This window comes from Acinetobacter boissieri, assembly GCF_900096955.1.
GTDB classification, from domain to species: domain Bacteria; phylum Pseudomonadota; class Gammaproteobacteria; order Pseudomonadales; family Moraxellaceae; genus Acinetobacter; species Acinetobacter boissieri.
In genome coordinates this window covers 1-115,343 of sequence record NZ_FMYL01000004.1, presented here as the reverse complement: position 1 = coordinate 115,343, position 115,343 = coordinate 1, and the positions used below count along the sequence as shown (strand labels likewise).

107 protein-coding genes, 5 tRNA genes, 1 other RNA gene and 1 pseudogene (1 of these 114 running past the window's edge) are annotated in these 115,343 nt (G+C 38.2%); 62 read left to right on the top strand and 52 right to left on the bottom strand.

Annotated features, from left to right (window positions below; translation table 11 throughout):
* Positions 1–469: the start of a WS/DGAT/MGAT family O-acyltransferase gene (locus BLS38_RS05455; protein WP_092747466.1), read on the bottom strand. It extends 878 nt beyond the left edge of the window; 469 of the gene's 1,347 nt are visible here — the first part of the coding sequence; it begins with the start codon at positions 467–469; the stop codon falls past the left edge of the window.
* 100 nt (positions 470–569) lie between these two features.
* The gene (locus BLS38_RS05450; protein WP_092747464.1) at positions 570–1,307 is read right to left on the bottom strand and encodes a phosphoadenylyl-sulfate reductase; all 738 of its coding nucleotides are present in this window, start codon (positions 1,305–1,307) and stop codon (positions 570–572) included.
* A gap of 383 nt (positions 1,308–1,690) precedes the next feature.
* Here BLS38_RS05450 and BLS38_RS05445 point away from each other — a divergent pair, with 383 nt between their 5' ends.
* Positions 1,691–2,893, top strand: a complete 1,203-nt coding sequence (locus BLS38_RS05445; protein ID WP_092747462.1) for a sugar transporter — start codon at positions 1,691–1,693, stop codon at positions 2,891–2,893.
* A 43-nt stretch (positions 2,894–2,936) separates the two neighbouring features.
* Here BLS38_RS05445 and BLS38_RS05440 read toward each other — a convergent pair whose 3' ends face one another.
* Positions 2,937–4,292: an amino acid permease gene (locus tag BLS38_RS05440; RefSeq protein WP_244518197.1), complete on the bottom strand. Its 1,356-nt coding sequence runs from the start codon at positions 4,290–4,292 to the stop codon at positions 2,937–2,939.
* 220 nt (positions 4,293–4,512) lie between these two features.
* Here BLS38_RS05440 and BLS38_RS05435 point away from each other — a divergent pair, with 220 nt between their 5' ends.
* Both BLS38_RS05435 and BLS38_RS05430 read left to right on the top strand, forming a co-directional pair.
* A complete protein-coding gene (locus BLS38_RS05435; protein WP_092747460.1) occupies positions 4,513–4,860 on the top strand; it encodes a zinc ribbon domain-containing protein YjdM in 348 nt (115 codons plus the stop codon).
* Positions 4,861–4,880: 20 nt separating this feature from the next.
* Positions 4,881–5,798 (top strand): polyprenyl synthetase family protein, encoded by a 918-nt coding sequence (locus tag BLS38_RS05430; RefSeq protein WP_171258544.1) that lies wholly within the window; start codon positions 4,881–4,883, stop codon positions 5,796–5,798.
* 7 nt (positions 5,799–5,805) lie between these two features.
* On the opposite strand, the gene BLS38_RS05425 is transcribed toward BLS38_RS05430, so the two are convergent.
* The 3 genes from BLS38_RS05425 to BLS38_RS05415 form a co-directional block, all read right to left on the bottom strand.
* Positions 5,806–6,660: an SPFH domain-containing protein gene (locus BLS38_RS05425; protein ID WP_092747456.1), complete on the bottom strand. Its 855-nt coding sequence runs from the start codon at positions 6,658–6,660 to the stop codon at positions 5,806–5,808.
* Positions 6,661–6,677: 17 nt separating this feature from the next.
* Entirely contained in the window at positions 6,678–7,142 is a 465-nt protein-coding gene (locus tag BLS38_RS05420; RefSeq protein WP_092747454.1) for an NfeD family protein, read from the bottom strand.
* Between the two features lie 82 nt (positions 7,143–7,224).
* A complete protein-coding gene (locus BLS38_RS05415) occupies positions 7,225–8,154 on the bottom strand; it encodes a patatin-like phospholipase family protein (protein ID WP_092747452.1) in 930 nt (309 codons plus the stop codon).
* Positions 8,155–8,983: 829 nt separating this feature from the next.
* On the opposite strand from BLS38_RS05415, the gene BLS38_RS05410 reads away from it, so the two are divergent.
* The 3 genes from BLS38_RS05410 to BLS38_RS05400 all read left to right on the top strand — a co-directional run bounded on the left by BLS38_RS05410 (position 8,984) and on the right by BLS38_RS05400 (position 12,835).
* Positions 8,984–10,390, top strand: a complete 1,407-nt coding sequence (locus BLS38_RS05410) for a DcaP family trimeric outer membrane transporter (protein WP_425283466.1) — start codon at positions 8,984–8,986, stop codon at positions 10,388–10,390.
* 403 nt (positions 10,391–10,793) lie between these two features.
* Positions 10,794–11,477: a response regulator transcription factor gene (locus BLS38_RS05405; protein WP_092747450.1), complete on the top strand. Its 684-nt coding sequence runs from the start codon at positions 10,794–10,796 to the stop codon at positions 11,475–11,477.
* 14 nt (positions 11,478–11,491) lie between these two features.
* A complete protein-coding gene (locus tag BLS38_RS05400) occupies positions 11,492–12,835 on the top strand; it encodes an ATP-binding protein (protein ID WP_213030500.1) in 1,344 nt (447 codons plus the stop codon).
* 57 nt (positions 12,836–12,892) lie between these two features.
* Here BLS38_RS05400 and BLS38_RS05395 read toward each other — a convergent pair whose 3' ends face one another.
* The gene (locus tag BLS38_RS05395) at positions 12,893–15,796 is read right to left on the bottom strand and encodes a valine--tRNA ligase (RefSeq protein WP_092747448.1); all 2,904 of its coding nucleotides are present in this window, start codon (positions 15,794–15,796) and stop codon (positions 12,893–12,895) included.
* Between the two features lie 141 nt (positions 15,797–15,937).
* Between BLS38_RS05395 and BLS38_RS05390 the strand changes: the two genes are divergently transcribed.
* Complete coding sequence (locus BLS38_RS05390) at positions 15,938–16,618, top strand: hypothetical protein (RefSeq protein WP_092747446.1); 681 nt, start codon at positions 15,938–15,940, stop codon at positions 16,616–16,618.
* 37 nt (positions 16,619–16,655) lie between these two features.
* Positions 16,656–17,201, top strand: a complete 546-nt coding sequence (locus tag BLS38_RS05385; protein WP_092747444.1) for a hypothetical protein — start codon at positions 16,656–16,658, stop codon at positions 17,199–17,201.
* 122 nt (positions 17,202–17,323) lie between these two features.
* On the opposite strand, the gene adeC is transcribed toward BLS38_RS05385, so the two are convergent.
* The 6 genes from adeC to sdsA form a co-directional block, all read right to left on the bottom strand.
* Positions 17,324–18,781 (bottom strand): AdeC/AdeK/OprM family multidrug efflux complex outer membrane factor, encoded by a 1,458-nt coding sequence (adeC, locus tag BLS38_RS05380; RefSeq protein ID WP_092747442.1) that lies wholly within the window; start codon positions 18,779–18,781, stop codon positions 17,324–17,326.
* Positions 18,781–21,960 (bottom strand): efflux RND transporter permease subunit, encoded by a 3,180-nt coding sequence (locus BLS38_RS05375; RefSeq protein WP_092747440.1) that lies wholly within the window; start codon positions 21,958–21,960, stop codon positions 18,781–18,783. The genes adeC and BLS38_RS05375 overlap by 1 nt, the downstream gene beginning before the upstream one ends.
* Positions 21,961–21,974: 14 nt before the next feature.
* Entirely contained in the window at positions 21,975–23,228 is a 1,254-nt protein-coding gene (locus tag BLS38_RS05370) for an efflux RND transporter periplasmic adaptor subunit (protein WP_092747438.1), read from the bottom strand.
* Positions 23,225–23,818, bottom strand: a complete 594-nt coding sequence (locus BLS38_RS05365) for a phosphatase PAP2 family protein (protein WP_244518195.1) — start codon at positions 23,816–23,818, stop codon at positions 23,225–23,227. The genes BLS38_RS05370 and BLS38_RS05365 overlap by 4 nt, the downstream gene beginning before the upstream one ends.
* A gap of 189 nt (positions 23,819–24,007) precedes the next feature.
* Entirely contained in the window at positions 24,008–26,071 is a 2,064-nt protein-coding gene (locus tag BLS38_RS05360) for a site-specific recombinase (RefSeq protein ID WP_425283462.1), read from the bottom strand.
* Between the two features lie 10 nt (positions 26,072–26,081).
* Complete coding sequence (gene sdsA / locus BLS38_RS05355; RefSeq protein ID WP_092747434.1) at positions 26,082–27,059, bottom strand: All-trans-nonaprenyl-diphosphate synthase; 978 nt, start codon at positions 27,057–27,059, stop codon at positions 26,082–26,084.
* 468 nt (positions 27,060–27,527) lie between these two features.
* Between sdsA and rplU the strand changes: the two genes are divergently transcribed.
* The 7 genes from rplU to BLS38_RS05320 all read left to right on the top strand — a co-directional run bounded on the left by rplU (position 27,528) and on the right by BLS38_RS05320 (position 33,179).
* Complete coding sequence (rplU, locus tag BLS38_RS05350) at positions 27,528–27,839, top strand: 50S ribosomal protein L21 (protein WP_092747432.1); 312 nt, start codon at positions 27,528–27,530, stop codon at positions 27,837–27,839.
* Between the two features lie 18 nt (positions 27,840–27,857).
* Positions 27,858–28,115 carry a 50S ribosomal protein L27 gene (rpmA, locus tag BLS38_RS05345; protein ID WP_092747430.1) on the top strand — a complete coding sequence of 86 codons (258 nt, stop codon included), beginning with the start codon at positions 27,858–27,860 and terminating at the stop codon, positions 28,113–28,115.
* A gap of 224 nt (positions 28,116–28,339) precedes the next feature.
* On the top strand, positions 28,340–29,002 hold the full coding sequence (gene lolA / locus BLS38_RS05340) for an outer membrane lipoprotein periplasmic chaperone LolA (protein ID WP_425283465.1): 663 nt from the start codon (positions 28,340–28,342) through the stop codon (positions 29,000–29,002).
* 95 nt (positions 29,003–29,097) lie between these two features.
* Positions 29,098–29,853 (top strand): RsiV family protein, encoded by a 756-nt coding sequence (locus BLS38_RS05335; protein ID WP_092747426.1) that lies wholly within the window; start codon positions 29,098–29,100, stop codon positions 29,851–29,853.
* A 130-nt stretch (positions 29,854–29,983) separates the two neighbouring features.
* Positions 29,984–31,255 carry a serine--tRNA ligase gene (gene serS, locus BLS38_RS05330; protein ID WP_092747424.1) on the top strand — a complete coding sequence of 424 codons (1,272 nt, stop codon included), beginning with the start codon at positions 29,984–29,986 and terminating at the stop codon, positions 31,253–31,255.
* A gap of 48 nt (positions 31,256–31,303) precedes the next feature.
* The gene (gene cysG / locus BLS38_RS05325; protein WP_092747422.1) at positions 31,304–32,677 is read left to right on the top strand and encodes a siroheme synthase CysG; all 1,374 of its coding nucleotides are present in this window, start codon (positions 31,304–31,306) and stop codon (positions 32,675–32,677) included.
* A 28-nt stretch (positions 32,678–32,705) separates the two neighbouring features.
* Complete coding sequence (locus tag BLS38_RS05320) at positions 32,706–33,179, top strand: tRNA (cytidine(34)-2'-O)-methyltransferase (RefSeq protein WP_092747420.1); 474 nt, start codon at positions 32,706–32,708, stop codon at positions 33,177–33,179.
* Here BLS38_RS05320 and BLS38_RS05315 read toward each other — a convergent pair.
* A complete protein-coding gene (locus tag BLS38_RS05315) occupies positions 33,163–33,546 on the bottom strand; it encodes a winged helix-turn-helix transcriptional regulator (protein WP_092747418.1) in 384 nt (127 codons plus the stop codon). The genes BLS38_RS05320 and BLS38_RS05315 overlap by 17 nt on opposite strands.
* Positions 33,547–33,635: 89 nt before the next feature.
* Between BLS38_RS05315 and BLS38_RS05310 the strand changes: the two genes are divergently transcribed.
* Positions 33,636–34,190 (top strand): flavodoxin family protein, encoded by a 555-nt coding sequence (locus tag BLS38_RS05310; protein ID WP_092747416.1) that lies wholly within the window; start codon positions 33,636–33,638, stop codon positions 34,188–34,190.
* 49 nt (positions 34,191–34,239) lie between these two features.
* Here BLS38_RS05310 and BLS38_RS05305 read toward each other — a convergent pair whose 3' ends face one another.
* The 6 genes from BLS38_RS05305 to rpoD all read right to left on the bottom strand — a co-directional run bounded on the left by BLS38_RS05305 (position 34,240) and on the right by rpoD (position 40,560).
* Positions 34,240–35,631, bottom strand: coding sequence for an APC family permease (locus BLS38_RS05305; RefSeq protein ID WP_244518193.1), 1,392 nt, complete (start codon positions 35,629–35,631; stop codon positions 34,240–34,242).
* 229 nt (positions 35,632–35,860) lie between these two features.
* A complete protein-coding gene (locus BLS38_RS05300) occupies positions 35,861–37,042 on the bottom strand; it encodes an iron-containing alcohol dehydrogenase (protein ID WP_092747412.1) in 1,182 nt (393 codons plus the stop codon).
* 4 nt (positions 37,043–37,046) lie between these two features.
* Positions 37,047–37,574 carry a hypothetical protein gene (locus BLS38_RS05295; protein WP_092747410.1) on the bottom strand — a complete coding sequence of 176 codons (528 nt, stop codon included), beginning with the start codon at positions 37,572–37,574 and terminating at the stop codon, positions 37,047–37,049.
* A 16-nt stretch (positions 37,575–37,590) separates the two neighbouring features.
* The gene (gene lipB / locus BLS38_RS05290; RefSeq protein ID WP_092747408.1) at positions 37,591–38,250 is read right to left on the bottom strand and encodes a lipoyl(octanoyl) transferase LipB; all 660 of its coding nucleotides are present in this window, start codon (positions 38,248–38,250) and stop codon (positions 37,591–37,593) included.
* Positions 38,251–38,294: 44 nt separating this feature from the next.
* The gene (locus tag BLS38_RS05285; protein ID WP_092747406.1) at positions 38,295–38,582 is read right to left on the bottom strand and encodes a YbeD family protein; all 288 of its coding nucleotides are present in this window, start codon (positions 38,580–38,582) and stop codon (positions 38,295–38,297) included.
* A 76-nt stretch (positions 38,583–38,658) separates the two neighbouring features.
* Complete coding sequence (gene rpoD, locus BLS38_RS05280) at positions 38,659–40,560, bottom strand: RNA polymerase sigma factor RpoD (RefSeq protein ID WP_092747404.1); 1,902 nt, start codon at positions 40,558–40,560, stop codon at positions 38,659–38,661.
* Between the two features lie 375 nt (positions 40,561–40,935).
* Here rpoD and BLS38_RS05275 point away from each other — a divergent pair, with 375 nt between their 5' ends.
* Both BLS38_RS05275 and BLS38_RS05270 read left to right on the top strand, forming a co-directional pair.
* A complete protein-coding gene (locus BLS38_RS05275) occupies positions 40,936–41,136 on the top strand; it encodes a PA3496 family putative envelope integrity protein (protein WP_092747402.1) in 201 nt (66 codons plus the stop codon).
* Between the two features lie 59 nt (positions 41,137–41,195).
* On the top strand, positions 41,196–41,714 hold the full coding sequence (locus BLS38_RS05270; RefSeq protein ID WP_092747400.1) for a YecA/YgfB family protein: 519 nt from the start codon (positions 41,196–41,198) through the stop codon (positions 41,712–41,714).
* Between the two features lie 586 nt (positions 41,715–42,300).
* On the opposite strand, the gene trhO is transcribed toward BLS38_RS05270, so the two are convergent.
* Entirely contained in the window at positions 42,301–43,233 is a 933-nt protein-coding gene (gene trhO / locus BLS38_RS05265) for an oxygen-dependent tRNA uridine(34) hydroxylase TrhO (RefSeq protein WP_092747398.1), read from the bottom strand.
* A gap of 119 nt (positions 43,234–43,352) precedes the next feature.
* On the opposite strand from trhO, the gene BLS38_RS05260 reads away from it, so the two are divergent.
* A complete protein-coding gene (locus BLS38_RS05260) occupies positions 43,353–43,835 on the top strand; it encodes a DUF1289 domain-containing protein (protein WP_092747396.1) in 483 nt (160 codons plus the stop codon).
* A gap of 1 nt (position 43,836) precedes the next feature.
* Here the strand turns inward: BLS38_RS05260 and pth are convergent, their stop codons facing one another.
* From pth to BLS38_RS05210, 10 genes and pseudogenes are all read right to left on the bottom strand, one after another.
* Positions 43,837–44,415, bottom strand: a complete 579-nt coding sequence (gene pth, locus BLS38_RS05255; RefSeq protein WP_092747394.1) for an aminoacyl-tRNA hydrolase — start codon at positions 44,413–44,415, stop codon at positions 43,837–43,839.
* A 20-nt stretch (positions 44,416–44,435) separates the two neighbouring features.
* Positions 44,436–44,732 carry a 50S ribosomal protein L25 gene (rplY, locus tag BLS38_RS05250; RefSeq protein WP_092747392.1) on the bottom strand — a complete coding sequence of 99 codons (297 nt, stop codon included), beginning with the start codon at positions 44,730–44,732 and terminating at the stop codon, positions 44,436–44,438.
* A gap of 99 nt (positions 44,733–44,831) precedes the next feature.
* Positions 44,832–45,785: a ribose-phosphate pyrophosphokinase gene (locus BLS38_RS05245; RefSeq protein ID WP_092747390.1), complete on the bottom strand. Its 954-nt coding sequence runs from the start codon at positions 45,783–45,785 to the stop codon at positions 44,832–44,834.
* Between the two features lie 36 nt (positions 45,786–45,821).
* A tRNA-Gln gene (locus tag BLS38_RS05240) sits at positions 45,822–45,896 on the bottom strand.
* An 89-nt stretch (positions 45,897–45,985) separates the two neighbouring features.
* Positions 45,986–46,060: transfer RNA gene (locus BLS38_RS05235), tRNA-Gln, on the bottom strand.
* Between the two features lie 22 nt (positions 46,061–46,082).
* Positions 46,083–46,157, bottom strand: a tRNA-Gln gene (locus tag BLS38_RS05230).
* Positions 46,158–46,182: 25 nt separating this feature from the next.
* Positions 46,183–46,257 (bottom strand) — tRNA-Gln (locus tag BLS38_RS05225).
* Entirely contained in the window at positions 46,256–47,092 is an 837-nt protein-coding gene (gene ispE / locus BLS38_RS05220) for a 4-(cytidine 5'-diphospho)-2-C-methyl-D-erythritol kinase (RefSeq protein WP_092747388.1), read from the bottom strand. Before ispE ends, BLS38_RS05225 begins: the two co-directional genes overlap by 2 nt.
* Before the next feature lie 3 nt (positions 47,093–47,095).
* Positions 47,096–47,698, bottom strand: a complete 603-nt coding sequence (gene lolB, locus BLS38_RS05215) for a lipoprotein insertase outer membrane protein LolB (RefSeq protein WP_092747386.1) — start codon at positions 47,696–47,698, stop codon at positions 47,096–47,098.
* A gap of 11 nt (positions 47,699–47,709) precedes the next feature.
* Positions 47,710–49,419: pseudogene (locus BLS38_RS05210) on the bottom strand (tetratricopeptide repeat protein).
* An 83-nt stretch (positions 49,420–49,502) separates the two neighbouring features.
* Between BLS38_RS05210 and hemA the strand changes: the two are divergent.
* Both hemA and BLS38_RS05200 read left to right on the top strand, forming a co-directional pair.
* Positions 49,503–50,792 (top strand): glutamyl-tRNA reductase, encoded by a 1,290-nt coding sequence (gene hemA / locus BLS38_RS05205; RefSeq protein ID WP_092747384.1) that lies wholly within the window; start codon positions 49,503–49,505, stop codon positions 50,790–50,792.
* 264 nt (positions 50,793–51,056) lie between these two features.
* On the top strand, positions 51,057–51,338 hold the full coding sequence (locus BLS38_RS05200) for a hypothetical protein (RefSeq protein ID WP_143230112.1): 282 nt from the start codon (positions 51,057–51,059) through the stop codon (positions 51,336–51,338).
* Between the two features lie 52 nt (positions 51,339–51,390).
* Here the strand turns inward: BLS38_RS05200 and BLS38_RS05195 are convergent, their stop codons facing one another.
* Together BLS38_RS05195 and BLS38_RS05190 are read right to left on the bottom strand one after the other, a co-directional pair.
* Positions 51,391–53,253: a DNA primase gene (locus tag BLS38_RS05195; protein WP_092747380.1), complete on the bottom strand. Its 1,863-nt coding sequence runs from the start codon at positions 53,251–53,253 to the stop codon at positions 51,391–51,393.
* 98 nt (positions 53,254–53,351) lie between these two features.
* Positions 53,352–54,404, bottom strand: a complete 1,053-nt coding sequence (locus BLS38_RS05190; RefSeq protein ID WP_092747378.1) for an outer membrane protein assembly factor BamD — start codon at positions 54,402–54,404, stop codon at positions 53,352–53,354.
* 73 nt (positions 54,405–54,477) lie between these two features.
* Between BLS38_RS05190 and rluD the strand changes: the two genes are divergently transcribed.
* Complete coding sequence (rluD, locus tag BLS38_RS05185; protein ID WP_092747675.1) at positions 54,478–55,530, top strand: 23S rRNA pseudouridine(1911/1915/1917) synthase RluD; 1,053 nt, start codon at positions 54,478–54,480, stop codon at positions 55,528–55,530.
* A gap of 31 nt (positions 55,531–55,561) precedes the next feature.
* Complete coding sequence (gene pgeF / locus BLS38_RS05180) at positions 55,562–56,299, top strand: peptidoglycan editing factor PgeF (protein ID WP_092747376.1); 738 nt, start codon at positions 55,562–55,564, stop codon at positions 56,297–56,299.
* Positions 56,300–56,381: 82 nt separating this feature from the next.
* Here pgeF and BLS38_RS05175 read toward each other — a convergent pair whose 3' ends face one another.
* The 3 genes from BLS38_RS05175 to BLS38_RS05165 are packed head-to-tail and all read right to left on the bottom strand — an operon-like array spanning position 56,382 to position 58,391.
* A complete protein-coding gene (locus BLS38_RS05175) occupies positions 56,382–57,323 on the bottom strand; it encodes a phosphatidate cytidylyltransferase (protein ID WP_092747374.1) in 942 nt (313 codons plus the stop codon).
* Complete coding sequence (locus tag BLS38_RS05170) at positions 57,320–57,955, bottom strand: lysophospholipid acyltransferase family protein (RefSeq protein ID WP_092747372.1); 636 nt, start codon at positions 57,953–57,955, stop codon at positions 57,320–57,322. The genes BLS38_RS05175 and BLS38_RS05170 overlap by 4 nt, the downstream gene beginning before the upstream one ends.
* A gap of 7 nt (positions 57,956–57,962) precedes the next feature.
* A complete protein-coding gene (locus BLS38_RS05165) occupies positions 57,963–58,391 on the bottom strand; it encodes a hypothetical protein (RefSeq protein ID WP_092747370.1) in 429 nt (142 codons plus the stop codon).
* Between the two features lie 130 nt (positions 58,392–58,521).
* Here BLS38_RS05165 and BLS38_RS05160 point away from each other — a divergent pair, with 130 nt between their 5' ends.
* From BLS38_RS05160 to BLS38_RS05135, 6 genes are all read left to right on the top strand, one after another.
* A complete protein-coding gene (locus BLS38_RS05160; RefSeq protein WP_092747368.1) occupies positions 58,522–59,187 on the top strand; it encodes a CDP-alcohol phosphatidyltransferase family protein in 666 nt (221 codons plus the stop codon).
* 11 nt (positions 59,188–59,198) lie between these two features.
* Entirely contained in the window at positions 59,199–60,962 is a 1,764-nt protein-coding gene (locus BLS38_RS05155) for a bifunctional alpha/beta hydrolase/class I SAM-dependent methyltransferase (protein WP_092747366.1), read from the top strand.
* Entirely contained in the window at positions 60,955–62,334 is a 1,380-nt protein-coding gene (locus BLS38_RS05150; protein ID WP_092747364.1) for a phosphatase PAP2/dual specificity phosphatase family protein, read from the top strand. Before BLS38_RS05155 ends, BLS38_RS05150 begins: the two co-directional genes overlap by 8 nt.
* 11 nt (positions 62,335–62,345) lie before the next feature.
* Positions 62,346–62,774 (top strand): hypothetical protein, encoded by a 429-nt coding sequence (locus BLS38_RS05145; protein ID WP_092747362.1) that lies wholly within the window; start codon positions 62,346–62,348, stop codon positions 62,772–62,774.
* Positions 62,775–62,928: 154 nt separating this feature from the next.
* Positions 62,929–63,615, top strand: a complete 687-nt coding sequence (locus BLS38_RS05140) for a GAD-like domain-containing protein (RefSeq protein ID WP_092747360.1) — start codon at positions 62,929–62,931, stop codon at positions 63,613–63,615.
* On the top strand, positions 63,608–63,820 hold the full coding sequence (locus BLS38_RS05135; protein ID WP_092747358.1) for a hypothetical protein: 213 nt from the start codon (positions 63,608–63,610) through the stop codon (positions 63,818–63,820). Before BLS38_RS05140 ends, BLS38_RS05135 begins: the two co-directional genes overlap by 8 nt.
* A gap of 100 nt (positions 63,821–63,920) precedes the next feature.
* Here BLS38_RS05135 and smpB read toward each other — a convergent pair whose 3' ends face one another.
* Complete coding sequence (gene smpB / locus BLS38_RS05130; protein WP_092747356.1) at positions 63,921–64,397, bottom strand: SsrA-binding protein SmpB; 477 nt, start codon at positions 64,395–64,397, stop codon at positions 63,921–63,923.
* 153 nt (positions 64,398–64,550) lie between these two features.
* On the opposite strand from smpB, the gene coaD reads away from it, so the two are divergent.
* The 4 genes from coaD (at position 64,551) to BLS38_RS05110 (ending at position 65,827) form a co-directional block, all read left to right on the top strand.
* On the top strand, positions 64,551–65,042 hold the full coding sequence (gene coaD / locus BLS38_RS05125) for a pantetheine-phosphate adenylyltransferase (protein WP_092747354.1): 492 nt from the start codon (positions 64,551–64,553) through the stop codon (positions 65,040–65,042).
* A gap of 1 nt (position 65,043) precedes the next feature.
* Entirely contained in the window at positions 65,044–65,313 is a 270-nt protein-coding gene (locus BLS38_RS05120) for a YfhL family 4Fe-4S dicluster ferredoxin (protein WP_092747352.1), read from the top strand.
* 20 nt (positions 65,314–65,333) lie between these two features.
* Positions 65,334–65,691: RNase P RNA component class A (gene rnpB / locus BLS38_RS05115), an RNA gene on the top strand.
* Between the two features lie 59 nt (positions 65,692–65,750).
* Positions 65,751–65,827: transfer RNA gene (locus BLS38_RS05110), tRNA-Met, on the top strand.
* A 52-nt stretch (positions 65,828–65,879) separates the two neighbouring features.
* On the opposite strand, the gene BLS38_RS05105 is transcribed toward BLS38_RS05110, so the two are convergent.
* Positions 65,880–66,641: a DeoR/GlpR family DNA-binding transcription regulator gene (locus BLS38_RS05105; RefSeq protein ID WP_092747350.1), complete on the bottom strand. Its 762-nt coding sequence runs from the start codon at positions 66,639–66,641 to the stop codon at positions 65,880–65,882.
* Positions 66,642–66,788: 147 nt separating this feature from the next.
* On the opposite strand from BLS38_RS05105, the gene BLS38_RS05100 reads away from it, so the two are divergent.
* The 3 genes from BLS38_RS05100 (at position 66,789) to BLS38_RS05090 (ending at position 69,857) form a co-directional block, all read left to right on the top strand.
* A complete protein-coding gene (locus BLS38_RS05100) occupies positions 66,789–68,138 on the top strand; it encodes an aspartate aminotransferase family protein (protein ID WP_092747348.1) in 1,350 nt (449 codons plus the stop codon).
* A gap of 279 nt (positions 68,139–68,417) precedes the next feature.
* Entirely contained in the window at positions 68,418–69,011 is a 594-nt protein-coding gene (locus tag BLS38_RS05095; protein ID WP_092747673.1) for a LysE family translocator, read from the top strand.
* A gap of 78 nt (positions 69,012–69,089) precedes the next feature.
* Complete coding sequence (locus tag BLS38_RS05090; protein WP_092747346.1) at positions 69,090–69,857, top strand: alpha/beta hydrolase; 768 nt, start codon at positions 69,090–69,092, stop codon at positions 69,855–69,857.
* 49 nt (positions 69,858–69,906) lie between these two features.
* Here the strand turns inward: BLS38_RS05090 and qhpR are convergent, their stop codons facing one another.
* Positions 69,907–70,947, bottom strand: coding sequence for an AraC-like transcriptional regulator QhpR (qhpR, locus tag BLS38_RS05085; protein ID WP_092747344.1), 1,041 nt, complete (start codon positions 70,945–70,947; stop codon positions 69,907–69,909).
* Positions 70,948–71,017: 70 nt separating this feature from the next.
* Positions 71,018–72,022 carry a phosphotransferase enzyme family protein gene (locus BLS38_RS05080; protein WP_092747342.1) on the bottom strand — a complete coding sequence of 335 codons (1,005 nt, stop codon included), beginning with the start codon at positions 72,020–72,022 and terminating at the stop codon, positions 71,018–71,020.
* 195 nt (positions 72,023–72,217) lie between these two features.
* On the opposite strand from BLS38_RS05080, the gene eat reads away from it, so the two are divergent.
* Positions 72,218–73,573, top strand: a complete 1,356-nt coding sequence (eat, locus tag BLS38_RS05075; RefSeq protein WP_092747340.1) for an ethanolamine permease — start codon at positions 72,218–72,220, stop codon at positions 73,571–73,573.
* A 56-nt stretch (positions 73,574–73,629) separates the two neighbouring features.
* On the opposite strand, the gene BLS38_RS05070 is transcribed toward eat, so the two are convergent.
* A complete protein-coding gene (locus tag BLS38_RS05070) occupies positions 73,630–74,400 on the bottom strand; it encodes a DUF481 domain-containing protein (protein ID WP_092747338.1) in 771 nt (256 codons plus the stop codon).
* A 267-nt stretch (positions 74,401–74,667) separates the two neighbouring features.
* On the opposite strand from BLS38_RS05070, the gene BLS38_RS05065 reads away from it, so the two are divergent.
* From BLS38_RS05065 to BLS38_RS05025, 9 genes are all read left to right on the top strand, one after another.
* Positions 74,668–75,690, top strand: coding sequence for a patatin-like phospholipase family protein (locus BLS38_RS05065; RefSeq protein WP_092747671.1), 1,023 nt, complete (start codon positions 74,668–74,670; stop codon positions 75,688–75,690).
* 88 nt (positions 75,691–75,778) lie between these two features.
* Positions 75,779–76,297: an acyl-CoA thioesterase gene (locus BLS38_RS05060; RefSeq protein WP_092747336.1), complete on the top strand. Its 519-nt coding sequence runs from the start codon at positions 75,779–75,781 to the stop codon at positions 76,295–76,297.
* Positions 76,298–76,707: 410 nt separating this feature from the next.
* Positions 76,708–78,708, top strand: coding sequence for a poly-beta-1,6-N-acetyl-D-glucosamine N-deacetylase PgaB (gene pgaB, locus BLS38_RS05055; protein ID WP_092747334.1), 2,001 nt, complete (start codon positions 76,708–76,710; stop codon positions 78,706–78,708).
* 14 nt (positions 78,709–78,722) lie between these two features.
* Positions 78,723–79,994, top strand: a complete 1,272-nt coding sequence (pgaC, locus tag BLS38_RS05050; RefSeq protein WP_092747332.1) for a poly-beta-1,6-N-acetyl-D-glucosamine synthase — start codon at positions 78,723–78,725, stop codon at positions 79,992–79,994.
* 12 nt (positions 79,995–80,006) lie between these two features.
* Positions 80,007–80,420: a poly-beta-1,6-N-acetyl-D-glucosamine biosynthesis protein PgaD gene (gene pgaD / locus BLS38_RS05045; RefSeq protein WP_092747330.1), complete on the top strand. Its 414-nt coding sequence runs from the start codon at positions 80,007–80,009 to the stop codon at positions 80,418–80,420.
* Between the two features lie 94 nt (positions 80,421–80,514).
* On the top strand, positions 80,515–81,657 hold the full coding sequence (locus BLS38_RS05040) for an acyltransferase family protein (protein ID WP_092747328.1): 1,143 nt from the start codon (positions 80,515–80,517) through the stop codon (positions 81,655–81,657).
* Between the two features lie 12 nt (positions 81,658–81,669).
* Positions 81,670–82,248, top strand: coding sequence for a nicotinamide riboside transporter PnuC (pnuC, locus tag BLS38_RS05035; RefSeq protein ID WP_092747326.1), 579 nt, complete (start codon positions 81,670–81,672; stop codon positions 82,246–82,248).
* A gap of 46 nt (positions 82,249–82,294) precedes the next feature.
* Positions 82,295–82,996, top strand: coding sequence for a DUF421 domain-containing protein (locus tag BLS38_RS05030; protein WP_092747323.1), 702 nt, complete (start codon positions 82,295–82,297; stop codon positions 82,994–82,996).
* Positions 82,997–83,076: 80 nt separating this feature from the next.
* Complete coding sequence (locus BLS38_RS05025; protein WP_092747669.1) at positions 83,077–83,709, top strand: hypothetical protein; 633 nt, start codon at positions 83,077–83,079, stop codon at positions 83,707–83,709.
* 42 nt (positions 83,710–83,751) lie between these two features.
* Here the strand turns inward: BLS38_RS05025 and BLS38_RS05020 are convergent, their stop codons facing one another.
* Positions 83,752–85,134: a CYTH domain-containing protein gene (locus tag BLS38_RS05020; protein ID WP_092747321.1), complete on the bottom strand. Its 1,383-nt coding sequence runs from the start codon at positions 85,132–85,134 to the stop codon at positions 83,752–83,754.
* Positions 85,135–85,427: 293 nt separating this feature from the next.
* Here BLS38_RS05020 and BLS38_RS05015 point away from each other — a divergent pair, with 293 nt between their 5' ends.
* The 5 genes from BLS38_RS05015 to rapA all read left to right on the top strand — a co-directional run bounded on the left by BLS38_RS05015 (position 85,428) and on the right by rapA (position 92,131).
* Positions 85,428–86,183, top strand: a complete 756-nt coding sequence (locus BLS38_RS05015; protein WP_092747319.1) for an OmpW/AlkL family protein — start codon at positions 85,428–85,430, stop codon at positions 86,181–86,183.
* A 169-nt stretch (positions 86,184–86,352) separates the two neighbouring features.
* Positions 86,353–86,976: a thiamine phosphate synthase gene (gene thiE / locus BLS38_RS05010; protein ID WP_092747317.1), complete on the top strand. Its 624-nt coding sequence runs from the start codon at positions 86,353–86,355 to the stop codon at positions 86,974–86,976.
* Between the two features lie 11 nt (positions 86,977–86,987).
* A complete protein-coding gene (gene hemL, locus BLS38_RS05005) occupies positions 86,988–88,292 on the top strand; it encodes a glutamate-1-semialdehyde 2,1-aminomutase (RefSeq protein ID WP_092747315.1) in 1,305 nt (434 codons plus the stop codon).
* Positions 88,293–88,421: 129 nt separating this feature from the next.
* Positions 88,422–89,066 (top strand): RluA family pseudouridine synthase, encoded by a 645-nt coding sequence (locus BLS38_RS05000; RefSeq protein ID WP_425283461.1) that lies wholly within the window; start codon positions 88,422–88,424, stop codon positions 89,064–89,066.
* Between the two features lie 227 nt (positions 89,067–89,293).
* Complete coding sequence (gene rapA / locus BLS38_RS04995) at positions 89,294–92,131, top strand: RNA polymerase-associated protein RapA (RefSeq protein ID WP_092747313.1); 2,838 nt, start codon at positions 89,294–89,296, stop codon at positions 92,129–92,131.
* A gap of 50 nt (positions 92,132–92,181) precedes the next feature.
* On the opposite strand, the gene BLS38_RS04990 is transcribed toward rapA, so the two are convergent.
* On the bottom strand, positions 92,182–93,207 hold the full coding sequence (locus BLS38_RS04990; RefSeq protein ID WP_092747311.1) for an AI-2E family transporter: 1,026 nt from the start codon (positions 93,205–93,207) through the stop codon (positions 92,182–92,184).
* 71 nt (positions 93,208–93,278) lie between these two features.
* Positions 93,279–93,962 carry an HTH-type transcriptional repressor FabR gene (gene fabR, locus BLS38_RS04985; RefSeq protein ID WP_425283464.1) on the bottom strand — a complete coding sequence of 228 codons (684 nt, stop codon included), beginning with the start codon at positions 93,960–93,962 and terminating at the stop codon, positions 93,279–93,281.
* 156 nt (positions 93,963–94,118) lie between these two features.
* On the opposite strand from fabR, the gene BLS38_RS04980 reads away from it, so the two are divergent.
* The 5 genes from BLS38_RS04980 to BLS38_RS13055 all read left to right on the top strand — a co-directional run bounded on the left by BLS38_RS04980 (position 94,119) and on the right by BLS38_RS13055 (position 99,188).
* A complete protein-coding gene (locus BLS38_RS04980; protein ID WP_092747309.1) occupies positions 94,119–95,192 on the top strand; it encodes a flavin reductase family protein in 1,074 nt (357 codons plus the stop codon).
* Positions 95,193–95,206: 14 nt separating this feature from the next.
* Positions 95,207–96,301: a fatty acid desaturase family protein gene (locus tag BLS38_RS04975; RefSeq protein ID WP_092747307.1), complete on the top strand. Its 1,095-nt coding sequence runs from the start codon at positions 95,207–95,209 to the stop codon at positions 96,299–96,301.
* Positions 96,302–96,452: 151 nt separating this feature from the next.
* The gene (pepD, locus tag BLS38_RS04970; protein WP_092747305.1) at positions 96,453–97,907 is read left to right on the top strand and encodes a beta-Ala-His dipeptidase; all 1,455 of its coding nucleotides are present in this window, start codon (positions 96,453–96,455) and stop codon (positions 97,905–97,907) included.
* A gap of 238 nt (positions 97,908–98,145) precedes the next feature.
* Entirely contained in the window at positions 98,146–98,559 is a 414-nt protein-coding gene (locus BLS38_RS13060) for an LD-carboxypeptidase (protein WP_213030499.1), read from the top strand.
* A complete protein-coding gene (locus BLS38_RS13055) occupies positions 98,559–99,188 on the top strand; it encodes a S66 peptidase family protein (protein ID WP_213030498.1) in 630 nt (209 codons plus the stop codon). The genes BLS38_RS13060 and BLS38_RS13055 overlap by 1 nt, the downstream gene beginning before the upstream one ends.
* Positions 99,189–99,346: 158 nt before the next feature.
* Here the strand turns inward: BLS38_RS13055 and BLS38_RS04960 are convergent, their stop codons facing one another.
* The 3 genes from BLS38_RS04960 to BLS38_RS04950 all read right to left on the bottom strand — a co-directional run bounded on the left by BLS38_RS04960 (position 99,347) and on the right by BLS38_RS04950 (position 102,038).
* A complete protein-coding gene (locus tag BLS38_RS04960; protein ID WP_092747303.1) occupies positions 99,347–100,579 on the bottom strand; it encodes an esterase-like activity of phytase family protein in 1,233 nt (410 codons plus the stop codon).
* 117 nt (positions 100,580–100,696) lie between these two features.
* Positions 100,697–101,335 (bottom strand): YitT family protein, encoded by a 639-nt coding sequence (locus BLS38_RS04955; protein WP_092747301.1) that lies wholly within the window; start codon positions 101,333–101,335, stop codon positions 100,697–100,699.
* Positions 101,336–101,408: 73 nt separating this feature from the next.
* Positions 101,409–102,038, bottom strand: coding sequence for an alpha/beta hydrolase (locus BLS38_RS04950; protein ID WP_092747299.1), 630 nt, complete (start codon positions 102,036–102,038; stop codon positions 101,409–101,411).
* 131 nt (positions 102,039–102,169) lie between these two features.
* On the opposite strand from BLS38_RS04950, the gene yaaA reads away from it, so the two are divergent.
* Positions 102,170–102,943 carry a peroxide stress protein YaaA gene (yaaA, locus tag BLS38_RS04945; protein ID WP_092747297.1) on the top strand — a complete coding sequence of 258 codons (774 nt, stop codon included), beginning with the start codon at positions 102,170–102,172 and terminating at the stop codon, positions 102,941–102,943.
* A gap of 60 nt (positions 102,944–103,003) precedes the next feature.
* Here yaaA and phrB read toward each other — a convergent pair whose 3' ends face one another.
* The 4 genes from phrB to BLS38_RS04925 form a co-directional block, all read right to left on the bottom strand.
* A complete protein-coding gene (gene phrB, locus BLS38_RS04940; RefSeq protein ID WP_092747295.1) occupies positions 103,004–104,428 on the bottom strand; it encodes a deoxyribodipyrimidine photo-lyase in 1,425 nt (474 codons plus the stop codon).
* 88 nt (positions 104,429–104,516) lie between these two features.
* Complete coding sequence (locus BLS38_RS04935) at positions 104,517–104,999, bottom strand: FKBP-type peptidyl-prolyl cis-trans isomerase (RefSeq protein WP_092747293.1); 483 nt, start codon at positions 104,997–104,999, stop codon at positions 104,517–104,519.
* A 186-nt stretch (positions 105,000–105,185) separates the two neighbouring features.
* Positions 105,186–106,475: an NAD(P)/FAD-dependent oxidoreductase gene (locus tag BLS38_RS04930; RefSeq protein ID WP_092747291.1), complete on the bottom strand. Its 1,290-nt coding sequence runs from the start codon at positions 106,473–106,475 to the stop codon at positions 105,186–105,188.
* Between the two features lie 105 nt (positions 106,476–106,580).
* Positions 106,581–107,870 carry a D-alanyl-D-alanine carboxypeptidase family protein gene (locus BLS38_RS04925; protein ID WP_244518199.1) on the bottom strand — a complete coding sequence of 430 codons (1,290 nt, stop codon included), beginning with the start codon at positions 107,868–107,870 and terminating at the stop codon, positions 106,581–106,583.
* 171 nt (positions 107,871–108,041) lie between these two features.
* On the opposite strand from BLS38_RS04925, the gene BLS38_RS04920 reads away from it, so the two are divergent.
* Positions 108,042–109,742: a M61 family metallopeptidase gene (locus tag BLS38_RS04920; protein WP_092747287.1), complete on the top strand. Its 1,701-nt coding sequence runs from the start codon at positions 108,042–108,044 to the stop codon at positions 109,740–109,742.
* Positions 109,743–109,802: 60 nt separating this feature from the next.
* Here BLS38_RS04920 and BLS38_RS04915 read toward each other — a convergent pair whose 3' ends face one another.
* Complete coding sequence (locus BLS38_RS04915) at positions 109,803–110,576, bottom strand: pseudouridine synthase (protein ID WP_092747285.1); 774 nt, start codon at positions 110,574–110,576, stop codon at positions 109,803–109,805.
* A 175-nt stretch (positions 110,577–110,751) separates the two neighbouring features.
* Between BLS38_RS04915 and icd the strand changes: the two genes are divergently transcribed.
* The 4 genes from icd to BLS38_RS04895 all read left to right on the top strand — a co-directional run bounded on the left by icd (position 110,752) and on the right by BLS38_RS04895 (position 115,001).
* Entirely contained in the window at positions 110,752–112,005 is a 1,254-nt protein-coding gene (gene icd, locus BLS38_RS04910) for an NADP-dependent isocitrate dehydrogenase (RefSeq protein ID WP_092747283.1), read from the top strand.
* A gap of 182 nt (positions 112,006–112,187) precedes the next feature.
* Entirely contained in the window at positions 112,188–113,588 is a 1,401-nt protein-coding gene (locus tag BLS38_RS04905) for an L-cystine transporter (protein ID WP_092747281.1), read from the top strand.
* Positions 113,589–113,596: 8 nt separating this feature from the next.
* Positions 113,597–114,421, top strand: coding sequence for a PhzF family phenazine biosynthesis protein (locus BLS38_RS04900; protein WP_092747279.1), 825 nt, complete (start codon positions 113,597–113,599; stop codon positions 114,419–114,421).
* 97 nt (positions 114,422–114,518) lie between these two features.
* On the top strand, positions 114,519–115,001 hold the full coding sequence (locus BLS38_RS04895; RefSeq protein ID WP_092747277.1) for a tetratricopeptide repeat protein: 483 nt from the start codon (positions 114,519–114,521) through the stop codon (positions 114,999–115,001).
* Positions 115,002–115,343 lie beyond the last annotated feature (342 nt).

The window sequence follows — 115,343 nt, the reverse complement described above, 5'->3', positions numbered from 1 at the left end:
TGTGTATATATTGGTCTTTAGCAAAAGCTTTTTCCATTAGACGCATACCTGCAATACCATCTGCAATTGCATGGTGCATTTTAAAGTACAGTGCAAAGCGATTGCCTTCAATGCCCTCAATGAGTGTGCAGGTCCATAAGGGTTTAGCCCGATCAAGTAAGGCACTATGTTCTTGTGAAATAAAAACCAGTAGTTCTTTAATACGTGCGGGGTGGGGTAAAGAGATATGTCTAAAATGGTGGTCTAGGTCAAAGTCTTCATCTGCTCGCCAAGACATTCCGCGGAGTACTTGATTAAATGGTGCAACAGGTTGACATTTAGATTGCTTAATATCTTCAACCAGTGATTGTACGAAATCACTGGGTGCACTGTCTGGAATTTTAAAGAGAAGTAATCCACCCACATGCATGGGTTGCTGTCTTTTTTCTAGAGATAGAAAAATGAGATCAATCGGGTGGAGTAAACGCATATGGTAAATCTCTATATCATTTCAGTGATGATATTAAAGCCAAATGGCCAATTGTCCAAGCGTTAAGGGTATATTGATGCGTAAAGTCATACTAGGTAGATTATTTTTTAACATTACCGATATGTAATCCACATTCTTTTTGTGTTGCTTCTTCCCACCACCACCGTCCTTCACGTTCATGTTGATTGGGTAATACAGCTCGGGTACATGGTTCACAGCCAATAGAAATAAAGCCTTTTTCGTGGAGTGGATTATACGGAATTTCCATCATACGGATATAACTCCATACTTCTTGGCTACTCCAGTTGGCCAAAGGGTTATATTTAATCAGTGACTTATCTATGCCTGAAAAACCAGTATCGGATTGAATCACAGGAATATCGGTGCGCGTGCCTGGACTTTGGTCTTTTCTTTGCCCTGTAATCCAACCATCTAAGGTTGCAAGTTTCTTTCGAAGAGGTGCAACTTTACGGATACCGCAACATTCTTTATGCCCATCTTCAAAAAAGCTAAAAAAGCCTTTTTTAGTGACTAATGTGTGTACGTCAGTGGCTTCTGGAAAACAGATTTCAATATCTATATTATAAAATTTACGTACAGTGTCTAAGAATTGATAGGTTTCTGGGTGTAAACGTCCTGTATCTAAGCTAAATACACGAAAAGGTTTACGTAAGCGATATGCCATATCAATCAGGACAACATCTTCAGCACCTGAAAATGAAATGGCAATTTCACCTGCTTGATTTAAAGCAAGTTCAATAATTTCACTTGGGTCTTTCTTTGCATATTCTTGTGAAAGTGCATCAATTACGTCAATTGAGGGGATTGTGGTGGTCATTTGCTGTTCCTGGCTGTCGGCTTGGAGCGAAATAAAAGACAGTAATTACAAGCATGGCTATATTAAAGTAATTTATTGTTTTAAATTAGCATTTTTAAATAGATACTTATACTTAAAGCTGATTTAGCGACTTTTATGTTGTGATTGTAACGTGATCATGTTGCAAAATGTGTAGGTAAATCTTGCCAATGTTGATGATGTCTGTAAAATTATAGCTAATGAATGAATTGAAAATAAAATAATGTGAAAAAGCTTGTTGAGCTGTCCACTACATTTGTTGTTTCATGTTGTTAGGTTGTTTCATTGCCTCAGTATAAGCCGTAGAAAAATACGCTGTTTTACATTTATCCACTCTCTATACTTTATCAATAAAAGCCAAAATTATGAATATTTCCCCGCAAACGATTGCCCCGAGAACAGACTCTGATGGAAGTTGGGTCAGTGTGATTGCTTTAGCACTTGCCGCTTTCATTTTTAATACCACTGAGTTTGTGCCAGTTGCATTACTGACTGATATTGCAAAAAGCTTTGATATGCAAGCGGCTCATGTGGGTATTATGATTACGATTTATGCTTGGGTAGTGGCTTTAGCCTCATTGCCCATGATGTTAGTCACACGTCATATGGAGCGTAAACGCCTGCTTTTGTCCTTATTTGTGCTCTTTGTATTTAGCCATTTAATTTCAAGTATTGCATCTAATTTTATTATTTTACTCATTAGTCGAGTAGGTATTGCCTTCGCACATGCAATTTTTTGGTCAATTACAGCGTCTTTGGCCATACGAGTTGCACCTGTAGGTAAAGAAATACAAGCTTTGGGTATGCTTTCTACAGGCACTGTACTGGCTTTGGTACTCGGTATTCCATTCGGTCGTATTATTGGTGAGCTTTTTGGTTGGCGTATTACTTTTGGTTTAGTGGGTGGTATTGCTGTTGCTACAGCAATTGTATTGTGGAAAACACTGCCTGAATTGCCGAGCCAAAATACAGGCTCTATAAAGAGTTTACCTGTATTATTTAAACGTCCTGCATTGGTATTGTTATTTGTTACTACGATTGTGATTGTAATTGCGCAATTCACTGCGTATAGCTATATCGAACCATTTACCACAGAAGTTGCACGCTTTACTTCAGATCAAACCACAACACTGTTATTGGTGTATGGTGGATCGGGTATTTTGGGCTCTATTTTATTTAGTCGTTTAAGCCGTAAATTACCACGCGCATTTCCAGTGATTGCAATTTTTGGTATTACTCTAAGTATGTTCTTATTATTACCACTGGCATTTAGTGTTTGGGGAATTATGGGAATGTCTGTATTTTGGGGCATTGCGATTATGATTTTTGGTTTAGTGATGCAGTCTAAAGTATTACAACTTGCTTCAGATGCAACAGATGTAGCAATGTCTGTGTACTCTGGACTTTATAATGTCGGCATTGGTGGTGGTGCTTTGCTCGGTAGTATTGTTGGTTTAAATATGGGCATACAGTACGTTGGTATTGTTGGTGGTGTACTCGGCGTATTTGGCCTTATTTTGGCGATTTTGATGGTACGCCGTAAAGATTTTATGTTGATACATCAATAAGAAATCATTAAAAAAGCGACCTTCTTGGGTCGCTTTTTTTTAATTACTTTTTGATGTTGAGTGTTTTGTACACAACAAACATGATGAATATCCAAACTGGTAAAATAATAACTGACTCTTTAAAACCTTTACACCACATAATAAATAAGATAGTGACAATAAATGCCAACACAATATAGTTGCTGATCGGGTAAAAGCAGGCGGGGTATGTAGTTTTTACGCCTTGTTTTTTCAGATGCTGTCTAAATTTTAAATGAGTTAAACTAATCATCGCCCAGTTGAGGACCAATGCGCCGACGACAATGTAAATTAAATGACTTAATGCACCTTCTGGCATCACATAGTTTAAAATAACACAGCTAAAAATCAGAGCAGCTGAAAATAAAGTGGCAGGCATTGGTACGCCTTGTTTATTAACTTTTGTAAATACCTTTGGCGCATTGCCTTGTTTGGCAAGGCTAAATAACATACGACTATTGGCATACATACCGCTGTTATAAACAGACAATGCTGCTGTTAAAATAATAAAATTTAATAAGTGTGCTGCCCAGCCAATGCCTAACTGACTAAAAATCATTACAAAAGGGCTTTGTTCTAAGCTACCAAACTTTAATTGATTCCAAGGAACTAAAGACAGTAAAACAACTAATGCACCCACATAAAAAATGAGAATTCGAAAAACAACTTGGTTAATGGCTTGAGGAATCGTTTTTTCTGGATGATCTGTTTCAGCTGCGGCCATACCCACCAGTTCTATGCCACCAAAAGCGAACATAATAATAGCGAGCATATAAAATAAGCCATCAAAACCATTTGGGAAAAATCCACCATGCACCCAAAGGTTAGAAAATTGAGATATTGAATTTGATGGAGCGGTAACGAGTAAATATATTCCGAATCCAATCATAGAAATGACAGCGACTACTTTAATTAAAGACAGCCAAAACTCAGCTTCACCATAAAACTTCACATTAAAGGTATTTATAAGCGTTACAATTATAAAGAAAAAGAGTGCAGATCCCCATGCAGGCATATGAGGCCACCAATAATTTATATATTTAGCAATGGCAGTAAGCTCACTCATAGCAACTAAAATATATAAAATCCAATAGTTCCAACCCGTAAGAAAACCTGCAAAACGTCCCCAATATTGGTCGGCAAAATGACTAAAAGAGCCAGCAACAGGCTCATGGGTAATCATTTCTCCCAAGTGACGTAAGATTAAGAAGGCAATAAATCCACCAATGGCATAGCCTAAAATAATAGATGGGCCTGCAGATTGAATCACTGAAGCGGAACCAAGAAACAGTCCTGTACCAATAGCACCGCCCATTGCAATCAGCTGAATATGCCGATTTTTTAAACCACGTTGTAGTGTGTTACTACTGTTATGACTCACGATAATACAACTTGTTGCGACAAAAAAGCTATTCTAAGCGATGCAAGATCATAGACCAAATATAACGTTATATCGTTTTAGCTATAGATAATCGCTGTAAGTGTATAAAATGTGCGCTTTATGGCAAATTAAGATAATTTTTAGACGTAATCAAGTATATTTTTTTGAAAAAAATAACAAGAAGCGTGATAATGCAGTTTTATGACTGAGCACTTACGTGATGACCTTACCTGCATGTATCCAATGTAAATCTGAATATACCTACCAAGATGGTGACTTAATTGTATGTCCTGAATGTGCTTTTGAGTGGAAAGAGGGTGAGCAAAATCAGTTAACTGATGAACATACGGAAGTAATTGTTGATAGTAATGGTCAAGTTCTTGAAGATGGTGATTTTGTGACCGTGATTAAATATCTTAAAATTAAAGGATCATCTTCTGTGGTAAAAGTAGGTACAAAAGTGAAAGTTAGATTGGTACATGGCGCATCAGATGGGCATAATATTGACTGTAAAATTCCAGCGATTGGAGCAATGAAGCTCAAATCAGAGTTTGTTAAAAAAGCTTAATCTAAATATTATTCGAGGCGATTGTGTCAATATCTATGCCAAACGTTGTAGATGTCTTAAATACTGCGCAACAACAAATTCAACGTGATTTAGAGCAGGTACTTCATTTATTTGAGCTACCTGAGCCGCTAAAAAGTGCAGTACACCATAGTGTCATGTTGGGTGGGAAACGTATTCGACCTGCTTTGTGTTATGCAGTGGCAAAAATCACTACATCAAAGAGCTCATGGCCTGCTGTGCGCCGTGCTGCTGTTGCAGTGGAGCTGATACATTGTTACTCATTGGTACATGATGACTTACCATGTATGGACGATGATGATTTAAGACGAGGGCAACCAACATGTCATGTTGCTTTTGGTGAAGACACTGCATTACTGGCAGGAGATGTTCTACAGTCCATGGCTTATGAAGTATTGAGTAGCCAAATTTTTGATGAAGAATTCAATGAGTTAAGCCCAACTGTTGCTTTAAAGCAGGTTTGTCTTTTGGCAAAAGCCAGTTCAGCCATGGTGTCTGGTCAGGTGCTTGACTTGCAGGCGGAAGGCATGCGAATAAATCAACAAATGTTGGAAAAAATACATAAAAACAAAACAGGTGCACTCATACAGGCCGCTGTAGAAATGAGTGCTGTAACTCAACTAGAATCATCTAGCCAGCAAATGTTGGCTTTAAAGACCTTTGCTCAAGCGATTGGTCTAGCATTTCAGGTGCAAGATGATATTTTAGATATTACTTCTGAAACGGCTGTGCTTGGTAAAACTGCAGGTAAAGATGTGCAAGTTGAAAAGTCAACTTATCCTGCTTTAATGGGGCTTAGTCAAGCACAAGCTTATGCAAATCAATTGCATAAGCAAGCATTGAGCGCTCTTGAAATTTTTGGGAATGGTGCACAAGATTTGCATGCCATTACACAGTTTTTATGGCAACGCCAAAACTAAAACTAAGTTAGAGTTTGCGTCCCATAATGCCACGAATGGTACTGAGTATATCTGCAGGTAATACAACTGTTTTTGCATTGTTTGATTTAGCCATATCTTGCATGGCTTTTACGTACTGCTCACCTAGTAAGTATGCGACAGGAATTTCCTTGTCGCCTACAGCGCTTGTAACGAGGCTAATGGCTTGCTGTGATGACTCAGCCAGTACAATTTGAGCTTCAGCATCTCGTCTTGATGCTTCTAAACGGCCATCTGCTTCCAAAATAGCAGCTTGTTTTTCACCATCTGCTTTAGTTACTGTCGCGCGTCGTTGACGCTCTGCAGCAGCCTGTGCTTCCATAGCCGCTTGCATGGTAGGTGAGGGTTGAATATCTTGAATTTCTACTGTTTTAAGTGTAATGCCCCAATCGGAAATGTCATCTGCAATGGCCGCTTTAAGTTTTGCTTTAATATGATCTCTTGATGAAAGTGCATCGTCTAAGTCCATTTCACCCACAATTGAACGTAGCGTTGTCTGTACAAGGTTTTGAATCGCCCAATTAAAGTTTTCAATACCATATACTGCTTTTTCTGGTACAGATAAATTAATATAAGCCACGGCATTCATCAGAAGCACAGCATTGTCTTTAGTAATAACTTCTTGTGATGGAATATCAAGCAAAATGTCTTTAGTAGTGATTTTGTATGCAACTTCATCGATGTAAGGAATAATAATACTTAAACCTGGGTTTAATGTGGTGTGGTATTTTCCAAGTCGTTGCACAATCCATTTATAGCCTTGGGGTACGATGCGTACTCCTTTTAAAATCGTCACTGCGACAAAAATTAAAAAAGCGATACTAATAATTGTTGTAATCGACATAGTACGTTCCTATAAAGTTAGATATGAGTAGATGTAATCTGTTTTTTGACCATGAGTAAATGGTCTTTAATGTCTGTGACTTGTACTTTATCGCCAATCACAACATGTTCTACACATAGCGCGGGCCATTCGTCTGAACCTAAAATAGGCATAGGAAAGCGTAAAGTGATGTGTTGATTGACTTGATTTTGAGTGACCATACCAATTTGCCCAACCATGATTTGCTGTGCGTCTGGGCGGTTGAGTTGTTGTTTTGATTTGGGTTTAATGTATTTAAACCATAAAAAAGTGCATAGGCTGGCCAAAATCCCCCACATAAAAATTTGTACGGCTGTACTGAGTTCAGGATATAGCCAGTAGAGTAGACTCACAATTAATGCAGCAATACCAAACCAAAGTAATGCAAATGTTGTGATTATGAGTTCAAGTAAAATAAGAACAATTCCAAAAACAAACCAATACCACGGTTCAAGTCCGCTCACGTTTAAATCGCCTTATTTTTAGTCATATGCCATATATCATAGCTGATGATTTGACTAGGATATATGACAAAATCACATATTATTAAAATTTGGCTTGAGGTGCTGGTGCAAATGCAGCGGGTGATTTTTTAAACTGCTGAATTGCTGCTTCTATGGCTATTATTTGTTGTTGAGTGGCTTTTTCTCCAGCACTAATGGCAGTACGTGCTGAACTTAAGTCCATGACACCTAATTGATTAACTTTAGGTGTAATAACTACATTGGCATATTTAAGTTCTTCTTGAATGCTTTGTTGTCCCATAATATTAATGGTTTGATCAAGTAAACCCCAAAGACTCGTCGTATTTTTATTACTATTGTCTGGTCGTGCAGAAATATCCACTGCAATGATTAAGTCAGCCCCCATACTCTTCGCTGTTTTTACAGGGATAGGGCTGACTAAGCCACCATCTACATATTGAATTTTATTAATTGTTGCTGGAATAAATACGTTTGGAATGCTGCATGAAGCACGAACAGCTTGCCCTGCATTACCACGAATAAATTCAGTCTTTTGTCCATTATTCAGTTGTGTTGCAACCGCTGCAAAACGTATTGGAAATTGCTCAATTGGTTTATTACCTATGTGACTATTTACATAGTCTTGTAGTTTTTGTCCAACAATAAAACCCTGTCGACTAAGCGTTAAATCTCTAATATCTGACTCTTTGAGCTGGTCTGCCAATGTTTGCATTTGTGCTGCAGTTTTCCCACTCGCATAAATACTACCAACAAAACTACCCGCACTTGTTCCTGTCACAATTTGTGGTTTAATTCCATGAGCTTCAAGTACTTTAATGACCCCAATGTGCGCAAATCCTTTAGCACCGCCACCACCGAGTGCTAATGCAATAATTGGTTCTCTTGGTTTAAGCATTGATGAGGGGGTATTTGTATTGTGTTGTGTTGTACTACAACCCAATAAAATCATGCTCAGTAAAAAAAATACAATAAGGTGACGTGGTATACGCATGGAAGATCATTGAAGAGGTATAAAAGGTGGCATATATGAGCAGATTTAGCTTCAATTTACTATATTGATTACAAAAAATTATCTACTATTGGGTATAAATTTGGCTTTTGTTACATCATGTGATTTGATCATTTAGTATAAATATTGAATAACTAATAGTTAAAAACGATAAGCGTACTTATATTTTGATCAACATATATCTCTTTTGTATATATTCGATAGATTTATACTTTTGCACAAATTTGGTGTGTTGCTCAAAATAAAAAAGAATTATTGCACCTTAAATGCGCTTCTTTGTTGATGGTTTATGTATTGTTCTGATGTGTTTTGGTGATTTTGAATTGATTTAAGTGTTTTTTTGTATATTTGGTATGGTTTTTGCTTAATCTATAAAAGAAGTGTACTATGACGAAATCATTAGGGTGAATTGTAGTATTGCTTTGATTGATAGCATGTTGTCGTACACTGGCTTTTACATTTCAAACTTTGAGTGATGACTAAAAAAATGAATAGTTTCAGGCCATTATTTTGATTTAGTTATCATTTTGAAAGAAATTTAAGTCACTTAATTATCTCTTTTTTCGACATGATTTTTGTTTTAATTGTTTTTTTAAATCATGTTAAGAGTTGATTTTAATAAATGTTTGATTTATATATTAAATGTATTATTGAGTTGGGCGTTTAATTTAATAATGCATCGAATAAATAAGCATTTATAAAAATATGCACATCTACTGTCATAATTTTGTTACTTTTCTTTGTAATAGTATAAAAAGTTAAGACGGTAACTAACTTTTTTTGTTTAAGGGTGGAAAAATCTGTGGTTAAAGTGAATAAATTAGCACTTTCAATTGGTGCGGCTTTGGTGATGGGGGCTGTGGGTTCAACTCAAGCTGCAACGACAACAACACACACACAGAAAAAAGTGGTTGAGTTAGAGTCTCAAGTTGCTCAATTACAACAGCTAGTACAACAGCTTTCTGCTCAACAGCAGCAGCAAGTGGCTCAACAGCAGCAAATTGCTCAACAACAACAAGAGCAATCTGTACAGTTACAACAAAATGCAATTTTAGCGCTTGAAAAACCGAATGTTGCGCCAAAAGAGTCAAGCAGCAAACCAGGTTGGATGACACTTGCAGATGGTCAAACACAACTTAAAATTTATGGTAACGTACGTGTAGATGCTGTTTATGACTTTGATGGTTCAACTTCAAGCACTGCGGATATTTATAATAGAACGAACCTTGCTCCACTTAATTCTACAAATGCGACTAAAGGTGCATTGAACGTGAGTGCTGCGAACTCTCGCTTAGGTATCGACTTACTTCGTCCAACAAGCTATGGCGACTTAAAAGCGAAGATCGAAGCTGATTTTATGAGCGGTACTTATACTAATGGTTCTGGTGGTTTCCGTGTACGTCATGCATTTGTTGAGTTAGGTAAATGGACCGTAGGTCAGACTTTATCTCCTTTTGCAAACAACGATACAACACCTGAAACTGTTGATGGTAATGGCCCAATTGGTCAAGGTTCTACTCGTGCAGTACAGGTACGTTACACTCAACCAATTACTAAAACACAAAAAGTGTTAGTTGCTTTAGAAGGCGGTGATGTTGACAACTTCTCTGGTGCATCACAAACAGCTGGTGGTAGTCGTTTACCACAATTGACTGCACGTTATGATATTGCGACTGCAGACAAGAAAGGTTTAGTACAAGTACATGGTTTACTTCGTGAAAACCGTGCTTCAACAAATGACAGTAATGATAAAGAAAGTCTAGGTTGGGGTGCAGGTATTGGCGCAAAGTATAATTTCACAGCAAATGACAGCATTTTTGCAAACTACTCGCACGTAAAAGGTGCTGGTAAAGCAAATATGTTATATGCAAACAACTCGTATACTACCGTTACAAGTGGTACATCATTTAATATTTTGGCATCTGAGCTAGATGCAGTAAATATTGGTTATGGCCGTAAATGGAATAACGAATGGCGTTCAAACCTTATTTTAGGTGGTATGTTGTATACTGATGACAACGCATTTGCGAAAAAAGCAATTGCTGATAAATCAACAACATTGAACAAAAGTGTTTATAACATTATTGTGAATGCAATTTATACACCTGTGAAAAATGTAGATTTAGGTGTTGAATACACTTATGGTCAACGTGAAACATTCCTTTCACAGAAAGGTGACTTTTCTCGTTTAAACTTAATGGCTAAATATAACTTCTAATCAGTTATTCGGCATTAAGTAAAAAAATACCCTGTAAATTACAGGGTATTTTTTATAACAATAAAAAAAAATTAAGCCCTTTTTAAGTTGTAAAAACTACATTGTGCAAGTAATACTAGAAGTAAATTATATTTTTATTACACTAATCATTCATATTATTTTCACCATCAGATGTACTAAGTCATTTTATGTAAAGATATTATTGAAGTGATTTTAAATGATATTTTAAGTATGCATTAATGTATAAATTCAATTGCCTTTGCAAATATAGACATTTTTGATCACAGAAACTATTGAATGCAAGACATAGCTTGTTCTATGATTGACTCATACTGTGAATTAATCTTATTTTAAATATCTCATCGTATCGTAAAATTAACATTTTCGTGAGCACAGAGACCCCATGACAAAAATATTAATCATTGAAGATGACTTCATGATTGCTGAGTCGACAATTACGTTGTTGAAATACCATGGCTTTGATGTTGATTGGTTTAATAATGGTTTAGATGGTCTAGCTTCACTAAATAAACAATCGTTTGATATTATTTTGCTTGATCTGGGCCTACCAATGATGGATGGTATGCAAGTTCTAAAGCAAATTCGTCAAAAAACACAAACGCCGATACTTATTATTTCTGCACGAGATCAATTAGAAAATCGTGTAGATGGTTTGAACCAAGGTGCAGACGACTATTTAGTAAAGCCTTATGAGTTCGAAGAATTACTCGCACGTATACATGCGCTGTTACGCAGAGTAGGGCTAGAAGCACAATCTGCAACTGAAAAGATTTTGAGTAATAATGAGTTGATTCTAGATGTAGAGCAACATATTGCAAAATATAAAGGTCAAACAATTGAGCTTTCTAATCGAGAATGGGCAATCTTAACGCCGTTGATGACTCACCCTAATAAAATATTTTCTAAATCAAACCTAGAAGATAAGCTCTATGATTTTGATAGTGAAGTATCGAGTAATACGATAGAAGTGTATATACACCATTTAAGAACAAAGCTAGGTAAAGACTTTATTCGTACGATCCGTGGTTTAGGCTATCGATTAGGCCATACTCAACAACAATCATAATTTTTGAGTATGATATGAAAAAAAGCCGTAATTCACTCAATACACGGCTCATTGTGATGACTTCGTTATTAAGCGTGGTCATGGCATGTGTATTAATGTTTTCAACGTATCAAATTGCATTAAAAGAACTCACACATATTTTAGATGCACAAATGCAGTTCTTAGCCAGTCGAGCAACTACCCTTAAATTAAAAAGTACGCATAGCCAGCTCAATTTAAACCCTAACCAAGATCAAGAAGAATTATTTATTGATATTTGGGCGTATGATGACGTAGATGCTCTGAATAAAAATCAGCTGTTAGTCCCTAAAGTGAAAACAGCAGGATTTTATCAGCACGATACGGATACAGGTACATGGTATACTTACGTTTTACCGTCACAAGATAATCAAGTACAGATTAGCCAACATCAAAGTGTACGTGAAGTATTGGCTTTAGAGCTTGCAGGTAGCATGGTGTTACCATTTTTGCTAATTATGCCATTGGTAATGTTGGTGATCGTTTATATTATTAAACGCAGTTTAAAACCCTTTGATGTGTTGAAGACTGAATTAGCACAGCGTGATTCAAATGAGTTAACCCATGTGACTGATGAGCAATATCCAATTGAATTACTTCCAGCCATTCATGAAATTAATTATTTGTTTGACCGTATTTCTAAAACGCAACAAGAGCAAAAACAGTTTGTGGCAGATGCGGCGCATGAATTGAGAACGCCGATTACAGCGCTTAACTTACAAACTAAAATTTTGTTAAGAGATTTTCCAAATAATTTAGCTTTAATTAACTTAAGTAAAGGTTTAGCACGTATTCAGCATTTGGTGAGCCAATTATTGTCTTTAGCAAAACAAGATACGTCATTACATGCTCTGGAACAGCCCAAACGCTTTATTTTAAATGATGTTGCGCTCAGTTGTGTTGAACAACTAATGAACTTGGCAATGGAAAAAGACATTGATCTGGGCTTTGTACGTAATGAAGAGATAAAAATACAAAGTTTTGAGCCTACTGTACACTCTATTATTTATAATTTAATTGATAATGCAATTAAATATACGCCAGTCTCTGGTGTGATTAATATTTCTGTATATCCTCATAATAACCGATGTACAGTATGTATTGAAGACAGTGGGCCAGGTATTCCAAAAGAACAATATGAAGAGGTTTTGAAGCGTTTTTACCGTGTACACCATCATTTAGAGGTGGGAAGTGGTTTAGGATTGTCTATTGTACAAAAAGCAATTCAGCGTGTTGGTGGTGATTTTGAGTTTACACGCAGTGAAGAATTGGGTGGGTTAAAAGTGCTTGTAACTATGCCTTTACAATTAAAGCATTCAGAAGTAAAAATATTGCAATAAGTTAGAATATTGAAATAGAACTGGGCTAAATTATTTAGCCCAGTTCTATTTGAATGCTTATAAATCAGCAATTTGTTTCATGTTGTGCTGTATTTTTTCAAGTTGCTCTACAAACTCAGCAAGTTTTGCTTTTTCACCGTCTACCACAGCAGGCGGTGCTTTTTTCACAAAGCCTTCATTACCAAGTTTGCTCGCAATTTGATCATGTTGTTTTTGAATTTTATCCAAATCTTTTTGTAGGCGAGCAAGCTCAGCCTTTGGATCAATCAAACCTTTCATTGGTACAAATACAGAAGCATGACCGACAACACTTGAAGATGACAGTGGTGGTTCTTGGTCAATAGTTAAGTATTCAATGCTTTCAACTTTGGCGAGTGCCTTAAATAGGGGTTCAATACGTTCAATACGTGTACGTTCAATATCTGAAATGTTTTTAAGTAGTACAGGCAGTAAGCGAGCATTACCTAAGCCCATTTCACCACGAATATTACGAACAGCACCAATTAAACCTTGTAACCATTGCATGTCTGTTTCTGCTTGATCATTGATTTTACTTTGATCAGGCACAGGGTAGGCCGCAGTCATAATGGTATCACCTTGTTTACCAATCATTGGCGCAAGAGTTTGCCAAATTTCTTCAGTCAGATACGGCATAAGTGGGTGAGCCAAACGTAGTGCAGCTTCCATCACGCTTAAGAGTACACGACGTACTTCTGCTTTACGTGTAGCAGACACATTTTCATCATTGAGTACAGGTTTCGTGAGTTCTACATACCAGTCGCAATATTCATTCCAAATGAAGTCATAAATGGTTTGAGCGGCAATGTCTAAACGGTACGAACTGAATGCTTGGTGAACGTTGGCTTCAGCTTTTTGTAAACGGCTAATAATCCATTGTTCTGGAAGTTCCCAAAGCTCTGGCTGTGCATGTTGAGCAATGTCTTGCCCTTCAACATTCATGAGTACAAAGCGGGTCGCATTCCAGATTTTATTACAGAAATTACGGTAGCCTTCAACACGTTTTAGATCAAATTTAATGTCACGCCCTGTATTGGCAAGTGCACAAAAAGTAAAGCGTACCGCATCTGTACCATAGGCATTAATACCGTCTGGGAACTCTTTGCGGGTGGCTTTTTCAATTTTTCCTGCCTGTTTCGGGTTCATGAGCCCAGAGGTACGTTTTTGTACTAATGTTTCTAGGTCAATACCATCAATGAGATCAAGTGGGTCGAGTACGTTTCCTTTAGACTTAGACATTTTTTGCCCTTCGCCATCACGCACAAGACCATGAACATAGACTATTTTGAATGGTATTTGTGCTGAACCATCTTCATTTTTCATGAAATGCATTGTCATCATAATCATCCGAGCAACCCAGAAGAAAATAATGTCAAAGCCTGTAACTAATACGTTGGTTGGGTGAAAGGTATTTAAAAAGTCATTTTGAGCATCTTTTTTAGCATCGCCTGTCCAACCAAGGGTAGAGAATGTCCACAATGCAGAAGAGAACCATGTGTCTAGCACATCTTCGTCTTGGTTTAAATGTATGCTGTCATCTAAATTATATTTTTCACGCACTTCTGCTTCAGTACGACCCACATAAATGCCACCATTGGCATCATACCATGCAGGAATGCGATGCCCCCACCAAAGTTGACGTGAAATACACCAGTCTTGAATGTTGTTCATCCAAGCCATATACATGTTGGTGTATTGTTCTGGTACAAACTTAATACGACCATCTTGTACTGCTTCAACCGCAGGGGCTGCAAGTGGTGCAATTTTTACATACCATTGATCTGTGAGTAGTGGTTCTACAATCACACCTGAACGGTCACCACGAGGTGCTTTGAGATCATATGGTTCGATTTTTTCAAGCCATTCTTCTGTTTCTGCTTGAGCAACTAATTTCTTACGTGCTTCAAAACGCTCTAAGCCAGCATACTCGCTTGGTGCAGGAATTGTTTTTGAAATGGCTTCGCCTGCTTTAGCAATATATTCAAACTCAGCTAAAATTTCAGCGTTTTTGTTTAAGATATTGATAATCGCAAGATCACAACGTTTACCCACGTCATAGTCATTAAAGTCATGAGCAGGGGTGATTTTTACACAGCCAGTACCAAAGTCTTTTTCAACATACTCATCTGCAACAATCGGCACTAAACGTCCTGTAATTGGTAAGACAATGTGTTGACCAACAAGGTGTTTATAGCGTTCATCTTCTGGGTGGACTGCAACGGCTGTATCACCAAACAGTGTTTCTGGGCGTGTTGTCGCAACCACAAGGTGGTCTTTACCGTCGGCCGTATTTAAGTTTTTGTCTGCAAAAAAGTATTTAAAGTGCCAAAGCGAGCCTTTTTCTTCGTGGTTTTCTACTTCAAGATCAGATAGGGCAGTTTGTAGTTTTGGATCCCAGTTGACCAAGCGTTTACCACGGTAAATGAGCCCTTGTGAGTGCAGTTGTACAAAGACTTCTTTCACTGCATTTGAAAGGCCATCATCCATAGTGAAGCGTTCACGTGACCAGTCTACAGATGAACCTAAACGGCGGATTTGGTGAGTAATATTGCCACCAGATTGTTCTTTCCACTGCCAAATTTTTTCTATAAATTTTTCACGACCAAGGTCATGACGGCTTATGTTTTGTGCTGCAAGTTGACGCTCAACCACCATTTGTGTCGCAATACCTGCATGGTCTGTACCAGGTTGCCACAGTGTATTTTTACCCATCATGCGATTATAGCGAGTGAGGGCATCCATAATGGCATTGTTAAAACCATGCCCCATGTGCAAGCTACCTGTAACATTTGGCGGCGGGATCATAATACAAAAAGAATCGCCTTGACCTGATGGTTTAAAGTAGCCTCGTTCTTCCCACGTTTGGTACCATTTTTTTTCAATTTCGGTGGGGTCGTAGGTTGTTGCAATATTTTGAGCTGAAGTAGCTTGTGTATCGGTCATAGGGGTAACAGATCAAAAGTAAATTTGCGTCTATTGTAGCAAAAAAAATAATGCTTGGCAGATCATGTGTATTGACAATATGGGTAACAAGACATGAAATAACATGCTAGTGTATATAAAAATTTGTTGGTTTTTTAATTTATGTCGTATGCGGTATATTTGAAAGTTGAAACAGAAACGTATGAACGTTTTATTGCACTACAGCAACAATTAAACGCAGGTGAAAAGAAAAAACTTGCGCATGATTTAGGAGATATATTGGCTGATGTGTCTATACAAATTGTACAACAAGTATTTATTGATTTGTTAGAGCAGCAAAAAAAGCGTTTAAGCAAACCTGAAAGTCATGCAGTGGCTCAAGACTCTGAAAAAGTGATTGAGCATGTGTTAACGGCACTACGAAAATATTTGCCGTGGTCAATCGCGCTGTTAAGTAATGAGCGGTTGTTGCCATTAGTTAATTATTTTACCCAAATGATTAAGCATGAGGGGCAACAGGTGTATGTACGCTATGAAGTAGATACAGCATTAGTTGAAAAAACATTGCAAAAAATTGCAGAGATTAAAGAAGGGCATAGGCTTGCTATTGCACAAGCATTTATTTGTTTAAATGAGATTATTGATGCAGGCGTAACGCAGTTAATTCGTGAGCCAAAGAAAATACTAGCATTTAATTTTGTCGTAGATAAAACTTTAAATGGTGTGATTCAAGTGGCAACAACAATGGCTTATAAACGCTTGGCTTCTTTGGGTCAAGAAGTTGAATTGGCATCTGCACCCTATTATATAGATCACTTTTTAAGTTTTTTACATTCAAGGTGATGTAGTTTTACTTTTAATTGGTCATGAGGGTTATCGTATGCCATTAAATATAAAGTATTTGCCTGTATATACGTATAAAGAGGAGCATCACTTAAATATAAAGGCATCGCCTGAGCAGATCATGAAAGCTGTGCTGAACTACAGTGCCAATGATGACTCTCTTTTTAGATATGCTATTGCTCTAAGAGAGTTTCCTAAAAAGTTATTTTACAAAGAAAAGAGATCTGAAATACTTTTTGGTCTTGATCATTTTACCTTATTAGAGCAACTTGATCATCAAGAGGTTATTTGGGGTTTAGTGGGGCAGTTTTGGAAAGCTGACTATGGGTTGGTGAATATTCCAGATGGTTCATCATTTTTAGAATTTCAGCACGAAAATCACGCTAAGCTTACTTTATATTTTTCTATTCAAAAAATAGATGAAGAGTATACATGTCTTACCACTGAAACTCGTGTCTTCTGTATAGATAGAAAGGCTTTGCTTAAATTTAGGCCTTATTGGTATTTAATACGCCCTGTAAGTGGTTGGATTAGACGGCGACTTTTGTTGCAAATTCAGAAAAATATTCAAAATCATATTTAAAGATATTTACTATACATTCAAAAAGTAGTCATTTGTTAGGTTATAAAAGGTCAAATAAAAGTAAAAAGTGTAAAAAAAACGCCCAAATAAATTGGGCGTTTTTTAATGCGATTTGATGAGTGTTATTGGTTTTTTTTAGCATCTGCACTTGATGGCGTATACACAACTTGGTCCGTATTATAAACCTTCACACCACCACCAAGGGTTTTATAGAGCTCAATCTGATTGTTGAGCGCAGATTGTTGTAATGCTAATAGTGCTTTTTGTGCACTGTACGCATCTTTTTGTGCGCTAAGCACAGTTAAATAGCCATCAATTCCTGCACGATAACGTGCATTTGAAAGCGCATAAGTACGATTCGTTGCATTGACTAAATTGGTCTGTGCTTGTAAGCGCTCACCAATATTTTGTTTAGTGGCCAATGCATCGCTGACTTCTTTAAAAGCTGTTTGAATGGTTTTTTCGTAACTAGCTAAAGCAATTTCTTGATTAACTTGTGCCACCTTCACATTGGCTTTACGTGTACCCCAATCAAAAATAGGAATATTTAATGATGGTGCAACTGACCAAATAAATGAACCAGATTTAAACAGGTCTGATAAGTCAGTCGAGGCAAGTCCTGCGGTACTGGTTAAGCTAATGCTTGGATAAAGCTGTGCTTTAGCAGCCCCAATATTTGCACCCATTGCACTTAAATTGTATGCTGCTTGCTGAATATCTGGACGATTAGTCAGTAAGTCGCTACTTAAACCAGTCGCAAATATACTTTCTTTCGTTACCTGCTTAATGCTCGTTTTTGGCAATAATTGCTCAGGTACAGTTTGACCAACCAATAGGTTGAGTGCATTACGTGCTTGCATTACTTGCGTTTTATAGTTACCTACATCTGCACGTGCTGTTTCCACAGAAATTTCTGCTTGACGCAAAGGTACTTCGCTGTCAATCCCGACATCAAAACGCTTCTTATTGAGTTTATAAGCATCGAGTTGGGTCGTGAGGGTGTCTTCTGCAAGTTTTAAGTTAGCACTTGCATACGCATAAGTTAACCATGCTTCAGACACGCTACTAATGAGACTAATTTGTGTCGCATCTTTCGTACTTTGTAGTGCTAGATAGTTATCTAAAGCAACATCTTTAAGGCTTTTGAGGCGACCCCAAAAATCAAGCTCGTATGATGTAACAGCTAAACCAACAGAGTAGACACTTACTGCTTTATAGCCCGTATCTGAGCTTTTTAAACGATTAAAGCTTGTACTACCATTGAGTTCAGGTAAGCGATTATTTTCACTGATTCTATACTGTGCTTGCGCTTTTTCAATATTAAGTACAGCTGTGCGTAAATCACGATTATTATTGAGCGCAAGATCGATGACTTGAGTTAGATTAGGATCTGAGAAAAAGTCTTTATAGCCCTGTTCGGCAATAGATTTACCTTGCGTTGATGGTGAAGAAGCATAGTTTGCAGGAATGTCCGCTTTAACAGCAGGCTCTGGCCCACGCATGCTTTGGCAAGCAGCCAAAGCAATTGCGAGCGTAGATACTGCAAGACTACGACCTGTAATAGACCATATATTTTGCATTACGAATTATGCTCCTGAGAAGATATTGTTGTATTTGGCTTATATTTAAAAATACTACGAATCCAGACAAAGAATACAGGAATAAAGAAAATACCGAGTAAGCATGAGCTGATCACACCACCAAGTACGCCATAACCTACAGAGTGTTGACTTCCTGCACCTGCACCACTTGAGATAGCTAAAGGTAAAATACCAAAGCCAAATGCTAAAGTGGTCATAATAATAGGACGTAAACGCATTTTAGAGGCATGTAATGTCGCATCGAAGAGTTCTTCGCCTTTTTCCTGTAACTCTTTTGCAAATTCTACAATCAAGATGGCATTTTTCGCAGATAAACCAATCACTGAGATAATGCCGACTTGGAAGTAAATATTATTAACCAAATTAGGATTTTTTAATACATAGAATCCAAAGAAGGTTAAAGATACCGCACCAATAATACCAATTGGAATAACGAGGAGCACCGAAAATGGAATAGACCAGCTTTCATACAATGCCGCAAGACATAAGAAAATGATGAGCAGTGATAAACCATATACATAGATACCTTGACCACTTGATTCTTTTTCTTCTAAAGAAAGACCTGTCCACTCATAAGAGAATCCAGTCATACCCATAGATGGAAGTTTTTGCATGATCTCTTGCATGGCTTGCATGGCTTCACCCGAGCTGATACCCGGCGCAGGTCCACCTTGAAGACCCATCGCAGATGAGCTGTTATAGCGAATTAAACTTGGTGAACCGTATGTCCAGTGGCCTGTTGTAAAGGCAGAAAATGGCACCATGTTTCCAGCACTATTACGTACATACCATTTATTTAAGTCTTCAGGTTGCATACGTGCAGAGGCTTCGCCTTGTAAATAGACTTTTTTGATACGTCCTTGGTCTAGGAAGTCATTAACATAACTACCACCCCAAGCCACGCTCATTGCGCTATTAATATCGGCAATGCTTACACCTAAGCTACCTGCTTTTGCTTGATCTATACTGACTTGATATTGTGCAGTGTCTTCCATACCATTTGGTCGAACATTACCAATACGTTTGTCCTGCGACGCAAGACCTAAGATGGTATTACGTGCTGCAAGTAGCTTGGCATGACCATTACCACCAACATCTTTAAGCATAAAGTCAAAACCAGCACTTGTACCAAGTTCAGGCATTGCTGGTAATTGTAGTGGGAAAATTAAAGACGCGTCTTTAACCATACCATTGAGGGCCATTGCACGACCTGTAATTGCACCAATTTGAGTATCTGGTGAAGTACGATCTTTCCAATCTTTAAGTTTAACAAAGGCTAAACCTTGGTTTTGGCCTTGTCCAGTGAATGAAAAGCCCGAAACTGTAAATACAGATTCAACCGCCGCTTTTTCTTGCACGGTAAAATATTTTTCGATTTGGTCTAAGGCTTTGTCGGTACGTTCTAAGCTTGCGTTTGGTGGAAGTTGCACCAACGTCATAATAACGCCTTGATCTTCGTCTGGTAAGAACGAGTTTGGCAATACCTTGATGAGTAGGCCTAAAACGACAATGATTGCAATATAGAATATACCGGAGATCACACGGTGGTGAGTCATACGGTTTACACCGTTTTGGTATCTTCCAGCAACACGTTCGAAGCTGTGATTAAACCATCTGAAAAATTTAGCGACAATAGAGTTGCTTTCAGGTTTGTCTTTTTCATGCTGTTTTAATATGGTGGCACATAAAGCAGGGGTAAATGTTAATGCTACGATCAGTGATAAGATCATTGCAGTTACAAGTGTAATTGAAAACTGGCGGTAAATAACCCCTGTTGTACCTGTGAAAAATGCCATAGGTACGAATACGGCAGTCAATACTGTTGTAATACCAACAAGCGCGCCTGAAATTTGGCTCATGGAGTGCTCAGTTGCTGTTACAGGATCTAGATGTTCTTCAACCATGATCCGTTCTACGTTTTCTACAACAACAATCGCATCATCGACCAATAGACCAATCGCTAACACCATTGCAAACATAGTAAGTGTGTTAATAGAAAAGCCTAGTGCACCAATAATTGCAAATGTGCCAAGCACAACAACAGGTACAGCCAGTGTTGGAATAATCGTTGCGCGCCAGTTTTGTAAGAACAAGAACATGACAATAAATACTAAAACAACGGCTTCAATGAGTGTATGAGCAACATTCTCAATTGAAATTTTAATAAATGGTGTGCTGTCAAAAGCAATATCATCTTTTAGACCAGCAGGGTAGTTTGGTCTTAGTTGTTCAAGTGCTTTTTCAATATTTTTTGATGTATCTAACGCATTTGCACCTGTAGATAAACGGATTGCAATACCTGCCGCAGGTTTACCATTAAATTTAGAATCGAATGCATAGTCAGATGAACCTAATTCAACTTTGGCCACATCACCTAAATAAACAATTGCACCTGCATTATTTTTTAAGATAATTTTTCTAAATTGTTCAGGTGTTTGTAATAAACTTTGAGAGTTGACTGTTGCGTTGATTACTTGACCAGGAACAGATGGTGCCCCACCGACTTGACCCACGCCAACTTGAGAATTTTGTGCTTGAATGGCCGCTGAGACATCACTTGGAGTCAGTTGATAGCTATTGAGTTTTGCAGGGTCTAGCCAAATACGCATGGCATAAGAACCACCAAATACCTGTACCTCACCCACACCACTTACACGGCTTAGGGTATCGAAAATATGGCTATTGACATAATCTTTAATGAATGGACCATCAAGAGAATTGTCTGGTGAATAAAATGACAAGACTTGTAAAAAGCTGGCACCAGACTTTTTAACTGTAATCCCTTGTCTTTGTACAATATCTGGTAAAGATGAGGTTGCAGTTTGCAATTTGTTCTGTACTTGAACTTGTGCAATATCTGGGTTTACACCTTGTTTGAAGTTAACATCAATACTCACAGCACCTGTAGCAGAGCTGGTTGAGCTAATATAACGTAAACCATCTAAGCCATTCATTTGTTGTTCAATGACCTGAGTCACTGTATTTTCAATGGTTTCTGCAGATGCACCAGGGTAAGCGGCACTAATAGAAATTTTAGGTGGTGCAATGGTTGGATATTGCGAAATAGGCATTTTGAGCAAAGAAATAATCCCTGCAAGCATAATGACTAATGCAATGACCCAAGCAAAAATGGGTCGGTGAATGAAAAATTTAGCCATCGTATCCGACCCCTTTAAACTGTTGAAGGTTTTTGTTGTGTACTTGGCTCACTCGCAGTTCCTGTTTTATCTACGTTCTCTGGTTTAGTTTGAGCAGTAGGTGTTGGAGTATTGCTTTGATACGGCTTGGTTTTTACTTGCATGCCTTCTTTGACTTTGGCAACACCATCAACAATGACACGATCACCATTATTTAGGCCTTTAGTAATAATCCAGTTTTGTCCTTGAGTACCGTTTGTTTCAACAATACGTGATTCAACCACACCTTTTTGATTGACAACCATCGCTGCTGCTTGACCTGATGGTAAGCGAGTTACAGCCAATTGAGGAATTATAAACGCATTAGGTACAACACCTTGGACAATCTCTGCTTGAGCATACATGCCTGGTAGTAAAAGGTGTTTAGGATTTGGGAAAACAGCACGTAAGGTTACAGTCCCTGTTTGCTCATTCACACTTGCATCTGAAAACGCAAGACTACCTTCAGTTTGGTAATAGGTTCCGTCTTCAAGCTTTAGGCGTACTTTAGTATTGTTACTGCGATCAATTTTGCCTTGACTTAAGCTTTGGCGTAAGCGTAATAAGTCATTACTTGATTGATTAATATCGACATAAATTGGATCAAGTTGGCGAATCGTTGTTAAAGCAGTGGTTTGACTGGCTGTAACTAAAGCACCGACAGTGACATTAGATTGGCTAGATTGACCCGAAATAGGCGCACGAATCGTTGAATAACCTAAATCAATTTCGCTATTGTTCACTTGCGCTTGAGAGGCTGCGACTTGTGCTTTTGCAACATTAACTTGACCTGTTAAATCATCAAAATCTTGTTTTGCAATCGCATTGCTTGCAAGAAGTTGTTTATAACGATTTAGTTTCGTCTCTAACGCATTTAAATTTGCTTTTTGTTGCAATACACTTGCTTTTGCATTGTCTACAGTTGCACGGTTACTGCGTGAGTCAAGTTCATAAAGTGCTTGGCCTTCACGTACATAGCTCCCTTCAGTAAATAAACGGCGTAAAATAATACCGCTTGTTTGTGGTCTAATTTCAGCGATTTGGTAGGCTGTTGTACGCCCTGATAGCTCAATAGATTGAGCAACGCCTTGAGCTTGTGCAGTGAGTACACCAACTTCAGGTGCTGGCGCTTGTTGTCCCCCTCCTGCTGCACCTTGATTAGATTCATTTTTGCTGCAACCTGCGAGTGTTAGGCTGAGTGCTAAGGCACAAATGCTTAGCGTTGGTGCTAAAAAATTAGCTGACCTCATGATTTCACCTCTATTTTTAACTTTGATTTTTCATGAAAATGGGGGGTGTACTTGTGTTGATAAAGTAAATAAAGCAATGCTACCCAAATGAAACCGACACCCCAACCAGCAAGTACATCGGATGGATAATGTACGCCTAAGTAAACCCTAGAAGTCCCCATGGCAATAGGCCAGTAGGAGATGATGTAAATGCATATATTTCGGTATTTGTGGTGCAAGTCTTGACAGACAAATAATAGAGTAAATGTCGCTAAAACAGCAGCATATAAACTGTGAGCACTTGGAAATGACGCACCATAACTTTGAACAAGATGTTCAATAAGTTGAGGCCGATCACGGTTTACTGCATATTTGAGGGACCATCCAATACCAATAGCGCCAATACTGCTTAGTAATAAAAAAGCGGTTTTGACATATTTCTTTCTTTTTACAAACACAACACCATAGATGCATAGCACAACAATAAAAGCCGGCATGCCACCAAGTTTAGACATTAAGATTGTCAGGCTATCTAAAAATGTAGTGCGATACTGTGTAACCCAAATAAGCATTTGGTCATCTAGAGCATGCAGGGCTAGATTGTGAAGCATATATATGCCACAAAATAAAGATAAGCACCCTAAAAGCAATACGTAATACACCATGTATTACACCTATTATCTGTTGTTTGTAATATGATTATTTTAAAGTGTACTCGTGAGTACACTTTTTTTCAAGTTATAAGGTGTTGCTCAATTTTTTCTTAAGTCTTACTTGTTAAAATATAACCTAAAATAAAATTAATGTTCTTTATTTTGTGTTTGATTTACGTCATTTTTAGCGATAACTTGCCCTTTTGGTGGCCAAAAAAATTCGCTTGGTCGGTTGATAAAGTGGGTAACCACCAATTTCGCCAGTGGTTTCCATTGTTCAAAGCGCACACGTCTAGATCTTAATGCAACAATAATTGTCAGTGAAAAACTCACAAACAAGTTTGTCATACCAATAAGTATTACCCCTAAAATTGAAACCAAAATTAGGCCAAGATCTGGTGTACCATTAATACTCATAAGCCCCTGAATTAAATTGGCAGAAGCAAAAGCAATATGGCGAATATCTAAGGGTAACCCTAAAATAAAACCAATGGTGCCCATGCTACCGAGCATGAAGCCAAAAATAAAGTTACCTGAAATTGCACCGAGATTACGCTCAATATAGTTTGCAAAGCGATCTTGACGTGCTTGTCCTAACAGTTTATTTAGACCTTGATGGTGTTTGAGTCGAGGTCCAATACGTCTATAAATCGCCATATTATCAAAATAACCAGCAATTAGGCCTGATAAAAACAAACATACGCCAGCAATGGCTGCATGAGGGACAGCTAAAGAGGTAAATGGGTCAAGTGCATGTAGTAAAGAGACAGCTTTTGTATTGGTGAGTAATTTTTCATCAAAAAGCATCGGCCAAAGGTAGGTGATTAATCCTGCAACAGGTATAGCAATAGAAATATTGCCTAAAATAGCAATAAATTGCGTACGAATAATATTAACAATCAAGTTTGCTAATTCAGCCAACTGGGCTGTTTTAGAACGTTTTTTATGTTGTACAGTAGAAGCCAGTGCTGCCGCAGTCATGGCAGGTTGCTTGGTTGCGACCGTAAAATGTAATACATGAATGAGCACAAAACCTAAACTATAATTTAAGCTATATGAGATCGCATGAAAAAGTGGTGCAAGGGAGAGCCTTGCAGTCAGAATTTTTATCACAGACATGAGGGCAATAATAGAACCTGCACCAGCGGCTGCACGGTACATAGAGAAAAAGCCTTTTTTATCTGTGCTTACATAGGTTTCCCCAGTTTTACTTGCATTTTCAGTGACTTGTAAAGCAAGCAACTCACTGTTTGCAGAGAGCAAAGCACCTACACGTTTTTCATTGTGGTTGGCTTTGACAAGGTCATAGAGCAAATCACGAATAGCTGTATGTCGCACAGTTGCTTTTTCATCTAAAATTCGAATCAAAGATTCAATGCGTTCTAAACTTTGCTCAAGTACGGTGAGTAAATAGGTCAGATTAAGACTTACACCTATACGTTTTGTGGCACGACGAATGTTACTGACTACACCTTGGCACTGTTCAAGCATAACAAAGACTTGTGCTGAGTCGCTAGGCGTGCAGACACCTATACGTTCTCTATGTTCAATACAGCGTCTAAATTGTTCAATGAGTTCAATAATTTCACGATTTTGTGCTAAAAAAGGAGATTCATGCTCGTTTAGTTTTGGGTCTGCGTAAATGAGTTCTGGGAAGAGGCCAATCCCACTGACACGATAACTTAAAACATTAATTGCTTTTAAAATACTTTCTTCAATATGATATGTATTCGCTTCAGAAGGCTGTTCATGTTCGTCAAGTAAATGTAAAAGTGTTTGCCAATCACTGAGTTCTATGAGTTCAAGCCACTGCGGATCTGTTTTTAAATAAAAAACTTGGCTAATTAAATATTTTAATTCACTATGGTCAGATACAGGTGGCAACACATGAGACATCATGCGTTGGCCAAGCTGATCCCAAAAACCATCTAAAGATAAAATACCGCTGTCAGCATAAAGGTTAGTCTGTTTATATTTAGAAATAAGTTTAAGTAAATAGTTACGAAATATCATTGAATATTGCGTATCTGTAGATAAAAAGTGAATTAGCCCCAAAATGTTTTTTTTCACCTCTTGGCTATTTTTAGGTGACTTGGGGCGAATAATTTCAATGAGCTGAATGAGTGCTTGCTCATTGAGTATTTTAGGTTGTTCAAGCTGTAGTTTTATACTACTAAAAACTTGGTTTAATGACTTTTTAATTTTTCTCATAGGCAGGGTCTTATTGAATACGGTTTAAAGCCAGATGGGCTAAGTTAAATAGTGCCTGGCGCGCTTGAGTGTTTGGCAATAGCTCTAAAGCATCAATGGCAGCTTGAGTTTCTTCGTGGGCTCTTTTACGGCAGTAATCTAAAGCACCGCTGTTTTGTACCACTTGAATCACTTGATCTAGATCATCTAGCCCACCGGTAGCAATACTTTTGTAAATCATTTGATGTGCTTCACCATGCGTATTTTTTAATGCTGTGATTAAAGGAAGGGTTGGTTTACCTTCCATTAGATCATCACCAATGTTTTTACCAAGCGTTTCTTTATCTGAAGTATAGTCTAAAATATCATCAATAATTTGAAATGCATTGCCAAAGTGACCTGCATATTTTTTCAGTGCAGTACGGTATTCAGGTTTACCGGCCAGCATAGCTGCACCTTCAGTCGCTAACTGAAATAGGCGAGAGGTCTTGCCATAAATAATGTCTAAGTAGATTTCTTCTGTTGTTTCAGGTTGGTGTTGTGCTTGTAGTTGTAGTACTTCACCTTCTGCAATTTCACAAGTCCCCGTTGAAAACTCTTTTAAGAGTGGCATATGATTTAAATCAACCAACAAATCAAATGAGCGAGCAATCAAAAAATCACCGACTAAAACCGCAGTTTGATTGTTCCATGTTGCATTTGCTGTGGGTCTTCCACGGCGTAAATTAGATTCGTCTACAACATCATCATGCACAAGCGTTGCTGTATGTAGCATTTCAATGACTGCTGCTAATTTCTGTGTTCGAGTTAAATCAGTTTCACCGCAGGCTTGTGCGGCAAGTAAGCACATAATTGGTCGCATACGTTTTCCGCCTGCTTCAACCACATGTTTGCTTACTGACATTACGAGGGCTACTTTTGAGCTGATTCCCTCATTAATAAATTGATCCATTGCAGCAAAATCTGTAGCAACTGGCGAGAGAATATCTTGCTGGAAGTCTATGGCCATACAATAAAAAACCCTTGTTTGTTGATGACGATAATTGATGTTTGATTGGCCAAAGTACCCGATAAAAAACCAAACATATTTGGCGATGTGTCATTTTAGGCATGTTATACCATAAAAAAGTGTCATCGATATGTGAATACTTGCATTAACATAGACACTAAAATAATTTTACTTAAATCTATCTATAAGCAAAAGCAAGATTTTGAGGTTTAATTGGCAAAATTATAAAATACTGTGTAAATGCATTAACTTAAGCTCAATCATATCGTAATTAGTAATATTAAGGCATATTTTAGTTCTATCTGCTTAGCGGTGCTGGCAAAATAGCTGAAAAAAAAGACATCTGCTCTTGTTGTTAGATCAATTTTTTCATACAATAGCCAACCTTTATGTATCCCCAGTGGCGGGCGTCTTAAGATCGGTATATTCCTTTATCGGCACGACGACACGGGCAAGTTGGAGTACACTATGTACGCAGTAATCCAAAGCGGTGGTAAGCAGCACCGTGTGATTGAAGGCGAAACACTTAAAGTTGAGCTTTTGAAAGTTGAAACTGGTTCTACAATTGCATTTGACGATGTATTAATGCTTGTAAATGGCGACAACATTCAAATTGGTGCTCCTGTTGTAGCTGGCGCTAAAGTCACTGCAGAAGTGGTTGGCCATGGTCGTCACGACAAAATCCGTATTGTAAAAATGCGTCGTCGTAAGCACTATCGTAAACAACAAGGTCACCGTCAATGGTTCACTGAGTTGAAAATTACTGCTATTTCAGGCTAATCACGAGGAGTAATAGACATGGCTCATAAAAAAGCTGGTGGTTCGACACGAAACGGTCGTGATTCAAACCCAAAAATGTTAGGTGTTAAAGCTTACGGTGGTCAAACAATCACTGCAGGTACAATTATCGTTCGTCAACGTGGTACAGAATTCCACGCTGGTACAAACGTAGGCATGGGCCGTGATCACACTTTATTTGCTACAACTGATGGTGTAGTGAAGTTTGAAGTGAAAGGTCAGTTCGGACGCCGTTATGTGAAAGTTGAAGCGGCTTAATTGCTTCTCTGACACAAAAAAGCACGCTTAAGCGTGCTTTTTTATATCTGTTACGTAGCAGTTACCCTATATTCATAAATACTTTAAAACGGCACATTTGAAATATATAACGACACAAAATATTGTATTTTCAATACATTTTTAACTACAGCATTGTAAGGATTGTCCTTACAATAGACATTATGTAAAAATGAGATGTCGTGATGAGTATCAAAACAATTGTAATGAGTGTAACGATGGCCTTGTCTTTGGGCGTTACGCCGTATGTGGTTGCAGCACCTGTGTCTGCAGCGAGTCAGCAGGCTACACAATCATTGGTACACCAATTAACAGGGCTTCGTAGTTTTAGTGCGGACTTTGAGCAAACAACAAAAGCAAATGTAAAAAATAATCTTCCTAAAAAACCTGTGGCAGCACAGCATTTAAATCAAAAATTTACTGGGGTTATGAAAGTTGAGCGTCCCGGTAAATTTTATTGGGAAACCACAGCACCTTCTAAGCAATTGATTGTGACGAGTAGTAAAACGATTTGGATTTATGACCCCGATTTACAGCAAGTAGTACGTCAGACTGTGAGCGATCAAGTTGCAAATACTCCAGCACTATTACTTTCTGGTAATACAGCACAAATTATGCAGTCATATATTGTGTCACAACCAGATTCGAGCAAAAACTATTATACGCTGACGCCTAAAAATACAGAGGGTAGTTTTCAAGACTTAAGTATTGGCTTTGCAAAAGATGGTACACCCAGTGTGATGGTGTTAAATGATGCTCTAGGGCAAACGACTACTATTAATTTTAGTCGTGTAGTAAAAAATGCAAAAATAGCAGCATCTACATTTAACTTTGTGCCACCTAAAGGGACTGACATCATTGATCAGTAAATCGTTGAATCGGCGCACCAAGATACATTTTTACTATGTGCATAGGGTCATGCTCTTTTGTATATTGGCTTTAAATGTATTGAGGTGATGTAGATATGAGATTTTCTAATGGTCAGTTTGGTCTTGTGATTGGTGTGGTTTGTAGCATTGCTCTGATCTCAGGTTGTCAAAAACAAAATACAGAACAAGACAGTGCTAAAACAGCTTCGGTGAGTACGGAAAAAGTCGTGTTGCCAGCCGTGTCTGCTAAAACAGTTGGTATGGTATTGCCACAAAAAGTATATTGTGAAGCTGATGAATGTACTGATTACACGATACAAACAGTCGAGACCAATTTGCCTTGGGTAAATGACTACTTTTCACAGCGTCTTACAAAAGATGCACCATTGGCATTTTCAAAGTCCCCTCGGGCTGTTCCTAAAGATACTAAAGAGCAAGACATTAACCAAAGTAATTACACGGTGAAATTCGTGTCACAAAATTATCATTTGGTTACTTTTGTACTTGAAAGTGATAGCTACTCTGCAGGTGCTGCTCATGGTATGTATCATAAAGAGTATGTGGTTTTTGATCTAAACACGAAGAAACGTGTAACAATGTCTGATCTGTACTCACCTGATCAGCAAGTGAAAGTGTATCAAGCCCTATATAGTGCCAATGAATCATGGTTAAAAGAGCATGGTATAGAAGCGGGCAAATTAGAGCCTACAGATAACTTCTATTATAGCCAAGACGGCATTGTTTTTGTTTATCCACTGTATGAGTTGGCTTCTTATGCTGAGGGTATGACAGAGTTGATTTTGCCATATACAGATGCTAAGGCAGTGATAAATTCTCAATATTTACCGTAAAACTTTGCTTATGTTGAGTTGACTTCGTAAAAATTATTCACGAAGTCAACTCAATTGTATAATCTGATTGTATTTTTAGCGGGGAAACGCTTACACTGTAAGGAGTTTTTTTCATGTAATCAGACTAATTATGATTGACCCAAAGCAACTTAGAAATAATATTGAAGCTGTAAATTTAGCACTTGCAAAACGTGGTATTCAACTAAACGTAGACGAATGGTCAGACTTAGAGTCTCGCCGTAAAATATTGCAATCAAAGACAGAAAGTTTGCAAGCAGAGCGTAATAGTGGTGCTAAACAAGTTGGGCAGATTAAAAAGTCAGGTGGAGATGCGTCCGAAATTATGGCGCGTATGCAAGCAATTGCAGATGAAATTAAAGCTGCTGAAGTCGATTTATCTGAGTTACAAAGTACGCTAGAAGACAAGCTATTAGCAATTCCAAACTTACCAGATGATTCTGTTCCAGAAGGTAAAGATGAAGCGGACAATCTAGAAGTCGCTCGCTGGGGTACGCCACGCACTTTTGACTTTGAAGTGAAAGATCATACCGATCTTGGTGAGATGATGGGTGGTTTAGAGTTTGAAACAGCGACTAAGCTGACAGGCTCACGCTTTAGTGTACTTAAAGGACCACTGGCAAGACTACAACGTGCGCTTACACAGTTTATGTTAGACACGCATACTCTGAAAAATGGCTATACCGAAGCATATGTACCTTATATGGTCAATGCAGACAGTTTGCGTGGCACAGGTCAATTGCCTAAGTTTGAAGAAGATTTATTTAAACTTCAAGGCGAGAAAGCGTACTATCTTATTCCGACAGCCGAAGTCCCAATCACGAACTTTGTACGTGACGAAATTATCGACGCACAGCGTTTACCGCTTAAATATACAGCACATACGCCATGTTTTCGTAGCGAAGCAGGCTCATATGGCCGTGATACACGTGGCCTTATTCGCCAGCATCAGTTTGATAAAGTTGAGATGATTCAGATTGTTAAACCTGAAGATTCTATGCAGGCATTAGAAGATTTAACCTCGCATGCTGAAGGTATTTTACAGGCTTTAGGCTTGCCGTACCGTAAAGTGTTATTGTGTGGTGGTGACATTGGTTTTAGTGCGCTTAAAACATATGACTTAGAAGTATGGGTGCCAAGTCAAAATACATACCGTGAAATTTCAAGCTGTTCAAACACAGGTGATTTCCAAGCACGCCGTATGAAAGCAAGATACCGTACCGAGCAAAAGAAAACTGAATTTGTGCATACACTCAATGGTTCAGGACTTGCAGTAGGGCGTACATTGCTTGCGATTCTAGAAAATTACCAACGTGCAGATGGTTCAATTGAAGTACCTGAAGTATTGCGTCCGTATATGGGTGGCGTGTCTTTTATTGACTAATTTGTCATGTGTTATTGTCTAGCCAGTTGCCAGATTTAAGGGGTTGATGTGGATATTTTTCCCATTTCATTAAAGTTGAAACAACAAATTTGCCTGATTGTTGGTGGGGGTGGCATTGCTTACCGTAAGGCATTTTTACTCAATAAAGCAGGTGCAATTTTACATATTGTTGCACCTGATGTTTCAGCAGACCTAGAGGCACTGGTGCTAGCAGGCAAAGGGCAAATTTTTAAGCGTTACTTTACTGAAACAGATCTAGACTTCCCTTATAAATTAGTTATTGCTGCTACAGACAATGCTAAAGTAAACCAGTCTGTATTTGAGTATTGTGAAGCCCGTAATTTATTGGTGAACAGTGTAGATGATATTCCACACTGTCGCTTTATGGTGCCTGCAATTGTAGATCGTTCGCCATTGGTGATTTCAATTGCTTCAAATGGTACATCACCGGTGCTATCACGCCAGCTCAGAACACAACTTGAAACTATGATTCCGCATGGTATGGGAAAATTGGCTGAGTTTTCAGGCGATTGGCGTGCTCGTGTGAAAGCTAAAATTCCAAGTCCTGAAGAACGCCGTATTTTTTGGGAAAATTTGTATGCAGGTTCTCTCAAAGAACATGTGTTCAATGATCAATTAGAAAAAGCCCAAGCGATTATGCATGATGCTTTAAATACTTGGCAGACACCTAAGGGTGAGGTGTATTTGGTGGGAGCAGGGCCGGGTGACCCAGAATTACTTACACTGAAAGCTCTGCGTTTAATGCAGCAATCTGATGTTGTTATCTATGATCGCTTGGTGTCTGCACCGATTTTAGAATTATGCCGCCGTGATGCTGACAAAATTTATGTGGGTAAATCACGTTCAAACCACAGTGTGCCACAAGATGGGATTAACCAGTTGTTGGTGCAATATGCAAAAGAAGGGAAACGCGTCTGTCGTTTAAAAGGCGGAGATCCATTTATTTTTGGTCGTGGTGGTGAAGAAATTCAAGAGTTATTTGCTGAAAATATTTCTTTTCAGGTTGTACCGGGTATTACAGCTGCTTCAGGTTGTGCAGCGTATGCGGGTATTCCATTAACGCATAGAGATTATGCACAAAGTGTTCGCTTTTTAACAGGTCATTTGAAGGAAGGCTCACCTGAGTTACCTTGGAAAGAGCTAGTTTATGAAAATCAGACCCTTGTTATCTATATGGGGCTTGTAGGGCTAGATACTATTTGTAAGCAATTGATTGCACATGGCCAGTGTGAAAATATGCCAGTTGCCCTTGTTTCTAAAGGAACAACAGCTGACCAAAAAGTTGTGATTGGCACGCTAAGCAATATTGTATCTAAAATACATCAACATGATATTCAAGCCCCTACATTAACAATTATTGGTGATGTTGTTCAGCTTAGAGAGCAGTTACAGTGGCAATAATGTCATTGAAAGAAATAAGGAATTTTACGTGATCCATGTTGTTTTATTTGAGCCTGAAATTCCAAGCAATACAGGAAATATTATTCGATTGTGTGCCAATACTGGCGCACAATTACATTTAGTTCGTCCTTTAGGTTTTGAGTTAGACGACAAAAAGCTCAAGCGAGCAGGTTTAGACTACCATGAATATGCACGGATGAAATTATGGGATCATATTGATGAATGTTTAGATTTTTTAAAACAGCAAGGTGTAGCGCATATTTTTCCTCTTACGACAAAAGGCAGTGCAACTCCCCATACTGTTGACTTAGACAGACCTGTTGCGTTACTCATGGGCCCGGAAACTAGAGGCTTACCAGAGCATGTCCGTTTAATGTTTCCTATTGAGCAATGGATTAAGCTACCTATGGCAGAAAATTCTCGTAGTTTAAACTTATCAAATGCGACTGCTGTGATTGTATATGAGGCATGGCGTCAACAAGGATTTAAGTCTTTAATTTAAATAGGTTTATATCATACGCTTTTTGGGCAGTGATCACTTTATGAATGTTATTTTCTGCCCAATATTTCATTTGGTAGGCTGTATGTGCAAACTCCTTCCCAAACATTGTTAATGCGTACTCCACTCGTATAGGAGAAGTATCTAACACTGTTCGTTTTATAAAACCATCTCTTTCGAGATGTTTTAGTTTTTGAGAGAGTACTTTAGGCGAGATTCCTTCGATATTTTTCTTTAATAAATTAAAATGTTGAGTATTCTTTTCAAGCGTTGCAATAATAAGCAATACCCATTTATCTGCTAGGGTTTCAAAAAATAATCGCGCAGGACACTCTAAGCTGTAAACATTATAGCGCTTTAATGAATCCATTTTCTTCCTCTAGTTACATATAGGTAACTTATTGACAGCTAGTATCTAAAGTATATTATGAATATGACATAAAATATAGAGGTTAAGTCATGACTAAAATTGCTGTTGTGTATTTTTCAGGATATGGGCATACAAAAGTTATAGCAGAGACATTTGCAAAAGCATCAGAAGCGGTATTAGTTGAAATTAATCAAGAAGGAGAAATCAGTCAAGAGAGCTGGGATATTCTAGATCAAGCCAATGCTATCGTTTTTGGTGCACCAACATATATGGGCGCAGCGCCTTGGCAATTTAAAAAATTTGCAGATGCATCGTCTAAAGTTTGGTTCGTGCGTGGGTGGCAAGATAAAGTTTTTGCTGGGTTTACCAATAGTGCAAGTTTAAATGGTGACAAACAAAATACCCTCCTTCAGTTTCAAACATTAGCATCACAGCACGGTGGAATCTGGGTAAGTTTAGGACTATTACCTGCAAATACAAAAAATTCAACACGTGATGATATTAATAACCTAGGCGGTTCAATTGGATTGCTTGTACAAACGCCATCAGATGCAAGTACGAGTGAAATTCCTCAGGGGGATTTAGACACGACTAAGGTATTTGCTAAAAGAGTAAAAGATATTGCTCAGAAGATATTTAGATAAACAGTAATTCAGTAAAAAAACCAGCGAAGATATCGCTGGTTTTTTTGTTTTAATCGTTTTTATATTGTGGCGGTGGAATTTTAAAGCCTTTGGTTTTATAACCTAAGAATAAAACCCCTGCAATTGCCCATACAATACCCCATTTTAAAGCCACGTGATCAATTTGTAACCACAATGCACCTACAGCAATAAAGCCAAGCATTGGAATAACAACAAAGTTAAACATGTCTTTTGGTGTTTTTGTACGTCCTTCACGTAATGCATATTGTGAAATCACAGATAAGTTTACGAAGCTAAATGCGGTTAATGCACCAAAGCTAATGAGTGATACAACATGATCTAAATCAGTGAAGCCAGCTGAAAGTGCAATAATACCGACCAAAATAATATTAAATTTCGGTACAGAATTCTTTTCACTGATATGGCCAAAGTATTTTTTATTAAATACACCATCACGACCCATCACATACATCAAACGTGACACGCCTGCGTGTGCAGAAATACCTGAAGCCATGACTGTAATAATTGCAAAACCTAATATGACAGACTTAAACAGCTCGCCACCCACAATTTTTAAGATATCTGGCTGTGTTGCATTGACATCAGAGAAGTATTTACTCGGATTTCCTGGGAAATATAGTTGCATAAAGTAGGTTGCAACAATAAAGATTACCCCAGAAATGAGTGCTGTTAAGAAAATTGCACGTGGTAATACTTTATCTGTATCTTTAGTTTCTTCTGCTAACGAGCTCAGTGCATCAAACCCAGTAAATGAGAAGCATAAAATAGTCGCACCAGTAATGAGTGCACCAACTTTGACTTCTTCACTGAATAAAGGCTTAGTTGACCACAGTGTAGCATCATGAGTTTGACTCATTCCTAATGCATTAAGGGCAGTATCACCAACAGATAAATGTTTGATAATTAAAATGGTAAATACAGTAATCACAATCAGTTGGAAAAATACAATTAAACCATTAAAGTTTGCAACAAATTTAATTCCCCTTAAGTTTACCCACGTCATAAATGCAGTGAGGCCAATCACCCATACCCAGTGATTTACACTTGGAAAGATATCTGTTAAGTAAATAACAGCCAATAAAATGTTGACCATAGGGCTAAGAATATAGTCAAGCAGTGAAGACCAGCCGACCATAAAGCCTGCATTAGGGTGAATTGAGCGCTGTACATATGTATAGGCTGAGCCGGATGATGGATAGCGCCTAATCATATTGCCATAACTTAAAGCTGTAAAAAGTACAGCCAAAAGTGCAAAAAAGTAAGAAGTTGGTACATGCTGAAAGCTAGCTTCGGACACCATACCAAAAGTATCAAACAACGTCATGGGTTGGATATATGCCAAACCAATAATGATGATATGCCCGAGCATAAGCGTTTTTTGCAGTGAAGCTGCCGGTTGAGTCCCAGATGTATTAGTCAACGGCGGTATCCTCATAATGTGATCAAATAATAGACCAGTTTTATATTTTAAGGATCGTTTAGGACGAACGATCCCCCCGATTTTAATTTAAGCGGGCGATTTTATAGCAACTTGTTTACTTATGTAAGGAAAAACGCAAGTTTTAACAATTTTTATGAGTTCACGTTTAACCAATGCATATAAAAAAGCCCGATCATTAATATATCAGGCTTTAGTTGATTTAAAATCTTTACCACGCTTTTTCTAAAATATTTTTTAAATCCTGTCGATTTGCTTCTTTCGGATTATAAATAATAGATCCATCATTGATTGCTGTTTCTACAATTTCATCGAATTGCGACAGTGAAACTTGACGAGTTTCTCTGAGTGTACGAGGTAAGTGGGTGAGTTCAAACAGCTGATCTCTTAAATCTAAAATAGTACGAATAGTTTTTTCTGCACGTTGCTCAGGTGGTGTGAGTGCATATATTTCAGGACCTGCAATATGTAATAATAGTTCTGCGACTTTATTACGATTAACTGACAGGTTGTATTCTAAAACATAAGGTAAAAAGAGGTTCATGCAAATACCATGCGGTAATTTTGCAATTGCGCCGAGCGCATGTCCTAGGGAATGAACGAGCCCAACCATAGAGTTAGAAAAAGCAATACCAGCCATGGTAGAGGCTTGAGCAATTTCTAGTCTTTTCTGTGCATCTAGTGGTGATTCTAAAACAGCCAGTAAATTTTGTGTAATCTTTTGCATGGCAGCAGTGGCATATGCATCGCTGATGGGATTAGCACCTAAACCAGTGTAAGCTTCAATGGCATGAGTCAGTGCATCCATTGCAGTCATTGCAGTAATGTTGGTGGGTAAAGTGAAGGTCATACGTGGATCTAAAACGGCTGCATTTGGCAATAAGTGTTGAGATGCAAATGCAACTTTAGTTTTAGACTTATGGTCAGAAATCACTGCAACCATTGTCGCTTCTGAGCCAGTGCCTGAGGTAGTTGGAATCACAAAAAGTGGCTTTAATGGACGTTTTAAATGGTGTGCGCCAGCGTATTGTAATAAATCATTACCACCTTCACTGACTAAAATATTTACGGCTTTTGCAGTATCAATGACTGAACCACCACCAACAGCTAAAATAGCATCACACTCGTTATTACGATACAGTTGCGCTGCCTGTTTTACAGTCTCTACACTAGAATCTGGCGGTACATGATCAAAAATAGCTGTAATATCTGTATTTGCCGCACTAAAAATACTTTCAATCGGTTGCAACAGTTTGTTATGGCGCACACCTTGATCTGTAATAATCATAGGTCGTTTTACACCAAGTATATTTAGCTCAAATGGAATATTTTCAAGTGCGGCATGGCCTGCAATAATTTTTACAGGACAGAAAAACTCGTAGTAGGCATTCATATTACTAACTCCGCTTTAAAAATGACTGAGCAATTTTGAGGTAAATTTTACTGGCATGACTTACTTTTTCTTTCAGTACTAAATCAGATGGGTATTCTTTGACGGCTAAACTGGCTACAGCTTTAGGTAAAATAATCGCTTCCATTTTATTTAAGCAACGAACCAAGCGCACAGCATAAGAAAGGTCACCATCTGCAATCATGCGGTCATTAGCAAATGCTTGTGCAGTACTTTCTTGAAAAGACAACACCATGTAAGCAAAGCTTAAATGTTTAAATGTAATGGTTAAGTCAGACTTTTGCTGAGGTTTAGACAGTAGTAAAAGATGATGGTTTTCTTGAATTTGAATCGTAAACGAAGGCCCTTGTGAAAATACATTCATCGTAAATGTAAAACCAACAGGTAGTGTTGCAAATTCATTTTTAATTTCTATGTCGACTTCATTGGCAGTAACCAAGCCACGGCCAACGATTTGCAACATGGTTTTAACATATGCCATTTGCATAGTGGGTTTTAGATGATGTATAGGCATAGCAACAGTTCACCTTCTATTGAAAAACAACATCAATGTTTGTGTAAAATTGAGTATTTTGCATGTACTGTACAAGGTCATGTTGTACTGTAGCAAGGTCAGTTGGGTCTTCCTTAAGTTGATTGATGCTAGTCATATGTAAATTGGCATATCCGCAAGGATTGATGGTCTCAAAACCTTCAAAACTACAATCTACATTTAATGCAAAACCATGGTAACTACGACCACGGCGAATTTTAAATCCTAAAGAACCAATTTTCTTTTGTCCAACGTATACACCAGGAGCATCTGGTTTGGCGTAAGCAGTAATTTGATGGCGCTTGAGAAGATCGATCATAAGTTGCTCTGTAAAGCTGACTAAAGTTCTGACATTCCAACCTAAGCGATTTAAGTCAAAAAGTAAATAACCGACCAGTTGGCCAGGGCCGTGCCAAGTCACTTGACCACCACGGTCGCTATGTACGACTGCTAAGCCACGATCAATTAAAATATGTTCAGGCTTCCCAGCTTGCCCTTGTGTAAGCACAGCATGATGCTCAAGTAACCAAATTTCATCGGGTAAATCAGTATCACGCTCATGGGTGAAATTTTTCATGGCTTCAAACATGACGCTATAGTCTTGTAATGTTTGAAAACAACGAATAATTAAGCTTGGCTTGTGTTCAAGTATAGGCATGATTGCAGGCCATAATGTATTAAAAATTCACTCAAAAGTGGTTTTTATAGTGCCGTTTTAATTAAAGGGCAAGCCGCTAAGTCTGCATATAATGCATGGACTTGTTCAAGTTCATCAAAGCGAAGCTGCGCAGTAATAGAATGATACTTTCCTGTGCGAGAAGGCTGAATAGATAACGTCTTTTCGTCAAACTCGGGGAAGTGTTTTACCAGTATCTCAACCACCGCTGTTTTAAGTGGATCACCAGCTTCACCAATCAGTTTAATAGGGTAGTCCATTGGGAATACCCAAAGGTCTTCACGTAATTCTCTTGATGGTGTGCGATCTAACATATTGACCTCTTTTAGTAATGAACGCCTGCAATAAGCAGGCGTTTTAAATGGAGATTATGGGCGAAATGGCATAGATTTAGTCATTTTCTAGGAATGAACGTAGATGCTCTGAGCGAGAAGGGTGGCGTAATTTACGTAGCGCTTTGGCTTCAATTTGACGAATACGCTCACGTGTTACATCAAACTGTTTACCCACTTCTTCTAGTGTATGGTCAGTTGGCATATCAATACCAAAACGCATCTTCAGTACTTTTGCTTCACGCTCTGTGAGATTCTCTAATACATCACGTGTCGCTTCCTTTAATCCTTCAGAAGTTGCAGCATCTACAGGTGAAGTAATGTTTGAGTCCTCAATGAAATCACCTAGATGTGAATCTTCATCATCACCGATTGGCGTTTCCATTGAAATTGGTTCTTTGGCAATTTTAAGCACTTTTCGAACTTTGACTTCATCCATTTCTAAGCGTTCACCAAGTTCTTCAGGTGTGGGCTCACGGCCCATTTCTTGCAGTAACTGACGTGATACACGATTAATTTTATTAATCGTTTCAATCATATGTACAGGAATACGAATAGTACGGGCTTGGTCGGCAATAGAACGAGTGATTGCTTGACGAATCCACCATGTTGCATAAGTCGAGAACTTATAACCACGGCGGTATTCAAATTTATCAACCGCTTTCATGAGGCCAATGTTACCTTCTTGAATCAAGTCAAGGAACTGTAGACCGCGGTTGGTATATTTTTTGGCGATTGAAATTACTAGACGTAAGTTTGCCTCAACCATTTCTTTTTTGGCGCGGCGGGCTTTTGCCTCACCAACAGCCATACGTTTAGAAATGTCTTTAATTTCAACAACACGTAAGCCAAGTTCAGTTTCAATATCTGCAATTTTTTGTTGAAATGCTAAAACGTCTGGACGTACTTTTTCTAAATGACCTTTAGTTTCAGCAGGTGTTTTCTCAAGTTGTTGGTCTATCCATGTTGGGTTAGACTCTTGACCTGGAAAAGTTGTTCTAAATAAGTTGCGATCCATACGGCCACGGCGTAGGGCATAGCGCATGATTTCTCGTTCAGATTGACGAATTTGTTCATGTGTACCACGAATCATATTTGAGATTAAGTCAAATAGTCTAGGGGTAAATTTAAACATCATAAAGACGGTAGCAAGGTTCTGTAAGGCAATATCTGCTTCACTAGAATTACGGCCATGCTTTTTAATGGTTGCTTTCGTTTCTTCCCAAGACTTAGACAGTTCATCAAAGCGTGCTTTTGCAATTTCAGGGTCAGGACCTGACTCGCCTTCAGAGTCATCAGAATCGCTTGACTCTTCATCTTCATCTTCGTCATCGTCAAGTTTAACATCTTTGGCTTTTGGCGGACTTGTTTTCGAGCTACTTGTATTTTCTTTATCTAGAGAGGATTCATCCTCAATGACTTCTGGAATATCTTCATCAGTTTCTGGATCAAGATAACCTGATAAAATGTCTGCTAAGCGGCGTTCGCCTAGATTATATTCTTCATATTCTTTAAGTACGACTTCAACCGCATTTGGCCAATACGCGATAGAGTGTAAAACGTCACGAATACCTTCTTCGATTCGTTTTGCAATGCTAATTTCACCTTCACGGGTCAAAAGTTCTACTGTGCCCATTTCACGCATGTACATGCGTACAGGGTCAGTGGTACGACCAGGTTCACTTTCTACAGAGGCAAGAACTGCTGCAGCTTCTTCTTCTGCAACTTCATCGCCTGAGTCATTTGACTCACCAAATACGGTATCGTCATTTTCTGGAGCACGTTCGTGCACGGGTATGCCAACATCATTCAACATTTGAATGATGTCTTCAATTTGTTCGCTTTCAGTAATTGAATCTGGTAGGTGGTCATTAACTTCAGCGTAAGTTAAATAGCCTTGTTCTTTTCCTCGGCTAATCAGAGCCGCTACTTGAGAAGTAGGAGAATTGATATTGCTCATCTTATGCTTACCCTTTAGTTAATCAGTGGCAGTAAAACCATATATAATACCATGCTTTGTCATATTGTTTTGAAGATTTTCCCATTTACTGCATCTAGGATTTTAACTCATATTACATGGTGCATTCTTGCTTATAGTGAATAGTGGGGGCAGGTATTTTATTTTCAAGTAAAAATAATGCTGTACCTTGCAATTTGTCTATGGCTTTCATGTATGCTGACATATGGCCTGACATCGCTTATTGAATGAACAACCATGTCATAAATGAGCTTTTTCCGATTGGAAAAACAAATTTTAAAATATAAATCTTGACATTTATTTTTAACAAAGATATACAGCGCCTAAAGAGATCAATTTTTATTGAGGTGTAGTTGAGTGTCTTCTACCGATTTTGAATTAGATGATAATTATGATGACGATTCAAGTTTTGATGATTCATCGAGTAAAGTGACTGCAAAAGAGTCATTGGAAAAACGTCGTTTAATTGATGAGCTACTGGCACAGCGCCGTTTAGAACGTGAGCTTAAAGAATTTGATTACGATTTTGATGATGACGATGATTTTGATGATGAATAATCATGTTATGGTAGTTCTACATCGAACACCTTGTTAAGCATCATGATAGAGGAAATACAATGAGCTTAGATTTAGATTTGCTTGCCGAATATTTAGATGGTGAGACCAATGAGCATGGTTTAGATTTTGCAGCAACACATGGTTTTTTGACTGCAATAGCCGTTGGCCCAGCTTTTGATCGTTGGTTAGCCGAATTGTTTGATGGTAAGCAAACTGCAGTACCTAAAGATATTGTTGCACAAACTAAACTGTGGTTAGATGACATTCGTCAAGATTTAGCTAATGAAGATGGAATTAGTTTTCCATTTGAAGTTGAAGAAGCTGATACTGAATCTAGCCTAGGAGATTGGGCTGTTGGCTTTGTTGATGCAATGTTTTTAAATGAAGATGCATGGTTTGCACCAGAGTTTGAAGAGCAGTTGGTTGATTTAACATTGCCGATTATGGTGTTCAGTGGTATTGATGATGAAGATCCTCAAATGGAATCATTTCGTCGTAATGGACAGTTAATGGATGAGCTGGCTGAAGAGATTCCAGACAACCTAAATGAATTATACTTAATGTATCATACGCCATAATATTTTTTAAAACACCTTCTTAAAAAGGTGTTTTTTTTATGTTTTTCAGGTTGTTTTATGAATTGGGTAAAGTCGTGTTTGTGCGCTTATATTAGGCCAATACATGATTTGAACATTTAGACTTATTTTTTAAGATCTAAGTGATATGTTCATAATATCAATAAAATATAATGTGAAAAATAATATTTGTGAAGTGTTTTATGATGTACACAATTCTTTCTTTGATCGTGTGTAAAGGGCGAAGAAGAAGTGAGACAGTACTGATTTGACGTGATTAAAAAGACACACAGTATCATCAAATATTACAGCCACATATGTGTAAGATAAGTGCACAAATTTTTCTCAATGGTCTATGGGGGGTAAATGCATCGCTGCTATAGATTGATTTTTTAAAGAGGAGGTAGGTGGAATTTCACCTTACACGGCTTGAGCCCAAAGAAGTCTCTCATCTTGTTAATTTATTATTGAAGAATTTAGAGGCTGAAATGGTGTATACAGCGCATGATAATCTAGAATATTGCAATTATAATAAGCTCATAAAAAAGGCAGCAATGTAAATTGCTGCCTTGATCAAAAAGTAAATAAATTATAGACGTTTGCGTTTTGCAGCCACAATTTGTGATTGACGCATTCTAAAACTTTCTTTTTGTTTATCTGATGTCTGTTCAATACAATACATACATGAAACACCATGCTCGTAGCTTGTTAATTTTGCTTCACTTTCGTTAAGTGGCCAGCCGCAAGCATGGCATTTAATATTAGATCCTTCTTCCATACCATGTTTTACAGTGGTACGGCCATCAAAAACAAAGCATTCACCTTCCCAAAGACTTTCTTCTGCAGGTGTTTCTTCTAAATACTTTAATACGCCACCTTTGAGGTGATATACCTCCTCAAAACCTTCTTGTAAGAGCAAAGAGGTTGATTTTTCACAACGAATGCCTCCCGTGCAGAACATCGCAATTTTCTTATTTTTATGTTCAGCGAGTTGTGTTTTCACATATTCTGGAAATTCACGAAAACTTTCTGTTTTGGGATCAACTGCATTTTTAAATGTACCAGCTTTGTACTCATAATCATTACGAGTATCAATTAAAATAACATCATCTTGTGCAATGAGTTCATTCCATTCTTTTGGGTTGAGGTAGTGACCCACCAGATTACGTGGTTTGACCTCTACACCCAAAGTCACAATTTCTTTTTTGAGCTTAATTTTCATTTTTCTAAAAGGCTTGTCTTCGCTGAAAGATTCTTTATACTCCATGTCGTTAAAGCCTTCGTTCAATAAAAACTGCTGTATAGTATGAATTGCATTTCGGTCACCAGCTACAGTACCATTAATGCCCTCACTAGCAATAATCAGAGTCCCACACAAGTTAATCGTTTTTACCAAATCTAGAAGGCGTTGCTGTAAATTGGCAACATCATTGACTTCTTTGAATTGATATAATGCGGCAACAACCCAACTTGTGCTCGCTTGCTGTTCTACAGGTGCAAGCTGTTCTACAGTAGCGTTCATGGATACTCCAATTATTAAAGTTTTGAAAAAATTGAGCGCATATTTTAGCGTGAAATTTGTAAATAAGCGAGAAATCCATATAGAAATTATGGTTTTTGCAAAAGATTTTGGAGTGTATTTTGAGTAAAGATCATCAGTTAAAAGCATTAACCCCATGTGCGGGTCGTTGCTCAACAGTATTTGGTGATCAAGTGTGTCGTGGTTGTAGACGATTTGACCATGAAGTTATACGCTGGAATAATTATACAGAAGAACAACATTTAGCGGTATGGAAGCGCTTAGACGAACAGCTAGATCGAATTTTGGTACCTATGCTTGTACATGCAGATATATTGCAAGTTGAGCAATTTCTAGATAGAAAAAAAGTAAGATTACCAGCAAATGCAACTTTGGGGCGTAAACTCTATCATGCTTTAAAATTGTGTGAAAAAAATAATCACTTAGCAGATGAAAGTGGTTTAGGAGTAAAAGTATCTGCTGTAAGGGCGGTGTGGGATGCGTTTGAAGCCAAAGTTTTAAAATTAGCAGAAGCGAGTTATGAGCTGGCTTGGATTAGGGCTAATAGTTTTGGTAAAAAATTAATAGATATGATTGAAGAGTAAGTTAAGGCTTGTATGCATTGATTTCATTCATGGCTTTTTGAATATCGCCATGTATAAGTGGGCGAGATCGAGATAAAGCATGATGAATTGCATCATCGATAAGATCTTGCTCACTACGAGGTGCTTTCGTCAGTACATGACCTGCAACACGTTCTTTGCTACCAGGGTGACCAATACCAATGCGTAGACGATGAAAGTTAGCACCAATGTGTGGCACAATATCTTTTAGCCCGTTATGACCACCGTGACCACCGCCAGTTTTTAAGCGAATGACACCAGGGTTCATATCAAGTTCATCGTGTGCGATTAAGATAGATTCTGGGGGGATTTGATAGAACTTACTGAAAGGTATAACGCTTTGACCAGATTTATTCATAAAAGTGGTTGGTAAAAGTAGCCTAACATCGTGACCTTCGATTTGACCACGACCAGAAAGTGCAAAAAATTTTGCATCTGTTTTGAGGCTAATATTGTATTGTTCAGCAAGACGCTCAACAAACCAAAAGCCTGCATTATGTCTAGTTTGGGAGTACTGACTACCAGGATTTCCCAAACCGACAATAAGCGAAATATTTTTCACAAAATAATGCTTAGATTGACTTATGCGCGTTTAAAGTCAGCGTGCATAGGTGTTTCTTTTGAAGGGTGACGTTGTAGCGCTTGAATTTTAACGCTTTCAGTTTTATCGCCAACTTTAATTTCGATAACATCTGTAAAGAACGCATCTTCTTGAAGAAAACGTACAAGTTGACGAAGTTCTAATGTTACAGCAACAGGTGCAGCATCGCCACCATAGATGATTGCTGGAACTTGTGCTGCATGACGAAGGCGGCGGCTCGAACCTTTCCCTTGTTGATCGTTAGCACGTTCTTGAGCATTTAATACAAAGTTTGACATAAAGATGTCCTCATTAAGTGAGTTGGAACTAGATTTGCGACCAATCTAGTGATAAAAAAGACCTTAATAAATATTAAGGTCTTTATTTTTGATAAATACTTATAAGTAGCTATCGAACATAGCGCTGATCGATTCTTCGTTATTTATACGACGAATTGTTTCTGCGACCATGCTTGAAACTGAAACCTGGCGAATTTTACCAAGTTCTAGCGCTTCTGGTGAGAGTGGAATGGTATCTGTAACAACCAATTCATCAATCACTGAATTACGTAAGTTTTCAATGGCTTTACCTGATAGTACAGGATGTGTTGCATAAGCAACAACATGGCGTGCACCAAATTGTTTAAGTGCATCAGCTGCTTTACACAGTGTGCCTGCAGTGTCAACCATATCATCTACAATGACGCAATCACGGTCTTTTACATCGCCGATGAGATGCATCACTTGAGATACATTGGCCTTTTGGCGTCGTTTATCAATAATTGCAAGATCGATATCACCTAAAAGTTTAGCCACAGCACGTGCACGAACAACACCACCAACATCTGGAGAAACAACCATAAGGTTATCATGTTGTTGTTGACGTAAGTCTGCAAGTAAAGCTGGTGTACCGTAGATATTATCTACGGGAATATCGAAGAAGCCTTGAATTTGGTCAGCATGTAGATCGATCATGACAACACGATCAATTCCTACAGTTGTAAGCATATCTGCAACAACTTTTGCAGTAATAGGCACACGTGCTGAACGAGGACGACGGTCTTGGCGAGCATATCCGAAATACGGAATAACAGCAGTAATACGTCCTGCGCTTGCTCGGCGTAAGGCGTCTGCCATCACCAAGATTTCCATAAGGTTGTCATTGGTCGGTGCGCAAGTTGGCTGAACAATGAAAACATCTTTACCACGAACATTTTCAGTAATTTCAACAGCAATTTCACCATCTGAAAACTGGTTAACTGAAGCTGAACCTAAAGGAACGTGTAGGTGACTTACAACTTTTTGAGCGAATTGTGGATGTGCATTTCCACTAAAAACGACAAGATTGGGCATGAAGCAGCCTTGGCGGTTGGCAGGTTTGGAAGAATTTGGCAGGGGTAGCTGGATTCGAACCAACGGATGGCGAGATCAAAACCCGCTGCCTTACCACTTGGCGATACCCCTAGTATTTGCACAGCACTTTAATGTTTTTTGTATCTATTGTCAATAAAATACAAGTTTACGATTAAAAAACATGCTGTATTTTTGTCAAATGGCAGGGGTAGCTGGATTCGAACCAACGGATGGCGAGATCAAAACCCGCTGCCTTACCACTTGGCGATACCCCTACTGATGTTTGACACATATATATGGCAGGGGTAGCTGGATTCGAACCAACGGATGGCGAGATCAAAACCCGCTGCCTTACCACTTGGCGATACCCCTAATATATGTTTTTCAGATGTTTAAATGGCAGGGGTAGCTGGATTCGAACCAACGGATGGCGAGATCAAAACCCGCTGCCTTACCACTTGGCGATACCCCTAATCCTGAAAAATATCATGTACTGGTGAATGGTTTAAACTATTTACCAAGTAAGATTTACATGGCGCATGGTTTAAAATGTCATCAGTAGTCATGTTATTGTTCACTTCAACAAAAACACAAGCACCTGTTCCTGTAAGCTTTGCTTCACCAAATTGGTTTAAATAAAGCAATGCTTCATTTACTTCTGGGTAAAGTTTTTTTGCCAAAGGCTCAAAACAATTTCCAAAAATAGATGGCTGTTGTTGATAGGCGCAAAATTTAGAGGGCTTAGCGTCTCTTGTCAATGTTTTTTGTGAAAAAAGTAATTGAGTGCTGATAAAACAGTCAGGTTTTAGCACGATAAATTGTTTTTGAGGTAATTTAATCGGTGTGATTTGATCTCCGATACCTTCAGCCCATGCATTTTGTCCATGTATAAATAGGGGTATATCAGCACCGAGTGTGCTTGCAATATGCGCAAGTTCTCGGTTATTTTTCCCACAATTCCATACTTTATTCAATACGATTAGCGTTGTTGCCGCATCGGAAGAGCCACCGCCTAAGCCTGCGCCCATAGGAATATTTTTTTCAAGTTGAATGTGTATACCACATGGTGTTGTTGCGCTTTCTCTAAGACCTATTGCAGCTTTGTAGATTAAATTATCTTCTAATTGTATGTCTGAAACACCATCAATTTTAATATCTAATGTGTTGTCTGTTGAGTTAAAGGTGAGCCAATCATAGAGGCCTATTAGTTGGAAAATAGTTTGTAATTCATGATAACCATCTGATCTTTGGTGTGTAATATGTAGAAATAAATTAAGTTTTGCGGGTGCAGGGGCTTTAATATACATGGCTTATCTATTTTCTATAATAAGGGTAATACGGTTTTCTTGGTTGTTATCAAGCATTTGTTTTATAATGATTTTATTGGGAAGTTCTTGTGCTGGATGGTAGCTGAAATTAACTTGCCAGCCATCTTCATCTAGTTGATTAATACGATTTTCTGAGTCATGTTGGATCTGTGCTTGTGACGTTGCTGCTTGACCTTGTATCCATGCAGTTAAATTACCAATAGGTGCATTCCAACCCGTAGCTTGTTTTAGTAATTGTTCGGGTGATTCAGATTCAATCGTACCTGTTTTAGCACTGATCAGCGTGGCATGGTGTGAGTTACCCTGAATGTTCGTCTTTCCAATACCAAGTGCTCCTGAGAGTTCAATATTAAACGTATCTTGGTCTTGTTGCCACGTAAAAAATGCACTACCTGATTGGGTTGGTGTTTTTATGCCAATTTTCCCTTGCACTGAAAATTGGTTACTTGGTGTTGTAGTTGTCTGGGTTGCTGGAGCAAGTACTGGTGGTGGGTTGATTTTTGTTTTTTGATATTGTTGACATCCTGTCAAAAAGATGACGACACCAATTAGTAAAATATGCTGAGGATGAGTTTGATACGACATATAGCGATACTCTATAGCAGTGATTGTGGACGTAAGAGTGTATTGAGTTTTATTACTTCAGCATGTTGAGGGAAGTCTAGCTGTAGTTGTTTTGTGAGTGAGATAAATTTTTTGTTGTCACCAGTTAAGTAAAGTGCAGTGGCGAGGCGTGCACCTGTTTTAGGGCTATGGTTGGCAATATAGGCTTTTTCAAGCACAGGAATGGCTGTTTTGAAGTCATTTTGCAAAAAGGCAATATAACCATATGTATCTAAAATAGAGGCTTGGTCGGGCGCTTGGTCGAGCGCTTTTTCTGCATACATACGGGCATCGTGTAGCCTTTGATTTTGTACTGCCAGTGTATATGCATAGGCATTTAGGTAGGTTGGGCTATTGGGTTCTAAAGTGAGTAAACGGTTTAAATCTTGCTCTAATAGTACTCGGTCTTGAAAAGGATCAAGCAGTAAAACTTGTGAATAAATAAGATCTGGATCATCTGGTAGGTTTTGTATGGCCTCATGAAGAAGCTCAATCGCAGCTTGTTTATCATTTTGTTTTTTTTAAATATTTGCTTGTAATTGGTATAAGAAACTTGCGTGTTGTGGGTAATTTACACGTTCTTGGGTTAAAAAGCGTAATGCATCTGATAACCGATCTGTTTTATCAAAAATACTCATTAACGCTCTGCGTGAAACAGTATATAAGCTTCCATCAACTCGTCTATAATAAACAATGGCTGTTTCGTAGTGTTGCTTGCGCTCAGCATTAATTGCAAGGTAATAGTTGGCTTCATTTTGGTAGCGATTGGAATGACCAAGTTGAATTAAGTAGTGTTCAGCAAGGTCATATCTTTTTAAGTCAATACTGGTAAGCCCCGCAATGAAAAGTGCTTCATCTGCTTGTGGCCACATTTGAATGATGGATTGTAGTTTTTTTAATGCAATTTGTGGCTTGCCAATTTTAGTCAGATACTTTACTTCGGCAAGTCGGACTTCATAATTGTGGCGATGGTACAGACTTGAGTATTGGTACCATGCCTCGGTCGCGACTTGATTGCCGTTCAGTTCAAGCAGATTGGCTTTGAGTAAGATAAAGCTTGTAACATGTGGGCGCTTATGCAATGCGCGCTCTACATCTTTAATGGCTTGAGTAAATTCATTATTTTGTGCTTCTAAGTTCGCGATAAGCACAATGATAGATGGGTTATGTCTTGCTCGACTTTTTCGTAGTGTTTCTAAAAGGGCATTGCGATCTGAGGCATTGTCAGGCGAAATTCCTGTAAGTATTTCTGCAAGGTCAGCATCTGAATCAATGCTTAAAATCTTATCTAATGTACTCGCTGTGAGCTCGTATTTGTGTGCTTTAAGTGAAATATGAGTCAGATAAAACAAGGCGGGAACATCTGATGGATCTTGTTTGACCCAGTGCATGACAATGCTCAAAGCTGCATTTAAATCGTTTTCATCGAGTGCAATATCAAGCGCTCGTTGTTTGGCAATGGTAGAATCAGTGTGTATGGCTAAGTCTGTATAGTTTTGTAATGCCAGTTTTGGTTCGCCATATTGTAAAGCAAATTCGGCAATCATACTGCGTTTGATTGGGAGTGTGTTGTCGTGTGTAGTTGTATGATTTTGTGCAGATATTCTCCCCGACATAAACAAGGCCATGCTACTTACGAGTAAGATTGTGTTAGAATAGCGCCGAATCAGTATTCCTGAATGCTTGCGAGAGAGGTATTGCAAGTTGTTATCCAATTTTTCTGATGACCATACATATGATGCACAATAACACATGCATAATTTTTGTTAAATGATGATATGACTAGATGACGTTTTTTGCCCTTGGTGTCAACCATCATACAGCAACTGTTGAGTTACGTGAGCGAATTGCTTTTAATGCAGATCGTTTATCTGAACTATTGCTCGTACAGTCTAAACAAGATCAGTTCAATGACTTGGTTGTGGTGTCTACCTGTAATCGAACAGAGGTATATGCCAATGCGCACTCACGAGAAGTTTTACTTGAGTGGTTGGCAGGTACTAATAATGTGGCTGTGTCTGAGCTAGCAACTCACGTTTATTGTCATGAAGATATTCAAGCAGTCTCACATTTAATGCGTGTAGCGAGTGGCCTCGATTCACTGATGTTAGGCGAACCACAAATTTTAGGCCAAGTGAAAAGTGCTTTATCTCTGGCAAAAAATCAAGGTACTGTGTCCTCAAGCTTAAACCGTATTTTTGACTATGCTTTTTACGCCGCCAAACGTGTGCGGTCGGAAACTGCTGTAGGTAGCCATGCCGTATCTATGGGCTATGCTGTGGCGCAATTGGCACATCAAGTCTTTAGTCACCCTGAAAAATTAGTTGTGTTAATGGTTGCAGCTGGTGAAATGAATAGCTTGGTTGCAAAGCATATGGCTGATATGGGGGTTGCTAAAATTTTGATTTGTAACCGTGGTGCTGAACGTGCACAACAATTGGCAACAGAATTAGCTCATTCTATTGATGTGGAGGTGATTCCCTTTGCTGATTTAGAGCAACATTTACACCGTGCTGATGTTATCTCTAGTTGTACGGGGAGCTTACATCAAGTGATCGACTTTAAATCTGTCAAGTCTGCATTGAAGCGTCGTCGTTATCAGCAAATGCTATTGGTTGACTTGGCTGTACCTCGGGATATTGATCCTAAAGTTGATATATTAGATGGCGTATATTTGTACGGTGTTGATGACTTACAAACTGTGATTGATGAAAATTTAGCACAGCGCCGTCAAGCTGCAGTAGAAGCTGAAGTGATGGTCAACCAGCTTGCAATGCAATTGGTGTCACATCAAAAATTAAGACACGCTGGTGGTGTGATTAGTGCATATCGTGACGCAGGCCATCATATTCAACAACAAGAATTGGCTTTAGCATTGCAACACCTTGAAGCGGGTGAAGATGCAGCAGAAGTCATGAAGAATTTTGCACATCGATTAACAAATAAGCTTTTACATCCAGCATCTATTTTATTGCGTGAGGCAGTAAAGGAAGATGAACCTGAATACTTCGAATGGCTAAAAACACATTTACAGCAGATTCTGCGTGATGATCGTGCAAATAAGTATTTTGATTAGTGTTTTAGGCAAAATGTAACATTAATAGAAGTCAATATTTTATTTTGAACTTGTTGGTCATTCTTTATTTTTTAATTAACTTTTTGATTTTTATTTACTTTATTTTATAGTATTACTATTTCTTGATTTGAGGTGCTTGGCAGAAAACAACATTTGGTTGTAATATCTTTTGTAGATAAATGACTCGCCAAAAAGCTAAGTGCTGGTTAGTACAACCCCTCTTACTTTTGGCCATAATGTTGCGATTGAGTTGAGGTGATGACAATGAAAAATAAAGATTTAGGTCAGCTATTACAACAGGTGTCTCATGCACAGTGGGTTCGTCATGGTCGTGCTTATCAGCGTTTAGCTTTAATTAAGCTGAATGAGAAAGCAGATTCATTTAAGCAAAACTTCCCTGAAAATATTAAGATTCATTTGCCATCTATTGGCGTGTTTGATGGTGAGTTTGAAGAGTTACAGCAAAAACAAAAAGAGTCTTTGAGTGAAAAACGTATGCATGTACAACAGTTTGTGCGTACCCAATGTAATCGATTTTTTCACTGATTTTAAAAAGATTTAAATAATGGGCAGTTTAAACTGCCCATTATTTTTTATCTCATTGTAGTAATTTGAGGCTAATTTGTTTGGTCAGCTCATTAAGCTTTAAACGCAAGTGTTGTGACTCTGCAAGGGATGAAGGTTTTTTCATTTTCTCTTTAAGGTAATCTTCTTGTAGGCTTAATGAATATTCTTTCGCAAGGTTTAATGCTTTTTCAGGCGATTCAATTAAATTAAATATATTGGTTGTTTTTAAAATCGTTGTAACTTCTATTTGTGCAGCTGTTGTTGCACCAAGCACATAATAGACAGCAGCATCGGGGTCTTCGGGTAAGTGGTCAAATATTTTATCGAGTGTGCTTAACACATAGCCAAGCAAATCTTCTTGCGGTACATAAGCCCGCAACTGTTCAAATTCTTTATACAAAAACGGCTGACTAATCAGTAGTGCAATAGCAAAGTCTTTGTCTTTGGTCTGAATATTAAAAGACAGTGATGCATCATTATTATTTTGAGGGGTAAAGCGTCGGCCAAGTCCTAACTTTTCCCTAAACGATTGTGCTAACAGATAGCGATAAGAGCCTTTAGGAGGTAACATGTTAGTGAGGTTTTTAAGCTCTCCCATCACATGGCTTTTGCCTTCAGGGTGAGTAATATTTTCACCTTGCGTAAGTAGGGCAAATAAAAAATCTGATAGTAAAGGGGCAGTTTGCCAAAGTGACTTAAAATGTTCTAAACCTTCTCTTTGTATCAGTGAGTCTGGGTCGTGATCATTGGGTAGAATAAAAAACTTTAATTCTCTACCGTCTTCTAAAAGTGGTAATGCAATTTCGAGTGTTCTGCGGGCCGCTTTTTGCCCTGCTTGGTCACCGTCAAACGCAATGGTTAGACGAGGGTTACGCTTAAATAAAACATTTAAGTGTTCTGTGTTGCTTGCTGTACCCAGTGTTGCCACACCACCATGAATGCCTGCTTGACTCAGTGCAATCACATCCATGTAGCCTTCAACCATGAGCCAATCTTTGGCTTTATTTTTTGTGCCTTCATATAAGCCATAGAGCAGTTGGTTTTTATGAAAAATATCTGAGTCTGGAGAGTTAATATATTTGGGCTTAATCTCATTGTTGAGTGCTCGACCACCAAAACCAACAATACGACCTTTAGGATCTCGGATAGGGAAAATAACGCGTTCCCGCAGTAAGTTGAAATCTCGACCGTTATCACTGGTACGAATCAGTCCAACTTTTTTAAGCCCTTCAATATCTGATGCAAATGCTTTATCTAAATGTTGCCAATCTTCTGGTGCATAGCCTAAACGCCAATCATTTATGGTTGTTTGGCTTAAACCACGCTGTTTAAAGTACTGTTGGGCAGTCGTACTGTGTTTGAGTTGTTGTTGATAAAACTGCGCTACATTTTCCAGTAAGTCATATAGGTTGCCTTCTTGATCAATATTTTGTGCAATAGGTAAGTCTGAATGGTCAAAGTTTTCTTGTTCAGAGAAGATTGCAAAAGGGTCATGTTCGGGTTGAAAAGTAAGACTTTCTTCTTTGGTATTGATACTACTGGGTGTTGTTTGTGTTGGCGTATTGGTTTTTTTATAGCTCAGTTTTTTTTGGTCTGTATTGTCTTTTGGGAGTTCAATACCTGTTTGACTTGATAAGTCTTTCATCACATCGATAAAATTACGGCTGTCGATGTCCATCAAAAATCGAATAGCATTGCCATTGGCTTGGCAGCCAAAGCAGTGATAATACTGTTTATCTTGATAGACGTGAAAAGATGGGCTTTTTTCTTGGTGAAAAGGGCAACAGCCCGAATAAGTTCGTCCTGTTTTTTTAAGTTTTACGCGTTGGCCAATCAACTCGACAAGGTCGACTCTGTCTAAAATATGGTCGATGGTCTGTTGTGGGATGGCCATGAATCATGTACTCAAAAATTGATGTGTGGCTACAGTGTAGCAAAAGTGAGTCGAATAAAAAAAGGCGAGCATTGCCCGCCTTTATGGTGTATTTGGTTTTATGAATGATCTTTGTCAAGCATACCGAGTGATAAACGGTTTAACCAGCTACGTGATTCCGATGTTTTTGGTTCAACTTTTGGTTGAGGCTGTACTGTACTTTCAACATGAGGACGGTCTAATAAACCAAAGCTTAATTTATTGGTTAAGCTACGTGATTCAGTATTTTGTTGTGATTTGCTTTGTGTATTTTGCTCACCGCGACCAAAAATACCGAGTGTTGCACGGTTAAAGAAGCTTCCTTCATGACGTGCAGCAGTTAAATTGACTGTACCATTGGCTTTCACTAGGTTTGGGTAATTCAGTTTCAGTACATCAATATATTGCTGTGCTGTGGTTTTATCGCCAAGCGCTGTGTAGCCATAAGCAATTGTTGCCAAAGCTTCTGGAATTTGTGGTGTATCTGGGAAGTGTTCTACAACCCATTGACCACGTTCAACTGCAGCCACCCATGCTTGACGTTTAATATTAAAACGTGCCGCTTCCATTTCATGTTCAGCAAGTTCTTGTCCAATAAACTTCATACGTTCAGCAGCATCAACAGCATATTGGCTTGAAGGATAGCGCTGAATAAATTCTACAAAGTTTTGATACGCAACTTTTAAATAACCTACATCACGGTGAGATTGTTTTAAAGACGTATAGCGAATAATGCCATCGTAGTTTTCTTCCATGTTGGCCACACCTTTTGCATAGTATGCATAATCTAGGTTAGGGCTTTCAGGATTTGAACGAATAAAACGATCTGCTGCAGTAATAACTGCAGGGTAATCTTTTTGTTGAAACTTCACATAAATGAGTTCAAGTTGGGTTTGTGCAATGCGCTGGCCAGTAGGGTAGTAAGTATCAATCGATTGCAGATTTTTTGCCGCCTCGTTGTATTGACCTTTATCTAATGCAGTTTGAGCAGCACTGAAGTAGGTTTCTTCGGTTGCTTTTGGTCCAAGATCGGCAGTTTCTTTTTTTGATGGATTACTGCTACAGCCCACAAATGTACAAGCAATGCCTAAAGAAAGCGCAAGCATCGTAACTTTATAACGTGGTAGCGACATAAAAATTCCTCAGTTAATACGGGCAATGAGCTACAATGGCACTATTAAACCATTAATTGTTCTAATGAGCCAAATGACTTTGACAAAATATTCTCATTCTAATCTGACTGAAACAGATTTTAACTTACTTGAAGAGACTGACGCAGCAGATAATCATACTTCTGCGACCACTGCAACACATTTATCGTTGCAGGTTCAGTTAGACGAACAGTATGCAGGACTACGTGTAGACCAAGTTGCTGCCACGATTTGGGCGGATTTCTCACGAGAAAAGCTCAAACAATGGATGAATGATGGCTACCTGTTACTGAATGGCAACAAAGTAAAGCCTAAAACTCGCTGTGAAGGTACAGAAAATTTAACTTTAGAAGTTGATTTAGAGCCACAGACTTACTGCCAGGCTGAAAATATTCCTTTAAATATTATTTATGAAGATGATGATATTTTAGTGATTGATAAGCCGGTGGGTATGGTGGTTCACCCTGGTGCAGGTAATCCAACAGGTACATTGGTAAATGCAATTTTGCACCATGTACCTAAATCTGTTGAGTTGTCTCGTGCAGGACTGGTACACCGTATAGATAAAGATACTTCTGGTCTGTTGGTGGTTGCAAAAACACTTGAAGCACAATTTTCATTGTCTCAGCAATTGGCTAAAAAGACGGTATATCGTGTATATGACCTGATTGTGTACGGCAATGTGATTGCAGGTGGCACAATTGATGAACCGATTAAACGCCACCCTGTAGATCGTATTAAAATGACTGTATTGCCGGGTGGGCGAGACGCTGTGACGCATTACAATGTGAAAGAACGTTTTCAGCATTTTACGCGTGTGCAAGCACAGCTAGAAACAGGGCGTACCCACCAGATTCGTGTTCATTTTAGCTATATTGGTTTTGGCTTGCTCGGTGACCCCGTTTATATGAACCGTGTGCGTGTGCCTGCAGGTGCATCTGAGCGATTGGCAGAGACTTTACGAGGCTTTCGCCGTCAAGCACTTCATGCTGCGAAATTGGGCCTAATTCACCCAAGAACGCGAGAAGAAATGTTATTTGAAGCGCCGTGGGCAGAAGACTTTAAAACACTTGTTGACGTCTTACGTGAAGAAAATAAAGCCTATTAATATGTGTTGATAATGAATAGAGGATTGCCAAATGCATTTTGTAACAGGATTGCCTAAAGGGGTTTATGTTGGGCAAACACATGTCGTGCATTCGGCAACCTTGGCTACTGATCAGCCGAGTTTAAGTGGTTTTAACTTAGCATTACATGTGGGCGATAATGCACAGCGTGTACATGCCCACCGTATGGCATTACTTACAGAGTTAAAACACTATGGTGTATACAAGCTTAGCTGGCTTACACAAACACATAGCACGACTTGTCACCGCATTGAAGATGAAGTTTATTTTCAGCCTTTGTGTGGTGATGGCTTAGTGACACAGCAAAAAGGTCATGCGCTGATGATGATGACAGCAGACTGTTTACCGATTGTTTTGGGTGATGAGCGAGGCTCGGAAGTAGCGACTTTACATGCGGGTTGGCGTGGTCTTGCCAATGGTATCATTGAACAAACCATTGCCAGTATGCAGACTAATCCGAATTGGGCGTGGCTTGGAGCATGTATTAGTCAGCCATGTTTTGAAGTAGGTGCAGAAGTCAAAGCAACGTTTTGTGAACGTTATGCAGTAGAGTTTGCTTTTCGGGCATCAGATAATGAAGGTAAATATTTGGCAGATTTATATGCGATTGCTCGATTCATTTTGGCACAACATGGTGTGCTTGATGTTTTAGGTGGTAAAGCATGTACTTATGCGCAGTCACAAGATTATTTTTCTTATCGACGTGATGCCAAAACAGGTCGTATGGCAACGTTTGCTTTTTTGGCTTAAGTACATTACACAACAGCTAAGCGGATTAATAATACATATGTAAAAGCTGTGTTAAAGACGTATTTTTGATTTGGAGAGTGGTTTATGTCCACCAATATCGAATAATATGAAAGTATATCGGAGCAGAAAAGCAAATAGAGTCCATACGATCTAACATACCACCATGGCCCTGTATTAAGTGCCCCCAGTCTTTTACACCTCGATCTCTTTTTATCGCAGACATGACTAAACCACCTAAAAAACCAAAAATACAAACTGCGAAAGCCACAATCAGTGCTTGGTAAACATTAAAAGGGGTTAGCCCTTTTGTTAAACAGCCAATCAAAGTTGCGAGAAATACGCCACCAACTAGGCCCTCTATTGTTTTTGATGGGCTTAATTTGGGTGCAACTTTACGTTTTCCAAAAAGTTTTCCACATATATATTGCAGTACATCGGATGCCTGTACTACTAAAATAAGCCACATAATCAGCCATATTTTTTCACCAGTAAAGTTTATTACATTTAAATTAAGTAATGCGGGAACATGTGAAATACAAAATACTGAAACCATTAAACCCCAATGTATTTTTGCACTTCGTTCTAAAAAATAAGCAGTATCTTCATATTTTAAAAGAGAAATTGGAACAATTAAAAAAGCATAGAGTGGAATAAGTATAGAATATAGTCCATACCAGTCGGTATAAACTAAGTAGTATTGATATGGAATTAGAATGTAAAATGAGAGGACTAATGCCAAATGATCACCACGCCGTGTGGGCAGCAGAGTAATAAACTCTCTAAGTGCAAAAAAAGAAACGATTGCAAACAGGATAATTAAGCCGAGCTTCCCAAGTAAAATCGCACCAAATAGAATAATCAGCATGACCCACCATGCATTAATGCGAGCATTTAAATTATCTATGACCGCATGTACCTGATGGTTTATTTTTCTTTTTAGAAAAAGTCCTGTTATCGATGAGACTGCTAAAACTAAAGTTACAGTTGCAAAAATAATATATGTTATTTGAGAGTGATTTGTCATTGGTACTCAAATTCCTGTAATACGTTTAATTCAGTTTGAGCATATTGTAAAAACTGATTTTTTTCTGTGCTGTAATTTGTATGCTCTAATGCTTTACCAAATATTACTGTAGATAAAATGGGTAGAGGAATAAATGTACCTTTAGGCATGACCCGATTGAGGTTTGCAATCCAAACTGGAATAATTTCTAGATTGGGATGCTGTTTAGCTAAATGAAATAACCCAGACTTGAATGGGAGTAAATTTTCAGGTTGCTCACGGTTTCGTGTCCCTTCGGGGAAAAAAATAATAGAATAGCCTTCTTGAAGTGCGGTGTAGACATGGAACAGAGGGTCAGTATTTTTTTTATTATGCTCTATGGTAATACCGTTAAATACATCTTGAATAATAAAACGTCTTATTTTGTTTTTGTGCCAATAATTGCCACCTGCAACAGGGCGAGTTTTTCTACGAATTTCTTTAGGTAATGATGCCCATAATAAAATAAAATCAATGTGGCTATTGTGGTTAGCATAATAAATACGTTGTTTTAATCTGGGTCTACAACCCACCCAAAGGCTACGACTACCTGTTAAAAGTTGTACTGCACGCCTGAGTATGTAAGCAATAATTTTACCTAAGTATTTATTCATTATTACTTTATCCTTTTTGTGAGTCAGTTTTGACTAGATACGTCTTGCGCTTTATTATTTGTCTTTTTGTTGGTTTATTTAAAAAATATTGAAAAATCGTTACGAATAAATAAGGTGGAGCAAAAATAATGACAAATATAAAACCATAAATACCGCCATTAATAAACCCTGATTTTGGTATAAAAATATCGCAATAAAAAAACACTAAAATACAAATAAGTGTACCCAACGCCAAAATTGAAGAACTGCGACAGTTGAGCTTAAAAAATAAAATTGGATAAGCCGCCCCCATTCCCAAGACTAAAAGAGCAATAACAAGCAAGTCACCAGTACCATTCCCAGAAGTGTGTATAGGTGCATTATCCAAGATAAAAAAAATCAATACGGGTAAAAGTACCAAACATGTTGTGAATATAAGATTTTTGTGGCGATTCATTTATATTGACCTTGAGTAAATTGATCCTTTTTCATGAAAATTAAACTTTCGTACTGTTAAATTATAGTTATAGTATATTAAATCACATTTTTAATACAAAATTTGAATTTAATCATATAGAGGGTTGGTTGTGCCATCAATTTATAGCTATAAGTCCCAGTTTCAAGATTTACTCAGGCCAGTAGTTAAAGTTTTGTACCATTTTGGTGTTACAGCAAATCAGATCACTTTATTTGCTGCATTTCTATCCATTTTACTTGCACTTTTTGTTGGCTTGAGCAGTGTGAAATACGTTTATGCATCGTTTTTACTGATTCCGCTGTGGATGTTTTTACGCATGGCATTTAACGCAATAGATGGCATGTTAGCAAAAGAGTTTGCCCAACAAAGTGCGCTGGGGGCGTATTTGAACGAGCTGTGCGATGTTGTGTCGGATACAGCTTTATATGCATGTTTTTTATTTTTGCCAACATTTAACCTTTATTTATTATTCGTAGTTATATTTTTGGCTCTAGTGAGTGAGTATGCTGGGGTTATTGCTTCATTGGTTGGTATAGACCGTAGATATGATGGGCCGATGGGTAAAAGTGATCGAGCTTTTTTATTTGGGCTATTGGGCTTAATTGTGGGTCTGTGGCCATGGTTTAAAGACAACACATTTTATGTGAATTGGGTTTGGCAATATGCACCCAATGTTATATTAAGCATCTGTTTAGTATTGCTGTTGGTCACGATTTACAATCGTGTACATAACGGTGTTGTATTGCATACACCAAAGAAAAATGAACTAAAATAAGGATATATATGATGTATATACATACACAGCACTTTTTTGATAGCCACGATAAGGCAAAATTATTTTACCAACATTGGTCAGCAACAAGTGGCTGTACAATAAAAAAAGCAGTTGTGTTACTGCATCGTGGTCATGAGCACTCGGGTCGTATGGCTCATTTAGTCGATGAGCTTAACTTGCCTGATTGTGATTTTTTTGCTTGGGACGCGAGAGGGCATGGGGAATCTGCTGGCTTGCGTGGAGACAGTCCAAGTTTTGGCTGTAGTGTGAAAGATTTACAAAGTTTTGTACTACATATTCAACAAAAACATGCAATTCAACCCGAAAATATGGTTATGGTTGCTCAAAGTGTTGGTGCTGTACTTGCGGCAACTTGGGTACATGATTATGCACCCAATATTAGAGCACTTTGTTTGGTTGCTCCTGCCTTTAAAATTAAGTTGTATGTACCATTTGCACGGGCAGGGTTACGTTGTTTACATGCAGTAAAAGGAAACTTTTTTATTAATAGCTATGTTAAAGCAGGCTTACTCACACATGATAAAGCCCGTGCGCGTAGCTACGATACAGACCCTGCAATTGCTAAAGCCATTTCGGTAAGAATGTTATTGGGCTTGTACGATGCGGCAGACCGTGTTGTGGCAGATGCACAGGCGATTCATGTGCCTACACAGCTATTAATCTCTGGTGCAGATTATGTTGTGTATACCAAACCCCAAATTGAATTTTTCAAAAATCTCTCACACCCTTTAAAAGAGTTGCATGTGTTAGATGGTTTTTATCATGACACCTTGGGCGAGGAAAATAGACATCTTGCGACTCAAAAAATACATAGATTTATTTCCCAATCCTTTGAGATGCTACCTCAACCTTTAGATTTAATCCATGCAGATCAAATAGGACAGAGTTGCAGTATGGCTGAAAAATATAGTGAAGCCTTACCACAAAAGTCATTTGCAAATGTTTATTGGTCGTTTACACAATATAATTTACGTTTAGGTAGTTATATTTCTGATGGTTTAAAATTGGGTCAAAAAACAGGTTTTGACTCTGGTAGTACCTTAGATTATGTCTATAAAAATACGCCAGAAAGCCGCCATTGGTTAGGTCGTGTCATTGACCGGCAGTATTTAAATGCAGTGGGTTGGAAGGGAATTCGGGTACGAAAAACACATATTGAAATGTTATTACAGCAAGTAATTACAAGGTTAAAAGCGCAAAAGCAACCTGTAAATATTGTTGATATTGCAGCAGGTCATGGTCGTTACATTATAGAAGCCATAGAAAAATTAGAGTATAGACCTGACCATGTTTTACTCAGAGATTATAGCCCGTTAAATGTGAATCAAGGGCAAAAACTGATTCAGAGTAAGGCACTAGAGCGTGTTGTAGATTTTGAGCAAGGTGATGCATTTGATAAAAATAGCCTTGCTGACATTAAAGCCAATAAAACCGTTGCTGTTGTCTCTGGGTTATATGAGCTATTTAGTGATAATCATTTGGTCAAGCAGTCTTTAGAGGGTTTAGCTAAAGTGATTGTTTCAGAAGGGTACTTAATTTATACCGGTCAAATTTGGCACCCACAACAAGAATTTATTGCAAGAGCTTTAACCAGTCACCGCGAAGGCAATGCTTGGGTCATGCGTCTGCGTACACAGGCTGAAATGGATCAGTTGGTTGCAGCAGCAGGATTTGTGAAAATAGACCAGTGTATTGATGAGTTTGGTATTTTTACAGTCAGTCTTGCTCAAAGAAAAGAAGTAAAGCATGGCTAATTTAAAGTATGCCACTATAAAACCGCTTCAGTTTTTGGTTTATAAATGTCTTGCATTGGCATTACTCGGCTTCATTTTTTTTACCAGTTATGGTTTTGCCAATTGGTATGCCACGACACGGCTAAATGTACCTGAAATCATGTTTGCTTGGGAAAAAGACATTCCTTTCGTACCTTGGACTATTGTTCCGTATTGGTCTATCGACTTATTTTATGCATTGTCTGTTTTGATTTGTGCAAATGTTAGTATTTTGTCTACACACATTAAACGCTTGCTTACGGCACAATTGATTTGCGTGAGTTGCTTTTTAATATTTCCACTTGAATTTACGGCACACAGGCCAGAAAGTCATGGCTTTTTTGGCATGATGTATAATGCACTCATGGGGTTTGATAAACCATTTAATCAAGCACCGTCATTGCACATTGTACTGTTAGTCATCTTGTGGGTGTTTTATGCACAAAGAACACAACATGTATGGCGTTGGATTGTCCATATTTGGGCTTTTTTGATTGGCGTTTCTGTACTCACCACTTGGCAACATCATTTTATTGATATTCCTACAGGTGTAGTGGTAGCCGCATTGTGTTTATGGGTTTGGCCAGATAGTGAATATGAAAAGCCTCTAAAACAGATACAGATTACTGCCGATAAAAAAAGAACGACTTTAGCGACTTATTATTTTATAGGTAGTATAAGTCTTTGTGTGTTTGCCAGTTATTTTAAGTCATTTGCTTTGTGGTTGTTGTGGCCATCGCTGAGTCTATTGATGGTTGCTTTGATTTATATGTGTTTAAACGCATCGGCATTTCAAAAAAATAGTCATGGTCGTATGTCTGTCGCCGTTTTGATTTTACTCACTCCATATTTAATCGCAGCATGGGTTAATTCCAGATTATGGACACGTAAAAAACCTCAGCCTTCATTAATTATTCAAAATGAAACGCACTTTCCCAAACATATTCAACTTTATTTGGGGCGAATAAGTCGTTTTAAAACACTGCAACAGTTTGATGGTTTATTAGATACGTGTGCGGAGCTTCCTGTGAGTGTACCTGCTATGTGCAAATATCAATTAACACCCATTTTAGACCTCACCACACCCACTTTGGCACAATTACAACACGGTGCAGAGGCTTTAGAGTCACTGGTTCAAAAGCTAGATACACATAAAACCACCTCAAATATACTTATTAGTTGTGCTTTGGGTTATTCACGTAGTGCATGCGTTTTAGCCGCGTGGTTGATTTACTATCGTCATGCCAAAACCGTTCAAGATGCGGTCAATATCATAAAAGTATCTCGCCCTTTTGTTGTATTAAAACTAAATCATTTACAGGTTTTGCAGCAACTATTGCTTATCAGGCAATAAGGATAAGGGATATGATGAATATCATTGAGCTGACACATGCATTTTTTCGCTACTATAAACATATAGATATAACTTCTAGTGTGTTTTTACTTACATTTTTAGTCTTGGGTTATTTTAGTGATCTGTCTTATGGGGTGATAGGGTTATTGTTTACTCAAGTGTTATTGGCTGTTGCTATTAAGTATTACTCATTTCGTTTGTCTATTGATGAGCAAATTTTTAGATCTTTTATACATCAACCCAGTGAAATAGCGTGCCAACAAGCAGAAAACATAGATCAAAGCTTGGCTTTGCTTAAGCTTGCTACGCCGCTTACTCCAACACGCAGTTGGCAAGCCCGATGTGTGGCCACCTTAAAACTTATCAAAATACAATTTTCATTGTTTTTTATACAGGTTTTGGTCGCATTTGTGAGCGTTATATTTTTTAACAATACATAAGTTATTTCTAATGGTTGCTTAAATGGGAGTGACCGTATGCCACATGATTTATGTTGTATTGGTCGAAAAGGTTTTATCAAAGTAGATAAATATGATGAAAAGCTCATGTTTTATTAAATTTTAAATTTGAATTATGTAAATAAGGAAACTTTTTATGTACTCATCACGCTTAAAAATGATGATAGAAGATCTCGGACCAATTACGAAAATGTGTCCAGTACCAGTAGAAATCATTGCGCAATATGAATCTATTCTTAGTCCAACGTTAATTGAAATATGGAAACAAGCTGGGTTTTGTCAATTTGAACATGGAGCATATCAATTTGTTAATCCGACTGAATGGCAACCTGTGGTGGATGCATGGTTGGCAGGCACAGAGTATGAAAAACAACTGGGTGGACATTTTTATGCCATATCACGTACTGCATTTAATGACTTATATATTTTTCATGTGGAAACAAAGAGTCATCTGACCATTGATCCAGTTTGTGGTCAAATTACAGGCAGTATTGAAGATGGAACGGATGAATATGATACAGCAATTTCAAGCTTTACTATTGCTATAAATCAAGAAAAAGTTGACTTAGGCGATATCAATGACAAACCTTTATTTAATCGTGCCGTTAAAAAATGTGGTGGCCTGGGTTGGAATGATATGTACACTTTTGAGCCTGCCTATGCTCTCATTGGTGATGCTGCCCTTGATATTAAGTATGTAAATAAAGCGAATGCCTTGGTGCAAATGATGGTGTTACGGCAAATGATTGATTTACCAAGGTCAATTATTTTTAATATGGACTGGGTGAAAGAAGCTGCACGTCAAGGTTTTAACGATGAATAGAAGTGAAGTCTCTCAATTTGAACAAATTAAAGCAATTTTATTGGAAGCAGGATGTGGCTATGATCGCTGGAGTGAAAGGAATTTAAATATTCCTAGTGCTGAAGGAGAGCGTTTTATTATTCATGAGCTTTTTAAAGTGCAAAAGAGCTTTTGGGGATACAAACCAACTGTTTATTTTATAAAAGGCAGGATTGTGACTGTATAATTATTAGTCACAAATACATTTTTCTTAGTTTGGTTTTGCTACTAAGCAATAGAAAAGCATAGAAATATAAAAGGACTGATATATCAGCCCTTTTTAAGGTTTACTTATGAAACAAACGGGCTTTATCTCGTTGCCAATCACGGTCTTTTTCACTGTTACGTTTGTCGTGTAATTGCTTACCTTTTACAAGGGCAATTTCAAGTTTGACTAAGTGACCTTTCCAATAGCAGGCAAGTGGCACACAAGAATATCCTTTTTGATTCACCGCACCCATCAATAATTCAATTTGACGGCGGGAAAGTAAAAGTTTACGAGTACGTGTATTTTCTGGCACAACATGGGTCGATGCAGAAAGCAGTTGTTGAATTTGAGCACCAAACAAAAATGCTTCATTATTTCTAAAAATGATATAACTTTCGACCAAGCTCATACGGCCTGCGCGTAAAGACTTCACTTCCCAACCTTGTAAAGAAAGACCCGCTTCAAACTTATCTTCAATAAAATAATCATGACGGGCACGTTTATTTTGCGCAATAGTGCCGCCATTATTTTTTTTAACTACGTTTACTTTCGCCATAATTTATTCATTCCCAATCTGCACCTATTGTGCCGTAAAGTTTAGGTGAGGTGAAGCATTTGTGTGTGCGATGTGCTAAAAATGGTGACGATTTTATAAAAAACAAGTTTTTGCTAGAATAAGCAAATATAAAATGACAACGAGCATACAAATATGTCTAAAACACGTCTTATTTATCCGGGTACATTTGATCCGATGACCAATGGGCATATTGATTTGGTGGTCAGAGCATCTAAAATGTTCGATGAAGTAGTGATAGCCATTGCAGCAGGGCATCATAAAAAACCAATTTTCTCGCTCAATGAACGTGTTGAATTGGCAAAACAATGTTTAGATCATTTGCCTCATGTAGAGTTTTTAACATTTGATGGATTGTTGGTCAATTTTGTGAAAGAGCAACATGCGACTGCCGTGTTGAGAGGTTTACGTGCAATTTCAGACTTTGAGTATGAGTTTCAGTTAGCGAATATGAATCGAACACTAGACCCACATTTTGAAACAGTATTTTTAACGCCGTCAGAGCAATATTCCTTTATTTCATCTACTATGGTCAGAGAGATTGCACGTTTACATGGCGATGTCTCTAAATTTGTACCTAAGGCAGTTGTAGAGGCCTTTTATCATAAACATCAACAAGGTTGGTAACGTGTCACTTTATATTACAGATGAATGTATTAATTGCGATGTGTGTGAGCCAGTATGTCCGAATGAAGCGATTTATTTGGGCGAGTTGATCTATGAAATTGATCCCGATTTGTGCACTGAATGCATTGGACATTATGATCAACCCCAGTGCCAGCTATTTTGTCCTGTTGACTGTATTCCTAAAGACCCAGCGCATGAAGAAACGCATGATCAATTACATGCGAAGTATGAAAAAATAATTGCTGAAAAAAATACAAGCAATTCAGCGTAAGATTTGTTAGCATATGCGCCGAAGTGAGCTGGACGGTCGCTGCTATAGAGGTCTTCGTGACTAAAGTAGGGGAGGAAAGTCCGGGCTTCATCGGGTAAGGTGCCAGGTAACGCCTGGGCGGCGTGAGCCGACGGCAAGTGCAGCAGAGAGGAGACCGCCACTGTAAAGTGGTAAGGGTGAAAGGGTGCGGTAAGAGCGCACCGCATGGCTGGTAACAGTTCATGGCAAGGTAAACCCCACCTGAAGCAAGACCAAATAGGAGTCCACATAGGTATGACCCATACTGGACTCGGGTAGGTCGCTTGAGCATATGAGTGATTGTATGCCTAGAGGAATGATCGTTTTTAACAGAACCCGGCTTACAGGCTCACTTCAAATGATTTAAAAAAAATATTGACACAGTAATGTTTATTGAATAATATTCGCAAACTGTTTTAGGCTATGTAGCTCAGTTGGTTAGAGCACAGCACTCATAATGCTGGGGTCACAGGTTCGAGTCCCGTCATAGCCACCATTTTATAGACCATGCACCCTTTGCATGGTCTTTTTTTGTCTGAAATTTGGCTTTAAGCCCAAATCACTTGTTTAAAATGGCTGTTTAATTCTGCTGTACGTTGCGTGTCTTTATTTTGATTACTAATCAGTAAGTCAACTTCATGGGGTTTAGCAAACTCAATACGGCTCACTTGATGTAGTTTTCGTTCATCTGCCAAAATAAACGTGAGTCGGCTATGTTGAACCATTGCTTTGGCAATATTGGCTTCACTGGTTTGATAATTGGTTGCTCCAGCATATGGGTCTATGCCTGCAGGTGAAAGTAAAGCAACATCTGCATAATAACGCTGAATTTCACTGATAGTTTGATCGCCTTGTGTTTGTGGCTGTGTGATTATTTCTCCACCGAGCAAAATTAAATGATGCTTTGAGCCGTCACCCGCACTTAAATTTAAAGCGACTTGCAAACTATTGGTAATAATGGTGAGACTAGAAAGTGTTCTGAGCTCTTCAGCCAAAATAGCCGTTGTACTGCCTGCATCTATAAAAATAGTTTGACCTGCACTGAGTTGCTGTACTGCAGCCTTAGCAATTGCTCGTTTTTCTTTAATCATTTGCCCATGACGTACATTGAGAGGTGCTTCTGCAACGGTTTGCGTGCAAATAATACCGCCGTGCACACGTTTGGCATGACCCGTATTTTCAAGTGTGATCATGTCACGCCGTGCAGTTTCTCTAGAAATAGCTAACTCTTGCATAATACGTTCAGTACTGAGTTGCTGTACTTGTAAAAGTAACGTATGTATGCGGTGTAAGCGTTCTTGTTGTAGCATTCTAAATATCCTCAATTTCTATGTGCAAGCATAGTTGGATTTGTTTATTTTATCGAGTTGTTTGTGTATAAAAAAGTATTTGTGTATTTAATTGCATTTGTGTTTTAATCAAATGAACATAAAAACGAATGTATTGAGGGGAATATCATGGTGACAAAATCTACAATCATGGACACCAATAGCTTTAGAGCAGAACACGCCGAACAATTGGACCAAAACACACGCCGTTTAACCGATAAACGTAGTGAGGTGCTGGGTGAGTCATACCGTTTGTTTTATCGAAACCCTGTACATTTAGTGAAAGGGCAAGGGCAGTATTTGTGGGATGCATCAGGGCAAAAGTACTTAGATGTGTATAATAATGTGGCGAGTATTGGACATTGCCATCCTGCAGTTGTAGCCGCCGTGCATGAGCAAATGCAAAATTTAAATACACATACCCGCTATTTACATGAAAATATTTTAAATTATACCGATGAGTTATTAAAAACACTGCCATCTGAAATTAATCGTGCCATGTATATGTGTACAGGATCGGAAGCCAATGACTTGGCGATACGAGTGGCGCGTGAGTACACCGGTGGTACAGGTATTATTGTGTCGCAAGAGGCGTATCATGGTACAAGCGAGCTGACTTCAGGTTGTTCACCTGCGTTAGGTTCAGGTCAACCATTGGCAAATACAACACGACTTGTACCTGCACCAGATGCATACCGTTTGGGCGGAGAGGATCTAGGTGACTGGTTTGCGGATCAAATACAACAGCAAATAGATGATATGCAAGCCAACGGTATTCGATTTGCTGGGTTTTTAGCAGATTCTATTTTTTCATCTGATGGTGTCATACCAAACCCTGTGGGTTTTTTGAAAAAAGCAGTGGATGTAGTACATAAAAATGGCGGTATCTTTATTGCAGATGAAGTACAGCCAGGTTTTGCACGTACGGGTGATGCATTTTGGGGATTTGGTCGCCATGGGGTTGTGCCAGATATTGTAACTACAGGTAAACCAATGGGTAATGGTATTCCTGTGTCGGGTTTGTTAGCAAAGCATGATGTATTGGCTGCTTTTAGTGACCAAATTCCGTACTTTAATACTTTTGGTGGTAACCCTGTATCTATGGCTGCAGCACAAGCTGTATTAAAAGTGATTCAAGAAGAAGAGTTGCAGTTGCATAGTCAAAAAGTGGGTGCTGAATTAAAGCATGAATTAACACAACTGATGCATAAACACGAGTGTATTGGTGATGTACGTGGTGCAGGACTATTTATTGGTTTTGAGTTGGTCAAAGACCGAGAGAGCAAAGCACCAAATCAAGCACTTGCGCTAGATATTATTGAGGAGCTAAGAAATACACATCGTGTTTTAACTTCGGTGGCTGGGCCTCATGGTAATGTATTAAAACTGCGTCCACCATTGGCATTTCAGCGTCAAGATATTGACTGGTTAGTTGGGGCACTAGATCAAACATTAACAAAGCTAAAAAGATCGTTTTAGTGCTGTTAAGATAGTTGCAAAGTTGCTTTATTTTAACTTATTTTCACTGCAATGTTTAGTTTTTAGGTTGTTTTTTGTGCTTGGATTGGAGTGCATTTTAATATTTTTTATGGTTTTTATAGGTGAAATAGATTAAGTCTAAGTATCTGTTTTTAATTTATATTTTAAGATTTTGGTTGTTTGTGTGAGTTTTTCTATATATTTACTTACATTTGTTTTCTCGACAAACATAAGGCACTCGGTGATTAATAAGCCTATTCTTAAAAGTCGTAGGTGATGATGATGACATGGTTATTTATAGGTTTAGTAATCACCATTTTATTAACACCTGGCCCAACCAATACACTGTTGGCGTCTGCAGGTATTCACAGTGGTTTTAGAAAGTCAGTACAATTAGTACCTGCTGAAGCCATTGGTTATTTTTTATCTATTTCTATTTGGGGAGTAATCATTGAGTCGGTATCAAGTACTGTGCCATGGTTACCCGCGGTACTAAAACTGATCAGTGCGAGTTATATTTTTTACTTGGCTGTGAAGTTATGGAGAACATCAAATGTTGCTACTGATTTAAATCAGCCTGCAATTACAGCCAAAGCACTGTTTGCTGCAACATTATTAAACCCGAAAGGTCTATTGTTTGCTTCGGCAATTTTTCCACACGACGCGTGGAGTAATTTGTCTGCATATGCATTACATATTTCAGTGTTTTTATCACTCATTGTACCTATTGCTTGTTTTTGGATTTCTATTGGTTCTGTACTAGTGTCTAACCGTGTCTCATGGTTAAACCAGTGTAATTTACAGCGTACTGCATCTATTGTACTGATGAGTTTTTCATTACCTCTAAGTTACTCTGCAATTACTTCAATTTAATATATGAAAACCATAAGTATTATATTTATGGTTTTTTTTGCTTTTAAATAATAAAAATAATCGTGTTAGGTCGTGGGTATGACAAAAAACAAAGACATCATTGTATTAATTCATGGCACATGGGCTTCTGGACAAAGTTGGTCTGATTGTAAAGCCTTATTGTTAGACGCTGGGTTTGATGTGTATTGTCCTCACTTACGTTACCATGATTTACCTTTTCAAGAGGGCTTGAACGCTGTTGCGAGTGTGAGTCTGACAGATTATGTTAGAGATATTGAACAGTTACTTTTCGAGATAAATCAGCCTGTATGGTTGGTTGGACACTCATTGGGTGGACTTATTGCTCAGCTTGTAGCAACAAAAAATCCTGCATATTGTAAAGGGTTGATTCTTTTGGGCCCCGCACCAATGGCTGGGATATTTTCGCTTTATCCCACGATGTTTTTAGCATTTTATAAGCATTTTTTACAGTGGGGGTTTTGGAAAAAACCAGTATTACCCAATAAAGATGTATTGGCAAAATATTGTATGAATCGACAAAGTGTAGATGTACAAAATGCGGTGTATTCGCATTTGGTTGCAGACTCTGGTCGAGCTTATACTGAAATGGTATTTTGGTTTTTAGATTCAAATCACGCATCTACAGTGAATACTCACGGTTTTAAAGCGCCTGTCTTAGTGGTGAGTGGTACAGAAGATAAAGTGGTTGTCTCTAATATTGCAAAAGCAACTGCTAAACGTTATACAAACGCGCGTTATATTTTAATGCAAGGGGCAGATCATAGTTATGCAACGGGGCGTTATTTATCTCAAACTGTAGAGCATATATTGGATTGGATTCAATAACATAAAAATTCATAGTGTTTCATATCATACTTAAAGCCTTGTCGTTGTATTAGTGTCGCCACTGACGTGGTGTAATACCAAACCAGCGTTTAAATGCCCTAGAAAAAGCACTGACCTCAGAGTAGCCTAATAAAAATGCCATTTCAGAAATAGACATATGATTTTGCTTCATATAGTGCTCGGCGACTTCACAACGAACGTGATCTACCAATGCAGAAAAAGTTGTTCCATAACTTTTAAGTTTGCGTGTGAGGCAAGTACTCGACATATTTAGCTCTTGTGCAGTACGCTCAAGTTGAGGCTCTCCTTGGCTAAAGGATAAATAAATGAATGAGCGGACTTGGTCTGTCAGTTGTTGTTGTGAGGGTTGAGTATTGAGTAGGCGTAGCGTGTCTTGTATCACGGTGAGTAAAATAGGATCACTCTCAGGCATGCATACAGATGTGTCTGTTTTACTGATTAATATAGAATTATATGGCTGATCAAAATATACGGGTGCATTAAACAATTTACTGTGTTCTTGGCATTCTGCTGGGCGAGTATGCTCAAAGTGAATGGCTCTAGGGGCATAGTGCTGACCTAAAACACTGCGAATAACATTCATAAACATACCCATCGTCAGTTCAGCATCTTGGCGCCGTGCTAAAATTGCGCCGTGCTGTACTTGGTAGTCTAAACGCCAGTGATCAGGTTGTTCGATTAAACGAGTAAGGGTGTCTTTTTGGTGCAAGTGAAAATAGCTCGTCATGTTTTTTAGTGCGTGTTCGAGTGTTGGCGAGCATAGTGCAATGTAGCCAATTAAACCAAGTGCTTTGGGTTTAAATTGTTGTCCGTAGTACAGCCCAAAGTTATCGCAGCCCGATAAATTTGCGGCTTGCTCTAAAACTTGGCAGTAATTTGGCAGTTGTAAGCTGAGTGTCGGGCTTTCAAGAAGTTGGGTGTTGATGCCACTGACGTGAAATACATGTGCGACATCTGCCCCTTTTTCTAAAATAAAGTCACTTAAACCTGTAGCCGCTGCAGATAAAACACCTTGGTTGCCCGTAGGTTGAAATAACTGAGTGGTTTGGCGAAGATATGGTGTGTCCATCTTTATTCTTGCTTCATTTGTTTTCTATAAATGAAGCAAGATATGTACCAATATGATGATTGTATGACAGCTAAATACCCACAGGAAGTTGGTTGTTGAGGTACTTTTTACATAACCTAATCGTGTGGTGAGCCCAATCTGTACCTAAACTATACGCCATATCTGTAGTGGCATGTGAACCAATCCAAGCCAGCATTTGTATACGACGTTGCATAATAAATGCAGGAATGCGTGCATATTCTTCATTGCTAATATGAGCATTTTTCTCATAGCCATTGACCCATTGTTCTACCCATTGTTCGGCAGGTTGGTGGTGTTCGTTAAAGCTTATTGCTGCTGCAAGATCGTGCATAAACCAACCCATACCACAGTCATCGAAGTCAATGACGCCAATTTTTCCTTGTTGTAATAGTAAATTGGTTAGCCTTAAGTCGGCATGGATTAAACCGTAATATTCTGTTGTTTGCCCAAGTTGTTGCATTGAGCCGTCAATCTGATGAATTGCTTCATCAATCACTTGATGATCACTGGTTTTTAAATAGGGTGCATTACGCCAATCGCCCCAATGACTATTGGCACTGACCATGGTGTCATGATTCCAGATAATTCGTTGAAAATGATCGGGCTTTTGCCATTTTTTACTATGTTTGTGTAATCTTGCAGTAATTTCTCCGAGTTGTTTAAATGCAATAGGGTTAACCTCTGTGGTTGGCATATCACCATTAATCCATTTAAACAATACAGCATAGCGAACGCTTCTATCACTGCTTGGTAACGTAAGTACATATTCATTGTTTTGACTCAATATCGCTTCAGGCACAGACATTCCATCTTCCTGAAGTGCTTGTAACCAATGTAACTCACTCAAAATGTCTTGTTTGCTATGGTAGTGAGGGCGGTGAATGCGTAGTGCAAATTTTTCTTGTGAGGTAGACACCATAAATGTGGCATTTTCGGACTGGCACAACAACTTGACCTGTGCATTTTTTGTTTGTGAATAGTGGTTTGAGGCATCTAACGCAATACGTTGTAGTTCATCTATGCTGAGGTATTCATTTTGTTCGACGTATGACATGTTGGTATTCTCGACTGCATGAGATTAATCTTTAAATTAAGCCTATACCAAATGAAATTTGCTTGACTTGACATTAGCTCACTTTATGTTGCGTTTTAAAGTCAAGTTTTTCTAAAGCACGTGGCGCATGATCATTTTTATTCGGGGTGTGATATTAAAAAAATCATGTGTTTTCGCTAATAAAAGGAGCGTGCAATGACAGAAAAATTAAAACCTACATTGGGTGTGTTTCACTTATGGGGGATTGCAGTTGGGCTTGTAATCTCTGGTGAATATTTTGGTTGGAGCTATGGGTGGGGTGTGGCTGGTACGTTGGGGTTCTTAGTCACAACGTTGATTATTGCCACGATGTATACTTGTTTTATCTTTAGTTTTACTGAGCTTACAACGGCAATACCTCATGCGGGCGGGCCATTTTCTTATAGTCGTAAAGCCTTTGGCGATACTGGTGGTTTTATTGCAGGTATTGCAACGCTGATTGAGTTTGTATTTGCTCCACCTGCGATTGCAATGGCGATTGGTGCATATTTAAATGTTCAATTTCCAGATCTTAACCCTAAATACGCTGCTGTTGGGGCTTATGTTGTATTTATGGGATTGAATATTGTTGGGGTGAAAATTGCTGCAACATTTGAGTTGGTTGTAACAGTTTTAGCGGTGATTGAGCTTTTAGTCTTTGTAGGTGTGGTTCAGCCAAGCTTTAGTTTTTCTAATTTCACACTCAATGGCTGGGCAGGGGCTGATCATTTTAGTTTACCTGCTATTTCTGGTATTTTTGCAGCGATACCGTTTGCAATTTGGTTTTTCTTGGCTATAGAAGGTGTTGCAATGGCGGCAGAAGAGGCGAAAGACCCTAAGAAAACCATTCCAAGAGCTTATATTAGCGGTATTTTAACTTTAGTCATTTTGGCCTTTTTAGTGATGTTATTTGCAGGTGGTGTAGGCGATTGGACGAAACTTTCTAATATTAATGATCCATTACCACAAGCAATGAAAGCAGTTGTTGGACATAACTCGGCATGGATGCACATGCTGGTATGGATTGGTTTATTTGGTTTGGTTGCAAGTTTTCATGGCATTATTTTAGGCTACTCACGACAAATTTTTGCTTTAGGGCGAGCTGGGTTTTTACCTGCCGGTTTAGCGAAACTCTCTCGTTTTCAAACACCGCACCGTGCCATTATTGCAGGCGGTATTGTAGGTATATTGGCTATTTTTAGTGATAGTGTTATTCAGGTTCAGGGTATGAGCCTAACTGCAGCGATTGTGACTATGGCCTGTTTCGGCGCATTGCTCATGTATATTATGAGTATGCTGAGTTTGTTTAAATTACGCCGTAGTGCTCCAAATTTAGAGCGTTCTTTTAAAGCGCCTGGTTATCCTGTTATTCCTGCAATTGCGCTTGTTATTTCTATAGTTTGTTTTGTGTCTATGTTTTATTTTAATCCAACCATTGGTGCTGTATTTATTGGGTTTTTGGTTCTTGGGTATATTTACTTTTTGCTCACTCATCGTCAACGTGAAAATAGTTTGGAACGTACAAACCCATAGTTAAAATAAAAAAAAGCGGTGTAAATTAATTACACCGCTTTTTTTAAATAGTCATTTTAGTACTTATAAGTAACACCTAAAGACAATAGCGAGTCACGGCTGTTGCCAAGGTCAGCTTGAATGTCTTTAATGTTATAGCTTGCAGATGCAGAAAAGTGAGTGGTCAGGTCAGTGATCAGTGCTGTTCTAGAACGGAAAGTTTTAGAGTCTTGGCCATATTCGTAGCCTAAATCTTGGTTGAAGCGTACAGTAGGTGTGATTTTGTACTCATAAAAAGCAGCTAAAGTACCAATCAATTCATTTGTAGTATCTTTTGGCTCTACTTTTTCTTTACTAAAACGATAACCTAAACCTGCTTCAGCAGATAAAGATTGTTTTTCATCTTTTAAAATATTAATACCTACACCGCCAGTAGCACTAAGTTGGTAGTCAAATGCGCTGCTTAAATCTTTTTCAGCAGTCAGCTTACCAAATTGATAGATTGTACTTGAACTACTATGCGAAACTTTTCCAGACAGGAGGTAGCGCTCAATGTTATTTGATGAGTTATTATCATTTGTACTTAGCGCTGTGGCTAAGACTTCTTGGCCCCAAATACCTGATTGACGTTGAAATAAAATACGTCCAGTTAAATTAGATTTGTCTGATTTACTACCATCGGTTGATTTCGTATTGTTAAGTAAGTAGCCAACATCACCTTCTAAGCGAAATGGTTTATTTTCATCTACTTTAATTGAGCCTAAACTTGTTCTAGAGGGCCCTAAGTCAGCAGCAAAAGTGCTTCCTGTAATGGCTGTTAGTAAGCCTAGAGTGATTATTTTATACATAGTATGTTCTCTTATGATTGTGTAAATTTAATTAAGTAATAAGATTTAGTCATTTTATATACCCAACATAAGATATAACGTTGGTATCTTTAAGAATATAAAAGTACACACAAGAGATACATTTTTATTGAAATTGTAGTTTTTTTTAAGTGAATTGGTTGTATTTTTAGCAATATAGTGCACATAATTTTATTAAAGAAAATAAAAAAATCTTTTACAAAGACGTACACTATGCATATGTTGAAACCAAGTGCATCACGATTGTCTATGAAAACACGTTCTTTAATTCTACTCACAATTATTTATACTTTTTGTGTACATGTGCACGCGCAAGAATCAACGCCGATTGCATTAAATGTCATGCCTCCTTTTTTGTATGCGCAAGAAAAATTAAACTTAAATCAGTTTCAGCAACTAAAACAGCAACTACAGCGTCCGATTGTGGCCTTGGTTTTAGGCAGTGGTGGTGCAAGAGGGTATGCTCATATTGGTGTATTACAAGCATTAGAACAACAAAGCTTAAAACCAGATCTAATTGTTGGGACCAGTGCCGGCAGCGTGGTTGGAGCACTTTATGCCAGTGGTAAAACTGCCGCAGAAATTACACAAATTGCTTTAAATATGAAAGTAAACGATGTACGTGAAATTACCTTAACGCGTAAAGGTTTTTTAGATGGTGAAAAAGTTGCTACTTTTGTCAATAAAAATGTTGAAAATAGACCATTGCAAGAAATGAAAATTCCATTCTTTGTTGTTGCAACAGATTTGAAAACAGGTCAGAAAAAAGTATTTAACTATGGTAATACAGGGCAAGCAATTCAGGCATCAACAGCGATTCCGAGCATGTTTATTCCTGCTAAAATTGCAGGACATGAATATGTAGATGGTGGCTTAGTCAGTCCAGTGCCTGTAGATGTTGCACGGCAATTGGGTGCAGATATTGTGATTGCTGTAGATATTTTGCAACCACCGCAGTATACCGAAACAACCAATATGTGGGGACTATTTAATCAAAATATTAATATTATGCAGCAACGACTTTCACAAGTAGAGTTAAAATCTGCAGACGTGGTTATTCGTCCAGATATTCGTGAAAAAGCCCATATTTTTGATGTAAAAGAGCGAGAAACAGCATTGCAAGCAGGTTTTGTTGCAACACAAATGCAAATGCCTGCTATTCAGCAAGCAATTACTCTAAAAGCGCATCAGTTTATACCCGCGGCACCACACTTAGTGCTAGAACATATCCCTTCTGTATTTATTAATCACAGTGACTCATCACAACAATGATGTGTAATTATGTAGAATGAACGGTGAATTATAAGAATGAAATCGTATATAATTTTGTAATAAATCATGTTTTATGTTGGATTTTATTATGCCTGCTTCAGACCAATCCGCTGTACAACCCTCAGATGAGCAGTCTGAATTAACAATGACTGTATTAATGACACCTGATATGGCTAACTTTTCGGGTAATGTACATGGTGGTACTATTTTAAAACTACTAGACCAAGTCGCATATGCCTGTGCAAGTCGTTATTCGGGTAGTTATGTTGTGACATTGTCGGTTGATCAGGTCACATTTAAAGAGCCGATTCATGTGGGTGAATTGGTGACATTTTACGCCTCAATTAACCATGTTGGACGCACATCTATGGAAGTTGGGGTAAGAGTAGAAGCACAGGATATTCGTAAAAGAACTCAACGCCATACCAACAGTTGCTACTTCACTATGGTTGCTGTAGACGAACATGGGAAACCTCAGCCCGTACCCAAGCTAAATCTAGACACAGAATGGAAACGCTGTCACTTCGAAGCAGCTGAACAAAGAAAATCTTTTCGTCTGCAACAGCATGAAAAATTATCTTGTGATATATATAAAGCCAAAAAATAAGTATTGAAGGTGATCTCTTTAAGGCGAAACGACAGAAATTCGCCATAAATTGTTCACTTTTATTTATACAAATGTTGTCTTTGATATTATGAAATATTGTGCGAAAATATCATAGGAATAAAAAGAGATACTTAATTTTATTGTAATATATTTATAATTTAATTAAGTCTTTGATTCGGCTGTAATTATATATTTAGAGTCTCTTTTGTGAACATTTAACCCAAGCTCTACAGCTGATCAGGCGATGGCTTGGGTGGTTATGGCATCTTTTAAGCTGAAATTCAGTTTAACTTTTGACAATATATTTATCAAAAGTGAGTCAAGCATCACATAGTATTGACTGTTGAGCATTAAAAAGTCAGTTGTGAGTGCTGTCAGCCAATCATGTAAAATTTATAAGCGGAAAAAATATGTTTAATCGTTTTCTAGGTTCAGTACTTGTAAGCTGCCTGAGTCTGGCAAGTATTGCTATGACCTCATCTGTGTATGCGGCAACAAAGCCTCATATTAAACCCACAACTTTAACTGTGATTGGGTATCATGAAGTCACTAACCAAGCAAACGATGCACTCATTCCATTTTACGCAGTCACTACCCAAAATTTTGAAGCACAAGTAAGATGGTTGCAGAAAAATGGTTTTCATTTTATTTCCGTCACACAGCTTTTAAGAGCACATGATGGTAAAGAAATCTTGCCTGAAAAGCCTGTATTACTTACAGTTGATGACGGGTACGAATCTTTTTATAGCAATATTTATCCATTTGTAAAAGAAAATAAAATTCCAATTGTACTTGCAATTGTTGGATCATGGGTAAATACGCCAAGTACAACAGAAGTACAATTTGGTGATGATAAAATTGCACGTAATAAAATTTTAACTTGGTCACAAATCAAAGAAATGAGTGACAGTGGTTATGTTGAAATTGCAAGCCATAGCTTTAACTTGCATCATGGTATTTTAGGTAATCCACAGGGTAATTCTGAACCTGCGGCGACAACACGCTTATATGATCCAAAAACCAAAAAATATGAAGGTGATGGTGCATATAACAAACGTATCTATGATGACCTGAAAAAAAATAATGACATGATAAAAGCCAATGGCATACCTGTACCACGTGTGATGGTATGGCCATATGGACGTTACAATTTAGAAACTGTGCGGATTGCGAAACATCTAGGTATGCCAATTACCATTACGTTAGATGATGGCCCCGCTTATTTGAAAAAGTCGTTAGGTGCTTTGAATCGTATTTTGGTTGAACACGACATGAGTTTAGATGACTTGGGTCGAGAGATCGAAAATAGAGAGAAAAATTTAGGGGATAATGCATATCCACAAAAAATTATGCATGTAGATTTAGACTATATTTATGATAAAGATCAAGCACAAGAAGAGCGTAATTTAGGAAACCTGCTTGACCGTATTCAAAAAATGAACGTCAACACTGTTTACTTACAAGCATTTTCTGACCCAGATGCGAATGGTTCTGCGGACATGGTGTATTTCCCAAACCGTTATATACCTGTGCGCCAAGACTTATTTAACCGTGTGGCATGGCAAATTGCATCACGTACACAAGTACAGCGTGTCTATGCGTGGATGCCACTATTGGCATGGGAGTTACCGAAAAGTAACCCTGTGTCTAAAGATTTAGTCGTGACACAACAACCGAAAAAAAGTGACCATTTAAATATGGGTTACATTCGTTTAACGCCGTTTTCTGCGCCAGCACGTAAAGTGATTGAAGGGATTTATCAAGATTTAGGTAAGTCAGCAACCTTTGATGGTATTTTGTTCCATGACGATGCAACATTATCTGACTACGAAGATGCAAGTCCACAAGCGTTGCAAGCTTATGCAAAAGCAGGGCTTTCTACAGATCTTGAAGCGGTAAGAAACAATGAGCAAAGTTTGCAAAAATGGACCTCATTTAAAACCAAATATCTTGATAACTTTGCATTGCAACTTGCAGCCGAAGTGAGACAGTACCAACCTGCACTGCATACTGCACGCAATATGTATGCACAAGTTGTGCTGAATCCAAATGCAGAAACATGGTATTCACAGTCTTTAGAGCAATCGTTAAGTCGTTATGATTTTACTGCAATTATGGCAATGCCTTACATGGAACAAGCCAAAGATAAAGATAAGTTTTATGCAGATATTATTAATCGTGTAAAGCAGTATCCAAATGGACTCAATAAAGCGGTTATTGAACTGCAAGCAGTTGACTGGAGAAAAAATAGTAAGCCAATTGGGTCACAAGAATTAGCAAATACGATAAAGTCTTTGTACAAACAAGGTGCCATGCATGTGGGATACTATCCAGATGATCCAATTAAAGGGCTTCCAGATACCACTTTAATACGTAAAGCATTTGATACTAAAGTGAGCCGCGAGCCTTAGGAGGCGTAGACCATATGTCAGCATTACAGCATTTTTGGCAGTCTGCGTTGCAGTTTGTTTTTTATTATCCATTATTTATGTCTTATTTGTGGATGATTGGTGCGATCATTTTTTACTTGAAAGAGCGAAAAGACCCACCATATACACAGCCAAGACCATTAACTGAATACCCTAAAGTTGCAGTACTTGTCCCGTGTTTTAATGAAAGTGATAATGCTGAAGAAACAATTAGTCATGCATTGGGCTTGCAGTACCCAGACTTTGAAGTGATTGCAATTAATGATGGTAGTTCTGACAATACTGCTGAAGTCTTAGATGCACTTGCGTTGAAATACGATAAACTTAGAGTGGTACATCTTGCACAAAACCAAGGTAAAGCGATGGCTCTACAGGCTGGAAGTTTACTAACCGATGCAGAGTTTTTGTTAGGTATAGATGGTGATGCATTACTTGACCCACACGCTGCAACATGGATGATGCGCCACTTTTTAGCAAATCCGACAGTGGCTGCAGTGACGGGTAATCCTAGAATTCGTACTCGATCTACCTTGTTAGGTCGAATACAAGTTGGTGAGTTCTCATCAATTGTTGGCATGATTAAGCGAGCACAGCGCGTATTTGGTCGCTTATTTACAGTATCTGGCGTGATTACAGCATTTCGTAAAAGTGCTGTACATGAAGTGGGGTATTGGTCTCCAGACATGCTTACTGAAGACATTGACATTACGTGGAAGTTGCAAAGAGCAGGTTGGGACGTACAGTTTGAACCCAATGCATTGGTTTGGATATTAATGCCTGAAACACTCAAGGGTTTATACAAACAGCGATTACGCTGGGCCATGGGTGGAGCACAGGTTTTAATTAAAAACTTTGATGTAATGTTCAGGCCAAGTTTAAATTTTTTGTGGCCACTTATGATTGAGCTGTGTTTGACACTCATTTGGTCATATTTACTCCTTATTATGTCTATGATTTGGCTATTTAATCTATTTGTGCCAAATCATGTATTACCCGCAATGGGATCTCCATTTTTCCCTGACGGAATTGGTATTTTAATTGGTGCAACCTGCCTGTTCCAGTTTGTCATTAGTAAGTGGATGGATAGCCGTTACGAGCCGGGGCTATTTAAGAACTACTACTGGATGATTTGGTATCCATTTATATTTTGGCTCATTACCGTCACTGCAAGTATTATTGCTTTTCCGAAAGTACTGGCAAGACGAGGTGGCAAGCGAGCACGGTGGGTGAGCCCAGACCGTGGTATACGCTCAAAATCACAAGATTAAAGGTTTTTTCGTATGAGTACACAATCATTAATTATTGACTTACGTCAACAGTTACCATGGCATAGACGTTATGCCTCAACAACTACAACTGCTTTGCTTTGGGGTGTTTGGTTTTTGCTGTGGCGTCCAATTTTATTGCTTTTAACTGTCGTTTTATACAGTAAACCATACGGCGTGCATAAATTTTGGAATGCATTTTGGTTTGGATTGCAAGTCGACATGGTTTTGCTATTACTGTGTGCTGCTGTACTGTGTCTATGGTGTAAACTTATTCCATCACATACAGTAAAGCAGTCAAAACGTAAGACCACAGTGGACTATGCTCGTCATTTTGCACTGCCTGAGCAAGAAATTGTCACAGGTCGCAATCAAAAAATCACGACTGTTCACCACAATGAGCAAGGTCAAATTACTCGCGTTGATTAATTTTGACTGAATTGTGCTGAATTGTGGTTTTGCTTGCAAGCACACAGACTCAGAGACCTGCTTGCAAGCGCTTTAGATTTGATGACATATTGTTATGGCAAAACTCAATGCCGCAGAAAGTATTCGCGGCTTAGCCTGCGTGGCAGTCGTGCTTTCGCACCTTAGTTTAGGTTTTTACCCCTACTTACACCATTTTGCGCCTAAAGACAGCATACATGGTACTTGGAACTATACTTTACATCACTCACCATTTGCTTTTTTATATTCTGGTACAGCGGCTGTATTTGTATTTTTTGTGCTCAGTGGGTATATTCTGAGCTATGTGATTTTAAAGAATAAGAATCGGCCTAAAAAAATTTTAGAAATGGCTGTAAAACGTTATCCAAGATTAGCTATTCCAGCATTTTTGTCTTGCGTAATTATATGGCTTGTATTTTTATTTACAAATGTTGACAGCCATTTGGTCAGCGGTTGGTTACAAGCTTATGCACAAGAAGATATTCCTTTTACCCAAGCTGTTTATGAAGGGAGTATTGGTGCCTTTTTATTTGCACAAAGTGCAACAAATTGGGTCTTATGGACTATGCAAATTGAGTTTTTAGGCTCATTATTTTTATTTATTCTATTACTCATTTACCATTATAAACCTGCACTTTTTTTATTGGCATCAGTGGCGTTATTAGTTCCATTTTTTTTCGTGGCCGAAGAAAATTTTTCTTTGGGCATGCTTAGCTTTGTCATTGGCTGTTATATTTACTTATATGCTCGACAGTTGCCTACACTTGTAGGAGTAAGCATACTTATATTGGGGCTATATTTAGCTGGGGTTCACAATAGTAGTCATGCGTATCACTGGCTCTACCATATTTTAGGATGGCGTACATATGAGTATGGTAATTTTATTGCAGGAATTTTAATAGTTTACAGTGTATTACTTACAACTAAAATTAGTGATGTCTTGGATCAGCCTATTTTAGTAGCTTTAGGTAAACTGTCATTTTCTATTTATTTATTACATATGGTGCTCATTTATTTGGTATGTATACCACTATTTAATCTCTTGATTCATTTGGGTTGGTTCTATGATGCATCAGTTGCTGTTGCAACTCTATTCTGCTTGATTGTATTGCTTGGAGTCGCCAAAATTTATAGCCGTTATGTAGATGACTTTGCTGTAAAATGTAGTAATGCTCTAGCAGATCGGCTCATTAAAAAGGAACGATCTGATTCAAAATAATGGATTAATCATATGTCTACTTTAGAAATTATTGCAGTTATCGTAAGTCTGATAGCAGTATCTTTAACGATTATTCGTCATACTTGGTGCTGGTATTTTAATATTGCAGCGAGCCTATTGTACGGTGATTTATTTTTTCAGTACCGCCTATATGGTGAAGTGCTTTTACAAATTATATTTGTAATTATGAGCATGTATGGCCTATGGGTGTGGTTTAAAAATAAACAGCACGATCATGATATTACTGTTGAGCCTTTAGCCATTAAAACATTAGTATTACAACTAATTCTAGCCGCTGTATTTGGTGTACTATTTGGTTGGGGTTTACACCAATTTACCAATGCTTCATTACCTATTTTAGATGCTCAGTTAGCATCTTTTAGTTTGTTAGCAACATATTGGACCAGTAAAAAACATATTGCAACATGGCCTTTGTGGGTTGTCGTCGATCTAATTTATGTAGCAATGTTTGTTTATAAAGGGCTTTTACTCACAGCAGGTTTATATGGCGCTTTTGTGGTCATGGCGATGTACGGTTGGTATATGTGGCAACAGGCCAAAACAAGACAACAACAACTTATACAGCTGTGACTTGCTAAGATATAAAAAAAATTAAATCTAAAAATAGGAGGTTGATATGCCCCATGATTTGTATGTCGTTGTTTTGATCAAACTCGTTATTTCTTTTTCGATACTCATTTCATATATGAGTTTTATCGGTAAAACACAGATAACACAATTCAATGCGATTGATTTTATTGGTAACTTTGTTTTTGGTGCAGTCGTTGGGGGGTCAATTTATAATATGGCCTTACCACTTACACAATTTACTATGCTATTGGTATTGAGTGTGCTTTTTATGTGGTTCTTAAACTATTTGTCAAGACGCTTTATTCCGTTTAGAAAAATTGCGGTAGGTGAGCCGATTGTGATTATCAGAAATGGTCGGTTTTTACTTAATGAAATAGAAAGAAAAAAAAGAAAAATAGATATTTTTCGTGTTCTATCACAATTGCATTGTATGGGCTTTCATTCTTTTAAAGACGTTTACTATGCAGAGATTCAAACAGATGGTTTAATTGCAGCGATTAAAGATACAGCGAATGCACCATCTGAAATTTTTATTCATAGAGGGGCTATTTTAGAAAGTGTCATTAAAGATTTTGATTTCAAAAAAGAACAACTAGAAAATGTACTCACAAGTAATAATATAGATATTAATAATATATTTATTGCAGAGTATTATGAATATAAACTATATATAACGTGTAATGATCAAAGTACAAAATCTATTCAGCTGAATTTGTCTGAAACAGATGATAGTAATAAAGGAGTTTGACTTAATATTAATAAATTCGTCGATTTATTAATACAGTCAAGTTTACTTGGCTTTAAGCACAACAGGTGTGAATATGTATGATAAATGATGCTATTAAAATACAGAATTTAAAGCAAGATATTCAGCTGCTTCGACAGGAATCTTGGCCACCAAAAAATCTTGCTGAAGTTGAAGGTTTGCCTATTTACTATGGAGAGCAGGCTGAAGTCGATGCATATTATCAGCAATGGTCGGCTGTCATTGAACGTGCTCAACACTTATGTCAGCCATTTTTACAAGACGAAAAGCTAAGTGCTATACATTTACCAAGTCACCTTAATTTACCACTGTTCTTTTTTTCGGTAGATCGTATTAGAATTAATAAAACCAGAGCAAAAGAATCTAAAACTTTTCGTAATGCACTGACGTTAATAGATAAGTGTGGACAATTTGATGATGCTCAGTTTCGTGCCATGAAAGCATGGATTGATCACGATGACACAGCAGCATTGGTTGCTCATCGTGAATTTATTGATCTTAGAACTTATATTTTCCAACACAACAAAAGTGATTATACACGCACCCGTTTTTATGTGAATGGCATTGTGCTTGGTGTTGGCTCTACATTTAAATTGATTGATGCTAGAGACAAACCAAGAAAACAACGAAGTGACAGTTATAAAGACCCTCTTGCAGATAATGGTACTTGGACGGTGTTTGGTAAATATCGGTAAATTTGGTCATCTTGAAGAATGACCAAATGATCATTTAAATAATTAAGGCTGTATTTTACGAATACGTTTTTGACAATATTGTTCTTGAAAAATAGCCTGCTTAGTTAACCAACCAAGAAAAAAAGATTGCTCAGTTTTTAGCATTTTCATAGATGTGATTAAAGATTGTAAGTGTTGAGTTTGTTGTAGTGTAATACATGCTTTTGTGGCTTTACTTGCAGTATCTTTTTTAATTGCTAAGTAGTGCGTATAAAACTCAAAATCATGTAGTGATATATCCTTTTGTGTGAGATTTTGAATATTGCTTACTTCAAGTTCAGCAGCAGTATACTTTTGTTCAAGCTGTTGTAAGAACTGAGCCACTGTTATGTCTGAAAGTTCAATTTCATTTTGACTTAAATTGAGTAGGTCAAGGAGTAAAAGAGTCGTTTCTTTTGACATTATACTTTGCGCCAGCTCTGCTCGTAGTCTTGAAAGTGATGGCGCAAGTCCTTTGAATGAATCTAGAGTATAAGGCTGTATATTTTCTTGTAACTCAGAGAGTAAAACATAGTCTGACAACAATTGTTTTATATGTTTAAGCTGTGTCATATGTGATTTTAAGGTATTGTTTGACTCAAATAAATCAATCATTTGTATTAAGTGACTTAAAGATACTTCTGCACATTGATAGTGCGATATTTCTGCAACTTGGTCAGCAATGGCAGCCACACAAGGTAAAAGAGGCCGAGTATAGTGCGTAATTATTTTCGCCAATAGTGGTTTTTTTAGCATTTTTTTTGTTAGGTGAAAATGATTTACTTCAGGCGCTGGGCTTACTTTTTCAGAGCGAGAGATTAAATTTCCTCGTTCTGCCTTACTGCGTACATCTAACCAAATACCATATTGCTCGACCCATTGTTGGGTAAACATAATTAAGTCGGCAACATGACCTGACTTAAGCTCAAACTCAATTTCACAAATCTCTTCGTAGTGTTCATTTCGACCCACACGACCAAGATCAAGGCAAACTTCAATCTCAGATGTATTATATGTAATGATTTTAAACTGGCGTTCAACAATGGTTTCAAACTGAATGACCAATTGATCCGGAGTTTTAATGAAATGGCCTAATAAACTTTCTGCTTCTTTGTCTTTTTTATAGAATTTAAGTTGTAGTTCAGGAGCTTGTTCAGTTTCACCACGATTAATTTCAAGCTCGTAGCGTTGTAGAGCATCATTACTTGCGCCTTTAAGGGTTTGTATCCATTCTTTGCCTTCTTTTCTAAGACGAATAGCGGTGTGTTTTTGTGCAAGTTCAAAAGTGCTGGTATCGAAGTACTGTGCATGTAGTGGGATTTTTTTAGGCTCTAGAGCCTGTATAGCCTTTAAGATTTGCAATTTTTTTTGCTTTGGTATTTGTAGTTTTAATTCAATTTCACTCATGGTACTACTCAATAAAATGATTTTTGATGTGATGTATTTTATGCTCAATTAATAGATATTGAATGACTAAAGCATATTTAGTTGACATTATAGTGTGTTTTTTGATCTATTGAGTATTTTTTATAAAAATATTTTTTAGAGCTAAAGCACTAATAATGAATATTATTTTACTTGTTTACATTCTTTTGTATAAAAAAAGTAGAAAATAGATATTGAAAATTAAAGTAAATATTCTAATAATTCATGCAAATTTTATGGCTTACTTCGCCTCATTATCTCATTTAGGTATGCAAATGAAAAAATTTGTTCAAAATTTAGTTCCAGTAGTTGTTTTAACGACTGTATGTGTAATGGCTCATGCAGAAACAACAAATGGTAAAACCTTTGCAGTTTCTGCAGGCTGGGCACACATCATGCCACAAGGTGAGAAACAGGGCGTACAGTCAGACTCAAAAATTGCAGCATTTAATAATTTTAATGCATCTTCAGGTTTTGATCTCGAAAAAACAGATACAGCAGAATTTAAAATTGATTATTTGGTCAATGATAATGTAAGCCTTGGTTTTGTTTTTGGAGTACCTCCAAAGTTTGATATTAAAGGTGAAGGAAAATTACTTGCAGGTAATTTGAATCTAGATAACTTTAGTAAAGTAGGTACAATTAAAGCCTATAACCCTGTCATGGTAGGTAAATATCATTTTGGTTCTGTAAGTAATGCTTTGCGTCCTTATATTGGTGCCGGTATTATGTATGCACATTTTTCAGATTTCCAACTTGATGGTGCCGTGAGCTCTGATGTGAGTAAAAAGGGTATGGCTATTACTAATGTAAAAGTAAAAGATGCTGTTGCACCTGTTGCTTTTATTGGTGCGGATTATAGCTTAACAAAAGATTTCTTCTTAACAGCATCTGTAAGTTATGTATATTTAAATACTCGTGCAAGTCTAGACATTAATAGCCTTTCAACACAATCAACTGTAGTCCATGGTTCAACACGTATTGAGGTTGACCCAATTGTGACTTACCTTGGGTTTGGCTACCGTTTCTAAAAAATACGATTTGAAAAAATGGCTTGTATGAAGATACAAGCCATTTTTTATTTATATTTTCATTCAACACAATGTGATAAATCCATGAAATCAGCATTATGAAATGACTATTCATTCTGGCTTGAACAGCGTAAAATCATTGGTCGACTGATTACATATTGAGGCTGGCATGCGAGGGTTATATCTCATTACTAATGATGATCCTATCGAACAACTACACTCTAAACTCGATGCTGCATTGGCAACAGGCCATATTCAAATTTTACAATACCGCAGAAAAAAAACGCCATTGACTCAACAGCCCGAAGAAATTGCAAGTATTAAAGCAATATGCGACCGCTATGCAGTGCCTTTCGTGATCAATGATAATATTGAACTCGCAGCCCAGTTTGGTTTAGGCGTACACCTTGGCCAAAGTGATGGTGAAATTCAAGATGCAAAAGAAAAATTACCACAAGGCGTTATTATTGGTAAAACTTGTTCGAGTTCACTCGAATTTGCTGAAAAAGCAGTAAGAGATGGCGCAACGTACGTTGCATTTGGTGCAATCTATTCAACACTTACGAAGCCTGAAGCTGGTTGTATAGGTATAGAGATTTTAAAACAAGCTCGACAACGTTTTGCTTTACCAATCTGTGCAATTGGTGGCTTAAGTGTAGAAAATAGCAAAGATGTGATTGAGGCTGGTGCAGACTTATGTGCTGTCATCACTGATGTTTTGGCACAAGATATAAATCATGTAGCAGCACGAGTGAATGCGTGGGCAGCTCAGTTTAATACAGAATTAAAGTAGGATTATTTTAGATGGCACTTTCAGCAAAACAAGTACAGCTTTTTGAGCAAGCAAGTAAACATATTCCAGGTGGTGTTAATTCACCAGTAAGAGCATTTAATGGTGTAGGTGGTACACCCGTATTTATTGAAAAGGCACAAGGTGCTTATTTATGGGATGTTGATGGTAAGCGATATATTGATTACATTGGCTCATGGGGACCAATGATTTTGGGTCACGCACACCCAGATATTGTTCAAGCAGTACAAGATGCAGCGCAAGATGGATTAAGCTTTGGTGCACCTACAGTACATGAAACCACACTTGCCGATCTGATTTGTGAAATCATGCCATCTATAGAAATGGTTCGTATGACGAACTCGGGTACTGAAGCGACGATGTCGGCTATTCGTTTGGCGCGTGGTTATACTGGGCGTGATAAAATATTAAAATTTGAAGGCTGTTATCACGGCCACTCAGATTCATTATTGGTTAAAGCAGGTTCAGGGCTTTTAACACTGGGTGAGCCAACCTCTAAAGGCGTACCTACAGATTTTGCTAAACATACGCTCACTGTTCCATACAATGATATTGCCGCATTAGATGCATGTTTTGAAAAGTACGGTCATGAAATTGCAGGTGTTATTGTTGAGCCTGTTGCAGGTAACATGAACTTGGTTAAACCGATTAAAGGTTTCTTAGAGCGTATTCGTGAAGTATGTGACCAATATGGATCTGTATTTATTATTGATGAAGTGATGACAGGTTTTCGTGTTGCTTTAGGTGGGGCACAAGCTCATTACAATGTCACGCCTGATTTAACAACGCTGGGTAAAATTATTGGTGCAGGATTACCTGTCGGTGCGTTTGGTGGCAAACGTGAAATTATGTCGTGTATTGCACCGCTAGGTGGTGTGTACCAAGCAGGTACATTGTCAGGTAATCCATTGGCGATGCGTGCAGGGATTTGCATGTTTAAACATTTGCGTGCCCCTAATTTTTATCAAAACTTGACTGAAAAGCTAAGCAAACTCCTTACTGAATTAAAAGCAGTTGCAGATGAAGAAGGTATTGCATTACATACAGAACAAGCAGGCGCAATGTTTGGTTTGTATTTCACCACACAAACTTCGATTGAAAGTTTTGATGATATTTTGAAATGCGATGTTGAGGCTTTTAAAGTATTCTTCCACGGTATGTTGGAGCAGGGTGTGAATTTAGCACCATCTGCTTTTGAAGCAGGTTTTATTTCAGCTGCACATACAGACGAAGATATTAAGCTGACGGTACAAGCGGCAAAAACAGTATTTCGCCAAATGAAAGTGCAACAAAACTAAGCTGGTTTTGTGATATAGGTGGCATAATGCAAAAATAAACGTGTTTTGCCATCTTTAGCATATTGTATTTCGTGCATAAGGTTTTTATTATGGCACGCCTGATTTGTATCGCACAGATGGAATATTGTTTTGCCTGATTTTTTAACCGAGCATCTCATTTATAAAGATGAAGATTTTATGGTCATTCATAAGCCAGCAGGTTTACTCAGCGTGCCAGGCAAGGGTGAAGCATTGCATGACAGCGTACTGACACGCTTAGTGCAAGAAGAGCCAAAAACATTACTTATTCATCGTTTAGATCGTGACACATCTGGTTTGCTCGTGTTTGCACTGACACGTCTTGGACAAAATAGTATTTCTAGACAATTTCAAGAACGTCAAACCCATAAAGTCTATCAAGCACTGGTTGCTGGACATTTAGAAGGCAGTGGCTGCATTGATATTCCTGTCATTTATGATCCAAGTCGCCCACCATTACATGTGGCCGATGCCAGTTACCATAAGCCTGCTATTACACATTGGAAAGCTTTAGAGCATTTTCAAATTGATGGTCATGCAGTTACACGTGTTGAGCTTGTACCGATTACTGGGCGTGCGCATCAACTACGTGTACATTTACAGCATTTGGGTTATCCAATCGTAGGCGATACTTTATATGCAAGCTTAGAACAGCAACAGCTTAAAGATCGTTTATGTTTACATGCATACCAGATTTCTTTTACGCATCCTAAAGCAGCACAACCAGTACATTTTGAATGTCCTGTACCATTTTAATGTGAAATGATATTTTACTTATCGCATTTAAATGTAGCGATATGCATAAATCACATTACAATTTGTATTGTATATAGATATGAATTTGTCAGTTGACACACAATATATTGACATATTGAAGCATATTTATTGCTCATGTTGAGTGGGCTTTATGCGAAAATATTAAAATGAAAATTAAACTGAACGATCTATGACATAGATTCGTTTTGTCTAGACTTAAATGAAAGGTGAAAAAATTGCAACAGTTTGCTATTGGTCAACGTTGGTTATCCGATACAGAAACGGAACTTGGTCTAGGGGTAGTCATTGATGTAGATGAGCGCTCTGTCAGCATTTTATTCCCTAAAAGTGATGAAACACGAGTGTATGCCAAGAGCAATGCACCTTTGTCACGTATTGTTTTCAATGTAAAAGATGAATTGCATGACCAAGAAGGGATTGCTTGGAGAGTAGAGTCATTTGAAGAGCGTTTCGGCGTACTGAAATACCATGTTGTACGTACCTTAAGTAGTGGTGAAAAAGAGCAAAAAACCCTGAATGAAACCCGTATAGGGGCACAAATTCAGCTGTCTAAACCGCTTGATCGGTTACTTGCCAGCCAAGTCGATATTAAAGCATGGTATGACTTACGTGTAGAAGCATTACAAATGCAAGCCAATATGAATAACAACCCGCTTAAAGGGGTCATTGGTGCACGTGTTGGTCTAATTCCACACCAGTTGTATATTGCTCATGAAGTCGGTAAGCGCTTTGCACCCCGTGTTTTGCTAGCAGATGAAGTGGGCTTAGGTAAAACCATTGAAGCGGGACTGATTATTCATCAGCAACTGAAAACTGCTCGTGCTGAGCGTATTTTAATTTTAGTCCCTGATTCATTGCAATATCAGTGGATGATTGAAATGCGTCGCCGTTTCAATTTGAATTTTGCTATTTTTGATTTGACACGTACAGCAGCGATACGTGAGCATGATCCAGAGTTGAATCCATTTAGTACAGAGCAATGTATTATTGCCAGTGTTGATTTAATGGTCGATCATGATGACTTGCGAGAACAAGCAATAGATGCAGGTTTTGACTTATTGGTCGTTGATGAAGCACACCATTTAATGTGGAGTGAAGAAGAAGGCGGTAATGACCGTTATGACTTAGTCGAAGAACTGGCTGAAAAGATTCCTGGCGTGTTGTTGCTCACAGCCACACCAGAGCAGTTGGGTGTTGAGAGTCATTTTGCACGGTTACGTTTACTTGATCCGCAACGCTTCAGTGCGTTAGACCGCTTTTTAGATGAAGAAGAAAAATATCATCATACGGCTAAAATTGCAGAAGTACTCATGTCTGATGAGCCTTTGACACAAAGCCACCGTTATGCACTTGAAAAATTACTCGGTCATGTGATTGAAGATCAACCTGAACAGCGTTATCAAGCGATTCACGAACTATTAGACCGTCATGGTACAGGACGTATTTTATTCCGTAATACGCGTGAAGCGATTCAAGGTTTCCCCGGTCGAGACTGTCGTCCTGCGCCACTTGTTGCACCGCAAACATGGTCAATGACGGGTAAATTACGTGAGCAAATGTGGCCTGAAGAGGCACATATAAATGGTTCTTGGATGCAAACAGATCCACGAGTCATGTGGCTTTTGGAGGTTTTACGTAAAGACCTCAAGCATAACAAAGTGTTACTGATTGCACGTAGTGGCCCTGTAGTTGAAGCGTTAGAAAATGTATTACGTTTGCATGCAGGCATTCGTACAGCCATGTTCCATGAAGCCATGACATTACTTGAGCGAGATCAAGCAGCAGCTTATTTTGCAGAAGAAGTAAACGGCGCACAAATTTTACTGTGTTCTGAAATTGGTTCTGAAGGGCGTAACTTTCAGTTTGCCAGTGACTTGATTTTATTTGATTTACCTGCAAATCCAGATGTACTTGAACAGCGTATTGGTCGCCTTGACCGTATTGGTCAAGAAAATAGAATTCAAATACATGTGCCATATTTAATGGGTACTGCACAAGAGCGTATGTTCCGTTGGTATAATGAAGCGTTAAATATTTTTAATCATATTTCACCGACTGCGCAGACTTTACAAGAAAACTTTATTGCTGATTTAAAATCACATTTACTGACAGACTTAGGCTCAGACTTTGATGATTTGTTGCAAGAGGTTATACAACAGCGTCAGGCACTGGAGGTGGAACTACAAGAGGGGCGAGATCGTTTACTTGAGTACAATTCATGCCGTCCGTTGGTTGCGCAAAATATTGTCAAAGCCTTAGATGATTATGATGACAACACAACCTTGCCAATGTTTATGAAGCGGTTTATGTCTTCAACAAATATTGATTTTGATGAGCAAAGTAATGGCACAGTCATTATTAAGCCAAGTGATCAAATGCAAGTGAGTGGATTAACGCTTGATGAAGAGGGTATGACAGCAACATATTATCGTGACCAAGCACAAATTCGTGAAGATGCAGAGTATTTAACGCTAGAGCATCCATTTATTGAAAGTGTAATGGAAATGATTCGTACACAATCATTTGGTAGTACCAATGTGGCAATGCTGAAATCAAATGCGATTAAGCCGGGTACTGTTTTAGTTGAAGTATGGTTTAAAGTTGAAGCCATTGCCCCGAAAGCCTTAAATGTATTGGCGAGTTTACCAACACAGCTTATTCGTGTGTTACTGAGTGAAAATGGTCAAGATTTGTCTAAAAAAATTGATCCAACGATACTCAAACCACACTTGCATCATTTAGATGGCAACAGTAGTCGTCAAATTGTGAAAGCACGTAGAGATGTGATTGAGCAACGCTACAACCAAGCCTTAGATTTAGCAAAAGGATATTTACCTGAGCTACAAACACAAGGTCAAGAGAACTATAGCAAACAATGGCAGTATGAAATTGATCGCTTAGTGTATTTAAAACAGTTTAATCCGAGCATTCGTGAAGATGAAATTGAGCGTTTGAAGAAATTACAGCAAGAAGGCGCACAAAGTTTAGGCCGCTTATCTGTAGTGCCTGAAGCCATACAAGTCTTAGTGGCAGTCAAGCCATAATAAAAAAGCGCTCGAAATGATTCGGGCGCTTTTTTTATCATCCATCTAGGTTAAATCATTTTAAGTACAGTGAGTTCTTGTTTGATATAGGCATAAAAAATAGGGGCAACAATTAAGCCACCGATGCCAAAAATAGATTCAAAAATGAGCATTGCCAGTAACACTTCCCATGCTTTGGCTTTAATTTTTGTACCAATAATTTGTGCATTAATAAAATACTCTAGTTTATGTATCAGCACTAAATACACTAAACACACCGATGCAACAGGTAAAGAAATGGTTAATCCGGCCAATACAATTAAAGAGTTTGATAATAAATTACCCGCAATTGGAATTAAACCAAATACAAAGGTGAGTAGGCATAAAGTTTTTTCAAACGGCAAATGGACGTGAAATAAAGGCAATATAACCAATGAAAAAATTACAAATAGAACAGTATTAATAAATGAAATTTTAATTTGAGCAAAGACAACGTTTCTAAACGAATCGCCCAAATGGGTAATGCGCGCAGTGAGAGCCACTTTAAATGCAGGTTGTGGTTGTGTAGCTTTGCTATTATTGGTTTGTACTGACACCAAAATGCCAATAATAAGTCCAATGAATGTGGTTGCAATATTATGTAAAAAATCTGTACCTGCACTACGTACGGCCTGAATATTGTTTTTAATGAGTTCCATGAAATTATTTTTTAAATCGCTAATATTATTTGGAATATAGCTTGGGAGAAATTTAGCGATTTCTTGTTGAATGTTAATCAGGGTTTTATCAATTTGTGCGTTAAAACCATCTAAACCATGGTGCCCTTGTAAATCAGATAAAGTGAAATTAACTAAACTGGTAATGGCAAGAACTAATAGTGCAATAATCGTCACACTAAGGACTATACTTAAAATAAGTTTGGTTTTACTGCTTTTTGTATAAGGTTCAATCATTTTGTTGAGTGAGTGGATAATCTCATAAATTAAAAAACCTGCAAAAAAACTGGCCAGTAAATGCAGAGGAATGAGTGCGGTCAATGCAATTATAATGACAATATAACTTGCAATGTGCGCTTGGCGGTCGGTAAATAGACTCATATTTAATCAGCTTGTTATAATCAGGGTAATATCGTCAGGTGACAGTGACCTTGTAGGAACTGTAGTTTTGACTAACTTTTGGTTTTATATTGTTCTCGAGACTCTAAACGTCGTGCGCCTTCTAAAATCATTCGAATCATGAGCATGGTTTGCTCTGCAGTATGTCTCCTTTGTTTGGCATCCAAATCAATGACTTTTGCTCCCATATTGAATACCAATTGAGTAATACCAATCGCAACAATTTCTGGATGTGCCATTTTACTTTTATTTAAATACTCTAGTCGTATTAAATCTTCTTGTAGCTCTTGTTGAAAAAAGTTGAGCTGTTGTTCAACTGCTTGTTTATACGACACAGAGCCAGTATAGCCTTCTCTAAGTAACAGACTGAGATAGCCTTCATCTGTATCTAGCTGTTGTAAAAATATTTCTATAGAAGTTCGAATAATGCCATCTTGTTTTATAGCTCTTAGCCGCGCTTCACGAATAATCTGTCTTAATACTAAACCTGCACGGTTAATCAGTTCAATGGCAAGTTCGTCAATATCTTTGAAATGACGATAAAAGCTATTGGGTGCAATACCTGCTTCACGGGCAATTTCTCTTAAGCTTAATGACGCAATACTTTTTTGAGGGCCAATGAGATTAAGGGTCGCTTGGAATAGTTCTTCTTTTGTAATTGTTGCTTTTCTGCCGACAGTGCGTGCAGTGGTCTTCAGCGGCTCTAAAGGCGGCTCAAGTATTTCATGCGATGTCATTGTAGATAAGGGGACCATATATGTCATTGAAGAAGTTTTCCTGATTATAGCCTTATCTTTAGTGAATTAGAAATATAACAATTCGCTGTTTTAATACTATACATATATATATACATGTGTATAATAATAAAAAGTCATAACCGAGATGGCCTAAATATGAACGTATTACCAAAAAAAAACCACGCAATCAATTTTTTTACAGAGAGCGTGCTTGACCAAAAAGTCATTAACTTTTGGGTACAAAAATTTAATCCAACTTGGTCTACACATGAAATGTTAGGCAGTATTGTTAAAAAACGCAGTACAGCCAAAGATATGGTGACATTAACAATACGTTGTAATAAACGTATGAATTTCGGTTTGCCGGGCCAACATCACCCAGTGATTGTAGAAATTGCCGCACGTCGTTTAGAGCGTACTTATAGCTTAAACCGTATAGACGAACAGCACGTTGAATTGACACTTAAAAAAGTGCCTCAAGGTGCAGTCAGTACTTGGTTATGCAATGTGGCTGAAGTTGGCGATGTGGTTGAATTTGGTCAGCCGTACGGTGAAATGCTGTGTGTTACACATCCTGAAAAAGATGTGATTTTATTGGCTGCGGGTAGTGGAATTACGCCCATGTATAGCATGATCTATGATCTCGCTAAAACAGGTCAATTAGCACACTATCGTTTAAAACTGATGTATTGGGTTAAGCGAAGCAATGATCTTGCTTTTCATGAATTTTTTCAAAATACTGCCAAGCAGTATCCACAATTTAGCTACCATGCGTTTTGTACCCAAGACGACGATCAGACAGCATCTCGCTTAAATGAAAGCCATGTGAATGACTGTGGTGATTTACATGATACTGCTGTGTTTGCGTGTGGTCCTTCGGGATTTGTGAACTCGGCATGTGAGTTGTTTCATGCAGCACGTTTATTTAAAAGCGAAGCATTTACCTTGTCACCTTTAGAAATATCGGACACAGGTACAGTGACTATTACCCTTACCAAATCGCAAAAAATGTTGGAAGTTCCCCGTGGTATATCGCTACTTGATGCATTAGAGCAAGCCAATGAAAAGCCTGTTGCAGGGTGTCGTATGGGAATATGTAACAAATGTTCATGCCATAAAGTCAGTGGCGTAACACAAAATATTTTGAATCAAAACCAAAATGCAGAGCCAGGTAGTTCATTACGTATTTGTATTAATTCGGCAAAATCTGATCTAGTCTTAGATCTGTAAGAGTGAGTTGTATCATGAATATGCACGTAAAAACCCAGTACTTTAAAAACCCAAAAAATCGTGAGTTAAGTGAAGCTGAATTGGAATCTTTAGCGGCAGAACTTGATGCGATTAAACAAGATGTGCTTGATGATTTAGGTGAAAAAGATGCTAAGTATATGCGCCGTGTATATTCAACGGTACGCTATAGCAGTATCGCAGGTCGTGCCTTATTATTTGCAGGATGGTTTCCGCCAGCATGGGTTTTAGGTACAGGACTTCTTGGTATATCAAAAATTTTAGAAAATATGGAAGTGGGTCATAATGTCATGCATGGACAGTATGATTGGATGAATGATCCAAGACTCATGGGACAAAGTTACGAATGGGACATAGCAGGTACTGGCGATAACTGGAGACAGTCACACAATTTTACGCATCATACCTATACCAACATTAAAGGTATGGATGATGACATTGGTTATGGCCTATTACGTTTATTTCCTGAACAACGTTGGAAAAAATCACACCTCTTACAGCCACTGTATAGCATCCCATTTTGTTTCTTATTCCAATGGGGTGTTGCTATACAAAGTCTAGAAATTGGTAAGTTATTTATTGGCCGTAAAACGAAGAAGCAATTGTGGGAAGAGTGGAAGCCTATTCAAAACAAAGTCGCTAAATTGTTATTTAAAGACTATGTATTTTTCCCGCTGATTGCAGGACCAAATGCGATTCCTGTATTTTTTGGTAACATGGCTGCCAACGGCATGCGAAATGTTTGGACGTTTAGCATTATTTTTTGTGGCCACTTTACTAAAGATGTTGAAGTATTTCCAAAGTCAGTTTTACAAAATGAAAGTAAAGGACATTGGTATATGCGCCAAATTCGTGGTTCATCAAACTTGATGGGCTCTGAAGCATTTCATATTTTAACAGGTCATTTGAGCCATCAGATTGAGCATCATTTGTTTCCAGAAGTACCGGGCCGCCGTTACAGAGAAATGGCGCCAAAAGTTGAAGCAGTTTGTGAAAAATATGGTTTAAACTATAACAATGCAAGTTTATTTAAACAATATAGCCAAGTATTGGGCCGTATTTTTAAATATGCATTGCCGTTTAAAAAATAAACACATGATGCGATAGTCATTTACCCTAAACTAAAAAATGAGTTTAGGGTATTTTTTTGTCTAATAAAAATATTTCCAGCACAATAATAGTTATTGTCGTTGACTGTATGAGCAAGTAAGCTAAAGAGATTATATTCTTTGAGTAATGGTTATGAGCATGTTTGATTTCTCCCAATTACAACCACAGATTGTTTGGAAACACTTTGATACGTTATGTCGTATTCCTCGAATATCTAAGCAAGAACAACAGCTCAGAGACGTGTTACAAGCATGGGCCATAGAAAAGAATTTCCCAAGTGTTATTGATGGTGCAGGCAACTTAATTATTACCAAACCTGCGAGTCAAGGTAAAGAACAGGTTATCCCTGTTATTTTACAAGCACATGTAGATATGGTGACGCAAGCTAACCGAAATACAATACATGACTTTAATAAAGACCCCATACAGCCTGTGTTAGAAGACGGTTGGCTGATTGCTAAAAATACAACGTTAGGTGCAGATAACGGGATTGGTGTGGCTTTAGCGCTCGCAGTATTAGATAGTGACGATATTGAGCATGGCCCAATTGAAGTATTACTTACGGTAGATGAAGAAGCCGGTATGAGCGGTGCTAGAGGGTTAGATCCAGAAGTATTAAAAGGTAAGTGGCTTTTTAATATGGATACTGAAGAATGGGGCGAGTTATATTTGGGTTGTGCAGGCAGTCAAGATGTTGAACTCACACAAGCAGTCATAGCACAAGAAACACCACAAGATCAGCTTTGGTTTCAGCTAAGTGTACAAGGAATTAAAGGTGGACACTCAGGGGTGGATATTCACTTAGGTCGTGGTAATGCTAATGTGATTTTAGTGCAATGTTTACATCAATATTTAGGCAATGGCTATTTGGCTTCATTGGTCGGTGGTACTGCACGTAACGCAATTCCTAGAGAAGCGTCTGCAGTCATAGGTTTAACTGAACAACAGTATAGAGACTTTCAGCAACAGGTCTCTCAGTATCAACAACACTGCCTTGAAACATTAAAAGGGATTGATGACGGCTTAGAGATTACATTGATGCCGTGTTCAGTGCCAACACAGATTTGCCCAACGCATGTTACACAAGCATGGATCACTGCACTGGCAACTTGTCCATATGGCATATACCGTATGAGTGAAGTATTAGATGATGTGGTTGAGACGTCAAATAACATTGGCATGCTTGCTATAACTGCTACAGAGGTATCTGCTAAAATTATGGTCCGTTCAATGGTCAATACACAAGCAGCACAGCTTGCTGAAACGATCAAAACACATTTTATCAGCTATGGTGCACAAGCAACTCTAACTCCTCTTGTTTCAGGTTGGACGCCTAACCCAGAGTCTGCGGCTTTAAAGTGTTTACAGCAGGCATATCAAACAGCATTTGGTATAGATGCTAAGCTTAAAGTAATTCATGCAGGCTTAGAGTGCGGTATTATTGCTGAACATTATCCAGATTTACACATGGTTTCATTTGGCCCAGATATTCGTGGGGCACATGCACCGGGTGAGCGAGTAAATGTTGAAACAGTAGAAAAATGTTGGACGTTACTCAAAACGGCGTTGTCTTTGGTGGGTAAGTAAGTTCGACAGCTCCACACTATGAGATAGATTTGCAATAATTAGTGAGTAAGCAATGAGCCTTCTATGTTATGTAGGGGGCTTTTTCTGTTTTGTATATAACAATCTTTGCTTGTGAAATCATTTTAAATATACGTTGTAAGCGATATGTTTAAATCAACGGTATGCTTTTAATCACAAGGTTGATCTATTTTGAGTTATAAGTATTAAATAACAAAAACATGATAGAGGTTTGTGATTTATGAATATACGTTTTCCTCCTCCTTTAGTTGAGGGCGATTTGATCGCAATTACTGCACCATCTATGGGGGTTCCCAATCATTTTCATGCTCGGCTTGATTATGTCATCAAACATTTAAAGGCAAAGGGGTTTAGAGTCATTGAAGGGCACTGTTTACGTTCGGTACACAAGAATGCCAGTGATAACAGACTAGCAAGAGCAAAAGAACTGAACGGTTTTTTACTTAACTCAGAGGTTAAAGCCATTATGCCTCCGTGGGGAGGAGAGCTCGCAATGGATATTTTGGAATTAATAGATTTTAAACAGCTTTCTACATGTGAACCGAAATGGTTTTGTGGGTATTCTGATTTAAGTACATTACATATGCTATTACCACGATTGCAGGTTGGGCAACGTTGCATAGTCCGAATTTAATGGAGTTTTCTATTACATCACCAGATACAACTACAGAAAAAATATGGGATGTTTTACAGGTAAATAGAGGAGCCATTATTCATCAGGCATCGTCTTTACACTATCAAAGTCAACCAAATAATTGGGCATTGAATCCTTCTGATGGTTTTAATTTAACAGTGCCGACACAATGGAAACGTTTAGATGGAGAAGTTTCGCCAATCTCTTTTCATGGTCGTTTCATTGGAGGGTGTTTAGAAACAATCTCTCGCCTCGCAGGTACTGAGTTTGGAGATATTCCTCAGTTTATAAAACAATATGCGACTGTAGGAATAATTCTTTATTTTGAAAGTTCGGAGCTGAAACCTTGTGCACTTGCAAGAGCTTTGCTCAGCTTGAAAATGCAGTATTGGTTCAATGGGTTATCAGGCATTTTAGTAGGTCGAAGTTCAACTAAAGAACAAGAAAAAGGCGCTACAGATCAATTGACCTATATAGATGCATTAAAGTTGGCCCTGGGATATCTTAATATTCCTGTCATTTACGATGTAGATATTGGCCATGTACCACCACAAATGTCATTGGTTAATGGCGCACTTGCACAAGTGAATTTTACGCAAACAGATTGTTCGATTACTCAGCAACTCTAATGATTAAAAAATAAATAGATAAATTTATTTTTTGATCAAACTATTGTCATTATTATGATTTGCTGTGAGTGCTGTTTTAGCCCATTTTTGACTCAACTGAGCAGATAGAAACGGGCTAAAACTCGTTGTGATAGTACAGTTAACAAATAACCAACGGCTTACCACAGTGATTGGGGGAGTTTAATTTTTATCACTTCATTGTTATCTGCTGTATTGGCATTTCGACCAGATGAAAATGGAAAGTTATTGTCATTCAATATGGTAATGGTATCTGGGCTTTCAATAATAATATCTTCAATGGTTTCAAATGGCATCATAAACTGTGTGCCTGTACCTAAATCGCCTGCATATCGGGTGGTTTTGTAGAGTTCATTGGGGTTATTAATTGCCATTAAATTGACTAATTCTTTACGTGTTACTGCGTGTTTTACATCATTGAAATGGACTTGAATAATCTTTTTGTAGCCATTTGGATCATTTTGACTGGCATCTCGTTCAATAATGAGACCATCTTTATCATTAAACATTTGAAAGTCGCCAATATTTGTGGCTTTAGCATCTAGTGCAAAGTAGTAGTAGTTTGGAGTATATTGTTTCTTCTGTATGTCAAATTGAAAAATCAGCAGTTGTTTTTCTTTTGAGTTGAGCAATGGTTTTTCAAGTATAGGATATAAAAACTTCTGGTCAGGAGAAAGAGCCATCCCTTCAAAACCACCACTCTTTTGTACCAATGGTTCAATGTATTGTGATTTATTACGATTAAACTGATTTTGTGGTGATCTTAACGCTGTGTTGGGTTCAAGTGGGTTAGGCAGAGTAACTGGCGGGTCAAGCAATACGCCATCTGCAGAAAAGTGCAGTAAATATGGGCCAAATTCATCACCGATCCAATAGCTCCCATCACTCAATTGTTGCATTGATTCGATGTCAAAATCTGCACCTGTGAGTAAGCGATCAGCTGTGTTTTGATGAATAATTTCAAATGGAATAAGATGATTTGGGTCTTTAAGTTGAATCGTTTTAATAATATTGATGTTCTGTGTGGGGTGTTTTTTTGTTGCAAAGTCAATGTCCAGCGTATACATGCGCAGTAAGAAGTCACTCGAATTTTCTTGCGTACCAAAACCATTGTCAGGCATTACGGTATATGTGCCCGCTTTATTTTTGATCGCAGCAGAGAAACCTTGTATAGGCTGACTTTTAAAAGGGACAGAAAAACCATTTTTACCTTCAATTTTGTGGCCACTACTTGGCCCTTCGGTAAAAGTACCTGCCGGTAAGCTCGCAAAAGCAACTAATTTGGCTGCTTTTGTACTTGGAGTCGGTTGTGTTTGACAGCCCGTTATCATAAGTATTGAGGCTAAAATACTTAAAGCTAATTTCTTATTCATTTGATGTTATACACTGTTGTTGTGAAGTCTAAAGTCTAGGAAGAACACATGAACAATAGATGTCAGTGATATAACTGATCTGTTACCCAAGCTTTTAATCTTGGATTTGTATCTGTATTAAGCAATATAACGTGAGCTTTTATGGTTCATTGCAATCACAAAGTTCAGTACAAAAGCACCTAAGATTGAAATGGCTAATAAGTGCCATTCTACAAAAAAAGATGAAGCAATGAGAATACTCAAGTCTACGCCCATCTGAAATTTACCTGCTGCAATATTAAATCTGCTTTGTAAATATAAGGCTAAAAGATTAACACCACCTAGACTAGAACGATGTCTAAATAAAATTAAGAAACTTACACCCATAATTAAGTTGGCAACAATTGTGGCATAAATTGGGTTGAGTGCTTGAATTTTAATAAATTGTGGCATGATTTCAGTAAATGCAGACAGTAAAACCACAGCAATAAATGTTTTAACGACTAAAGCTACCCCCATTTTTTTATATGCAAAATAATAAAAGGGAATATTAATCAGAAAAAATACTGTGCCAAATTTTAAGCCAGTAATGTAGTGAATGAGTAATGATAATCCTGCTGTACCTCCGGTCATAATGCCCGAAAACTGGAGTAAATTTAGAGCAAAAGATAGAATAAATGTACCAATGAGCATTGCAAGCATATCTTCAAACTTGGTATGTGCATCAATTAGAGGGGGTGACAGCGATTCAGATAGAGTGGATGTATGATTTTTCATATCGATTACCAAAAGTTAAATCCATCAGTTATTATATATCGCATGCACGGCGGCATGCGATACTTAGCTTTAATTATAAATTAATATAGCGTTGAATGGTTTCGTTCAGCTGTTTCAAGTAGCCTGTAAAAAAGTGGTTTGCACCTGGGAAAATGGTGATTGGATGTTTTTGAGGTTTCGCCCAAGTAATTGCATCTGATAACAATGTAATGTCATCACTTTCGCCGTGTATAAGCAGTAAGTCACCTTTAAGTTCAGGTGTTTTATAATGTCTTAAACCTTGTACAGTTGCGGTAGGCAACCCACAGAGGACCAACTGCGTTGGGCGCTCAAGTTGTTCAAGTTGGTCGTACGCTTTAGCAATCACATGTGCACCAAAACTAAACCCACCAGCATAAAATACGAGTTCTGGATGTTGTTGTTTGGCATAGTTAATGACAGCTAGGATATCATCTGTTTCGCCAAAACCTTCATTATGTGTACCTTCGCTGTTACCAGAGCCACGAAAGCTCGGTCTATACACAATACAGCCTCGCTCAGCTAAAATTTTAGCCAAAAGGGCAGGCACTTTGTGCTGTGGTGTACCTCCTTGTAGTGGATGAGGGTGACATATTACGGCAAATCCTTTTGCAGTGATTTGTGGATAATCAACAAATACTTCAATTTTACCGACTGGGCCATTTAAAAAGAGTGTATCAGTCATATCGTTGATATTTCTTGGGTAAGAAGGAGTCTCTATGATACCGATAATTACGATTAAAAACACAAATTAGCTTTAGAAATTCATGACTGTTATAGTAACAGACATGAATATAATAGATGATAGGTAAGACAATGCTAAGCCTCATATCCCCAGCCAAAACATTGGATTACGAAACGGTTTTACCCACAGATCATTTTACACAGCCTCGGTTGCTCGATCAGTCAGCTCAACTGATAAATGTCTGTCGTAAACTTTCTGCAACTCAAGTAGCAAGTTTAATGCATGTGAGTGAGAAAATAGCACAACTGAATGTAGCACGTTTTCAAGATTGGTCGCCGTCTTTTGATTTTGGCAATGCACGCCAAGCTATTTTTGCTTTTAAAGGTGATGTCTACACTGGTTTAGATGCATATAATTTAAGTGAAAAACAGCTTGATTTCGCTCAACAACATTTGCGTATGCTTTCAGGTTTATATGGTGTATTACGCCCTTTAGATTTAATGATGCCGTATCGTTTAGAAATGGGTACGAAACTGCAGAATGAACGTGGTACAAACTTGTATAGCTTTTGGGGTGAGCGTATTACACAGCAAATCAACCAAGATTTAGACGTCGCAAATAGTCAAATTTTGTTGAATTTAGCCTCTGATGAATATTATAAAGCAGTGAAGCCAAGTCAGGTCAAGGCTGAGATTATTCGGCCTGTATTTTTAGATCAGAAAAATGATCAATACAAAATTATTAGTTTTTATACCAAAAAAGCCCGTGGCTTAATGGCACGTTTTGTGATTGAGCATCAGATTACCCGTATTGAAGATTTAAAAGCATTTGCTGTTGATGGCTATTATTTCGATGCAGTGAGCTCAAGTGCAAATGAACTCGTGTTTAAACGAGATGCAAGATAAGCCCATGTATATATCAAAGGTATAATAGCTAAAAGACCATCATACCTTTGAGGGTTTTATTTAAAGGTTTTTAAAAGCGTCAATGGCACGTACACGGCTAGATTTAAGGTCTACGATGGGTTTCGGGTATTCGATGTGGCCAATTTTATGCTCAAATGGGGCATGTACCTGCTTCGCAGATAATGATGCCAATTCAGGCACCCACTGTTTGATATAAGTGCCTTCTGGGTCGAAGCGTTCAGACTGCGTGACTGGATTGAAAATGCGAAAATAGGGTGCAGAGTCCGTACCTGTAGAAGCAGACCATTGCCAACCGCCATTATTGGCCGCCAGTTCTCCATCAATTAAATGTTGCATAAACCAACGTTCACCTTCTCGCCAGTCTATGAGTAAATTTTTAGTGAGAAACATTGCACAGATCATACGTACACGGTTATGCATCCAACCCGTGTTCTTTAACTCTCGCATACCGGCATCTACAATGGGTATGCCAGTTTGACCTTGTGCCCATTTTTCAAAATCGTGTGGTGCATCACGCCATGCCAATCGGGCAGTTTCATCTTTAAATGGTTTTGATTTAGATACTTTAGGATAATCAACCATAATGTGTTGATAAAATTCACGCCAAAGTATTTCACTAAGCCAAGTTTCAATTCCCTTATCGCTTAAAACAAACTCACCGTGATACGGTTGAAACAACGCTTGTAAACATTGTCTGGCTGAAATAATGCCTATATTTAAATACGCAGATATACGACTGGTGCCATGTATGGCAGGCAAGTCTCTTTGGTTTTTGTATTGTTTGACTTGGTGTTGCGTGAACTCATAGAGTTTTTCATGCGCAATAGACTCACCGACAGGCCATTGTTGTAACATGTATTCTGAAACTGGGTATTGTGTCAGCATGTCATCAATAGATACTTGCCGAATGTCATTTTGTAGAGTAATACGCTGTTGTGTTTCAATGTCTGGGTAGCATTTGGGTATGCTGTATTGTAGTCGTTCAAAGCACACTTTTTTAAAAGGGGTAAAAACTTTATAAGGTTGATTGCTCTGTGTACGAATACTTTTTGCAGGAAATAAAGTGTGGTCTTGAAAAAGTTGAAATTTCTTACCCTGTTGTGAAAGTACTTTTAGTACTGCGTCATCACGTTGTTTTTCATGTACAGCATATTCTGCATTGGCGTATACATGGGTTACGCCCAACTGCTCTGTGAGTTGAAGCATATAATTAGCGACATTTTTCCAAAGATTTACTTGAGCCACAATAAGAGGAATATTTTTTTCTAGAAGATGTTGCTGTAGTATTTTGAGTTGTCGAAGATAGAAGTTGATTTTACAAGATGCATCATGATGTATTTGCCATTGTTCTGGCGATAAAATGACGACAGCAATACAGGGTTGGCCTTGCTGTGTGGCATGCCATAGTGCGCTATGGTCTTGTATACGAAGGTCTTGACGAAACCAAATGAGCTGTGTTGGCATAATTATATTTTCTAAACACGGTCTATCTAGTGTAATCATCGGCACAAAAAAAGCAAAGCCGAAGCTTTGCTTTTTTGTTCGTCATCACTTAGTGATGATGACCACCTGCACCATGTACATGGCCGTGGTCTAATTCTTCTTGAGTTGCTTCACGTACGTCAGTTACTTCAACGTCAAATGTAAGGTCTTGACCTGCAAGTGGGAAGTTTGCATCTACAATAATTGTTTCGCCTTCAACAGATTTTACGGTTACGATTTGTACGCCATCATCTGTTTGTGCTTGGAACTGCATGCCCGCTTCGATGTTTTCTACACCTTGGAACATTTGAGCAGGTACTTCTTGCACAAGTTCAGGGTTGTATTCGCCATATGCTTCAGCAGCAGGGATAGTGATTACAAATTTGTCACTAACAGTTTTGCCTTCAAGTGCTTTTTCTAAGCCAGGAATGATGTTTCCTGCACCATGCAAATAAACGAGTGGCTCGCCTTGTGATTTGTCGAGTGTTTCACCTTCTGTATTAGTGAGTGTGTAGTTGAATGAAACAACTTGGTTATTCGCAATTGCGGTCATATCTCATATCCATTTTTATGTGCCAATATTTCAAAATGCATGACTGCATAGAAAAATAGGTTAAGGCATCGTTGCATTGATTTATAGTATGAAGATCATTTGTAAAAAATCAATGAATGGTTGCTTAAAAAACAACCATTACATATTTTTTAGTACAAACAATCAACCTATATAATGTACTTCAAGCTAGTAAAGTTTAATTTTTGGCCCAACACGACGAGTGACAAAGTCTTTTGTCATCATTAAACCTGCTTGCGTATAGCCATGGATATGGGTTTGATGAATACGATAAAGTGATGCATACATTGAACGTGCTAAAGCACCATGTACTTTGACTTGGCCTAGAATTTCACCAATCGCTTTGTTGCGACTTAAAGAAACCAGTGAGCCTTTATCTGTAAAGCTGAACATTGGCATGCTACCACCACGTAAGTACACAGGAATGGCTTCTGCTAAGAAACTGGCCTGTTGGCTTGCGACTTGTGCACGTGGTGCAAGCGGTGGTTCGTGTGCATCAGGTTGGCAGTGGGCACAGTCACCGAGCGCAAAAATGCTTGGTTCGCTTAAAGTTTGCAATGTTGCATACACTTTTAAACGATTAATACGGTCTTTTTCAAAGCCTTCAAGTAATTCAAGTACAGGTGGCGCTTTTACGCCTGCTGCCCACACAATCATGTCTGCTGGAATAGTTTTTCCATCTGCAAATTGAATGGAATCTTTAGTGACTTCGCTCACTTTATGCTCTGTGAGCACATCAATGCCCATTTTTTCGAGCGTTTTTTGTGTTTGTGCAGAGATTGATGCGGATAGTACAGGCAAAATACGATTGGTGGCTTCAATGAGTGTAATCTTGACTGACTTAGGGTCAATATGATCGAGGCCGTATTGGTTGAAATTTTCCTTAGCATCAATGAGCTCTGCTGAAAGCTCTACACCTGTTGCACCTGCACCAATAATAGCAATATTGAGCATTCGTTTTTCAGGTGAGTTTTGTGCATTTAAATACAGATGAAATAGATCTTGTTGGAAAACATCTGCTTGCTCTCGATTGTCTAAGAAGTAGCAGTTGTCACGTACACCCTTGGTGTTAAAGTCATTACAACGAGAGCCAATCGCTAAGACCAGTGTGTCGTAGTGAATGTCTGTAAAGCCTTCGTGATAATATTTCTCTGACAGTTGGGGGGTACTAATTTTAATATTTTTTGTGCTTTTATCTAAACCTTCGAACTGACCCAAAATAAATTGGTAATGATGTTTTTTTGCATGTGCAAAGTAGTTGGTTTCTTCTGAATGTGGGTTCAGTGTACCAGCTGCAATTTCATGCAAAAGTGGCTTCCAAATGTGTGATAATGAGCGGTCAATGAGGGTGATCTGAGCTTTTTTATGCTTACCCAAGGTATTACCGAGCTGCGTTGCTAACTCTAAACCACCAGCACCACCACCAACAATAACTATTCGATGTAATTCGTTATTCATGATTTGGTTTGCCTTTATGTGTTATATGTATTTGACATTCTAAACTGCGTTGTTCCATTTAATATCCCACCTTTTACATCCATGTGAAATGACTTAAAACGACTTTTATTGGTAAATAATAGCTTCTGTAGTTTTATTAGACATAAACGGTAGTATGTGTCTAATCCAATGCATAAATCGTTCAAATAAACTTGCACGTTCTAGTACAACAGGCGCAGAAATTTTTAATTTATCAATTGGTTGATTATTTTGCAAAATGGTGACATTTGCAAGCACCATTTCTCTATTTATTGGTGCAATGAGCTGTTTTTGATCAAGTGTAATATTTAGCTTAATCTGTTGTGGGTTTAACGGTAAAACGGGTTGTTTATTTTCAACAATGACGCCTGTAGTCATATCAAAATTTTGCAGTTGAATTGGCGTGTCTTGAGCATATAAAGATGTGGTCAATATTTTGTTGTTTTTGTAGGTGAAGGTAAAACTTTTTTGCTGGCCATTGATGATGGGTAATTGAAAGAGTGGTTGATTGGCTTTAATTGCAACGATATCTTGTGTATAAGCAAATGCTAGATTCATGAGTTGGTTCGCGACTTGAGCACGCTTGAATTTACTTTTTGTTCCTAAAACCACCACAATGAGTCTGCGTTCAGGTAAAGTTGAATCAGCTGTGAGACGTTTTGCTGTGAGTGCTAAATTAAACCCTGCCGCTGCGGTATAGCCTGTTTTAAGGCCATCTATAGTGTTATCTTTTTTGAGTAACAGATTGGTGGCTTTATGCGTAAGGTCGTCCCATGTATAGCTTTGCTGTTTTGAGTAGTTTAAATATTCTGGGTATTTTTTGATTAGGTGGTCGGCAAGTTTGACCAAGTCGGCAGCAGAGGAGTAGTGGTCTGGCATGGTAATGCCAGCGGGGTTGGTAAAATGGGTATTCGACATACCAAGTTGCTGAGCAGTTGTATTCATCTTTTCAATAAACTGAGGCAAGTTGCCTGAAATTTTCTCAGCCAAAGTCACTGCTGCATCGTTGGCAGACATGACAATTAACCCACTGAGCAGTTGGTCAATTGTAATACGTTCACCGACCTTTAAGCCCATTTTTGACTCATCAAATTTAACGTAATTGACGATACTTGATGCAGTAATAGGGTCTGTGGTTTTGAGTTGTCCTGCATGAATGGCTTCTAAAGTTAAATAAGCCACCATCATTTTGGTTAAAGAGGCAGGTGCACGTTGTATGTCTGCATTATGTTCAGCAATCACTTGTTCTGTTTGTGGGTCAAAGATCATCCAAGATTCGGCTTCTACAGATTCGGGTGCAATGTTAAGTATGGCAGCATTGCTAGAAGTCACAAAAATAAATAAGAAAAATGCGAGTAGAGGTCGTGTAGAAAAAATCAAAAGAATCGCCTTGAAACAAATCAGAACGCAGAACGTTACGTGATCAAACTTAAAATAAATAAAAAAGTGTCACAAAAAATGCACAGTTGTTATTGTTGCATAAAATCATTCAAAAAAAGTGCTAAGCTAAAAGCTCACCTCAATAAAATTGGATTGAAATTCTGACTTATGTTGCACTATCAAATAGCATTTGACGATTATAAACAGCATCTTATTCAGGTGTCGTTCACTTTTTTAGCACAACCTGAGCAAGTGCTATGGTTGCCAACATGGATTCCAGGGAGTTATCTGATTCGTGAGTTTGCCAAGCATGTTGAGTCAGTTCGTGCTCAGACAGTCGCAGGGCAGCCTGTACAGCTTGAAAAATTTGAAAAAAATAAATGGCGAGTACATTTGACACAGGCTCAGGAAATTACCGTGTCGTATCAGGTGTATGCTTATGATTTATCGGTACGTGGTGCGTATGTCGACCAAAATTTATTGTATGTAAACCCTTCGTGTGTGTGTTTAGGGGTGTTGGGTGAAGACGATCAGACATGCCAAGTAGATGTTAAATTACCTGAAGCCTTAACACATTTTACTATTGCTACAGGGCTAAAACATACAAGCGATCAAGTAGGGCATTACACACTGCATGCAGATAATTACATGCAATTGATTGACAGTCCTTTTGAGTGTGCTGTGCAAGATCGGTTTACTTTTGATGCAGAAGGGATTGAACATACATTTACTATTTCAGGCAGACATCAAGCCAATTTACAGCGATTAAAAACAGATCTGACAAAAATTTGTACGACAGAAATACAAATGTTTGGGCATGCACCATTTAATGATTATGTGTTTATGACCATGGCAACAGCCAATCATTATGGTGGTCTTGAGCACCCAAATTCGACCAGTTTAATTGCCCCAAGAACAGATTTCCCAGTGGCTGATGAAAAAGATGAGCCATCAGCGAATTATCAGCGTTATTTAGGGTTATGTAGTCACGAATATTTTCACTCATGGTTAGTGAAATGTATTCGACCTGAAGTATTGGCAAACTATAATTTGCACCAAGAGAGCTATACATCACTACTTTGGATTTTTGAAGGTTTTACCTCGTATTACGATGACCTAATTTTGTTACGTAGTGGTGTGGTTTCTAAAGAAAGTTATTTAACATTGCTGAAAGCACAAATTGACCGCTATTTGCAAAATGCAGGGCGTCAGGTGCAATCTGTTGCTGAGTCAAGTTTTGATACGTGGATTAAATTTTATCGTCCTGATGAAAATACCAGTAATGCAGGTACAAGTTATTATAACAAAGGGGCTTTAGTTGCTTTATGTATTGACTTGAGTTTAAAACTTGAAGGGTCTAGCCTAGACGAAGTGATGCGACAGCTGTATCAAAATGCACAGCAAGGGCAACAAGTTCATGAACAAACCATTTTACAATGCTGTGAAGCATTGACCAAAAAAGATTGGAAACAACGTTTAGATACATGGGTAAACTCAACACAAGAGTTACCACTGGCTGAGTTGTTGACACAGTTTGGCGTAGATTTTGAATTAGAGCAAAAGCAATCTTTACCTTTAGGTATGAAAGTACAAGAGAAACCAGAGGGACTACTAGTGCAACAGGTTCGCCGTGATAGTGTGGCAGCCCAAGCAGGTGTATCTGCACACGATGTGGTGATCGCAATAGACCATTTAAAAGCCACTGAAAAGCTTTTGGCGCAATATAGCGAGCAACAAAAAACGGTAACGCTGCATGTGTTCCGCCGTGATGAGATGCTGACATTACAAGTGAACAGTGCAGATTTAAAACTCGATACAGTGAAACTTACTGTACAAAATGCAGAAAAAGCCAAAGCGTGGTTAGGTTAGTTGGCTTAAACATTCAATAAAAAAGGGGGCAATGTGTTGCCCCCTTTTTTTTCTATAGTGTTAGCGAGTACGACGTCCACGACCTTTTTTTAGATTTGGTCGAGTCGTACCATTGGTAATACGGCGAGGGCGTACTGCATCTGTTTTAAAAATTTCAACTAAGACTTTATCACGTTGTTTATCTTGTTTTTTCGTTTTTTTGTCTACATGACCCGTTTTAGGTTTTGATGCAAAAAATTTCTTTGGTGTTTCTACGTGCTCCATAATTTTTTTAAATTCAGGAAATAACAACGGTTCAATAGAGCGAGTCTCACCTACTTTTAGGCCTAATTCTATTAAGTTAACTGGCCCGACTTGTGTACGAATTAAGCGCAGTGTTGGATAACCGACAGCAGATGTCATGCGGCGAACCTGTCTGTTTCTACCTTCCATAATTTTAATTTCCAACCATGTAGTTGGAATGTTCGCACGGTAGCGAATTGGTGGTGTTCTTTCCCAAAGCCATTCAGGTTCTTCAACAATTTTTACTAATGCAGGTAAGGTCATACCGTCATTAAGTTCCACACCATTACATAATTGTTTCACGGCAGCTGCATCTACAGCACCATCAACTTGCGCTAAATACGTTTTATATTGCTTTTTTTTAGGGCTCGTTAAGTATTGGTTTAATCCACCATGATCAGTTAAGATCAGTAAGCCTTCAGAATCACGATCTAAACGGCCTGAAACACGTAACTCAGTATCATGAATATACTCAGCTAAAGTGGTGTGTTCTGCTTCTTCTCTGAATTGTGAAAGCACATTAAATGGTTTATTGAGTATGGTAATTTTCATGAAAGTATCTGCTTTTACGTGTGTCGTGTATATTGATTTTTTAAATGTAGATTATTTCCAACAGAAATGACGCATTGCATCAATTTACTTTAGAATGAAGTCGCATTTAAAAAAATGAAAAATTGTCATAAAGACAATCATGTAAGTTCGCTAAAGATAAAAGGGAGCCTGTAAAATGGGTTACGACAAGATTGTTGCACCGACACAAGGTGAAAAGATTACCGTTAATACAGATCTATCATGGAATGTGCCAAACCACCCAATTATTCCTTTCATTGAAGGGGATGGGATTGGCATAGATATTACGCCAGCGATGAAAGATGTTGTAAATGCAGCGGTAGAAAAAGCCTATGGTGGTGAACGTGCTATCGAATGGTTAGAAGTATACTGTGGCGAAAAGGCAAATGCTACCTATGGTACATATATGCCTGAAGAAACATTTAAAGCAATACGTGAATATGTAGTCGCAATTAAAGGGCCACTCACTACACCAGTGGGCGGTGGTATGCGTTCACTGAATGTTGCTTTGCGTCAAGAGCTTGATTTATATGTATGTTCACGTCCTGTACGTTGGTTTGAAGGTGTACCATCGCCTGTAAAACACCCTGAACAAACAGATATGACTATTTTTAGAGAAAATTCTGAAGATATTTATGCAGGTATTGAATGGAAAGCCGATTCTGACGAAGCAAAAAAAGTCATTAAGTTTTTACAAGAAGAAATGGGTGTAAAGAAAATCCGTTTTCCTGAAGGCTGTGGTATTGGTGTTAAGCCGGTATCTAAGCAAGGGACAGAGCGTTTAGTGCGTAAAGCAATTCAGTTTGCGATTGATAATGATAAGCCATCTGTGACTTTGGTACACAAAGGCAACATTATGAAGTACACCGAAGGTGCGTTCAAAGAGTGGGGCTATGAATTGGCTATCAATGAGTTTGGTGGCAAGCTTATTGACGGTGGCCCATGGGTAACTATTAAAAACCCAAAAACTGGTGGCGAAATTGTCATTAAAGATGTGATTGCCGATGCATTTTTACAGCAAATTCTAATGCGTCCTGCAGAGTACTCAGTGATTGCAACATTGAACTTAAATGGTGACTATGTATCTGATGCTTTAGCGGCTCAAGTGGGCGGTATTGGTATTGCACCGGGTGCAAATATTGGTGATGCAGTTTCTGTATATGAAGCAACGCACGGTACTGCGCCAAAATATGCAGGTCAAGATAAAGTAAACCCCGGTTCAATTATTCTTTCTGCTGAAATGATGCTGCGTGATATGGGATGGACAGAAGCGGCAGATCTCATTATAAACGGCGTATCTGGTGCGATTAATGCCAAAACAGTGACTTATGACTTTGAGCGCTTAATGGATGGTGCAACACTATTAAGCTGTTCTGATTTTGGTAAAGCCATTATTAAACATATGGGTTAAACTCACCGATTTGTTTAAAGCCCTACACCATGTAGGGCTTTTTTATATCTAAATGTATGATGTGAAAATAAAAAAATATTCTAAGTGAAATTGTATCTCATTTTAAAAAATGCCCTTGAGTTCTTTATAATCCGTGCAAATAGAACAATTTAAATTGCCGTGAGGCTTAGGAGAATAGAGAGATGAATATACCTTTAACGATCAATATCTTGCTATTTGTAGGCTTATTATTGCTGTTAGCACAGCTAAGTAAGCGATCATGGAGTTTGTCTAAAAAAGTTTTGACAGGCCTAGGTCTAGGTGTGTGTTTTGGCTTAGGGTTACAGTGGGTTTATGGTGCTTCAAATCCAGTACTTGCAGAGTCGATTACTTGGTTTAATATTGTGGGTAATGGCTATGTGAAGTTGTTACAAATGATTGTTATGCCACTGGTATTTATTTCAATTTTAAGTGCAGTGGCAAAGTTACATACAGCTACGTCTGCTTTAGGGAAAATGAGTTTTATTAGTATTGGCACACTGCTTTTGACGACAGCGATTGCTGCTTTGGTTGCCGTGGGTGTAACACAGTTGTTTGGCCTTACAGCGCATGGTTTGGTGCAAGGTACAGCAGAAACTGCACGCTTAACTGCAATACAAACAACTTATGCAGGTCAAGTGACTGGCCTAAACGTACCTCAGTTTATTTTATCGTTTATACCAACCAATCCGTTTGCTGAGTTAACTGGTGCAAAACCAACGTCTATTATTAGCGTGGTTATTTTTGCTGTGCTATTGGGTTTAGCAGCCTTGCAACTGGCCAAAGATCACCCTGAAAAAGGGCGTTCAGTTCTAAATGCAGTAGATACGCTACAGCTTTGGGTCATGAGATTGGTGCGTTTAGTCATGAAACTGACACCTTATGGTGTGTTGGCTCTCATGGTAAAAGTGGTTGCAGGTGCTAACCTGAGTGATATTTTAAAACTGGGTGGTTTTTTAGTTGCTTCTTATGTGGGCATTGCTATTATGTTTTTAGTGCATGCCATGATTTTAGCCGGTGTGGGCGTAAGTCCTAAACTGTTCTTTAAAAAAGTGTGGCCTGTGCTAACTTTTGCATTTACCAGTCGCTCTAGTGCAGCAACGATTCCTTTAAATATAGAAACACAAACACGCCGTTTAGGTATTCCAGAGTCAATTGCAAGTTTCTCGGCTTCATTTGGTACAACCATTGGGCAAAATGGCTGTGCTGGGTTGTATCCTGCCATGCTTGCTGTGATGATTGCACCCACTATGGGAGTGAATCCGCTTGACCCAATGTGGATTTTAACACTCGTGGGTGTGGTTACTTTAAGTTCTATTGGTGTGGCAGGGGTAGGTGGCGGTGCAACTTTTGCTGCACTTATTGTGCTACCAACGCTTGGTTTCCCTGTTACGCTGGCCGCGCTTTTAATTTCGATTGAACCTTTAATTGATATGGGGCGTACGGCACTGAATGTAAATGGTTCCATGACTGCAGGAACGGTGACTAGCCAGCTCATGGGGCAGACGGATGTAGAGCGATTAAAACAAAGCCAAGATGAACAACCGATTCATCATCAAACCTGAGAACAATAATGTTAAAAATGTACCAAGTCGATGCGTTTAGCCAAGAGTTATTTAAAGGCAACTCTGCCGCTGTAATCATTTTAAATGAGTGGCTTGATGAGTCGCTCATGCAAAATATTGCTTTAGAAAATAACTTATCTGAAACGGCATTTTTAAAAGCCAGTACAGATGAGAGCTACCATATTCGCTGGTTTACCCCAACCGATGAAATTGCATTTTGTGGTCATGCAACATTAGCCAGTGCATTTATTTTGTTTGAAAATAATCCTGCTTTAAAAAATTTGCGCTTTACAACCAATGAAATGGGAGATTTCTATATTCAGCAAGATACAGATGGCTTGATTGTGATGGAGTTTCCTGTTCGTCAGCCCACGGTACTTGAAGAAATACCTCAGGGTTTAGTCGAGGCTTTAGGTACACCATTTAAGACATTATATGTAAATGACCAAGCGTATGTGGTGGAATACGAGCATGCTGAGCAGGTTCTAGAGTTACAGCCAGATTTTCTTCATTTGAAGAGTATTTGTTTAAATGCCAAAGTGAATGATGGAAAAACGAAAGATGTTGTGATTACTGCTCCAAGTGATCAAGCAGAGTACGACTTTATTAGTCGTTATTTTGCGCCTGCCATAGGGGTGAATGAAGACCCGGTAACAGGCTCAATTCATACAGCCCTTGCGCCGTTTTGGTCACAGCGTTTTAATAAACCTGAGTTAATCGCCTATCAAGCATCTACACGTGGAGGGGTATTGTATTGCAAACAATTATCTGCACAGCGTATGCAAGTTGCAGGTTATGCAAAGCTTTATATGGTGGCAGAAATCTTTGTCTAGTTTGACACCAAAAACTTTTTGAAAATATGGCTAAATACCGTTGGTAGGTGTTTGGCCATATTTTTTAATCTATTTTATGGGTTAAAGAGAAAATGCTATGCACACAGATATTTTGAACCATGCAATTTTATTAAGAAAAGATAAGAAATTTGAACAAAGTAGAAAAATATTGTTTGATTTAATCAACTCACAAGATCAAGTCACTGGTGCCATCTACTTAAATATTGCTTGGGCCTATGATAATGAAGGTCGAGAACAAGATGCTTTAGAGTATTATCAAAAAGCACTCCAAGAAACACTCTCGCCACCTGATCTATTTGAAGCAACGTTTGGTCTGGCGTGTACTTATCATAGTCTAGGGCAGTTCATTCAAGCTGAACAGATTTTTATTAAATTACGTGAACATTATCCGTTGGCTTCAGAAGTTCTTCCATTTTATGCGTTATGTCTTCAAGCTCTAAATAAAAAAGATGAAGCACTTCAAATATTATTTGATCTCATGATTGAGCATCCCCCGACAGCAGCAATTTCAGCTTATAAGCCAGCAATAACATATTACGTGCATGAATTAAAATATTAAGGATACAGCACGGGCCTTGGAAAGTGATTTTCTATGATTGGCTATAATGATTTTGAACGTGTTAAATAATTGGGTTGAGAGCATTCAATGTATGAATCATTAAAAACCAGATGGAAAACTTTCTAAATATTAAAATTTCTGTCTGGTTGCTCGTTTCAATGAGCATTATCTAAATTGATAAATGATAAAAATAGTGTAAATGTAAAAATACTTATAGACTGCAAAATACAATTAAAATACACTTTGAATCAACTTAAATACACAAAGTGCATTATGTATCACACTATAGACACCCTGCTCGAAAAACTCGGTATTGGGGCGAAAAATCGTGCTATACACATA

What these genes read in the sequence shown, in the direction of transcription:
- BLS38_RS05450 (WP_092747464.1), bottom strand. Translation starts at nt 1,307, where the DNA reads ATGACCACCACAATCCCCTCAATTGACGTAATTGATGCACTTTCACAA.
- BLS38_RS05445 (WP_092747462.1), top strand. Translation starts at nt 1,691, where the DNA reads ATGAATATTTCCCCGCAAACGATTGCCCCGAGAACAGACTCTGATGGA.
- BLS38_RS05435 (WP_092747460.1), top strand. Translation starts at nt 4,513, where the DNA reads ATGACCTTACCTGCATGTATCCAATGTAAATCTGAATATACCTACCAA.
- BLS38_RS05425 (WP_092747456.1), bottom strand. Translation starts at nt 6,660, where the DNA reads ATGTCGATTACAACAATTATTAGTATCGCTTTTTTAATTTTTGTCGCA.
- BLS38_RS05415 (WP_092747452.1), bottom strand. Translation starts at nt 8,154, where the DNA reads ATGCGTATACCACGTCACCTTATTGTATTTTTTTTACTGAGCATGATT.
- BLS38_RS05405 (WP_092747450.1), top strand. Translation starts at nt 10,794, where the DNA reads ATGACAAAAATATTAATCATTGAAGATGACTTCATGATTGCTGAGTCG.
- BLS38_RS05400 (WP_213030500.1), top strand. Translation starts at nt 11,492, where the DNA reads ATGAAAAAAAGCCGTAATTCACTCAATACACGGCTCATTGTGATGACT.
- BLS38_RS05395 (WP_092747448.1), bottom strand. Translation starts at nt 15,796, where the DNA reads ATGACCGATACACAAGCTACTTCAGCTCAAAATATTGCAACAACCTAC.
- BLS38_RS05390 (WP_092747446.1), top strand. Translation starts at nt 15,938, where the DNA reads ATGTCGTATGCGGTATATTTGAAAGTTGAAACAGAAACGTATGAACGT.
- BLS38_RS05385 (WP_092747444.1), top strand. Translation starts at nt 16,656, where the DNA reads ATGCCATTAAATATAAAGTATTTGCCTGTATATACGTATAAAGAGGAG.
- adeC (WP_092747442.1), bottom strand. Translation starts at nt 18,781, where the DNA reads ATGCAAAATATATGGTCTATTACAGGTCGTAGTCTTGCAGTATCTACG.
- BLS38_RS05375 (WP_092747440.1), bottom strand. Translation starts at nt 21,960, where the DNA reads ATGGCTAAATTTTTCATTCACCGACCCATTTTTGCTTGGGTCATTGCA.
- BLS38_RS05370 (WP_092747438.1), bottom strand. Translation starts at nt 23,228, where the DNA reads ATGAGGTCAGCTAATTTTTTAGCACCAACGCTAAGCATTTGTGCCTTA.
- BLS38_RS05365 (WP_244518195.1), bottom strand. Translation starts at nt 23,818, where the DNA reads ATGCTTCACAATCTAGCCCTGCATGCTCTAGATGACCAAATGCTTATT.
- BLS38_RS05360 (WP_425283462.1), bottom strand. Translation starts at nt 26,071, where the DNA reads ATGAGAAAAATTAAAAAGTCATTAAACCAAGTTTTTAGTAGTATAAAA.
- sdsA (WP_092747434.1), bottom strand. Translation starts at nt 27,059, where the DNA reads ATGGCCATAGACTTCCAGCAAGATATTCTCTCGCCAGTTGCTACAGAT.
- rplU (WP_092747432.1), top strand. Translation starts at nt 27,528, where the DNA reads ATGTACGCAGTAATCCAAAGCGGTGGTAAGCAGCACCGTGTGATTGAA.
- rpmA (WP_092747430.1), top strand. Translation starts at nt 27,858, where the DNA reads ATGGCTCATAAAAAAGCTGGTGGTTCGACACGAAACGGTCGTGATTCA.
- lolA (WP_425283465.1), top strand. Translation starts at nt 28,340, where the DNA reads ATGAGTGTAACGATGGCCTTGTCTTTGGGCGTTACGCCGTATGTGGTT.
- BLS38_RS05335 (WP_092747426.1), top strand. Translation starts at nt 29,098, where the DNA reads ATGAGATTTTCTAATGGTCAGTTTGGTCTTGTGATTGGTGTGGTTTGT.
- serS (WP_092747424.1), top strand. Translation starts at nt 29,984, where the DNA reads ATGATTGACCCAAAGCAACTTAGAAATAATATTGAAGCTGTAAATTTA.
- BLS38_RS05315 (WP_092747418.1), bottom strand. Translation starts at nt 33,546, where the DNA reads ATGGATTCATTAAAGCGCTATAATGTTTACAGCTTAGAGTGTCCTGCG.
- BLS38_RS05310 (WP_092747416.1), top strand. Translation starts at nt 33,636, where the DNA reads ATGACTAAAATTGCTGTTGTGTATTTTTCAGGATATGGGCATACAAAA.
- BLS38_RS05300 (WP_092747412.1), bottom strand. Translation starts at nt 37,042, where the DNA reads ATGAATGCCTACTACGAGTTTTTCTGTCCTGTAAAAATTATTGCAGGC.
- BLS38_RS05295 (WP_092747410.1), bottom strand. Translation starts at nt 37,574, where the DNA reads ATGCCTATACATCATCTAAAACCCACTATGCAAATGGCATATGTTAAA.
- lipB (WP_092747408.1), bottom strand. Translation starts at nt 38,250, where the DNA reads ATGCCTATACTTGAACACAAGCCAAGCTTAATTATTCGTTGTTTTCAA.
- BLS38_RS05285 (WP_092747406.1), bottom strand. Translation starts at nt 38,582, where the DNA reads ATGTTAGATCGCACACCATCAAGAGAATTACGTGAAGACCTTTGGGTA.
- rpoD (WP_092747404.1), bottom strand. Translation starts at nt 40,560, where the DNA reads ATGAGCAATATCAATTCTCCTACTTCTCAAGTAGCGGCTCTGATTAGC.
- BLS38_RS05270 (WP_092747400.1), top strand. Translation starts at nt 41,196, where the DNA reads ATGAGCTTAGATTTAGATTTGCTTGCCGAATATTTAGATGGTGAGACC.
- trhO (WP_092747398.1), bottom strand. Translation starts at nt 43,233, where the DNA reads ATGAACGCTACTGTAGAACAGCTTGCACCTGTAGAACAGCAAGCGAGC.
- rplY (WP_092747392.1), bottom strand. Translation starts at nt 44,732, where the DNA reads ATGTCAAACTTTGTATTAAATGCTCAAGAACGTGCTAACGATCAACAA.
- BLS38_RS05245 (WP_092747390.1), bottom strand. Translation starts at nt 45,785, where the DNA reads ATGCCCAATCTTGTCGTTTTTAGTGGAAATGCACATCCACAATTCGCT.
- ispE (WP_092747388.1), bottom strand. Translation starts at nt 47,092, where the DNA reads ATGTATATTAAAGCCCCTGCACCCGCAAAACTTAATTTATTTCTACAT.
- lolB (WP_092747386.1), bottom strand. Translation starts at nt 47,698, where the DNA reads ATGTCGTATCAAACTCATCCTCAGCATATTTTACTAATTGGTGTCGTC.
- hemA (WP_092747384.1), top strand. Translation starts at nt 49,503, where the DNA reads ATGACGTTTTTTGCCCTTGGTGTCAACCATCATACAGCAACTGTTGAG.
- BLS38_RS05200 (WP_143230112.1), top strand. Translation starts at nt 51,057, where the DNA reads ATGAAAAATAAAGATTTAGGTCAGCTATTACAACAGGTGTCTCATGCA.
- BLS38_RS05195 (WP_092747380.1), bottom strand. Translation starts at nt 53,253, where the DNA reads ATGGCCATCCCACAACAGACCATCGACCATATTTTAGACAGAGTCGAC.
- BLS38_RS05190 (WP_092747378.1), bottom strand. Translation starts at nt 54,404, where the DNA reads ATGTCGCTACCACGTTATAAAGTTACGATGCTTGCGCTTTCTTTAGGC.
- rluD (WP_092747675.1), top strand. Translation starts at nt 54,478, where the DNA reads ATGACTTTGACAAAATATTCTCATTCTAATCTGACTGAAACAGATTTT.
- pgeF (WP_092747376.1), top strand. Translation starts at nt 55,562, where the DNA reads ATGCATTTTGTAACAGGATTGCCTAAAGGGGTTTATGTTGGGCAAACA.
- BLS38_RS05175 (WP_092747374.1), bottom strand. Translation starts at nt 57,323, where the DNA reads ATGACAAATCACTCTCAAATAACATATATTATTTTTGCAACTGTAACT.
- BLS38_RS05170 (WP_092747372.1), bottom strand. Translation starts at nt 57,955, where the DNA reads ATGAATAAATACTTAGGTAAAATTATTGCTTACATACTCAGGCGTGCA.
- BLS38_RS05165 (WP_092747370.1), bottom strand. Translation starts at nt 58,391, where the DNA reads ATGAATCGCCACAAAAATCTTATATTCACAACATGTTTGGTACTTTTA.
- BLS38_RS05155 (WP_092747366.1), top strand. Translation starts at nt 59,199, where the DNA reads ATGTATATACATACACAGCACTTTTTTGATAGCCACGATAAGGCAAAA.
- BLS38_RS05150 (WP_092747364.1), top strand. Translation starts at nt 60,955, where the DNA reads ATGGCTAATTTAAAGTATGCCACTATAAAACCGCTTCAGTTTTTGGTT.
- BLS38_RS05145 (WP_092747362.1), top strand. Translation starts at nt 62,346, where the DNA reads ATGATGAATATCATTGAGCTGACACATGCATTTTTTCGCTACTATAAA.
- BLS38_RS05140 (WP_092747360.1), top strand. Translation starts at nt 62,929, where the DNA reads ATGTACTCATCACGCTTAAAAATGATGATAGAAGATCTCGGACCAATT.
- BLS38_RS05135 (WP_092747358.1), top strand. Translation starts at nt 63,608, where the DNA reads ATGAATAGAAGTGAAGTCTCTCAATTTGAACAAATTAAAGCAATTTTA.
- smpB (WP_092747356.1), bottom strand. Translation starts at nt 64,397, where the DNA reads ATGGCGAAAGTAAACGTAGTTAAAAAAAATAATGGCGGCACTATTGCG.
- coaD (WP_092747354.1), top strand. Translation starts at nt 64,551, where the DNA reads ATGTCTAAAACACGTCTTATTTATCCGGGTACATTTGATCCGATGACC.
- BLS38_RS05105 (WP_092747350.1), bottom strand. Translation starts at nt 66,641, where the DNA reads ATGCTACAACAAGAACGCTTACACCGCATACATACGTTACTTTTACAA.
- BLS38_RS05100 (WP_092747348.1), top strand. Translation starts at nt 66,789, where the DNA reads ATGGTGACAAAATCTACAATCATGGACACCAATAGCTTTAGAGCAGAA.
- BLS38_RS05095 (WP_092747673.1), top strand. Translation starts at nt 68,418, where the DNA reads ATGATGACATGGTTATTTATAGGTTTAGTAATCACCATTTTATTAACA.
- BLS38_RS05090 (WP_092747346.1), top strand. Translation starts at nt 69,090, where the DNA reads ATGACAAAAAACAAAGACATCATTGTATTAATTCATGGCACATGGGCT.
- qhpR (WP_092747344.1), bottom strand. Translation starts at nt 70,947, where the DNA reads ATGGACACACCATATCTTCGCCAAACCACTCAGTTATTTCAACCTACG.
- BLS38_RS05080 (WP_092747342.1), bottom strand. Translation starts at nt 72,022, where the DNA reads ATGTCATACGTCGAACAAAATGAATACCTCAGCATAGATGAACTACAA.
- eat (WP_092747340.1), top strand. Translation starts at nt 72,218, where the DNA reads ATGACAGAAAAATTAAAACCTACATTGGGTGTGTTTCACTTATGGGGG.
- BLS38_RS05070 (WP_092747338.1), bottom strand. Translation starts at nt 74,400, where the DNA reads ATGTATAAAATAATCACTCTAGGCTTACTAACAGCCATTACAGGAAGC.
- BLS38_RS05065 (WP_092747671.1), top strand. Translation starts at nt 74,668, where the DNA reads ATGAAAACACGTTCTTTAATTCTACTCACAATTATTTATACTTTTTGT.
- BLS38_RS05060 (WP_092747336.1), top strand. Translation starts at nt 75,779, where the DNA reads ATGCCTGCTTCAGACCAATCCGCTGTACAACCCTCAGATGAGCAGTCT.
- pgaB (WP_092747334.1), top strand. Translation starts at nt 76,708, where the DNA reads ATGTTTAATCGTTTTCTAGGTTCAGTACTTGTAAGCTGCCTGAGTCTG.
- pgaC (WP_092747332.1), top strand. Translation starts at nt 78,723, where the DNA reads ATGTCAGCATTACAGCATTTTTGGCAGTCTGCGTTGCAGTTTGTTTTT.
- pgaD (WP_092747330.1), top strand. Translation starts at nt 80,007, where the DNA reads ATGAGTACACAATCATTAATTATTGACTTACGTCAACAGTTACCATGG.
- BLS38_RS05040 (WP_092747328.1), top strand. Translation starts at nt 80,515, where the DNA reads ATGGCAAAACTCAATGCCGCAGAAAGTATTCGCGGCTTAGCCTGCGTG.
- pnuC (WP_092747326.1), top strand. Translation starts at nt 81,670, where the DNA reads ATGTCTACTTTAGAAATTATTGCAGTTATCGTAAGTCTGATAGCAGTA.
- BLS38_RS05030 (WP_092747323.1), top strand. Translation starts at nt 82,295, where the DNA reads ATGCCCCATGATTTGTATGTCGTTGTTTTGATCAAACTCGTTATTTCT.
- BLS38_RS05020 (WP_092747321.1), bottom strand. Translation starts at nt 85,134, where the DNA reads ATGAGTGAAATTGAATTAAAACTACAAATACCAAAGCAAAAAAAATTG.
- BLS38_RS05015 (WP_092747319.1), top strand. Translation starts at nt 85,428, where the DNA reads ATGAAAAAATTTGTTCAAAATTTAGTTCCAGTAGTTGTTTTAACGACT.
- thiE (WP_092747317.1), top strand. Translation starts at nt 86,353, where the DNA reads ATGCGAGGGTTATATCTCATTACTAATGATGATCCTATCGAACAACTA.
- hemL (WP_092747315.1), top strand. Translation starts at nt 86,988, where the DNA reads ATGGCACTTTCAGCAAAACAAGTACAGCTTTTTGAGCAAGCAAGTAAA.
- BLS38_RS04990 (WP_092747311.1), bottom strand. Translation starts at nt 93,207, where the DNA reads ATGAGTCTATTTACCGACCGCCAAGCGCACATTGCAAGTTATATTGTC.
- fabR (WP_425283464.1), bottom strand. Translation starts at nt 93,962, where the DNA reads ATGACATCGCATGAAATACTTGAGCCGCCTTTAGAGCCGCTGAAGACC.
- BLS38_RS04980 (WP_092747309.1), top strand. Translation starts at nt 94,119, where the DNA reads ATGAACGTATTACCAAAAAAAAACCACGCAATCAATTTTTTTACAGAG.
- BLS38_RS04975 (WP_092747307.1), top strand. Translation starts at nt 95,207, where the DNA reads ATGAATATGCACGTAAAAACCCAGTACTTTAAAAACCCAAAAAATCGT.
- pepD (WP_092747305.1), top strand. Translation starts at nt 96,453, where the DNA reads ATGAGCATGTTTGATTTCTCCCAATTACAACCACAGATTGTTTGGAAA.
- BLS38_RS13060 (WP_213030499.1), top strand. Translation starts at nt 98,146, where the DNA reads ATGAATATACGTTTTCCTCCTCCTTTAGTTGAGGGCGATTTGATCGCA.
- BLS38_RS13055 (WP_213030498.1), top strand. Translation starts at nt 98,559, where the DNA reads ATGGAGTTTTCTATTACATCACCAGATACAACTACAGAAAAAATATGG.
- BLS38_RS04960 (WP_092747303.1), bottom strand. Translation starts at nt 100,579, where the DNA reads ATGAATAAGAAATTAGCTTTAAGTATTTTAGCCTCAATACTTATGATA.
- BLS38_RS04955 (WP_092747301.1), bottom strand. Translation starts at nt 101,335, where the DNA reads ATGAAAAATCATACATCCACTCTATCTGAATCGCTGTCACCCCCTCTA.
- BLS38_RS04950 (WP_092747299.1), bottom strand. Translation starts at nt 102,038, where the DNA reads ATGACTGATACACTCTTTTTAAATGGCCCAGTCGGTAAAATTGAAGTA.
- yaaA (WP_092747297.1), top strand. Translation starts at nt 102,170, where the DNA reads ATGCTAAGCCTCATATCCCCAGCCAAAACATTGGATTACGAAACGGTT.
- phrB (WP_092747295.1), bottom strand. Translation starts at nt 104,428, where the DNA reads ATGCCAACACAGCTCATTTGGTTTCGTCAAGACCTTCGTATACAAGAC.
- BLS38_RS04935 (WP_092747293.1), bottom strand. Translation starts at nt 104,999, where the DNA reads ATGACCGCAATTGCGAATAACCAAGTTGTTTCATTCAACTACACACTC.
- BLS38_RS04930 (WP_092747291.1), bottom strand. Translation starts at nt 106,475, where the DNA reads ATGAATAACGAATTACATCGAATAGTTATTGTTGGTGGTGGTGCTGGT.
- BLS38_RS04920 (WP_092747287.1), top strand. Translation starts at nt 108,042, where the DNA reads ATGTTGCACTATCAAATAGCATTTGACGATTATAAACAGCATCTTATT.
- BLS38_RS04915 (WP_092747285.1), bottom strand. Translation starts at nt 110,576, where the DNA reads ATGAAAATTACCATACTCAATAAACCATTTAATGTGCTTTCACAATTC.
- icd (WP_092747283.1), top strand. Translation starts at nt 110,752, where the DNA reads ATGGGTTACGACAAGATTGTTGCACCGACACAAGGTGAAAAGATTACC.
- BLS38_RS04905 (WP_092747281.1), top strand. Translation starts at nt 112,188, where the DNA reads ATGAATATACCTTTAACGATCAATATCTTGCTATTTGTAGGCTTATTA.
- BLS38_RS04900 (WP_092747279.1), top strand. Translation starts at nt 113,597, where the DNA reads ATGTTAAAAATGTACCAAGTCGATGCGTTTAGCCAAGAGTTATTTAAA.
- BLS38_RS04895 (WP_092747277.1), top strand. Translation starts at nt 114,519, where the DNA reads ATGCACACAGATATTTTGAACCATGCAATTTTATTAAGAAAAGATAAG.